The following is a 113,898-nucleotide window of genomic DNA, read 5'->3' as shown; positions in this document are numbered from 1 at the left end:
AAAACTAAAGAGATGCGATCAAGAGTCTTGTGACAATGTGCACAATGAGTTTGGCTGTGTTTAAAATCTTTGATGTAACGACTCAGAGGCCGTTTCTTTACAATAGAAGCAGACATAATGGTAAAGCCCTGTGTGTAAGTCTAAATATAAAATTGTAACCAGATAAATCAGGCTACATACATTGTATGCCCATAGCATTAATATAATATCTGCTATGTTGCATGGCGATATGGTGAACCCATATCATATATTCTTACTTTACCTTTAGTGAATTGATCACACTAAAAATGTACAGTAAGAAAAGTTATTACCCTTTGTTAAACACATTCTAACCCGTCTCTCGCTCTTTGGCGAATTTCTACGGTGAGTCAATTTTGGTATGAATTTGAGTTAGCGTCAACAAAATTAACTTAGTTGTCGTTAACTCTGTACACCTATCATTAACCATTAGTTAAGCGATACTGACATATTAGTTCGCTTAAAAACAAAGACTCTACCTGATAATTTCATCTGCGTACAAAGAAAATTTAATTTAAAAATCAAACTTATACTGATACAAAGGTTTTATTCTTAAATTTGTGAAGTAGCTCACTTTTCACATCTATAATTGCATCTTAAATGAACAGCCATTAATTCTGTAAATATTTCATAGTGAAAACGTATCATTCGACCGTAAATATTTTGTTACAAATAAACGATTTTTTAATACATTTAATTTCATATAAAAAATGTTATTTCGATATTAAAACGCTGATACGGGCACTCAATATAGGTAAATCCACGTATTAAACATAATTCTATGGTGATGGCTGAAGCATAATTATTGCCAAAAAATATGTTTATTAAATTAAGAGACCGTAACGCCACCTATCCTTCTTTTGCAAACTCGCCTTTAACTTTTTTCTCTCTAACTTCAATTACGTTATCCACCAATCACTCTAAATATACGTAGAGCAGTCAAAGAGATACCATAACCGCATGATAAAAAAAGATTTACCTAAACCCATGAAGTTATATAGTGAGAATGCCTACAAATAAAATACGATAGCCTAATCAAATTAAAATTTAATTAGCTAGCTAAAATATTATTTTAGGATTTGTCACGTTTGATATTAAAAACATCTCTTATATACTCAATTCGCTATATAAATAAATAATTTTAATAAGGTTGATTATGAAAAAGTTAATTTTAGCTTGTGGTATGGGGTTATTGGCACTGACAATCACTGCTTGTTCGGAAGAAGAGAAAAAAGGCGAAGTTGCTGGTGCAACTGAAACTTGTAATGCTTACTTCGCTGAAGTTGATAGCTTAATTGCTAAAGCTTCAGAAAACCCGCAAGCAAAAGCTCAGCTAGATGCAATGAAAGGTCAGCTGGAAGAAGGTAAAAAACAAGTTGCTGCACTACCTAAAGATCAACAAGATAAAGCTTGCCAACAAGGTATTGATGCAATGAAACAGATGAAAACTGCTTTAGGTCTGTAATAAGCCCTATTCTTTTTATTCTGTAAGATCAAAAAGAGCCATTGTCATTATGGCTCTTTTTATTTTTTGAATATTAATGAGTTACAGTAAATATTAAATAACCCACACTAGATACCTAACAAAACAGATAAGAGGTTATTGGACCTCCCCCCTTTTAACGCTATTTTATAACCAAGTTCCAAAACGTTTGATATAAAATTGCTTCATCAGCTGAGCGACAACACAATAGCTCACTAATGTAAGTGCTAGCCATGGGAAATATTCTATTGGTAACGGTTGTAATCCTATCATTTCACCAAATGAAGAAAATGGAATATATAACCCAAGAGCCATAATTAACCCCGTTGTTAGCATAACAGGTAGTGCCGCAGTACTTTGTATAAACGGTATTTTTTGTGTTCTTAACATATGAACAACTAGCGTCTGTGAAAGTAACCCTTCAACAAACCAACCCGATTGGAACAACGCTTCATGAGCAACACTATTCGCTTGGAACACGTACCACATTAGTGCGAAAGTCGTAATATCAAAGATAGATGATGTTGGCCCAATCCAAATCATAAAGCGGCCGATATTTTTTGCATCCCATTTGCGGGGGCGCTTTAAAAACTCTTTATCCATTTTATCCCATGGCAATGCAAGCTGGGAAATATCATACAGCAAGTTTTGAACGAGCAAATGAATGGCTAGCATCGGTAGGAAGGGAATAAATGCGCTCGCAATTAATACAGAAAATACGTTACCAAAGTTAGAGCTCGCGGTCATGTTTAAGTATTTAATAATATTACCAAAAGTCTCTCGTCCTTTAATCACCCCTTGCTCTAATACCATCAAATCTTTTTCAAGTAGGATAATATCCGCAGACTCCTTAGCAATATCCGTCCCTGTATCAACTGAAATTCCCACATCAGCATCACGTAACGCAGGCGCATCATTGATCCCATCACCAAGAAAACCAACCGTATGTCCATTAGCTTGTAACCGTTTTAAAATACGGGATTTTTGCAGCGGTGTTAATTTACAGAAAACTGAAACCTGTTCAACTTTTTGGCTCAACCCTTCGTCTGTCAGCTCTTCAACCTCTAAGCCGGTCATGATTTCACTGATATTTAAACCAACATCATGACAAATTTTTTCAGTAATAATCGCATTATCACCCGTCAACACCTTAACCGTCACACCATTTTCACGTAGTGCAGCAATAGCTGAAATTGCACTTTCTTTTGCAGGGTCAAGAAAAGTTAAAATGCCTTGTAATTCTAACTGATACTCAGCTTGAGCCGAAAGCGGTAAGCTGGCTTCCGCTTTATTCAAATGACGAGTAGCGAGTAACAATACACGAAATCCCTGTCTGTTATAGTCACTCACTAGCTCAGTAATTCTTGTTCTTGCTTGGTCATCCAGTAAATGAAGCTCACCATCTTGTTGGTAACTTTGGCAAACAGCTAACATTTCCTCAGCCGCTCCCTTACAAATAAGTAGGGCTTCACCTTCCGGTGTTCTCACAGTTACTGACAATTTGCGTCGAATAAAATCAAAGGGCAATTCATCAATTTTCTGGAATGCTTTTAGCTGCTCAACTTCGCTGTTACCTCTACCTCGACGGATAATAGCCTGATCCATCATGTTCTTAGCACCACTTTGGTGAAAGCTGTTTAGCCAGGCTAATTGCAAAATTTTACTATTTTTCTGCCCATTACTATCTAAATAATGTTCTAAAATAATACGATCTTGCGTTAATGTTCCCGTTTTGTCCGTACACAGCACATCCATCGCACCAAAGTTTTGTATCGCATTTAACCTTTTGACAATCACCTTGTGTTTCGACATGGCGATTGCCCCTTTGGCTAAGTTTGAGCTTACAATCATCGGTAACATTTCGGGCGTTAGCCCCACGGCAACAGCCAGTGAGAATAATGTCGCTTCGAACCAATCTCCTTTTGTAAACCCATTGATAAGCAATACAATTGGTACCATGACTAACATAAAACGGATCAATAACCAACTGACACTATTCACACCACGATCAAACGATGTTTGCGCACGGCTTCCCACAATCGATTTGGCCAGTGAGCCTAAATAGGTTTTTCCGCCCGTTGCTACTACAATTCCACGCGCTGTACCACTGGTAACATTGGTTCCCATTAAGCAGATATTTGAAATTTCTAACAATTCATTTTCTGTTGGCGATACAGGTTCTAAACTTTTAGCTGAAACATCACCCAATGTGTCATATTTTTCTACAGGTATTGATTCCCCTGTTAGAATGGCTTGGCTGATAAACAAGTCTCTTGATTCAACAAGTTTTAGATCAGCAGGAACCATATCTCCTGCGGATAACAACACAATATCCCCAGGGACTAGGCATTTAATTGGTACCTCTTTTCGAACAGAACGCCCCGTTTTATTATCACGCCGAAATACAGTCGCTGTCGTACGAACTAAGGATTTCAAGGCTTCTGCGGCTTTATTGGTTCGATACTCTTGCCAAAAACGTAAAAATCCACTCAATAAAACCATCGTGACGATAATAATCACCCCGGTTAAATCTGTTTCTTCGCCTTGACGTTTGGGAATAACATAATCCGTAAAAAAGCTCACAATGGCTAATATAATCAGTACGAATATGAATGGATTTTTAAAAGAAGAGATCAATTGTTTCCATGCTGGAGGGGCTTTTTCATGAGCAACTTCATTTTCGCCTTCAGTAACAAGGCGATCCATTGCCTCATTCTCTGGTAAGCCTAATAAATTTGTTTGATATTCATTGAGCACTTGCTCAATGTTTTTACTCGCTTGTTCGCCAACAATAAATTTTTGGCGTGCAGCCGCTTTGACGCTTTTGCGCGGTTCTCTTATTTCAGTCATAACGTTGTCTCGAATACAACACTCGTGATTTTTACGCTATCCAACTGAAATAAAATTAAATTATTATCAGTAGGATAGCTCCAATTTATATCTCCATGACGGAGGGTGGTCGTCCATTTCAGCTCCTATAGTGAGTTAATTTAAAGTCATCAGGCAGGTAGCTCTGATGCCACTTTCCAATTGATAGCACTAACACTTTGCTCAAGACTTATTCTGCATACCAATGCTTCAATTTCTTTTTGCTCGGCAGGTGTCGCGAGAAATTCAGCACATACTTCCAGCTGTTCAGGTTTCAATGTGTCTGCACTGCTTAACGATCGCAACCGAATATGTAATCCGTTAATTGCTTGTAAAATAAGTGTTCTTACTAAGATTTCATCTGTTTGATGGCACATGACACGAATTTTATAACGTTGTTCTACATCGAGTGCTTGCGGTTGTGGTTGCTTATTAATTCGTGAAGCGGCTTCTCTTAACAAAATATTGGCGCATAAAATTAATAACGTCGCCATCAATGCCAGAGAGTATTGCCCTAATCCACATAAAACACCGATCCCCGCAGAACACCAAAGTGTTGCCGCAGTGTTTAGCCCTCGGATATTCATGCCTTCACGCATGATTACTCCCGCCCCAAGGAAACCAATTCCAGACACCACTTGAGCGGCAATACGCCCGGGACTATCTGGTGATGTCGTTACAGAACTTAAAATAAACACGGCTGCGCCAGTTGCAACCAGTGCATTCGTTCTCAAACCCGCCATTCGTTGACGCCATTGGCGCTCAGCACCAATTAATGCACCAAAACACATAGCAGACAGTAAATTTAAAATATCAGGGGAAAAAAGCATGATAATCCCTCCAAAAATAACTTGGATAATGATTTATATGCTTAATAAAAAGCATATAGCTATATTTTGAGTAAAATAAATTACTCAAAAACCATTAGCTATTGCCTGGAGGAAATAGAGAATAAATATATACCAACATGATACACACTCAATACAGCTATAATACGCTATTTAATTAAATACAATTATAAGGGAGTAGTGTGATGAGGAAACATCAGATACCGCCCGCCGTCGTGGCAAGCAGCAAAAAGAAAAGAAGATTACTGGCTTGCCATTAAATTAAGTTTTTATTCCAACTCTGACTGTCCAAGTAATAATCTCCTAAGTAAAAGATGGGAGGAGTATAAGTGGGGAAAATTATTAAGTAAAGAACAAAGTGTCCATTAAATTGAAACTTATCTTTCAACTGGCGTAACAAAAATCCCTTCATCACCTTCTTTTTCATTAAAGAACCAAATACCTTCAGGGTAATCAGGTAATGCAATTAAATACATTATCCCTTCATTAAAAGGTTCTATAAGTAAAATAGTACCTTCTCGGCGCTCTTCTCCGTCTGTTTTTACATAAACACGGTCATTAATATTCATAACACTCTTTTCCCAACAAAATAAGTTAACCATAAATGTAGCGCATACGAAAAAGCCCGTCATTAAAAATGACGGGCTTTAGAAAATCAGTTAAGCAATTAGCTTAGATAGCAGTTACGTTAGCAGCTGCTGGGCCTTTTGCACCGTTTTCAATGGTGAATTCAACTTGCTGACCTTCAGCCAGAGTTTTGAAACCATTGCCCTGAATGGCAGAGAAGTGGACGAAAACGTCTTTGCTACCATCAGCTGGAGTGATGAAACCGAAGCCTTTAGACTCGTTGAACCACTTAACTTGACCTTTCATTTTGTCGGACATTTGACTTTTCCTATATAACATCAAAAAAACTTGCCTTTTGGCATATACGGGCCAGAGTCAACTATTTAATCAGGGAAACACCAAGATGAAGCGTCACGGTCAAAGGCTATCTGTGATAACTTTTTTCTTTAGAACACACTAACTCAGTAATCATACATCAAATAGGACTGCTAAACAGGCCGATACTCATTAACTCATGACTTAAAGATAATAGCAACTATTTTATACGAGCAAACCTGAAAAATATGCCGTTTTTTCGATTACATCACTTTTATCGACTATAACGTTAACAAAATCGTTGCATTTAGTTGATAATTTAAAGAAAACTTTAATTTAAAAAGCCAGCAACTCACTCTATGTCAGTAAGAATTATCTGATACGATGACAATCTGTGTAAATATTTTTTTTAACTGATATATAACAATCTCAATTGCTCGTGATACCCTCCTAGTATAGATATCTGACAGAGAGTTATACACATGGATATTATCAAACAAATACTCGTCGAAGATTTGGATACCATCAATAAACGTGAAAACCGTGATGGGAAACCTTATTTTAATAGCCAATTTCTTGCCAATCACCCTTATTTATGTGTCGGCATGGTTGCAGCTTATGTCCCTCTTGCCATTATTCTTTGGTATGCCCCTTATTTTGGCCCTTATTGGGCTCTGGGTATCACCATCCTCTTTATTGTGTTAGCCAGTGTGCTACTTTTTGACATTAAGCCTGTTTATCATTTTGAAGATATTGGTGTGCTAGATTTACGTGTTTGTTATAACGGGGAATGGTTTGTCACTGAACCAGTTTCTGATAATGCAATAAGCAAAATTATTGATTCACAAGATGTTAGCCCTGCTATCAAACAAGAAATATCACGTTTAATTGCTTTAAAGGGAATGATTTCATTTTATGATATCTATCACGTCGCTTACCCTGAAGTTTCTCCGCAATTACCTGGCACGCTTGCGGCTCAAAATTAATTCAATATCAATTAACTAGAGTAAAACTTCATCATAATGTGCAGTGAATGAACAGTTAGATATTTTTTCTGTTTTTATGATTGACAGCCTGAGATGATATCGTTAATATTCGCCTCGTTCTCAGGAACAAGCAATTCCTCCATAGTTCAGTCGGTAGAACGGCGGACTGTTAATCCGTATGTCGCTGGTTCAAGTCCAGCTGGAGGAGCCAAATTTAAAAAGCCCGCTTAGTGCGGGCTTTTTGCTATCTGTCTTTACTTTCTGTTTTTGCTCTCTGTTTGATATATCCCTTACTACTGCACTGCATTGAAGCATTCACCTCTTTTATCAATTACCCTCTAGCATCTTTTATAAGCCGCATAATATGGGCAAAACTATCACTTATTGGGATAGATAATCACCAAATCGATTACTTAACACTCACTTGGCTGTTTTTTTCGTTTTTGTGCTTTACAACAGTGAACAGGATGGGTAATATGCGCCTCGTTCTCAGGAACAAAGCAATTCCTCCATAGTTCAGTCGGTAGAACGGCGGACTGTTAATCCGTATGTCGCTGGTTCAAGTCCAGCTGGAGGAGCCAAATTTAAAAAGCCCGCTTAATGCGGGCTTTTTGCTATCTGTATCTATCTGAAAATTTTACTTATTAATATTGCTCTGCTTACTACTCTTATTGTGTTTCCAAAGCAGATACTAAGCACCTACCATAAAAATAAAACGTTATTCTTTCTCTAGAAAAAATTGTTTAATCGTCTGGCGCAGCCATTGATGTGCAGGGTCTCTGTCCAACCTTGGATGCCATGCTTGCACGATGAATATCGATTCTAACTCCAAGGGAAGTTCAATCTCAACCAACGGCAAATTAACACTCTTTACCCCTTGCAGCACATGACGAGGGAGCGGCAAAATATAATCAGAGTTCATTGTTAGCATCATGGCTGAATGAAAGCTAGGTAAGGTCAACACAACATTGCGTTGTAATTGAAGGTCGCGTAATGCGTCATCAATTGGCCCAAGCGTACGCCCTCTGCGTGATACGCTGATATGCGGGAAATGTGTTAAACTTTCAGGCGTCACCTGCCCGATAATCGGGTGCCCTGGGCGAACTAGTGCCTGAAAAGTGCTGGTGAATAAGCTCTGAGCCTTAATTTCAGGGTGCCAATCTCGAGAAGAACCGATAACCAAATCTACCTTACCACTACGCAAAGAATCATCTTCTGTATCGCTTTCTGCGATAAAAACTAAACGGCTTTGTGGAGCGAGTTCCCTCAGCTTTTCTAATAACCCGCCTCCTAAAGCACCAATAAAAATATCATTCGCACGAATAACAAATGTTCTTTCTAATGTTTTTGGATTGAATAATTCGTCAGGATCAATTAGCGCTTCTGCTTGAGCAATAATATGGCTAAGTTGTTCTTTTAGTTCTAACGCTCTCGGTGTTGGTACTAATTTACGCCCCGCCCTGACGAGGATCGGGTCATTAAATTGCTCACGAATTCGCCCTAAAATTCGGCTCATAGCGGGAGCACTTAAATTCATTTTTTCGGCTGCCCCTCCTACACTCCCCTCTTCCAATAATAAATTCAACGCATAAATCAAATTGAAATCAATTTTTTGTGGCATTTATCCTCCTCGCCCCTTTGCAGCCCTCCTTATTAGTGGATTGCGTTTTATGCAATAATTTAATTACATCATTTCATTTTAAACAATTTAATAAAGTTTAGATACTACTGCTGAAAAATGACAGAACAAATTTTTAAATAGCAGGAGTTTGAAATGGTTGATGCGTCTATCACGCAGCCCAAAAAAAACAAATGGATAGCCAGCGCGAGTGAGATCAGTGGTCGCACATGGATGGGGCTATTTGGTGTTTTTTTAGCGGTAATGGCGAGTGGCGTGGGAGAAAACGCCAGTAAATTCGCTCTAGGCGATATTCAGGGCGCAATGGCATTAAATATCGATACTGGCAGTTGGTTAATCACTTGTTATGTAACCGGTTTTGTAATTGGTTCAGGATTTACGCCTTGCTTTTGGCCGACATTCTCACTACGTCGTGTGGCTCTTGTTATGTGCTCTATTTATCTGATTGGCGGGTTAATTACACCATGGCTTGGAGACCATTATGCCCTTCTATTGACAATACGTAGTTTACAAGGCTTTGCTGGCGGCGCTCTCCCACCGATGTTAATGACGGTAGTGCTGCGTTTTATGCCTCCGCTTATTAAAGTTTTAGGTTTAGGGGCTTATGGCTGGGTTTCTGCCTGGAGTGCTACTTTTGGTGCCACTGCAGCCGCTTTTGCCTTCCACTGGGGATGGAGTGGATATTTTTATTGGAATTTGCCTCTTATGGCGATAGCCACCATCTGCATTGGCTTTGGTTTGCCGCAAGACCCTTTACGCTTAGAACGACTCAAACAGTTTAACTGGCGAGGTTTACTTCTGGGTGGAAGTGCTCTTGCCATGCTCACTGTGGGGATTTCTCAAGGGGAACGCCTTGATTGGCTAAATTCATCATTAATTTATGTTTTATTAATTGGTGGCCTTGGCCTATTAGCCCTGTTTTTGATAAACGAGTGGTATCACCCATTACCCTTTTTCAATTTACAGTTACTTGGCAAACGAAACCTGTCGTTCTCATTAATCACCCTGGGTGGTGTGTTGTTGATTATGGTTTCTTTGGTGAATATTACCTCTGGCTATTTATCGGCTATTCAAGGGTATCGCCTAGAACAAACCTCAGACATGATGCTATGGGTATCGCTTCCACAACTCATTACGCTCCCTATCATTGCCATTATTTGTAATACCCCAAAAGTTGATTGCCGTTGGGTACTCGCCATGAGTTTACTTTTGATGGCAGCCGCTTGTGTTCTCGCATCGCAGCTGACTCCTGATTGGAATGGCGACAACTTTAGAATGATTTCCCTCTTGCAAGCCGTAGCACAACCCATGGCCGTCATTCCGCTGTTGATGATGGCAACAGGTGGGTTATTGCCCACTGATGGCCCCTTTGCTGCGGCTTGGTTTAATGCCGTTAAAGGTTTTGCGGCAACGGCTGCTGGGGGAGCAATCGCCCTGTTAAGCCGCCAGCGAGGCGATTTCCATTCGGGCGTGATTGCTGACAGCTACGGCAGTACTTATCGCGATACTGCCACAAACTCTATCGGTGAACTCACTAAACTCGCCTCAAACCAAGGGCATGTTTTAGCTAGCTCAGACCTATATTTGCTAGTTTCTGGTTTGGCACTGTTATTAACCGGGCTAATTTTAGTGATGCCGACTCGTATTTACCCACCGCGGTCTGTTGCCGCTGCTTAGTTATTGATTATCAGGAAATTAGAATGAGTAAGATCAAATTAAAAATTAATAAAAATGTCGCTCTGGCTATCACCGCTATTGCTGTTTTGATGGGAGGGTTATTAATTAATAAGTTCGCGATTAAAAAAACCGCCCAAAATACCAATGATGCCTATATCCGTGCAGATATCTCGCGTATTTCACCACAAATTTCAGGCGTAGTGACCGAAGTTCTCGTACAAGATAACCAATGGGTTAAAGAAGGTGAATTATTAGCCGTCATTGACCCTAGAGAATTCACGGTTGCACTTTCTCAAGCGGCTGCACAAGAGCAATCCGCTCGCGCACGTCAAGATGATGCAAAAGCCAATTTAACACGTCAGCAAGCCTTGATCGCTGCAGCAGAAGCCCAACTACAATCGGCAAAAGCTGAACTGCAATTTGCGCACCAAGAAAAAATTCGCTACCACAAAATGGCAAATACCGGTGCTGGCTCACAACAAGCTGCACAACAAGCAACCACACGTGTACAAACAATGACAGCAAGTGTTGCACAAGCCGAAGCATCATTAAAAGCAGCCAAAAATATGTTGCAAGTATTAGAAGCAAAACAGGCCGATAGCAATGCTGAATTGACATTAGCACAAGCTAAAAAAGAGATGGCCGAGCTTAACCTCTCCTACACCCGTATTACTGCGCCCATTGGAGGCATAATTGGTAAAAAAAGTTTGCGTGTCGGTGAGTTTGTCAAGCCAGGTGATGCCTTAATGGCCATAGTTCCCCAAAACAAGCTCTACATCATCGCGAATTATCAAGAAACTCAATTGGAAAATATTACTCACGGCCAAGTTGTTGATATCAGTATAGACACCTTCCCAGGGAAAATATTGAAAGGCTATGTCGACAGTATTGCGCCAGCGTCTGGTGTGAGTTTCTCCCCCGTTGCCCCAGAAAATGCGACAGGTAATTTTACTAAAATTGTACAGCGTATACCTGTAAAAATTATTTTTGATAGCAACGCCGACCACGCTGCGATGATGGATGCATTACGTGTGGGCATGTCCGCAGATGTCACCATTAATACACTGGATGGGAGCCGCTGATGAACAAAACTGGGCTACCACACAGAACTCAGCAACTTTGCCCACCGAATGGTGGGTTGTTTTAAATTTATCAATGAACGGATGGCCCCAAAACCTCGCTGCTTGCCAAAGGGGATTGGAAGAAAGGGGAATCTAACTTTAAGAGCGCTATTTAGGTCGCTTATTAGGAAATAATCATGATTAATAATGTATTGTTAGCGGTCGACAGCTTTGAAAATAGCAGTAATGCCCTTAGCTTTATGCAACGCATGGCTGGCTGCGTCAGCAATGTCATTGTATTAACTGTTGTTGATAATACCTTTGCACTAAGCCGTACTGGATTAACTAAAGAGAGTGATGAGTGGGATGAATACCCTGCCGCGCAAAAAGAAGAAGCTTTGGCACAAAAACAGTTAAAAGAAGTCACAACCGCCTTAAACAACATGGGGTTTAAAGCCGAAGGGCTACTCGCGGCGGGTACACCTATCAATACCATCCCCAAGAAAATGGAAAAGTATAATTGTGAGTTATTAATCATTTCTCATCGTCATCTTTCTTCACTTGGGCGCTGGCTTAATACCTCGGTGACTCGTAGTTTACTCGACGATATCACCCGACCCGTTCTCGTCATTCCACTGTAGATATTTCTGGTAAATAATATCCAGCTATTACCCAGTGGTTAACCGCAGTTAGCCACTAAAATCAAAATAATATACAGCCCATCAACACAGATTTGTGACACGCCTTTCGTTAGTGTATCGCTTTGATTTATCACCTCTAGCCTATTTTCGATCAAACTTCCGACAGTTCGCACAGATAACAGGCAAACAAACATTTTTTTCGCTATTCTCCTTTGACAATACAGTAAGAGAAAGCTAATATCCTCTGCGTACCAAGGAGTTCCTCCATAGTTCAGTCGGTAGAACGGCGGACTGTTAATCCGTATGTCGCTGGTTCGAGTCCAGCTGGAGGAGCCAAAATTTAGAGAAACCTGCTTAAGGAAACTTAAGCAGGTTTTTTGCTATTAAACGATTTGAATAATTAACCTATTTACGTCTTTTGCACGATCTGCCTCTGAAATACGCTATAATCGCGATTTCTCATAGCTATTTTTTTACTTTACCTTTATCATTCTATTCCGGCTTGAGCACTCGCTCATCATTCACTCTTCCCTTATGGAGCCGGTTTAATGACAACTGTAACTACCCTAACGATCCGCCGCCCTGATGATTGGCATGTTCATTTTCGCGATGATGATATGTTAAAAACGGTCGTTCCCTATACCAGTGAATTTTTTGGCCGTGCAATTGTCATGCCGAATTTAGTTCCGCCAATCACAACGATTGAAGCCGCAAAGGCTTACCGTGAGCGCATTCTAAACGCAGTTCCCGAAGGGCATCAATTTACCCCTTTAATGACTTGCTACCTTACTGATAGCACAGATCCTACTGAAGTCATTCGTGGCTTTAACGAAGGGGTATTTACGGCCTGTAAACTCTACCCGGCTAATGCAACAACTAACTCTAGCCATGGCGTATCTGATATTAAAAAGATTTACCCCGTATTAGCAGCAATGGAAGAAGCAGGAATGCCACTGCTTATCCATGGTGAAGTCACTGCAAGCCATATCGATATTTTTGACCGAGAAGCACTGTTTATTGAACAAGTTATGTTGCCACTACGGGCACAGTTTCCAAAACTGAAAATTGTTTTTGAGCACATAACCACCAAAGAAGCGGCTCAGTATGTCCAAGAAGCAAATGAATTTACAGCTGCAACTTTGACACCTCAACATTTAATGTTTAATCGTAACCACATGTTAGTTGGTGGTGTAAGACCGCATTTATTTTGCTTGCCTATTTTGAAACGAAATGTGCACCAAGAAGCACTACGTGCAGCCGTTGCTTCAGGGTGTGAGCGTTTCTTCCTTGGTACCGATACCGCACCACACATACAGTCACGTAAAGAGTCTTCCTGCGGTTGCGCTGGGGTATTTAATGCTCCTACTGCATTAGCGGCTTACGCAAGTGTTTTTGAAGAACTCGGGGCTTTAGCACATTTCGAAGCTTTTTGTTCATTAAATGGCCCTAAATTCTATAACTTACCCGTGAATGAAGGAACCATCACGCTAACTAAAGAGCAAAATATCATTTGTGAATCGATTGACTGCTGCAATGATAAATTAGTTCCTTTCTTAGCAGGAGAAGACGCTCGCTGGACAATTTCTCTGGGCCAGTAGTGAACACGTCAATGGGAAGTTAAAATGACTTCCCATATCATTATTAGCTAAGTAGGATAAAAACATAATTTACCGACTTAGCATGGCCAATTAAAGATCAATAAATTGATTTTCCTTGTGTATTTTCACAATTGATGACACTTGCCGACGAACATAATGATTCACTTTATGCATTTTCTGTCATATAAACAAAAAAAATGTTTTATTTGCTTTATTATTGGTGAAATCTCCTTATACTAAAAGTGGACTCATCACGAGATCATTGCTCTTAGTCAGTTATAGATATTTATTATTTATCACGATGTTTGATTAGGAGGTTTATATGAATAAAAAAAATGATGTCATTCAAACCCACCCAGTAGTTGGCTGGGACATCAGCACAGTCGATGATTACGACGCTATGATGTTGCGTTTGCACTACCTCCCTGAACAAGATAAACACACAGGTGACGCTATTGTGGATAAAACCATGTGGCTAACGACTGATGTGGCTAAACAACTCATTCATATTCTCCAAGCTGGCGTAGACAAGATAGAGTCAGGTGAATATGTCGAGCTTGGTTTTAAAACACACTAGGGAAATAAATGGATATTAGTGTCACTAATATCCATTTATTTATATATTCATCCATATGGGTAATTATATATCCTTATATAATTACCTTATCAATTAATTAATAATTTGCAATTGTAAATAAGAACACTATTTATTGTTTTTATTAATCCTTGGTTGACTTCTCTATCAATTCCAATTTATTGTAAGATATCTTCTTGAACAAGGATGTTCCAATGCGAATATTAGTTATTGATGAATGTTATTATACACGTCTTGGCATTACAGAATATTTATCCAAAAATAAAAAACTCGAATTTATTAGTACAGGATGTATAAAAGAAGCCATTGGTTTTATAAACAAAGAACTACCAAGTATTATATTAGTGAATCTTACATACTATTGTAATTACTCTAATTACTGCCCTATCCTACAGCAGTTATTAAACAATGCTAATAATACACGTTTTTATATTTATATAAATGCCCCTTACCCACAAACAAACAACCCATTACTATTAAAAGATAATTATTTCATCCTATCAAAAAGCATTATTATTCAAACGCTTGATAGAGTTATTCAAGACCATGAGCAAATCGAAAAAATTACCAAACTTGCTAATAATATAGATTCATCCATTTTTACAATTAAAGAACAAAACATTATTAATAATTGGATGAATGAGACGCCTAATCATATTATTTCTCGAAAGTTAGGGATCAGTAACAGTACTGTTTATTCACAAAAAAGGCATATAGCCTCGAAAGTTTTCGTCAAAAATAGAATTGAGTTATTTTTTATATATAATGTATTTAAATATTTATATTAAAAATGTTTTAATTTAAATTGACTGAAACAAAACTAAAAGGCCTGACTCCGTTTAAATAGCGAAATCAGGCCTTGCAAACCGGTCAACAAAAGTGTCCATCGTTATAAAGTCACTCTAACTGCTGACGGGCCATAAATTTTAGTTCTATGATTTTATATCTTTATTTTCAATAGCGATAACTCGAGGTTTTTCTTCATCCGGGATTTCATATTCAATATCCAGAGTTAGTAAACCACTAGATAACTCAGCACTTTCTATCTTCACATTTTTACCGAGGTTAAACTCAAGGGAAAACTTACTTTGCGTTATTCCTTGATGGATCCATTTCTCAGAATCATTAACTAATTCTGCTGATTGCTCACCTTGAATATACAATTTCCCACCTTTTAGGGATACGCTTAAGTCCTCTTCCTTATAACCTGGAACACTAACCGTTAATTGATAGCTTGTTTCATTTACTTGTTTTAAATTATACGGATGCTCTGAAGTTAAAGGCCTATTACCTGTTAGCTGGCTAAACAAACGATCCATTTGGTCAAATCTGTTAGAAAGTAGGCTATCAGATAATGTTGGGAATAATGAAAAAGATCTAATGTTAGACATAATTTCTCCTTCAATATTTTTATATCAATCTAAACACGTACGACTATGCACCATTACCTGTGTACCTAGTATGGGATAATGCTCTTTCTTGGTGCAATTCTTATATAGTGCCAGTTACGCGTATTTCAAGCCTTAAATTACACTTCTTTACAAAATGGCGTTACCAGCTGCAAACCATTAACAAAAACCCCATGAATTTCATACAAAATGCATGGGGTATAAGCAACGTGATGACATCGAATGAAATAAATTTTTTATTTCAATTAATTTTATCTTGCTCTAATCAGCCCTAATTATAGGGCTATCTTATTATCGAGAATATCAATAACTAGTTATCTTTATTTAATAACCCATCGGATAAACGGTGACGTGACTTATTAAAGATTTTATTACTGACTTCACGACCTGCACGGCGTGCCCGCTGTTCTTGCTCTGGAAGTTTCATTTCTTCTGTGCAAGATGAACTGCAACAACCTTCATACTTTTCTGCGCAGCTAGGGCATTGAATGAACAACAAATGGCAACCATCGTTACGGCAATTGGTATGCGCATCACAAGGAGCCCCACATTGGTGGCATTGTGCTAATGTGTCCTCTGTAATACGCTCACCCATACGGTTGTCAAAAACAAAGTTTTTCCCTTTGAACCGTAGAGGTAGGCCTTGTTCTTTCGCCTTACGTGCATATTCAATAATCCCACCTTCAACATGGTAGACATTTTTGAAGCCGTTATGCAGCATATAGGCACTGGCTTTTTCACAACGGATCCCACCAGTACAATACATTACAACGTTTTTGTCTTTTTGCTCTTGCAGCATTTCAACCGCCATTGGCAGTTGCTCCCTAAACGTATCTGACGGTATTTCAATTGCATTATCAAAACGCCCTACTTCATACTCATAATGATTTCGCATATCGACGAAAACAGTATTTGGGTCATCAATCATCTCATTCACTTCATGAGCTTTTAGATATTGCCCCGTATTTGCTGGGTTAAATGTTTCGTCATCAATACCGTCAGCTACCACACGCTCACGGACCTTCATGCGCAGCACCCAGAACGATTTACCGTCATCATCAATCGCAATATTTAAACGTAGGTTTTCTAATGCAGGGTCTGTTGTATAGATAAGTTCGCGTAATGCGTTCACATTGGATTCAGGCACACTAATTTGGGCGTTAATACCTTCTTTGGCAATATAAACACGCCCAAAAACGCTTAATGATTTAAATTGTTGATACCATTGATTGCGAAATTCGTTTGGGTCTTGAATAGTGAAATACTTATAAAAAGAGATTGTGGTACGAGGCTCAGTTTCAGCCAACATACGCTCTTTTAAAATTTTATTTGAAACTTGATTATGTAACACTGGCATGGTGTTCTCTTTTCCTTTGTAACGAGTTAATTTCTAAAGCAAAAATCGGATGGTGTCCACGAAGTGTCCACACTTGACCATTATTAAATATTATCGCTGTTATTTTGTTAATAAAAAACCCTTTATTTGCAGGGTTATTGTGATGAAAGTATTAACTAATCGTTTAGATACTATTTTCAATCATCAGCGGATATTTTTCTTTTTAGTTTGCGCTTCGTTATGTTATAACATTTTTTTGATAAAACAATTTAGCTGACTGAATGATGCGATTTTTTCCTTTCTATTTTTTATTTCTGTTTATGGTTGCTCCACACGCAGCGGCACACCCTCATAGTTTTATTGAGATGCAAATTTCCCTTGAAAGTAAACAAGATAAATATTCAGGGATTAGCTATGTTTGGAAAATGGACCCAATGACATCAGCGGATATCGCATATGAATTAAAAGGTATCAAACCGGATGACCCGCGTTGGAAACAGCAAGAAGCTATTATTATGGCGAATGTGTTGATGCAGGATTATTTCACTGACTTTTATTATCAAGGAAAGAAAGTCAGCTTTAAACGTATTCCTGATAGCTATCATTTAGAAAAAGATGGCTTTTCTTTAGTTTTTTTCTTTACCGCTTCCTTTATGCAGCCCTTGCCTATTACTGGTTCCCACATAGAAATTCAAACTTACGACCCAACTTTCTACGTCAGCATGACTTACCCAAATAAACAGCAAATTCACCTGCCTTTGGATATTGCCGCAAATTGCCAGATGGAACTACAAGAAGCAAATGTCACCGACTCAATGCGCGCCTACGCTTTTTCCTTAGATAAAAGTGATAACCCAGAAGAAGATTTGGCACTTGGCAAACAGTTTGCACAACGGGTTGATATTCAATGTCCATAATGCCTTTACGCACACCAAAATTAATAATCACTGCGCTGTTTATGGGGCTTATTACCTATGCCGCTTGGCAGCTATTTACCCACTGGGGATCATGGCTACAACTTAGCTTTGCTTGGCAAAAACAGTTAAACCAAGGGCTATCTTACCTATTACAAGAAACCACTTCTCGCCCATGGTATGCAGGCGGGTTACTGGTGGTTGCTAGTTTTGCTTATGGCTTTTTGCATGCCCTTGGGCCGGGACATGGAAAATTAATTATCACCACTTATATTGCAACTCAAGCGACTCATTTAAAGCAGAGTGTTATCATTAGTTTACTAGCCTCACTCTTACAAGGGCTTGTTGCGATCACTTTAGTTTCCTTAGTCTTGATCCTATTCCAACTCTCTACTAAACATCTCAACCAAGCCAGTTTATATGCCGAGCAAACCAGTTATCTATTTGTCATTTTGCTAGGTGGTTATTTATGCATCAGCGCACTGCGTCGTAGCTGGTCAATCCGCAAATCAAAACACTTGGCGCCACTCACGATAAAAAGCATTCAACCATTGAATTCTTCAACGAAAGCAATAAGTAAAACAAAAGTCCATAGCCACTCAGACAACTGTGGCTGTGGACACCAACACGTTATCCAATCCCATCAATTGCAATCCAGTTTTAAAAGTAAGCTATTGATTATCTTATCGATGGGTATTCGCCCTTGTTCCGGGGCAATTCTTGTATTGCTGTTTTCTTATGTCATTGAGGTATATGCGTGGGGGGTTATCGCAGCCTTAGCAATGGCTATGGGGACTACATTAACTATTTGTTTAATCGCTATTTTTGTTCATTTAATGCGTGATAATGCCGTTCGGGTATCAAGCTTAAAAGGAAAGTCACTTTCCCCATATTGGGCAATCACACTGAAAATTTTGGCAGGTCTTTTATTTATTTTGATGGGCGTTTTGATGTTACAGAGTATTGGCTTAGAACAATCGGTTTCCCCGCTGTTGCGATAAACCATTAAAAAAGGGAGGGCTCCCCCTCCCAGGCATTTGCCGAAGTCACGGTGCAGTAACACCGTTTTATGCGCAATGTCAACTGCTTACTACTTATTACAACTTCCAACTATTACAACTTCCAATTTTATTGCCAACTACCAGATGGCTAATGATAAAGCTATGCAGGTCCTCATCACTAACCATCCTTACTACTTCATTTAACCAATTAACTCAATGCGAGCAGGTAAGCCTTGGCGAACCGATGCCCCCGAGACCCAATCTAACCACGTGTTGGCGACTTCACGCGTTGGGTCAGCGAACCCAAGGTCATTTAAGTTAATTCCTGAGCCATTTGCCGCATTCATTGGCATTGGTTGGCCATCAAGATAATGCTGCTTCGCCCCCATTTCTGTGTGTCCATAGCCATGTTCAATTGCAAGCACACCAGGCATTACGCCATCAAGAACACTCACTTGGGCTTCAGCATGGCCACCCGGAGTGGTGATGCGGATCCAATCTCCATGTGTTACCCCCATTCTCGCAGCGTCATCCGGGTGGATAGCGACAAGGTTCGTCGGTTTCACATGGCGTAAACGTTCAATAACAGTCGTTGAACTGCTCATGACATGGGATTTAAATGACATCAGTTTCAACGGCCACTCTTTTTCTGGGAATACCGTATTCACATCATCGCCATTTGCCATACGTGGTGGATAATAGGTCGGGCAACCACTATAGCGCTCACCGGTTATAGCATGGCGGTTAATTGCCACCGTTGGGTTCCAAATTTGTAGGCCTTTTTTCCACTGAGGGCCTGTTGCATCGCCATCCCATGCTTTTTCATAAGGTGCAAAACGACCACCGCGTGTGAAAATATAGGCAACACGACGCACTTCTTCCGGTTTTAAAGTCCGCGTAATAGCCGGTAAAATGCGCTCCACGCCACTGATTTGGATATCTTCTGTTGCGGCTTCAGGGACTGGTTTTTCCCCTAACCATGCCATATTGGCAGCCACTCTTAAGTAATAGTCTTCCGCTGTATTGAGTGAATGCATGTTGCCATCCATGTCCTCAATCACGTTATCGCCAAAGCCTGGTAAATTAAGTTCTTTCGCTACAGCGATACAGAAACTTTCCATCGAAACCGGCTGGCCATCCGCGGTTTTAGCTGTACGTGACTCAACAATTGGCCAACGTGCCGTACTGGCTTTGACCTGCACACCAGACCAGGGTGCGCTGAACCCCCAACTTTCGAAATTATGGGTATCCGGCACAATATAATCTGCTAATGCCGTGGTTTCATTCATAAAGGCATCAATACCAATAATCAGCGGTAAATGTTTTGGGTCTTTCAGTTTTTCTTCCATCACCTGACGAATACCTGCGATACCGTATACAGGGTTAGTCATATTGGTGATCCACGCTTTCAGTGCGTAGGGGTACCCCATCAAGGCAGATGCTAGTTGCTCGGTCAGTTGGCCTTTCGCAAACGGGTACCAAGGCGCTTTTGCAGGATATGGGCTTTCGCCTGCCGCTTGGCGCGCTTTGAATTCATCTGACTTTTCATACACTTCATTACTGCGCGATAACACCACACCCTTAGGTTTCACTTTACCTTTATAGCTGGCAATTTTATAACGTGGTCCATCGTTTTCCCCGTTGAATTTACCGCCACCAACAGAGACACCGCCTTTTAAGTTTAAGTTACCAATCAATGCGTTAAGCATGATAACTGACCATGCAGTGTAGAAACCATTACCACCCATCATACCGCCATGGGAGATAACCGCGGCTTTTCTATCGTAAGAAGTTAATGCTTTACCGAGTGATTCAATGGTTTTTACTGGAACATGGCAACGCTGGCTGTACTCTTCCAACGTCATACGGTTTGCCGCTTCTTTTAAACACTGGAAGCTGGATTTAACGGTCACTTCACTGCCATCGTGCAAGGTCACTTGGCGTGTCACAAACAGCTCAGCCGTAGGGGCTTCATCCGCCAGTTTTAACTCACCCGCAGCATCTTGCACTAAATAGGCTTTCTCATTGTCACCTTCTCCTGTGATATAAGAAGAAATTAACAATTTGCCTGCTAATGGGTGGTTATCATCCGTAATCACTAAATGGGTTGAGTTAGTCCAGCTTTTCTCCCCCGCTGCTTCCATGGATTTTTCACTTGGCACGCTGAGGTATTTTGCATTATAACGCTCATTTTCGATGATCCAACGGATCATCCCCATCACTAACGCGGCATCAGTGCCCGGTTGCACCGGCACCCAGTGACCGTGGTCATTCGCTAAAGTCGTCGTTAATGGTAATGCAGGTGAAACCACCACATAGTTAAATGAATCGCGCAAACGCGCTGTCGCTAACTGGCGGCCTTGGCGCTTAAATGGGTTACCTGATTGCGCAGGCGATGTGCCGAGGAACAGAGCGAAGCGGACATTATCCCAATCAGGTTTAACGTGGGCATTTTTGTCCAAATCATCCATCAGTGCACCGGAGCCTGCACGGTAAGCCAGTCCACAATAAGAACCGTGAGCACCGAAGTTTTTACTACCAAAGGCATTTTGAGCAAAGCGGCGGATAAAGCCATCACGGCCATCATCACCTGCGTTGGTCACTAATAATTGGTTAGCTTTTGGGCCTAATTTAGGTTGAGATGGGTCTAAAGGCGTTTCTAAATCACGAATTGCCCGTAAGCCATCCACGTGCCCCTCACCAAATAGATCGCCCCCTTCAACCACTTCTTTAATTAATTGTTCAAAGCTGATGCGCTCCCATTTGCCTTCTCCACGTTTACCAACACGTTTCATCGGCTCTAGAATACGCAATGGGCTTGTTAAGCCTTCCATTAACGTCGCACCGCGAGCACAGGCAGTAGAACGGTGCTCGAGGCCTGACTCACCGCTCATTTTGTTAAATGCAGTTTTCAGCGGCATACCATAAGGAAAGTGCTCTTCATGGGAAAGTGGGTGATAAGGGTTCCCCGCGATACGCAATACTTCATTTTTTGCTGTATCGACGCGAGCACGAATACCACACTGAGTCCAACAACCAAAACACTGTGTCATCGCAACCACTTGTTCTGGATTTTCTTGCCAGCCTTTCAGCGCCTGTCCTTCAGGGCGTAAAGAGTTACCATTGATGCGATCAAGAGTGACTTTACCTGACGTACCATTAACCAGACCATCGACTGCACGTTTGGCAACATCACGGTAGCTTGCACCGAATAATGCGATACCACCGACAACCAAACCACCTTTAAGCCATTGACGTCTTGAGAATTTAGCCATGTTGCACTCTCCTCGCAAACCAGCGAACACCTTCACGAACAATAATTGTTAACGCAATCCATAAACCGAATGTACCGACGATAGCCAGTAATCCATCTGTTCCCAATGGGAAATGGTATGGATTGGCGATAATGTTATATTTTGGAACCGCTTGAACTTCCATCAGGAAAATCCAACGTAACGTCCAAGCAAAAGCCATTGAAACTAAGGCTAAAATAGTGATATATGGGATGGAGCGAGTCGCTTTTAAATTACTGACGGACATCGCAAAAGTGATTACCCACAATGCACAAACTCCCATCAACATCCACCACCCAGGGCTTGCTGTATCTAACTGTTGGCGCACGGCAATACCTGAAGTCGTATCACCTGAGAGCCATAGCGCAAAACACACGGCGAACAGCAATAATGTCACCACTTGGAAGCGGGCTAAGCGATTTTGATATTGAGGTTCACGGCGTGCCCCTAAACCAATCAAAGCAGGTAAGACTTGTAGAGCACTCAGGAACATCAATACGGGTATCCACCAGCTATACCAAATTGGACGTGCATTTAACACTGAGGCTTCACGGCCGGTATATAACAATAAGCCGATCGCTGAAAGCGCAGCCAGCAAGGCTACCCAACGCGTTGCTTTAAACTCTTTTTTCCAAATCAGTTTCACCACTAACGCGACAAAATATAAACCAATAAATGTGGTGAATAATGGTAGTAACACAGAGCCCCACCACATCCAAGACCACATTGTTGGATGTGCGTAGAAATGCCATACCCTTGCGGTTTGGTGTAAATCTGCGGTTAATGCTAACGGGGCAGTGATCCCCATCGTGATAGCAATAAATACAGAGATCATCTCTAAGCGGCTGTTTTCAGGTTTGTTTCTCCAATGAAGGTAACAAGCGTACAGTACCGCACAAGACGCAATTCCAATGAAGAAGAAATATTGTACCGCCCAAGGAAGCCAGAAGAACTCTTGTGGCTGAGCCATAATTTCTGAAATATAAGTCACTTGGCCATTCATCAGAACACCTCCTGCCATAATGCGGGCTGCCCTTTGCCTTGCAGCGGCTGTACGAATGCATCATCTAAACCAATATAGAAAACTTGTGGTAAGGTGCCACTTTCCGGTTTGAGTACTTTAATTTCAGCCTCGTGCTCCGTCAGCATTTTACGAATTGTACTGTTAGGGTCTTTTAAATCCCCAATAATACGTGCGCCACCCACACAGGATTCAACACAAGCTGGCAATAAGCCCACTTCTAAGCGATGAGCGCAGAATGTGCATTTATCCGCAGTTTGGGTAGAGTGGTTGATAAAACGCGCATCGTATGGACAGGCTTGTACACAGTAAGCACAGCCAACACAGCGTTCGTTATCAACGACAACAATGCCGTCTTCCCGTTGGAAAGTCGCTTGAACCGGACACACAGGAACACAAGGAGGGTTATCACAGTGGTTACATAAACGAGGTAACAGCACATTAGTGAACCCTTCTTCGCCTTTCACTGCGACTTGATATTGATTCACTGTCGTTCTAAATTGGCCTTGTGGCGTTTGGTTTTCAACCGAGCAGCTTACTGTGCAGGATTGGCAGCCAATACAGCGGCGCAAATCAATCAACATTCCATAACGTTTTTCTGGGTTGCCTTCTCGGCGTGTTGGGGAAAAATTGAGCCCTGCTTCTGCGATGGGAATTAATGATGCCCCCGCAGTTACGGCTCCAATTTGTTGTAGAAATTTTCGTTTACTCAGATCCATAATTGGCTCCAGTATTGACATTGCTAATGCGAAAATAAAAGTTATTAATCAATATGTTATTTGTATTACATGCGTTATTGACAATGGGTACAGTCTCGTTAAGATAACCATTGAAATTGTTATTTCTCTTTAAACCAGTTGGGTTACCTTGATAGAACTTGTAGTGCCATTGTAAGAAGAGTGGAGCCACTGCCCTATTGTGGTTTACCACATACCCGTAGCTAAATTGATCTAACGCAACGAATAACTCAAATATGTTAAAAAAATCGTCTAGGCCGTTGTATCACATACTGTTAATCATGCTACTGACGTGGTCTTTGCCGGCAATTTCGGCCCAGTGGACTATTGGGGTATTAGCCTTACGCGGCCCAAGCTCTACCCAATCTCATTGGCAGCCTTTGATTGATACGCTCAATGAATCAATTCCTGGGGAGCGTTTTACATTACAACCTCTCAATTTAGATGAGATGAAAGAGGCGATTTCCAATCGTAAGATTGATTTTTTGCTGACGAACCCTGCCCAATTTATTCAGTTAGATAACCGCTATCATTTACGTTGGTTGCTCTCCCTTCGCTCAGACGTGGAGCCCAACAGCACAACGCGTAATGTTATTGGCAGCTTAATATTAGTTCGTAAAGAGAGTGATATTTCAGACGTTAAAAACCTAATAGGCAAGAAAGTCGGAGCAATTTCACCTGATGCTTTTGGTGGCTATTTGTTAGGTTACAAAGTGTTAAGGGATATGGGATACGACGCTGCCAAAGACTTTAAAATGCAATTTTTAGGCTTCCCTGCAGATGCATTATTATACGCACTGCGTGATGATTCATTATCCGCAGCTATAGTTCCTGTCTGTTTATTAGAAAACATGCATAGCGAAGGGTTGATTGATAAAACACAATTTCGCCCATTAATTCAACACCCAAGCTCTCTCTCTTGTTTAACTAGCACAGAACTGTATCCAAATTGGTCTTTTGCCGCCTTAAGTGAAGTTCCAGACAATTTGGTCGACAAAGTGACCAAAACATTATTATCAACAGATAAAGCTGCTATGCGTTGGGGAGCTCCAGCGTCGGTGACTCAAGTCGAAACCTTGCTCAGAGACGTTAACCAACACCCGCAACAGCGCCAGATCTGGCAGGATATCGTCAGTTGGACGATTCAAAACCAAATCACTATCAGCCTTGTCGCATTATTTTTCGTTTTACTGGGTATTAACCATGTTTGGATTGCCTTTTTGGTCAGGCGCCGCAGCCGCCAATTAGAAGAAGCACATGACCGCTTACGAGAGCAAGAAGCTAATTTACAAAAGGCGCAGCGGTTAAATATTTTGGGGGAAATGGCTTCTGGATTTGCCCATGAATTAAACCAACCGCTGTCTGCAATCCGCCATTATGCCCAAGGGTGCATTCTACGCCTGACTAAAGAGTCTGAAAGCCATCCATTAATTAGCGCATTAACTAAAATCGACGACCAAGCTCAACGTGGAGCCGACATCATTCGTAATTTACGTCTCTGGGCGGGTAAACCGGGCCATGACCCCGCAGTCGCATTAAACCCACAATCAGTTAAACAGGCTATTAACCATATTTGGCAATTATTGCGCGCGGACCAACACTACCCCAATTCGAGGTTAATCTTACCTGAAACCCCTGACATCTCCCTGATGTTGCCAGACACATTACTTGAGCAATTGCTCTCCAATTTAATCAGTAACAGTTTACAAGCAGGCGCAACGCTACTGCGTTTTGAGTTTCATTTTTCACAGCAGCATTTTTTACTTGTTCTGCAGGATAATGCGGGGGGAATGCCTTCCGAGCAACTAGAGCAAGGTATCACGCCATTTGCCACGACTAAAAAAGAAGGCTTAGGGTTAGGTTTGGTGATCTGCCAGCGTTTGATCCAAAGCCAAGGTGGGGATATTCGTATCGAAAATAACCTGAGTGATGATGGGTTGCATGGCTTAATGGTTACACTTATTTTCAATTATCACAGTAAAATCGTGGATTAAGCATATTTTGCCACGTAATTGATAACATTCGCATTAACTATATGTGACAATGGCTTCATTACGATAATCAATGCTCGTCATATAAAGCACCTTATTTTGTCACCCTCTACACGACGAGGTATATGTATGCCAGTGATCCATCTCGTGGATGATGACCCCGATGTAACGGATGCCTGCCAATTCTTACTCGAAACATTGGGCTATAGCGTTACTGTTTGGAATGACAGTGAAAAATTTATCCAAAATGCAGCACTACACCAAGAGGGTGTGGTGTTATTGGATATGCGCATGCCAAAGCTAGATGGCCGGCAAGTTCACCAACACCTTAGAGAGCAGCAAAGCACATTGGCCGTGATATTTTTGTCTGGCCATGGCGATATCCCGATGGCTGTGGAACAAGTGAAACTCGGTGCTGTCGATTTTCTACAAAAACCCATTGATAGCCAGCTGCTTGCCAAAACATTAAAACAAGCTCAATCACAAACCACCAAAGCCACTGAAGGGTATTTAATTCAGCAGCGCTACGACACACTCACTCCTCGCGAAAAAGATATCTGTGGTTATGTGTTGCAAGGCTTAATTAACCGTGAAATTGCTGAGGCAGCCTGTGTTTCTGTACGTACCGTTGAGGTTCATCGGTCCCGAGTCATGGAAAAAATGGCGGTTCGTAACTTAGCTGAGTTAATAAGCACCATGCAGGCAATTAACGCTTTAAACGAATAATTTGATATAGTTTAATCATACCTTTTTATTAATTTATGACTAATATATTCGGATAACAATGATACTAGCTCCAAAATTTCAAAAACGGTTCCTCCACCCTCGTTACTGGCTAACTTGGCTAGGCATTGGCGTATTATATCTTCTTGTATTGTTGCCTTATCCTCTCATTTATTGGATGGGAACGCGTTTAGGGTTATTTTCTAAACGCTTTTTGAAAAAGCGGGTGAAAGTCGCAGAGCGCAATTTGCAATTATGTTTTCCAGACATGAGCGAGCAAGAGCGGCAACGCTGTGTCGACAAAAACTTTGAATCTGTCGGCATGGGCTTATTTGAAACGGGCATGGCTTGGTTTTGGCCTGATTGGCGAGTTCGTCGCTGGGTCAACGTCATTGGGGAAGAAAATGCGGTTGCTGCTCGCCAAACAGGTAGAGGCATTATCGCCCTCGGCGTTCACTTTTTGACCTTGGAAATTGGAGCGCGTGCCTTTGGCATGTTAAATCCGGGGATCGGTGTATATCGCGCCAATGATAATGACCTGCTTGATTGGCTACAAACCCGTGGGCGGTTACGTTCCAACAAATATATGTTAGATCGCAAAGATATGAAAGGCATGGTGCGCGACTTAAAAAATGGGGAAATTTTGTGGTATGCCCCAGATCATGACTACGGCCCTCGCAATAGTACATTTGCACCGTTATTTGCTGTAGAAAATGCGGCCACGACCAATGGTTCACAAATTATTTTGCGTCTTGCCTCTCCTTTAGTGGTGCCCTTTACCCCAAGGCGCTTACCTGCAGGTAAAGGCTATGAGCTCATCATTCAACCTGCCATTGATGATTTCCCAATTGAAGATAATCTGGCTACCGCAACCATGATGAACCAAATTATCGAAAAAGAGATCCTCAGAGCGCCAGAACAATATATGTGGCTACATCGCCGTTTTAAAACACGCCCTGAAGGGGAGCCTTCGTTATATGGGGATTTAGATAAAATACATCATTAATCATTAGCGTAATCAGATAAATTATGGCGTGGTTTTTCAACTGTTTTTTTATGATGATTTTCTTGCTGTTTTTCATGCTGTTTTCTCTAAATATGGCGTGATTTTTCAACTGCTTTTTATGATGTTTTTCTTGCTGTTTTTTATACTGTTTTCTCTAAATATGGCGTGATTTTTCAACTGTTTTTTATGATGCTTTTCTTGCTGTTTTTTATACTGTTCTCTCTATATGGCGTGATTTTTCAACTGTTTTTTATGATGCTTTTCTTGCTGTTTTTCATACTGTTTTCCCTAAATAGTCGGGTCTACAGCTAGGCGGCAAAATGAAGATATCCCGAGGAGCATACATAAGTATGTGACTCGGGTAGCTGAGTGAAGCCAACAACGCTGTAGAACTGAATATGACGGGAAAAGTGACTCGGGGAGCTGAATGAAGCCAACAACGCTGTAGGGCTGAATATGACGGGAAAATAAATATGACGGGAAAAACAGAGTATTGGAAACGTAACCTATACGTCGTGTGGTTTGGCTGTTTTTTAACAGGCGCCGCCTTTAGCCTGATCATGCCTTTTCTCCCGTTATATATTGAAGAACTTGGCGTCAAAGACCATGCTTCACTGAATTTATGGACTGGCGCTGTTTTTAGTATCACTTTCTTATTTTCTGCTATTGCCGCCCCTTTTTGGGGTCGGTTATCCGATCGCAAGGGACGAAAGTTAATGCTATTGCGATCTGCGCTGGGCATGGCGATTGTTATGGTGTTAATTGGCTTTGCGCAGAATATTTGGCAATTATTAGCCTTAAGAGCCATATTAGGTTTATTGGGTGGCTTTGTCCCTAATGCTAACGCGCTGATTGCAACTCAAATTCCCGTGAAAAAAAGTGGTTGGGCTATGGGCGTCCTCGCTACGGGTGCCGTAAGTGGCGCACTTATTGGCCCACTCATTGGCGGTTTTCTTGCTGACCAGTATGGCTTACGCCCCGTCTTTTTCATTACCGCAACGGTGCTGTTTATCTGCTTTTTTGTCACGCTTTTTTATGTCAGAGAACGCTTTACACCGATTTCGCGCAAAGATGCATTAACGAGCAAACAAGTTTTTGCCTCTTTACGTAATAAAAATTTAGTAATCAGCCTCTTTTTTACCACCATGATTATTCAAGCTGCAATGGGCTCAATCAACCCTGTCATCACGCTTTATGTACGTGATTTATCTGATTCCCTTGAAAACTTGGCCTTTGTCAGTGGTGTGATAGCTTCCATTCCTGGAGTTGCGGCTTTAATCAGTGCGCCCATGTTAGGTAAACTCAGTGACCGAATAGGCCCTGAAAAAGTTTTACTCGCCGTGCTGGGCGCATCTATTTTTGTCTTATTCCCAATGGGGCTAGTGAGTAGTTATTGGGAGTTAGGTTTTCTCCGATTTATGCTTGGGGCTCTGAATGCGGCACTACTACCTGCGGTACAAACGTTAATTATCTATAATATTTCCCACCAAGTAACCGGACGTATTTTCAGCTATAACCAAGCATTGCGTGATGTTGGCAACGTGACAGGGCCATTAATGGGGTCCTTTGTCGCAGCAACTTATGGTTTCAGAGCCGTATTCTTTTTCACCGCGGCATTGGTTCTCTTCAACCTAATTTATTCGTGGTTAGTCATCCGACGACAATCTGATGGCCTACGAGCCTCCCCTACTGACCAATAAACGTCTTGCTATTTTTTGTACAGAAACCAGATGATTTATAGGCTTTATTGTCTTACTTTCCTTAAAATTAAATTTTAATGAACATAACCAATTGATTTTAAATAACTTAATCGATTCAAAATTCTTTCTTTTATTGTCAACTAAAATCCTGTATCTTCCCCTAGCTTATCGTGAGAAATGAGAGTTATATCGACTTTTCACCTTAAAAGCACACCTTTTACAATAAATTCATTCTGTATATAGGTGATTCTATAATAATGTATGTTAAAAATATGTTTCACATATTCATGTTAACATATCAATAACAATTGACACTCGAGCGCACGGCTTGGTGTTTTATATCATGCACAACCTCTCAAGAGAGTATTTATGGGAGTTCACAGATGAACAATTCTGCGACTAAAACAAAAACTTTTTTTGGGCATCCATACCCATTGAGTTCGCTTTTCCTCACAGAAATGTGGGAACGCTTCTCTTTTTACGGAGTTAGACCGTTACTTATCTTATTTATGAGTGCGGCATTATTGCAAGGCGGGATGGAATTACCCATTGAACAAGCCTCCGCTATCGTTGGTATTTTTGCAGGTGGGGTTTATATCACCTCATTACCCGGCGGTTGGTTAGCCGATAACTGGTTAGGCCAACGTCGTGCTGTTTGGTATGGCTCATTAATCATTGCGTTTGGGCATTTGTCTATCGCAATGTCTGCATTTTTATCAAATACCTTCTTTTTCGTTGGGTTATTACTCATCGTTTTGGGTACAGGGCTATTTAAAACCTGTATTACAGTAATGGTAGGAACCCTGTATAAAAAAGAAGATACACGTCGTGATGGTGGTTTCTCCCTGTTTTATATGGGAATTAACATGGGTTCATTTATTGCCCCGTTGATTATTGGCCCGCTTCATGAAAAATATGGTTGGCATTTAGGTTTTGGCCTTGGTGGCTTAGGCATGTTAATTGCGCTGCTAATCTTCCGTTTTTACGCCATTCCTCAAATGCGCCGTTATGATAAAGAAGTTGGCCTTGATTCCACATGGAACCGTCCAACGGTTGAGCGCAAAAATGTGGGGAAATGGGTGACCTTTGCCATGGTGTTATTAGCCATACTGGTTGTCTTGATTGATAATGGTACTATCCCATTTAATGCCTCAATAATCGCGAAAAGCTCTGCTTATGTTATCTCGACCTGTGTGGGCATCTATTTCTTATTTATGTTCTTCCTTGGCGGCTTAACCAGCAGTGAACGTTCTCGCTTACTAGCTTGCTTAATTTTACTAGTTGCAGCCGCATTTTTCTGGTCAGCCTTTGAGCAAAAACCGACTTCATTTAATATCTTTGCTCGTGACTATACTGACCGTCAAATGGGCAGTTTTGAAATCCCAACCATTTGGTTCCAATCAATCAATGCGCTGTTCATTATATTGTTAGCGCCAGTATTTAGCTGGTTCTGGCCTTCGCTGGCTAAACGTAATATGAACCCAAGCAGTATGACCAAGTTCGTGATTGGTATCTTATTTGCTGCTGGCGGCTTTGCTATCATGATGGTAGCGGCAAACCAAGTGCTTGCAACACAAAGTGGCGTTTCACCTTTCTGGTTAGTTGGCAGTATCTTATTACTAACATTAGGGGAACTGTGCTTAAGCCCTATCGGGTTAGCAACAATGACCTTACTTGCGCCACAAAAAATGCGCGGCCAAGTGATGGGGTTATGGTTCTGTGCGAGTGCATTGGGTAACCTTGCTGCGGGCATCATGGGCGGTAACATCCGTAAAGACCAATTAGATTCCATGCCTGAGCTCTTCTCTCACGTCTCTATTGCGCTGGTTATCTGTGCCATTGTATTGGCAGCGTTGATTATCCCTGTTAGAAAAATGCTTAAAAATGCAGACAAAAATGAAGCAAATGCTTAATAACGCTCATTAATTGTCCTCTATCCGGTAGCAGCTCACTCGCTACCGGACCTCCTCTGCGTCATTAACTCCCTAATAATTTGCTTATTATATTTCATAGAATAGGCGCTATACTGCTCTCTCACCGTCCCATAATGACTTTAGGAAATCATTCAATGAGCCTATCCGCCCCTATTTACTATGTTGATGCCTTCACTGATACCCTTTTTCACGGTAATCCTGCTGCGGTTGTGTTACTCGATAACTGGCTACCAGATGAACAGCTCATTGCTATTGCCGCAGAAGTGAACTTATCAGAAACCGCATTTTTAGTCGGTCGTCATATCCGATGGTTCACCCCTAAAGTTGAAGTAAAACTGTGTGGTCATGCAACACTTGCCGCTGCCTTTGTGTTAAATCATGTGCTCCAACAAGATATTCATCCTTTAATATTTAATTCTCTATCCGGTGAGCTAGTTGTGACGCAAAATGGCCCAGGATTTACTCTGGATTTCCCAATACTAGGATCCGTACAAAACGACCCAAACCAGTACCCACACCTCGCCGACATCCTTGGAGTTAAAATCAAAGAGCTTTGGATAGCGAAAGACCGTTACCTGTGTTTTCTTGAAAGTGCACAGCACGTTCAAGACTGTCAGCCGGATATGTTAAAACTTTCGCAGCTTTCTCTTCCTGGATTAGCAATTACAGCAGAAAGTGCTAATGGCGACTGTGACTTTGTTTCTCGCTATTTTGCCCCAGCAAAAGGGGTAGATGAAGACCCTGTAACCGGTACCTCACATTGTGCTATCGCGCCAATATGGGCAGACCGGCTGAATAAATTGCAGTTAGTTGGCCAACAAATTTCATCACGCGGAGGAGTAGTTCAATGTGAGCTGACCTCTGAACGAGTAAAATTAACAGGTAAAGCCGTCTTATTCCTAACAGGTGAAATCCACATTTAAGATTAAAAATCAAACAAGTAGAAACAGAATCATTTCTATCCTGTCTATTCTTCTATCCAAATAGTGCCAGCGCCAGTATTTTTCTTGAACATTATTACTCTTGAAATAGTGGCGCCCATTTCATATCCGAAAAATATTTTTAACATTTAATTAAAAATTTTAATTTCAACCCAACTTGGTTTACAATTATAATTATTATTAAAGATATAATTACAATTATAAATATTTCTAATTGAAGCTTTGGTCAATTGTGAAAAACTCATTCGATATAAGGAACTTAATAAGATGGCTATTACTAGAAGAAAATTTTTGATTGGTGGTGGCGTTGTTGCCGTTGCTGCAGGAGCCGGAATTTTAACTCCAATGTTAACTCGTGAAGGTCGATTTGTGCCTGGTAAGCCACGACATGGCTTTGTTGCAGGAACTGAAGGCTCTCTACCACAGCAAGCTGACGTCGTTGTTATTGGTGCTGGAATTCTGGGGATCATGACTGCAATTGAGCTGGTCGGGCGTGGTTTAGATGTTGTTATTGTTGAAAAAGGTAACATCGCAGGCGAGCAATCATCCCGCTTCTACGGCCAAGTTATCACGTATAAAATGCCAGATGAAACGTTCTTACTACACCACTTAGGGAAACAGCGTTGGAGAGAGATGAACGCGAAAGTCGGTGCAGATACTAGCTATCGTACTCAAGGTCGCGTTGAAGTACCATTTGATGAAGAAGATCTTGTCAACGTTAGAGAGTGGATTGATACTCGCAGTAAAAACGCCGGTTCAGATATTCCGTTCAAAACACGTATTATCGAAGGTGCTGAGCTCAACCAACGTTTGAATGGTGCACAATCTAAATGGACTATCGCTGGTTTTGAAGAAGACTCTGGTAGCTTAGATGCTGAAATTGCGACCTTCGTCATGGCAGATTACGCCAAAAAATTAGGTATAAAAATTTATACTAACTGTGCAGCTAGAGGCTTAGAAACCCAAGCAGGCGTCATTTCTGATGTCGTCACCGAGAAAGGGGCTATTAAGACTTCGCGTGTTGTTGTCGCAGGTGGCGTATGGTCAAGGCTGTTTATGCAAAACTTAGGTGTTGATGTCCCAACACTGCCCGCTTATCAATCTCAGCAACTGATCACCGGATCACCAACTGCACCGGGGGGTAACGTTGCTTTACCTGGCAATATTTTCTTCCGTGAACAAGCTGACGGCACCTACGCAACATCTCCACGTGTGATTGTTGCCCCTGTTGTTAAAGACTCCTTCGTTTATGGTTATAAATACATTCCATTGCTGTCTATGCCTGATTTCCCTGTGCATATTTCATTAAATGAGCAGTTAATTAATTCATTTACCGAACCAACCAGCTGGAAGTTGGACGAAATTTCACCTTTCGAAAAACACAGAAATATGACGGCATTGCCTGATTTACCTGAGTTGAATGCATCATTTGAGAAATTAAAAACTGAATTCCCTGCATTTAAGGATTCTAAACTTATTGACCAATGGAGTGGTGCTATGGCCATCGCACCTGATGAGCATCCAATTATTTCTCAGGTTAATGAGTATCCGGGCCTTGTCATTAATACTGCTACAGGTTGGGGAATGACAGAAAGCCCTGTTTCTTCTGAGCTCACGGCTGACTTGTTACTGGGTAAAGAGCCATCATTGAATGTTAAACCATTTAGCCTATACAGATTCAGCTAAACTGGCTTGTAAAACTTGCTCACAAAAACCCTTCCATTTGAAGGGTTTTTTTATTGCCTATTGTGTCTTTATTACATAGTATTCGAAACTTAAATCAAATGGAGTGATTATGAATAAATTACTATTAACAATAGCGATTTCACTATTAAGTACCACTGCTTTCGCTGAGAAAAGTTATACCGTAGAGCAATTAGAGGACATGATTGCTAAAAACAATAAACCACAAATTGCAGTGCCTGTTTTAGATGGTTCAATTGCAAAAAACGATTTTCCAACCTGTAAGTCAGGCTTAATCGAGTGGCTTGATGGTGTTGAAAAATACCCTATTACTGTTGAAAAAGATGTTGATGGCGAAGATTTTTCTGCCACGATTTGGGCTGAGTCTAAAGCATTTTTAGTTTCTTGCGTTAAAAGTGGCAACAATGCAAAAGCTGTTCGTATGAGCGCAGAGTATTTAGATAATTAATTTCATGCCTCACTTATAATTTAAAGGCTCATAATTTGAACTCAGAGCCTTTAATATTACCCTTCTGATTTTAGCTACAGCTGATATTCTCAAAAACTTCCCCTGCCGGAACGATTCACTTCACATTTATTGCTGAATTAATTTGAAATGAGTATTACACTTAGCCTTTAACATTATTGCTTTTAACAATTACGAGCATACTAAGTAACAATTGTAAGGTAGACCATGAGTTCCATCGCTGACGATGTTATCGCACAAAAAATAGAACAATCCATTTCTCGCGTCTCTAAAGTCGTATTTCCAACAACAACGAACCACCATAGCACCCTATTTGGCGGTACTGCTCTCGCTTGGATGGATGAAGTTTCTTTTATTACCGCAACGCGTTTTAGCCGTAAGCGCCTCGTTACCGTATCAACTGAGAAAATTAATTTCACCCACCCAATCCCTTCAGGCACTATTGTTGAATTGGTCGGTAAAGTCATTCGAGTCGGAAGAACCAGTTTAACGGTTAATGTATCGATTTTTTTAGAGGATATGTATTCTGATGGTCGTGAAGAAGTGATACATGGCCAATTTAATTTTGTCGCCATTGATGACAATGGTAAACCTACCCCACTATTTGATTAATATAAAGTTTTAATGAGTTAAAATAGCAAGAAACACATTAATGGACACAGCGATGGACACATTATTTTCTTGTATCGTTGTATAATTAGAATGGCAATCTTATGACATTGGGTGTAATGAGAAGCCGCTTTTTACAGCGGCTTTATTTTTGGTGGGAGTTAAGGTTTTTCAGGCCAATCAATATCTGGTGCGAGTGAAGTATCAACACGGTTTAACAAAACACGGTATGTTTTCCACTTCTGTAGCGCTGCCATTTCTTCCTCTGTTGCCATATCCAAATCTACAGCATCCTGAAGTGGTGCTATCGCGTTATTAGCTTCTGCTAACAATGATTGCTTTTGCTGCTCAGCCTCTGCAATTAGTTGCTCCTTTGAAACGGGCGGATTTAAATGTAACTCAATATCCTTCGGTGTCATTTTCTTTAACGTTTTTAGGTGCTCACGAATCTCAAAGAAAACAGGCAAAATAGCGTCATATTCATCTTTCAATGGCTGATATGCGTGCTCAGATTGATTGAAAGCAATAAGAGCTTCGTTATGCACTTCTAGTTTTATATTGATAGATAATTCAATTTGCAAAAGGCGCTCATCGCGCGCCTTTTGCCATGCTTCACTATCTTCAATATCCACGGGAACTTGTTTCGATTTTTCTTGCTCAAGCAACGCTTGGGTTTGAGTTAACTCAACCTCTGCTTGATGAAGACTGTTTTTTGCGTCAATAAAGACCGTTTCTAATGGAGGGATTAAATTTTCAAGTTCGCTTAATCGAGAGATTTGCGCCAACTGTCTATCGTCATAAGCAAAAACATTGCTTGTCTTATCTTTATAATAGTTCATTAACGTAACTCCACCCATGATTCTATGGTGCCTAAAGCACTTGTTAACATATAAGAAGAGCCTTCTGGAATAATCGCCGTAATAGATAACCCCTTGTAAGAATTATCAGCACCAGTCCCGCCACTTCTAAAATTAAAATCTACACCATCGACTTGGAGTACGGCAGTGATACCTGATCCAGAACCAAGGTAAAACGCAGAAATTAATACGGTGATTGGCTTTCCTGTCGTGTTGACATACTTCGTTGATTTACTTCTTGACTGCGTCACATTGCTATATTTCTGGCCAAATCCTATCAACCGGTTGCTAATGGTATTTAGCCAAATAGAAGCGGCATTTTGGCTTAGAACATCAGAGGTGGAATCACCTAAACTTTGTTTAACATTCCCTGAATGTAAGATGGTTTCGATTGCGTTAAGAGGAAGCCTCGGTATTTGCACTCGCCCACCCCAATTAGAACCCTCATTGTATTGAAAGTACCCCATGAGTGCCGCGGAATTGGGCGCATAAAAATTAACGGTATCTGCGAGCGTCTTAACGGATAATGATGTTGCGTTCAACGAACCATTTAACACTCCGCCTGTTTTCGGGAAATAGCGCGCATCAGATGCCGCCTTAGAATATCTATCCTCCATCCAAATGGTAACAGCGTTCACGCTTGGAACTTGTGTAGTCGATGTCCCTGATGTTTGAGTTACGCTATTTTTATCAAACTTTAAGTTAAGTCCGTTCGCAAGTGCTGTATTTGTTGCATAGTCACCCGCAGGGGCATAACTGCCTTTGGGTTGATACTTGCCATCTGATTCAGTTTTTGAATAGCTGTACCCAAGTGCGGCAAGTTTACCAACCTCAGTCGTAAACAAATTGAGGCTAGGGACTTTGTCGTTATCGTTGCCTTTCTGGCCTGAAATGCTCGCTTTGTCGATTTTTTTGTTAAGCTCTAAATTCATTGCAGCGCTAGTAACATACCCTACCCCTGAAATGGTTTGCTTAATCGCCGTAACTAAGCGGGTTTTAATACTGGCAACATCACCGTTATCAAGCAAATCTTTATTGTCCGAATCAACAATAAATTGAGCTAATGCGCTAGACATAACAGACGACTGTCGCCAGACTGTATTAAGCTCTTTTGATTTTGCCACGCCGCTAATAAAGCCATTAAAACGAGCCGCGAGCCGTTCGTACTCCTGATTTGAAAGCACGTTTGCCCCTTCGGCTATACCGAAAGGCAGAAATTCATTCTTAGCCATAAGACCTCTTAAAGTGGAACCGCAAAGCCGCCTATATCGAAGCCGGCTATGTAGTTATTGGATATGTCGAATCCAAACATGGGGGATTTAGGAACAGAATTGATGTAATAATGATTAACTTGAACACCTTCGGGCTTAACGCCGAGATAGCCTTGCTTAACAATCGCCTTAGTGACGTTATCAACATAAGAGCCTGTAATAAATACATCCATGCTCATATCTAAGTTATCAATAAAAAATAATTTGGTATCTTTATCAGGAAGAAGTGAATCATAAATATCCATCAATGATTCAGTTGTGCCATCCCAATGATTAGCCTTAATTTTAACTCTAATTATGGTTCGGTACGTTTCATCATCTAATTCAGTAAACCCACTATCAGAGTCGAAAGCACGTTGCCAAAAGCCCTCATCAAGACCGACTCCGTCACTATCTAATGCAAAATACACCCCCGCAATTGGCGTCTGTATATATCGGGATATACCAACCCACTCACCAATGGTATCTAGCTGAATGCCGACAGCATCATCCAACGAAAAATAATTATTTAATTGGCGAGCAAAACTGGCTGTTTCAGCTAGGGATTTAGTAATTAAATTGATGTGATTGCAAAATTTATTGGCGGTTCGGTGTTGAGAGGTGATCAGCTTGAGATAATCTCTCATGTTGTCACTATCTCCACATATTCAATGTTGCTAGTCGCGAACTGGTGATATTTCAGGGTAATGTTATCTTCAGCGACACCACCAGCTGACAACCCTATTTCGAGTTTTGAAATATAGAAGGTGCCACCTTCTGGATCTGACTGCAGGTTAGCGGGTGAAAATAGCTTAGTACGATAAATATCAGTGCCAATCTCAAGGTTATTTAAGTATTCAGCCACTGCCTTTTTAATTTTATCGCCAACTAATGTTGTGTATCCCTCAAAAGCCTCAAGTGTTATTTTAACAAATATAGGCACACTTTCAGGTCGACTAAAGCGAATGGGTAACGTCACGCCATAGTGATTTGTCACAATAGTTTCTATATTTCCAAACGTACCTGTTCCGGGCGTTTTCTTTAGTGCAATAACCTCAGCGATTGTTTTTGCATCGCCGCCATCCACAATCAATGCAATAGAGTGAGGGGAAATACCTCTACTATCTGTCAAACTTGTATCATTCTCAAATGCCGCTAATCTAGCAACTCCGACTATTTGGCTCACTGAACCAATCACACCATCGAGTACAGTTCGCGAAGGCAAGGCAACAGACTTACTACGACGAATACGCAAGTTGCCATCGGTTTCCACTTTTCGACCAGGAGTTGCTGTTGCGATATTAGTGACTGATTGCCAGCCCCGGGTTGGCGTACCAATTTGATTAACCTCCCCCGGTAACGCAATAATAGCCCCTGCCTTTTGACTAATCGCTGTCACGGTAACATCACCATGTGTACCTATCACGACTGATTCGGGAAGTGACCAAATATTGCCTGATACGTCTTTTACTGTCCCATTACTAATCACTGTACCAACCTGACCTGTAATTAACACATCAACCGTTGAATTTGATTGAGGGTTACGTGATAACCCATTAATGGCCACATTATTTGATAGCGCTTGTCCTGTAGACGTTGACGGGCTAAATGAGTTATAGGCCGTTACCGCTGCATTATTCGCATCCTGAATTGCCAGCGCATAGATTGCTAACATCTGGCCATCTTTACTATCAGGCTCGAGATAAACATCATTACCGTATATTTGCCGAAACAACTCTTGAAGCCGTTGAAGTATGGTTGGGTAATCGGGTGAGGTGATCCCTTTTTCCGTTATCACAGGCGCAAGCCCAACCGTTTCGATATTTAACATTAGCCCTCGCTTTTAATACTCATTGTGCCGTACAAAGTTTCTATCATTGCTGTGATGGTTACCTTTCGTGTTGATGTATTAAGATCAACACCAAAATCGAGAATTTTCACCACTCCCTGCGTACCTTGAATGATTTCTTTTATCGAGAGCGCATAACCTTGAGCAACGTGCATCCCTAAACCCTTTTGAGCATGGGGTGTACCAATGCGATCATCAAGAAACCATTCCTCTAACCATAGTTTCAGGCGGCTTTTTACCGCTTGAGCAACCGTTTCTGGGGTGTTAATAAGGAATTGGTTTGAACCGAAGGTATAGTCTCCATCATCTTCTTTGCGATATTGCATTACTTAGGCTCTCCTGTATTGCCACCACCAGTTTGAACACCGCCATGCTTGTGTTTAGTTAAGCTTATGCCGCCAGCCGTAACATCATTTTTCACAGTAACAGGACCATTTATTTTGGCTTCACCGCCACCCTCACCCATACCTTGTGCTAAGTTTCCGTTAATTGTGACATTGCCGTTTAACACGATTTCTGGTGAATTGATTTCGGTACCACCTTTTGCAGTTGCTGTTAGTTTTGCGGGGGTAATAACGGTCACGTCTTTACTTCCCGTATTAATAGCAACATACGCACTACCGTCATCACTTCGTAGCTGAACTTCAGAGGTACTAATTCCGCTAATTTTTTGCGCTTGTGATTGAGGGCCGACTAATGCAAACCCATCCGATAAATTATGTTTCCGAGGATCTACCGCTTCCTGCACCCCACCACTTTGCCACCAATAATCAATGCAACGGTCAGCAAAAATAACTAAGCACTCATCACCGGCTTTAATTGGAAAGGTTAATGTCGCGCCCCCTCCTCGAGGGAAAATAACCGGCACATCCACCAGCAAAGGAAGCGGGACTGTTTTATCAATGCCATCTTCATTAATTCGCCACTTAATGGCCGGTTGCGCTTCAATCGTCACCGCATCAGCGTTAAATGACTGCACAATGCAAGGTAATGCAACAAATAACCCTGACATCACGCTTTCTTTCATCAATAAAAAAGGCGCTTCTGGGCGCCCTATTCGTTCATCATTGGTGATCATTCTTCTACCGCCATTGCTTGTATTGCTGATGGGCTTAGCTTGGTTTCAACAGAGCGAGCTATACAAATTAGCTCTTGGTACCACGTATTACCTCGCGTATCCCCGTAATAGCTCACATTGATAACTTTATATTCACCATCAATATCAAGTGGTGACGGTTGTTCTGTTGTGCCGTCGTGACTACCATATAACCCGATTTCTTTATTCGATAATCCGGCTAAATTAATGCCTGAATTATCCAATTGAATTAATGTTCCGGGCTTAATGTTAGGGTTTATCATGCAGGTCACGTTGATACCACCACCAATAGTTTGCTCCGGCGTTCCGATAAGGCCAGTGTCATAATTCAAGATGATTTCATTGATGTAATTATCCTTTGGTACAACTTCAAGGCTATTGCTGGAATAACGCCAGTCAGCGCCATTCTGCACCGCAAAGCAAGTCATTTCATCACGGTGCATGCCAAATAGAACTTTACCCCGTGGCGCCACGGTATCAGTGAACTCCCCTCGCATACCCGCCAGCACACCGTATTTTTCAACACTCTTCATCAGTGCCTTATCAATCGTGTCCTGTGTGTATCCGCTAGCAATTGTGGTAGACACTATCGCGTTATTATATGCCTGATCGCTTTCCGCTGACTGAATGACTACATAGGTATCTGTCACATTGTCACGACCAGAATAGGTATATTGGATCTGGCCAGAAAATATTTGGCTACTGTTATCTTTATAACCTGCCACTATCACTATTTGCTTAAATTCATACTGGCGTAGTTTGTTTTCAGTTTCTTTATTTAAATTAAAAACTTTAACAATCGCTGTCGTCGGATAAGCAAAGTTAGGTCGAGTGATATTGAATGTAACCCTCAACTCAGATAAATCGATGCCCTTGCCGTCGCTGTCAGCAACGATAATCTGGCACTCACGGATCCAGTTCTTAGACATGTAAACTCCGATTTTAGGCAATAAAAAAGCCGCGCTAGGCGGCTGGCTGACTTATATTACTGTTAGAGCTCATGCTTCTAGTGTCTTGCCTACTGTCTTTATATAACCTTTACCCTAACGATTGACAGGCTTTTAATAGCTGTAACTCATTCATCTCAGCATCGGATACCAAGCCTATTTTTTCCCCTTTTTTGTTATATAGGTAATAATGATCATAAGAGCCTTGGTGAACAAAATAACGGTGCTGCTGTATTAGCAGATAATCTTGGTATTGCCCATTAGAAATAACACAAATCAGTGAACCATCAGTAACAAAAGACTGCTTCTTATTCTCAATATCCAGCGAATGAATAGCTGATGATGTGGCCCATGCTGGAGTTTGGAAATATAGTGTTTTTCCATCGATTGATAATTTTAAGTCGTAGAATCCAAATAAGTTTTCTTCTGGCTTATCCGTTATTCTTTCCTCTAGTAACGTTGTTTTGCTTCCAGTTTTTTGGTTCATTGAAGTAATAGCAACTCCACCGCCCTCGCCTTCTTCAGGGTTTCTATCCCCCATGATGTAATAAACCATATTACCTTTCGGAGCTGTAACGTATTCCAATGGACTTAGCGCAGCGTTTGAACTAATGGAAAAAAATAATAATAGTAATACTATATATTTTTTCATTTCACCCTCAGATTTTGTAATTAGCCATTTACTTAAAAATACCATATTTCGAAAGCTATTAGTATTAATTGGCTATAAGCTTTTTAATCAGCAAAAATAGTCTCGAGCAGCTAATTTTTATTGTCTAATGATTTAAAATACAGCTTCTTTTTTTCTCCTAAATTAACAGGAGATCGCTCATCATCCATGTTTTCACATACAAAGACTAAAGAGCCATCAAAACCCAAATACCTATATTGTGCGAAAATATCTACTCCATGAACTAGGGGAATGCCCAAAAGAATTCCCTCTTTAGATTGAGTCATAACATCTAGTACCCATCCGCAATATTCTCTAAATGTTACTCTCAGGTGGTATGTTTTGTTGCCAAGTTGAATATCAAATTCTTGGTTTTTATTTGATAGTGGTATCTCTAAAATATCCATCATATTTACCTAACGAATAATATTTAATATTGTTTCTAATGCGCTCTGATTTACTGGCTTAGGTGTTACCGTACCTCTGTCAACAGTCCCGCCAGTCACTTCTGGCATTTTCTGGTTTTTCAGAGGGGCTACATTTTTACTTTTAGTCTCAACAATGGTCACCTGCCTTAATGTCAAAGTGACCATTAGGACGTTTTCACTGGTTTTTTCCGTAGTAACTTCAATCGCTCGGATAAGCATATTTTTGTAATCACGTTTACCAGTGATAACATCAAAAGGCTGCTTAGTTGCCCGAAGGTCTAATAATTGCTGATAGATTTCGCGGGGGCTGCTACCCAGCTTTAGCCCCGTTGAAACGTCAAGCATGGTGGAGGTATCGAAGCCATCGATTAACGAACCGCCACCAGCAAAGCCAATTTCCATCACAACTTCTGAGGGTCTATCGAAAGTGTGATCACTAACTGTAAACCCTTCGCCTCCCGGAACTTGAACAGGATGTTCGGTAATTTCAGAGCTGTCAGAGTGCTTTTCTGATATCACCACGCTGGGGACTATCATGCCAATTTTTCGAGTGCCTTGAGAAAACAGCGTACCTAAAATATCCATTAACCCACCTTGTTTTCTAAGTTGCGAACCAATATCTGATTTTGTCGCCCAACACTCTCGCCCGTTAATGTGGCTGTCTCATACGGTGACTGCCCTCCAGTCACATTGATATTATATATAGGACTAATTGATACCTGCTTAGATGAATTAGAGTCATTGCGAATGAGATACTCAGGCACAAACTGCCCTGATTGCCCCATACTACCAAGGTTTGATGCCGCGCGACTCATGCTTTCCGTGTTGATATTTATCGGCGCGGATGGTTTTATTGTTGGGTCAGGAGTACCCGTAATAGCTGCTGTGACCAGTTCTTTTGGGTACGGGAACTGATTTTTATTCTCAACCAATGACATAGCTCGTACTAATGCATACATCGTGTCAGCATCATTTAGGTCAAGCTTTTGGTTTCGTTTCACACCGAGTTCCTTGCTTACCCGCTGAATATATCCTTCTGTATCATTACCTTCATGTTCAGGTGGTGCCCATTTCGTAATAATATCCTCAATGGTTTGTAACTTTTTAAAACCTGCAGCACGTGACGTACCATTGTAATACATCATAAGTTGTTTAACATTCGCACGAATACCATCGTATGCGCTATCAAACACAGCAAAAGCACTTTTGCTATCTTTTTGAGCCCCCTTTTGTCTATCATAATTCAAGTTCAGCGGATTATTATTTCGAATGCCCTTTGGTGCTTTTGTTCCAGAAAAGGATAAACCGCCAGAGCCAGAAATTCTCTTTCCTAATTCACTATTTTTGACAGCATCCCAAGTATTGCTTAAGCCACCATCCTTGAATTCCAACATATCACCAATGAAACCCATGCTGGGTATAATCCCGTCACCAGCTTTCATCACAACTTTTAATTTATCCTCAGTGGTGGCATTTGGATCATTCAGAATGATAACTGCTTTAGCTACTTTCCCTAATTTATTACCCGCGGTATCAATGAGCTCATCAAGTTTTTTAAATCCCTCATCAATCTTATCTGTCAGTTTATCAAAAGCCAATAAAGCACCGAAAAGAAGCGCTCCGGGCAAACCAAACATCCTAATGAAGCCGGCACCAACCTTAGTTAACGTGGCCAGAATGCTAAGCATCCATTTACCACCAAGGAATAAAGCAAATCCCTTAAGTACAGTTTCCCAGCCGCCAATCGTATCTACAAACCCCGAAGCCCCTTCCCACATTTTTTGTAGTGATTCGGTCACAGAGTCGATAGTGCCTTCCCACTCCGACCAATCAATGGCTGATTTACCGCCTTCCTTCCATGTTTGGTAGTCATCCCACAATAAGAACAAGGCAGTTAATGCGGCAATCATTAATCCGATTGGGGAGGTGAGAAAACCTTTATTCAATGCCCACCAAGCTGCCAGCACGAGACCAAACGTTTTAATCAGTCCTTTACTGGAATCATCAAGCGCATGCCACCAACCAATTAAATCACGTATTCCCTTTGCAGCTCGATACACAAGGTGATTGAGTATTTCCGTTAACGTCAAAATAGCGTTAACAATTTTTAGGATGATTTTTTCAATTGTTGGGAAATTTTTAACCAGTAATTCAGTGAATCGCGCAATACTTGGCGTCAATACCCTTGCCAGTTCACCACCGATTTTATCCTTACCGATCCCCACCGCTGCAGTCAGTTTTGAGAATTGCGTCATAAACGCATTCCCTTGCTTCGCAGCAAGATCAGGGTTATAACCGATGGCTTTCATCATCATGGTGTATTCAGAGGAATACCCATGTAAACCACGGCGCATGGCCAGTAAGGTGTTTTCGTCAATACCCAACGCTTGCCCGAACGCGGTCGCGCGATACATCGGCATTTTTGATAACCGGTCACCCACTAAAGCAACCAGTGAAGCGGTATCTCGGAGGTTTCCATTCGCATCACGAGTTTGCACCCCGATATTTTTCAGGAAACCCTCGCCTCCTGGTGTATTACGTAAAAATGCCCCCAAACGCTCAACAGATTGATTAAACCCATTGATATCGCCACCAGCCTGTTTAACCGCATAACCCAATGATTTAATACTATTGGCTGTCGCACCGGTTCGCTGTGCTTGCCAATATAAATCATCTAACCCTTTCGATATCTGCGCAGTAAAACCAAGAATAACAGCGGCGGCACCTTCAACAGCTGCGCCAGCTTTGAATGCTGTCGAGGTGATTTCACCCAACACTGAGGAAAATTTCTTAGCTCCGGATTCATCAACATCAAAGCCGAGTGAGACCAAAAAATCACGCATTGTTTCAACGTTATTGCTCATTACGGTACCTTTCGATTAACGCCTCGTTTTCGGCTTCGACATCCAGAAAATCATTCATTCGAGCGATATCCCCAAGGGATATAGTGCCATCCAATAATGATTCATACTTACACATCCCCTTACCGACTGGTCGCATCAGAAAGTAACGACCATCCGGTAAGGTTTCGAGTTGAAGAGAGTTTGTTAGATTGACTCTTCGATCACGGCTGGGGTAGGAAAAAAACTACTCAATGACTCCTGAATAACATGACCAACAATTTTAAACAGGTCAATGCCGTTGATATCGTCATACATCAACTGCTCGTTAGTATAAATTGCGGACCATGTATTCCCTGATTTACGGCTAACAACGGAGAGACAAATATCATTAATTTCAGCGCGTTCTTTTTTACCCAGCGCACGAACCGCCTCGGAAATAGCCGGCAACACATCCGTTAAATTATCTTGGCTGAAGCTTTTCCCTTTATCCTTTAGCAGTGGCGCCAATGCACCAAATGCAGGAACCAGCGCAAAGGCTAAGTCTTGTTGTTGAAATGCATTTAACTTACCTGAGCGGTATGTGTTGCCGTTAATTGTAAATTCCATTAAAAGACTCCTAGCTGTGTATCAATTTTACCGCAGTCAAATACCCAAGAAACGGTATTACCTACTTTTGCATTCTGCCAATCGGGAATACGCTTGAACGCAACCGAACGGCAAACTGTGGTGTCATTGCTCACTTTATTACGAATAGTGATCACGTTATTCCCCCATGTTGCTGAGGAAAATTGCTGCAGGTTATACATCATGTTTAACTTAGCATTTGTCGGGCTGGTTTTTAGTAACACAACCGTCACCGTACCGCCTTTTCCTGCGTGCAATGAATGCATAACTTCACCGTCTGCGCCAATGGTCATGGTGTTTTTATCTTCTGCCATTGAAACGGTGATCCCTTCTTCGGAAACCGCTGCGCCGTAGCCGAGTTCAAATAAACCACCCACCCCCGCAATGGAGGCAGATACATCCATAAAAGAATATGTATTAGACATGAGTCACCTATCGATTCACGTTGATAATAATGTCACTGTAATGAATAGCACCGGCAAGCTTGATAGCACATTGCAATACAGGCGCTTTACGTGCTTCTCGGTCAGACTGGGCTTGCGTTGCAACTGGTGGTGCATAGATATAGCTTCCTTTGGTTAGCATCGCACCTGTCGTTAATGCACCAAATTCATCACCATTCCATACACCAGGAGCAACTAACCCATTTGTTGCCGCTTGGTCGAGTGATTGCTCAACATTAGTGATCAGTGACGTCACACCTTCATCCGTTTGCGGGATTTTGGTTGTGCGTGTGTAGAGCAAGTTAAACAAGTTGGTTTGCACATAGTTTTGCAACCAATCAAGCCCGTGGCGCTCATCAATGAAATCACCGTTGGCCATAACCCCTTCTTGGATAATGGCGGTGTCATTGTTGTAATTTACAAACACATTACCGCTTTTGGCGTTAATGGCTTTTGCTTGTGAAACCGTTAATGTTTCAGCTGTTACAGTCGGCTCTTGTTTGAATTTTAAGGTGATCGTGGTGTTGTTACCGTTGAAATTAACCGTAAACATGCGACCAAATAAGGAGGCAGCGGCATAAGGCTTGCTAGATGTATATTGCCAGAACGTGCGCGCATACTTACCCGCTTTGAGTTTTGAGCCAATATCTGTATCAACATCTGCATCAAGAACTGTCGTTTTCATGACCGTATGGCCATAAACACGCGAAAGTGATTCCGCCTCAATATAATCAGCCACCGCCAGCACATCATCATCCGTCAGGGTTTCGTCAGCAATCACTAGGCCATACCACGCACCGGAGATATCTGCCATTTTTGCCACAGCGTCTAACGCTGTCTCAGGCTTTTGAGGTGAGACAATCAACGCACCTGCGCTTTCATCACACTTTATCAAGCCGCCGAGGTAAGTTCCCGCTGAACCTGTTGTGAAATAACCAAGCTCCCCCGTTTTGGTGAGCGTGATAGTGAAGCGATCACCTGTCCAGACAACCTCTGCATCAGTCAGTTTTTCAGAGACTCGCGCAGCAACCCCGTTAAGGTTGGTTTCCTTGGTTAAGTCTACGCCAATAACGGTCGTTGCTTTGCCGGCTATTGTGATATTAAACGAGCCATCCGCAATGGTGTTAAAGTTGGCCATCGCTTGTTCTGTTTTCGTCAGTATTGCACCCCGTAATACCGCCAGCGTGGCTGTTTTGTTCCATTTCCCGATAAACAGGTCAACAGGACGAGGTGACTGTGAATAATACAGTTGAGCCGCTTTATACTCAGGTGAATCTACACCAAAATCTGCCACAACTGCATCGAGTGTACTGTATTGACGGATGCGTTCATGCGCATCAATGACGTTACTGGCCCCGAGAATAAGCAGGGAGCCAAAATTACGAGACTGTGCAGCACGCGCAGCCATATTCACCGTCACATTGACGATGTTAGAAACAGGTAATCCCTGCATAGATTATTCTCCAAAGAATTTAACGGGGGCGTCTACGATTGTTTTAATGCCGTACTCACGAACGACTTTGCGGCGTAATGTCACGGTAATGTCGTAACGCCTTACCCATTGATTGTTGATAAGCTCAGGGGCGGGTCGGATCCGACCGCAGTCGATATAAGAAAGGTTAACCCGAGATAGTTCCGCGTTATTCTGACTAACAAACAAACCATCACGAAACTGAGTGGCTATGCGTTGCCCTTGTGGGCCATAAAAGCAGCATAAGATTTGCATGCTTTCATGTGACCATTGTTCATGATGGTGTTCGGAAAGCTGGACAGCAGCAGGACTATGTTCATTATCAAAATCCATAATCCCAAATGCACACCAGTTTGTACCTGCAGCAGGTATTTTGGGTTGCGTTTCTGTCCATCGTGGCAGTACCATTTTTGCCGGAAGCCCTGATACCGCTCTTATCCATCGACTGATTTGACGTTCCAGTTCTTCATCGTAATCGGGCATTGCCACTACCGGTGTTAGATACCCAGATGAAGTGCTGTCGTTACTCAATAGGCCGCCCTCCGTCAAACTCCATCAATTCGCAATGGGCCTGAACAAATCCAGCCCCGTAAGCTGTATAGGGATCAACAAACGTTACACGATACTTTCGCCCCTGATACGTGACGATATCGGCGTCAACACCTTGGTAGCCTTGAGTTAGACGAAACTGAGTGACAATCAATATCGCACCGCCAATAGCCTGCCCTGCTTCCATCCGTTTTGCTTCGAGAGAACGGTCAACGGTCACAACACCAGCAAAGGGTAGGTTTTGCGTGCTATTTTTGGTAAATCCATCATCATCAGTTACCTGAGTGCTTCGATGGCAAACCAGCGACATATCGACAAAATCAGGATCTAACAAAATTTCGCTAACATCGAGTAAAGGCATTATTCCCCCTTATTTCTGACAAGGTAGGTGATGGATTTAAGTAAGCTACTGGTGTCATAGAGTGGCTTTTCACCGTCCATCCCTTTAGCTCTACGTTTCTGTAGCGTTGCTTCTGAAAGTGGCTCAAGGCGCTCACCATCACTGATAACTTTTTTAGCTGCATTCGAGGCAACCATACCGGCTCGTTCTAATTCCCGTTGGGCTGCTTCAAATTTGCCTGTTATGGCATAATCCGCAGCGGCAACTAAATGGCTGGAAGTGATATCTCGTGTATCTTCGATCCCCATATCGAGAAAGGGGCGTGGCGGCAATGTCACCGTTTCACCACCGATACTGATTGTTGCCCCCGTTGACTGTAGATAGCCCAGCTCAGCATTATTGAGGTATTCACCATCGTCACGCTGTGCTTTGCTAGCGGGAATACCCACCAACACATCCATGTTTGATAGCTTTTTAATTGCCGTCAAAATGGCATCAGCATTATCCCGAGTTATCTTTACGCCACTCATAGCAATTGCCTTCCACCAGCGCCAAACATCGACCACCACCAATAAAATTCACGACCGTAACCCGTGTTATTCCAAAACCCCGCATCAGGATTAACCGTGCCGGACGTGTCATAGCCCACGGAAACTTTATCAATCGACTTGGACGACACGACACCGCCCCCCGAGCTGTTCACCCCGCCACCCATAGCAGAGACTGCCAGTGAGCGTCCTTTTAGCTCCATATAGTGAGCCGTGAACAGTTCGGATAGATAAACAAACTGGTCACCGTGCTTATCTTGGTCAAGCAAGGTATCAGCAAGCCCTAAGTAAAAACTGATTGAGGTATCGGGATATTTGACGGTATCGGTGAATTCAGGGAAGTCAACGCGGAACTTATCAACTGTCGGCAGAAGACTGTTTTTTGCCATCCGCAGCCCCCTGTTTTTTATCTGTTTTGGCTTCCACTTCAGGCGCCGCTTTCAGGGCGGTGATTTCATCCGACTGACTCGCGATGAGATCGTCTTTTTCTTTCAGTGTGGCTTTCAGGGCTATGATTTCATCTTCAAGCGATTTAATCTTTACACCCATGTTTTTGCTTTCTTCTTCTTTTTGTAGCTCAGACTCATCAAGAGGTTTCGCATACGCTGAAAACGCCCAATGTTCTGTCACTTGCTTAGAAAATTCAGCGCTATCATGAATGCCTTCAAGCAAATCAAAATGAGTGCCGTCAGGAAAGCTTAATTTAGCACCTTTGGCAACGATATATTTCATCGTGTAACTCCAATAAAAGGGCGGGTTTCCCCGCCAGCATTAAGCAGCAGGAATATCCAAATAAGAGATGGTATTTGAATAAGGCGTTTCCACTTGACCTAATTTACCGTAGTAAACAGTCAACTGTTGCATACCTCGATACTCAAGCGGAGTATTCAGCAATGGAACCATCGGGAAGCGAACATACTTCTCATCTTGGGTATACGCGACGATACGGTGAGCGCCACCAGCACCACGCTTAGAAGCAAATTTCATCGAAACGATTTCTAATGGTTCACCGTTTTCTTGGAATGCAATAGTGTTAATTTTCACGTATTCCAAGACAGAGATATTCCCTGCTGAAGAGACTTTCTTACTGGCCAGTAAACCGAAAAGCTCAGGCGCTAAACCAATTTTACCCGGACAGACAGCATAACCAGAACGCACCCACGCATCAGTCAGAACTAAGTTAATGTCCTGCACAATCACATCAGGGTCGGTAGTCGCTGTCCACGGCGCAGCAGCGGCAACAGGTGACACGCTTGGCAAATTGAGCAAGCCTGGTACTCCCAGCTCAGAATCACCGATATACACTTGCTCATCAGTGTCCATTTGCCATTTCAGCTTCATACCTTCATATTTCTGGGTATCGATAGGACGCCCTAATTTCTGAGCAGAAGTCAACTCTAAAACTGTCCAGCCCACTTCCTGCACCCACGGCGTCAAGTTGTTACGGGTTGGGTCAATGCTTAGCTCAATACCAGCAATTGCGGTACCTTTTTTACCCATCCAGTTTTTACCGTTAGGATTTGGACCACCGACACTAGCAAAATCGGTATTCGTAAATGAAGACACTTCATCTGCAATCGAGATATCGCTGCGCAATGGCATATCTCGCGTCCATTTTACTGACGTTAATGGTAAGTTTAACGTCTGATCCATCCGCTCTAATTCGCCAACTAAAAATACACCGGCTGAGTCGATGGTTGCTCTATCAACTGTAAACATTCAATACCCCTTAGATGTTGTAAGCAATTTCAATGCGGCCATCAGCTTCACCCGGCCCCATAATTTCAGCATTAGGTAGCTGAGGTGTGTTTTCTGCTGTTGCATCAGCTTTTAAAACAAACGAACCAATCGGACTTGCTTCAGTGCCACCAGCAACACGAACAAACACCGGATCACCTTTTTTAGCATTCAGCGCATTTCCGCCTGTCGCTTTAACGCAGATATAACCTCGCTTGAGATTATCTGCCACTTGGTTAGCTGTAATGCCTAAATGGGCTAAGTCCGTTAATGACGTGATTGGGTAAGGGCGAACTAAAATACCTTTCACCTTATCTGCCGTGTCGCCTTCTTGAAGTGGCACAAACTTGTCTGAATCATATTTGCCCACCAGCCCATAACTTAAGAATGGCTTTTTATTGTCCAGTGTAACGGCTTCTACCGTCGATTCACGAGGACGAGTAATACCCCCGACAATGCCGATTGGCATACGAGTTAAATATGCATTTCCTGCCATGTGATTACCTTTACTTGTTTTTCTTCCAGAAATCAGCGTTAAGTTTGTTAATTTCCGCTGGGGTCATGTGTTTAGTGCGGGTTGCGCCGTCAGTAGTAGAAATACCCTGATTGATAGGCGCAATATGATTTTTGGCTTTATTCAGCTCGACTGCACCTTTAAAGACCGCATCAACCGTGGCTTTTGGTGCTTTACTGTAGTCTTGAATACCAAATGATTTAAGGTAAGCGCTATCACCTGTGCGGAAAGCATGATCAAGAACTTGGCGCTTGATCCCTTTATCACCTGTAGGCTTAAAGCCCGGACAAATGATTTCAGCATCAGCAATCAAGCTTCGACGGTAAGCCGCATCACCCGTTACCTTTTTGTCCTCTTCTTCGTCGTCATCCCCTGTTTTGGTATCATCGTCAGGATCCGTATCAGCCGTTTTGCCTTCTAGCTTCTCTAAACGCGATAAGATAGCCTTTGCCCATTCGGGGATTTCATTATCACCGGTCTGATTTTCAGGCTTATCTTTATCCTCATCGGTTGTGGTGCGCTCACTGACAGGTAATGCGGTTGATTGTGAAGGCGTATTCATATTGATAGTGACACCAGGAATAGAATTCATGCCCTCAGATGGCATATCCGGCGCTTCGTCGATAAGTTGCTGTAATGCAGCCTCATCTTTCGTTTTGATTGCGATACCCAATTTTTTAAGCCATGACATTACAGGCCTCTCCTTCTTTTTGATTGGGGCTGAATCCCCGATAGAACAACGAGCACCCGCCCGGCCTTTTTCAAGTCCAACAGCCAAGTGATTGCCCGTGATTTGATATTGTTTCCCTTTGCCCGGTGATAGCTGCTTGTATTGCGCATCATAGCCACAACTGACCTCAATCAGCCCCGCATTGATAGCGTCAATCGCTTCTTGCCGTTTAACCAACACATCCGCAATAAGTAGGTCTGATTTATCACCTTCCCCTCTGCGAACATTTTGAATGTGGCCTTGCGCTAATTCGGCAAAATTAGAGGGGTTAACAAAAACGATATTGCCGTCTTTATCTTCTGGATGCCTTAATGTGACTGCGACACCTTCAAATGAAGCCATTGTTTCTTCTGAAAACACTTCGTCTTCAGTTCGGTACACCGTCACCATTCCACTAGCATCAGGCTCTAATCCAACTTCTTCAGGTAAGTAAACCTGTGAGCCAGTACGCGCGATGGGGACGTTCTTACACAGCAATGAGCCATCAGGCTGGAGATATCGCGTTTCCCCCAGCTTAGTGACAAAAAAATATTTCATGCTTTACCTGCCAAATTGCAGACATTAAAAAAGCCGCACTAGGCGACTTGTTAGAATCTGGCTTTCGGTACATGTACCTCTGACCAGCATTTACAGTTAGGTAGGCATCCCGCATGCCCAGTCATACCATCTAGCGTAGGTGGGTTATGCCAATAAACGAATTTATCACGCATTTTCTTATGTGACGGTCTAGTACCTGCGCCCTCGATACGCCACCAATACCCCTCCGAGCCAATTGATAATGCCCTCGCCTGAGTTAGAGCGCCTGTTGCTCGCCCTACCTCCGTTCTGGCGATAAGTTTCGCTCTGCTGGACGCTACGTTGCCCGTTTCCATTATCATTTGATACAGCGCATCAGGCCGCTCACCATTGATAACAGCTTCAATTGCTCGGGATTGAATATCTTGAACACGCTCAGCAGCTTCAATCGGGATTGATTTCATTAGCTGAATCTGGCGATAGACAATATCTTGAGCCACCTGACCGACTGGTGTATTACCAACCACATCACGCAACCCCTCAGATATTTGCTCTGATACAGATCGCCACTGCCCCCACTCTTCGCGCTCAACTTGTGAGAACATTTTATGGGCCACCAGCGTAGACCATTCATCCAACATGTGAGAATAATCAATTAGGTTGCTGGTGATGATCCCCGCGCTATGCTCAGAACCATCGTAAGAGCCAGTGACGATTTGGTTTATCTGGCTCACTATCGCCTGTAGGCTTTGTTGATATTGGATCTCCGAACGACGGCGCAGTGCCGGTTTCAAATTCATCCGCCTCCCACTGGGCTTTCGCATCTTCAATATCCTTGTCTGTGATTGAACCACCAATACCTATCACATCAGAAATGTTCCGCAGGTCATTCATGGCGACATGAATAGGGATAATCTGTCGGTCTACCAATGAACCCAATGCCGTAGCGATATTGTTTGCCATTGTCGCTCGGTCTGCATCTGACATATCCCAAAGCTTATTAAACTCAAAGGTCAGGTCTTCCGGTAATTCTTCGCCAAATAATGAACGCCAAGAAATATCCATCAACCAACGAATATGCCGCCTTAAGTGTCGCTCTTGTAGTGAGTTAATACGGCTGTAATAGTTTTCTAAGTCACCGTCACCCGTACTGAACCCCGAGGGAGATTGACCAAACAAACGTACAAGTGGAATGCCAGTAGCACCTGATACCTGTTCAGCGAAGCGCAATATGACATCGGCAATGCCTGAAAAAGAATAACTATGAGTGGCGAATTCATCGTCTGAATCCATCAGCGTCATACCCTCAATAGTTTGAAATTCGCGGATCATATCTAAATGCCGCATTAATCCTTTTTCTAAATCACCACCGGTTGCCAGTATCTGCCTTAAACCTTTGATGCTGTAGGTTCTAAGGTGTGCTTTATGAATAAGCTGAGTTGTTCCTGCACTAGCGGTATCAAAACCTTGTATTCGCTCAAAAATACGCTCTACAACCGACATTCCCCAACCATTCTCAGTCAGTGCTTGCTGATAGGGTAACTTGTCACCTTCCATTCGTATTACGCGGGAATAATGTATTTCCCAACCTTGCGCCTTATTATTTCCAGCTATTACTCTGTAAAACTTCGGCTTTCCAAAATGCGGACCATACTCTGTCACTAAATCATCATAGGTTGGGTCTAACTGCCAGCGATCAAGGCACATTACGCCCTTAAACTGTCCCTTATCCACTGTTTCTAGGTTTAGCTCTGTTGAAATATCTTGTCCATCGATAAGGACAACAAGAATTGCGCCACCATAAAGACGAGACCATTTTAACGTATCGTTTAATCCATCCCAGATAGCTGCGTTATCCCAGAAATTCTCAATCTTACCCTTTTGCGTTGGCTTGAGCCTTGAGCTAATACTGACGCCTTTTCGGGTCATATCATCTGCAATAGCGTCAACACCCGCGCCAACTAAGAACGATGAACGATAAGCGAATTCAAGCATGGTTCGGTTACGGGTAATGTAACCGGGTACGTAAGTACCGCCCGTTTGAATGTTCTGTGTTTCTGGGCCAATTTTAGCTTGGAAGTTATTGTACCCGTCAGCTGTTTTAACGGGCTTTTTTGCGCCGTTTCGGCGTTGCTTACGAGACATTTAAACCTCATGATAATTTATTAAAAAGGAGGGCTATTTAACATAATGGTGCTTATGTGTATCGCGACTTTTCCACTCAATTAAAATGTCACCTATAACGGGCAAAAGTAGATGTTTTCTCACTCTAAATCGCCCGTTATATTGTTATTGATTTGTTAACAGAAAACAGAAATCAATTTCGACGCCATTTCAATTTGAAAGCGCTATTTTTAGCAATTAAGTCTGCTTACCCAACGATGCCCAAACACCCAGATCACCTTCACTTGTAATGTAACCATCAAGAGAATAACGAACCGCATCCCAGCAGTGGTTATGCTTATCTTGCACTACAGGTAAAATCTCACCCGTCATTCTGTCTACTTTATAAGAATACAGCCGGGCTTCTTCTAACATGTGCTTGCATCGAGGATGAATAATGATTTCCTCAAAGCCTTTAAGATATGCGATACCATCTTCAACACTACCGGGCCATTTAGTTGCGCCATCAATAACAAAGCCTTGGCGAGATAAATAACTTATTGTCTCTGGTCGGCTGTTGTCTGCATGAATAGGCCACTTCCTTGACTGAGGTATACCAGGATATTTCTTTTCGTCGCTCTCTTTCCACTGCGTAAGCTGTTCCGCAGTTGCCCCATCTTTACCAGCATAGAACTTCCATAATTCATCAATCTCAACACCTACCCCGTATGCCTCATATTCGATATAAAGCTTGCGCCCTATAATGAAGCAACGAATTAATGTGCTCGGGTCATTGGCAAAGCCGAAGTCACCACCGAAAAATAGCCTATCGGCTTGTTGCCACAAATCATCAGGGAACATTTCTTCTCGATACTTACCAGAGAAGATAACGGCCTCACTGATTGCCCGAGGCAACCCTAACCAAATGTGCTCATAAGCTTCATAATCAACGCGCTTGCAATACTCCATTTCATGACGAAGTACATCAGGAAAAAAAGCGTTATCGCTGTAATTAACACGAAAAATGATAACCCCACCGTCAGGCGGGTCAGCTTCGTGTCGCTTCATTAACTGGTAGGTTGGATCCGTTTCTTCACGCGGGTTAAACGATACCCAGACTTCGGATTTATTCGCTCGAACGGTAGGGCCTAAAATATCCCAACTATCTTGTGATACTGTTTGCGCTTCTTCTACCCAACAAACACGAATGCCATGCATCGATTTAATGCTGTTGATATTGTTGCGTAGCCCTTTAAATGTAAACCGAGTTCCGTTAAGCCCTTCTATTTCATTATTCTTTACTTTGTAGAAGTAAGATAAACCAAGGCTGTAGATTTCAGACTCTAACAATGCCAATACAGAATCATTAATAGAGTTTTGGAACTCACGAGCGCAAAGTATCGTCATTGACTCATTAGCACCCAACAATACAAGCGCTCGGGCAATCTCTACGGATTTACCACCACCGCGCCCGCCATAAGTCCAGCGCCAACGAACTGAACCTACCGGCTTATCGTATAGAACCGAGGGAACCCAATCGCTACTAAACGAATAAAGAACGCCATCAATTATTGTTGGGTGCTCTGCTTTCCCTCTTGTAGTTTCTCCATATGCGCATCCCAAACTTCAGGAGGGCATGTCGCTGGAGTAACGATACAAACCTTTCCATAGCTTAACCCAGCTAAATCAACGTTCACCTCTGTTTTATTGGTGTTCATTTCAATACCGGTTAGCTGTGCGGCGTTTTTTATGTTTGGCGCTACTTGACCAAACTTTTTATCTTGTAGGGCGTCTTTGGCTGCTTTGTATGAGAGGTCGGCCAAGTCTTTAGCATTGAATGTGACAAGTAATGCGGCTTCTTGGCGTAACTCTCTAATGCGTCTGCGAACATCAGGACGCCTAATTAATACTGCGGCTTGGGATTCCGAATTACTCGGAGAGTAGCCGGCACAAATTGCAGCATCCTTTTGAGTCATGCCTTGCGCAATATTCTGTGCGAATGATTCGTGCTGAGGCTTAATTAACCCCTGCTTTTCTTGGGTATCATTCTGCGAATTATCTAGTTGTTCATTTTGCGTAACATTAGTGCTAGGTGTTCTTTGCTCAGTTTTGCGAATTCTTTTATTCGCAGTTTCATTCGCACTTTTTTTTTGCGAATTCGCACTACCGTTCGCAATCTTAATGTAGCGCTTAGCAGTTGAGTATTTTAACCCTTGTTCTTCGCACCACTCTTTCGGGGATATTCCTGATTCGGCATGAGCGGCGAGGAACTGTTGTTGTAGCGTCCCCCAATCCGGTTTAGCCATCGTGTTTATCTCCTGTATAAATCTCTATCAACGCCACTCTATGAATGACGTTTGTAGAAAGCTATTCAATGAATACTAATACGTTAGTTCAGACTCAACTGAAATCATGTCTGCTGCATACTTTAGTGCTAATTCACGAGCTTCTCTTGCTGTCTTATCATTTAATGGCTTACCCAGCATCTCGCTATTCACTCTTTCAATAATAGACTCAATGTCCTTATCGCTAGGTGTGCGGAAAAGCAATCTAATGTGCCGCAGATTTTCTTTTCTTTCGTCCACTACGGCTATCCCTTTAATGGCAATATCCGCTCCAAACTCACACTTCAAGGCAAAGGAAAGATTGTGCTTAAACTCTGTTGAATCAACTTGCTTCTTAGTAAAACCAAATTCTTTACCATATGTACGACGTTCAAGGCGGGTTTCGCCATCGCCTATTGGTTTATAAAAAACCACCATGACATCAACTGGGTTATCCATACTCACATCCTCATAGTTAATAAGAAAGCTCACTCATAAAAATAAGCTTTTTGATTGACTACCATAAAGTAAAGCGGTCTCTCCCGCAGTCACGTCATTTCTTCTACCCACAGCAAACGTTACTGTGATATGCCCGACAAATAACCAAAACGGTGGTATTCATTGTTTTTGATTCTCGGTATGCGCTCACTACATAAGGAAGATAGGTCATAGCTAACATATGAGACAGCGACAATGCGGCGCGTTCCTCATCATGGGAATTAGGTTAATTAGCCTGTGGTTTTTTCTTTGCTTGTTCTATGGCTTCAAGTTTCGTATTCGCTTTATCGATGGTTTTCAATAAAGGATCTATCCACTCGATAGCCTGACAATATGTTAATTTTCTGGCGGTAATGGCACCAACACCTGCTGCGTCAATACGCTCGGGATTTCCATACAAGGTGCTGGCTCGTAAACGGTATGTGTAGTTGAGCAGCCCATCAGTAACAAACTGAGGCACAACAAGATCACAAGTAGGCTCTTTCTTGAGAATGGTTCGGTATTCAATGACTTTCTCCTGCGATTTCGCTTCAGATAGAAGCCCATTGCGGTATGCTGTACTGGTTAGCTGATTGATGTGGTTGAACTCAAATGATTGACTGGCAATTATCTTGCTTTTATTCGTATTGTCCTTTTGTAGTCTCTCATTCTCTTTTTCAAGTAGTTTGTTGTTATCGTGAACAGTAACAACCCACCAGCCCATTCCTACAACCATAATGAATAACCAGAATGATTTATCGAATTTCATAATTCACCTGCTTACCCTTGTAGTGTTCGATGGCTTTTTGACAACGCTTTTCTAAACTGGCTTTATCAATACCGCATGTGTTGTCAGTGAGTCTGTAGGCACCAGATACAATCATTGATATCGCAAGCAGCATAAAGAAAATTACAGCCACTATAGGTTTCCATGACATATAGCCGCCTCCGCCTCTCTTCGATTAACGAGTCCACGCCATACCTTACCGCCAGCATAAACCCACTTTTTCAGCTCTTCACAAGCACCATATTGATCACCTGCATTTAGCTTTTTAAGCATTGTCGACTTAGCAAATGCGCCGGTACCAACATTGAATGCAAATGAATACAGAGCAGCTTTGGTGTAATCGTCAGTTGGCACCTTAACCAACTTATCTACCTGCTGTTTTGTGCGCTGAAAGTCTGATTCAAGCAACTCATTACATTCATCTTTGGAGTAAATTTTATTAGGGATGATGTCCTTTCCTGTGTGGCCATAACAAACCGTCAATACACCGCCCACGTCTTCATAAGGCTCATATCTAACACCTTCAAAATGAGCAATCACTGTTAAAGCGATAGCCGTAGCCCCTGCGCTGACAAGCGCAGTTAGTTTTTGTTTGAGTGACATTAGATATCCTTTGGTGCTTTCGCCATAAGTTCAGCGGCTTTTCGTGCAGTTGCTGAGGGGTTTTGCGGGTCAGTCTTATTGACCAGATCTTCAAATAAACGAGTTCGCTTTCGTTGTTCCCGTCTATTCATGAAGAAAGTCGCCAAGCCTAGGATGATGCTGAATGCCATCCCAATAATAAAACCCCATTCATAAAGCGATAAGCTTGCAAAGAATGCTGTAAGCCCAGCACTACCGTAGGCTGCGTTGCTATATTTATCCATACGCATGATTTCACCCCCTACGGAGTGCCCGAGTTAATTAAAAATTAGAAACTGGAGGTTTTATTTATCTCCATTTTGGTCTGCTCAAATCTGTCGGTTTCTAGTTCAACTCCTATAACTCGACGATTGAGTTTTAATGCTGCTTTTATTGTTGCGCCAGAACCCATGAAGAAATCAGCCACCACATCACCCTCGCGGCTACTGCTATTGATAATATGTTCCATCATCACAGCAGGCTTTTCACATGGATGTTTACCGGGGTAATACTGTACTGGTGGATATGTCCATACATCAGTGTAAGGAACATCAACAGTCACAATAAATGGGCGCCTTAGTAGCTGGTATTGCTGGGATAACTCATGATATTCACGATTTAGTAGCTTTTGTTCACTGACTAAATCAGCGTGCTGGCGGCTTAGTGGACTGTCGCTGAACTTTTTTACCGCCACTTGGTTAAATAGCTCTTGTAGCTTCAAGTAGTCTGATTCGTTCGGTAATTGCCATTGACTATAGCCAAACCAATGAGAAGCCATTTGCTTTCCAGTGGCCTGATGTATTTCCTTTGCCGTTATGCCTAATGAATCTCTTGCTTGCTTAAAATATTCAATCAATGGCCTCAGCGTGCTTTCTTTCAACTCTCTACGTCGCTGAAGATAACCACTGCTTTTTCCCTTGTAAGGGCTTTGATAGTGTTCAGCAAACAAGATACGCTCAGTTGCAGGGAAATAACTTCTCAGGCTTTCTTTATTTTGTCGTCGCCATGGTCCCGATGGTTTAGCCCAAATAATGTGGTTAAGCACATCGAACCGCTCACGCACTAATAATTCCGTATCAGCCGCCAGCTTTGAACCACAAAACATATATAAGCTGCCGCTTGGCTTCAGAACACGCCAAAATTCCGCAAGCATTTCATCAAGCCACGATAAATATGCAGTGACGTTTTCCCACTGATTATCCCAACTACAGCTTTTAACTTGAAAATAAGGTGGGTCAGTTGCAATTAGGTCAATACAATTATCTGGAAGTGTCTTTATGTAGCTGAGTGAGTCGTCATTGACTAAATTAATACTGTTTAAATTCACAGTGTTTTTCATAGATCATGGAAACCTTTTTTGATAAGCTTCACTTGCTTTGTGCACATAAGCAGTGGGCTTTAGTTTGTCCGTGATCCGTATCCAACGGGCGAATGGCTGGTAAGGTGCTACCAACACCCACCAGCCGCCCATTTTCACAGTGCTAGATATTTTGATATGTACTTTCTTTGATGTTTTCTTTGATTAAACCCGCCATCGCTAACTGGGTCAGTATTAATCGGCAGCATGAATCGGTTAGATTACTAAGCCATGCGATTTCACCTACTGTGGCTGGTTCCTCTGTAACCGCATTAAATACAAGCCTTGCCCTTTCTGTCATATCACACTGTTTTAACATGATATTTTTAAACCTCTGGTCAGTTATTGTGCATAACTACACATGTAACTCTGACCAAACGTAACAGCAAGTCTTATGTTTGTTTTAGGCACAAAAAAGCCCCGCTGATTTAGCGAGGCCTTGAATTGGTTTAATGCGACTAGGTATAGAATGTCCATTATTAGAAGATAATAAGCCAATTCTATGCAAAAATCAAATAAAACACATTATTTTATTACCCTGCTAAATGCCAGTTCTGCCGCACTTTCTTCAATAAAACATTTACTAGCTAACTTTTCATAAAATGGCTTCCAATTTCGTGACCATGACGATTGAGTTAAATCAGGCACTAAGTGTTTTATCGCATTATATGCCACAGACGACGGCACCCGGTTGAACCCCTTACCCGCACAACGAGGACAATCTTTAAATACAGGCGCGCCCTGCAGCTTAGTTTGAATGTCATCTAATACCTTACCCCGTCCTTTACAGCGGCAACGGTGTGCTAGTCGCCCCTTACCATTACACTCTTGGCACAATTCACCCACTTCTTCATTTTTCGTCCACGGCTCAATAATTACAGTTCCGTCTAGTCTAGTTATACCAGGATGTTTGACTACGTCCTTGCGCTTATAAATAAGACCTTTACCGCTACATGCTGAACATGGAAAAACTGAACCAGCTGAACGGGCATAATCTTCAAATGCCATCTTGGCCAGAATAATTAGGCAATAACCCAACTTTTTACCTGCAGCTTTAGCCACCAGCTTAGGTGTGATTTTTTTAGCGTATTGGGTTAAGGCTTCTACCGTAGAAAACTTATCCTCTTCGCTGATATCATTTTTCGCCAAAAAAGCCGTCATACCAAACTTAGTTTGTGATTCAGTCATCCCCATAGCTGCCATGATATCCGTTCCCGTTATTCGGTCAGGGGAAGTACAACCTGCTACATTGCCGAATGTAGGTGACTTAGGGTGAAAGTTTTTCAGTGCATTTTCGAGTTTCATTAAGCCGCCTCTCTTTGTTTCCGAATAAAAACACGTTCCCTTGCTTCACAACCTTGAGTGAGCAAATCATTAAAATCGTTTAGGTCAGGCCATCTCACGCTTACTTTTTCTATATCATTGTTGGCTACTAGGTTTTTTCTGGCGCATTCATAAGCTGCCGCCTCACCCGTTGCGCTCCAATCGTTATCAGCGAAAACAATCAGGTGCTTAACACCTTTTGGAGCGACAAACTTCGCCATATGTCCAGCATTCATTGTCGACCAAGTATTAACACCATAGATTTGCTTACAGGAAAGTGCGGTTTCGATTCCTTCAGCGATCCCCAACGTTGAAGCTACGGGGAACATACGGATAGCGACTGAGTTTGCATACTCTAAGTAATTATCCTCCTGCAACGAGTCCATTCGTTTGACCAGAGATAGCCGCGCTTTTTTATCGCCTTCTAAATACGTCCTATGCAGGTAACAAAGCTGCCCTTTTGAGTCTGTTGCAAGCGACCAGATAGCTTGAAAGCTGTTAGGGTTATGTTTTACGGGTTGCTTATCACAAAATTTAACCTGTTCACTCGGCAGCTCATAGATACCTCGATTGTGTAGATATTTCGCTGCTGAGGTATCTTTCAGTGATTTTAGGTTTGAATAGCACTTAATGACCCGATCCCTAAATCCTGCAATTGAGGTATCTTTAGTTTGTGGCTTAGGGGTTATATTTTCTCGGTGATTGCCAAGAAGCATATCCACTTCATCAGCCAGAACTTTAAAACTCTTACCTTGTGTTTTTTCCAGTAACTGAAAGCCTGTACCCGAATCACAGGTGCAAATCCATGTGCCTAGCCCATTTTTATCATCAATACGAAACTTGCCCTTTCTCTCACATAATGGACATTTGCCTTTAAAGTGTTTACGCCCAGTTATAGGGGGTAGCCCATAGTGCGCAAATATTTTTGCCCATTGTCCTTTTGCGGCATTAATTGTATTCAAAGTAATGCTCCTTGCTGTGGTGTGCCATTTTTTAACTGACCTTTAATACGTGCGAACTGCTCTTTTGCTTTTTGCTGACCCTTTACGAAACGGATCCGCTTATGTTTAATAAAATTGCTAACCTCTGGTGTAATCTCTTGAGGGGTGCTGTGTAGCCCATAGGGGAATACACCGAATTTTTCTTTAAATGTGTGACCTACCCACCCGTCACTAATCGGCTTGCCTTCAACCGCTCTAACGTTTTGGTAATATTTAAGTTGGGAATAGAAACTTTGCTTTTCCTGATGGGTATAAACTTTTTCAGTCTTACCTAATTTTTTGATATTGCGTGTTGTATCGACTTCGACGTCTTCCCCGGCGAGTGGCTTAAATCCACATTTAGGACAAGCATAAACACCTGCAGGCTTCATGTAGTGGCATGAGGTACATTCTTTCGGTTTCTTCTCGCGTTTTTCCTGCTCACGAACACTGTTAACCTCTTTCATGCCGTCATTTTTGCTTGGCAATTCGTCATATTCGATATCATCAGGAAAGCCTAAGCGATGGACAGAACCGGAATGATCAAAGATGAGACATTTATCTTTGCCCGGCGCTTTACGTAATCCGCGACCAAGACACTGCACCCAGCGGATTTCTGATTTAGTAGGTCGGGCGTAAATGATGCAACGAACATCACTATCAAAACCTGCGACAAGCGTTCCGACATTAACAATGATCTTGGTTGCACCCTGTTCGAAACGGTGAATGATGACTCGACGTTCATCATGTGGCGTATCAGCTGTAATGACTTCCGCATTTACCCCTGATCGGTTAAAAGCAACGGTGACATAATTTGCATGGCTGACAGTGACGCAAAAACAGATCGTTGGTAGGTTTTCACCATTAGCCAGCCAGTTATCAACCACGTCGCCAACCAAATCCGCACCTGACATAATTTCAGCAATTTCAGCCTCTTTATAATCACTACCGAATTCCTCACTACGAATTGATTTCACTTTTGATAAATCTGGCTTTGTCGGAGCGTAAAATTCGTATTTACTTAGATCCCCACGCTGAATAAGTTCCTTCATCGTAGTAGGTTTAATCAGCCTTTCGTAATATTCACCAAGAAATGGGGAAAAAGGTGTTCCAGAAAGCCCGATTACTTTGAGGTCAGTATCACGAATGACTTCGAGTATTTTCTTACGGCGTAAATGGGCCTCGTCGATGATGAGTAAATCAATGTTGTCAGGAAACTCACGACGAATAACCGTATCTGCTGAGGCAATTTGGATTAATTTTGTTGGGTCATAATTGGGATGATTGGCCCAAACAAATCCGATTTCTTCCATTGGTATGCCATATTCTTGAAAACGCTCAGATGTTTGGGCGATCAGGTTTGTATATGGCGCACAGAACATAACTCGCATATTGCGATTGATATAACCGTTTGTGATAAATGCGGCTAACCCTGTTTTACCACTCCCTGTTGGACTATAAATCATAAACGTGCGGTTTTGCTTCCAGTGTTCACGCAACATAGCTAAACCGCGTTCCTGTGCAAAATTTGGTGTAATGTTTAACATCCGTTCCTCACTTGAATAATCTACCCTGCCAAGGACGAAGCCTTTGGAATATTTATCATTTAGCCATCTAAACGGCTGGTGGTATTTATAACCCCTATAGAGATCTATATTTAAGATCTAACTCCTTCCTTGGCAGTGCCTTCCCTAACACCCCTTTCAAAGATCAACCCCCTTACCCCCTTAGAAAGTTTTCCCCTCTTCCCCAGAAAACAATCTAGACGGCTAAACGTCTTAACTTCTAAATCCTCCTTAATGAATTACTGACCAACCAACAACGGCGCTGAGGTATAACCTTGCATTGCCTTCGAATAACGTCTCACGTACTGCCTTAGCCTTGAGTTCGCTTCATGTCTCGCTTTGTTGTCTTTGCGATATGAAACTGGCTCTAATTCCCAATGCTCCTGATACACTTCTGAATAAGCCACCAGCGCCCTGTTTCTCGCACTAGGTGACAGCTGCAATAACATTTCCTGAATCCACTTAGCGTCATCAGGAAAGTAATGCTTAGGCATCGGTATGTTGTGTATCTGGTGCATAAAAATCACTGTTAGGCTTGTTAGGGAAAGGCTTAACCTCTTCTGCGCCGACAACTTCGCCATCAACTTTAATGACGAAAATTTTTCGATTAGTTTTTATGGCCTTATTAATCGCGCTTTGCTGAATACCAAACAGATCAGCAACTTTTTTTTGCCCCAGCGTTGAAACTAATACTGACAATTCAATTTTTTCCATGAATGTCCCTCCTTAGAGGATTATCACCGCTAATAATAAAATAATCAACACCTGCGGTGATTGTTTTTATTCCCAGAGGTGATATTATTGTCACATGAAAAAGAAACCGTTGACTGATGAACAGAAAGCAGATGCCATTCGCCTAAAATCTATTTTTGAATCTAAGAAAAAAGATCTAGGGCTTTCGCAAGAAATTCTTGGTGAAATGCTTGGAATGGGACAAAGCGGAGTAGCTCAATTGTTAAATGGTGTAAATGCCATCAATCATGAGCATGCAGCTAAATTTGCTAAAATATTGGATGTCCCCGTTGAGGACATAAGCCCATTTCTAGCTAAAGAAATTCGGGAGGTTTATCAATCCGTCTTATCAAACTCAGAACAGATTATTAATACATACGAATACCCTTTGCTTTCAAAGGTACAAGCAGGTTCATTCACTGAAAATGAACATTCCTACACCAAAAAAGATGCTGTTGCATGGATCCCTACAGCTAGAAAAGCAAGCGACAGCGCATTCTGGTTAGAGGTTGAAGGCCACTCAATGACAGCCCCTCAAGGCGGTCGCCCTAGCTTCCCTGAAGGGATGCTGATACTTGTTGATCCTGAAGAGCCTGTTGATGCGGGGGACTTCTGTATCGCTAGAATGAATGGTGATGAGTTCACATTTAAACGATTAATTCGAGATGCAGGCCGACCATATCTTGAACCATTGAACCCTAGATATGAACTAATACCTTGTGGAGTTGACTGTCATATTATTGGCAAAGTAGTTAAGTCCCAGTGGCCTGACGACACGTTTTAACTCCCAAACACATCAAATCCCCAAGCCCGAGCGATAAATACGCCGGGCTTTTTTATTTTTTATCCCTTTCAAAATCAAATATATAACCTTTGGTGATAAAATAATATCACTTGCGGTGTTGACTTATTTATCACTAGTGGTAATACTAAAAGCACATCATAATTTTAAGGTTTAAAAAATGCCGACTATACATTATGCGTCAAATACCAATACACTTAAACCTGATATCCGTACAGGTCTGTTTAAGTTCTGTTTCTTTGCTGTAAAGCGCAGTGATCCACTAGCCAAAGCCGAACGCAAAGAGGTTTATGCAGCTGATTTGAAATCAGCAAAATTACAACTTGTTCGTGATTATGTTTTATCACTAGCATCACAAACACCTGTAGGAGCGTGACATGTCACACGAAATTAAATTAAGTGTCGCCGCAAAAAAAAGCGCCCAACTGAATGCAGTACTATTCCAGTTAAATAGCCAATTTGCAGGCGATCCAGTTATCGATAGTTTAATTGAATTGGCTTACGAACTATCAAACCCTGTAGCAGGTTGGTTAATTGAAGAAAATGCACAACGGGATAATGGACATGGCTAAATTAATAACGGCTGATGCTAGCCAGCTTATAGACACAATGCATCGTGTTAAAGCTTTTCTGGTTGCAGCACAATTTCTAAATAGGGATTCAAGCGAACGTCACATTGCCAATGAATTAATCTGTCAAGCTGAGGATGAAATAGAAAGGTGTTTAGGGGGGGGGAGCGATGCTTAATATTGATAAGTTTAACGCTGTCCAAGATGAAATTAATTTGCTTATTGAAGATGTACGGAAAGCAAAATTTCAAACTAGGCGAGAGCGACGATTAACTGAAATAAGCACCTTACTTAATCACATTAAACTAAATGTTTTATCCAACAATAAAACTATTGATGTGGAAAACTTACATTATTGGATTCACAGTGTTCAAGTTATTGTATCTCTCGAAGTCTGTGATATTGAAACAGGTAAATCACAATGAATGACAATATTGAATTAAGAAACTCGGCAAATACAGAGTTAACTTATGCTAGAGCAATTATAAATACCGTTTTAAATTCAGCAATCTTAGACAATGAAGATATTGAAAACACTTTAGAAGCTGCATTGAAATTAATAGAAAAAGCAAATGACAATATAGTTAAATTAAAAATTGAGGTTTCCAATGCATAGTTTAATGTTACTTCCTATCGAGAAAAAGCATTCTAATTTACATAAAACTGCATCTTGTGCTCAAAGGTATACCAGAGAATTAAAATTAGAAATGCAGCCATTATTAAATAAGCTATTCACCACTTACCCTAAAGAAGCGGGTAGATTTATTGGGCTGCTTAATGAAATTGATTTAATGACCAGTGCTACATTGGCAGGAATAGAGCACGCAATGAATACGGATTAGTTATGAATAATACAACTTATAATATTATTGCTTTGTGCAAGATTCAAAACAAGCCACTACCAAAATATATTAATATCCCAGAAGATTACGCTGGTGATTTAAATTGGAAATGTAATATTTATAAACTAGTCGGTGAAAATTATAATTTAGTGGATTCATTTTTTAAATATGAAAAAGCTTCACGCGAAGCAAAAAAAATCATGGGAATATCCCCAGCAATTAAACATAGCGTCTTGTCACTTTTAAGGAAATAAAGTCATGGTTAAAGCAATTGAATTAGCAACGGGATTTGAGATTCAGGTTGTCGAGCGTCCCGTATACATCATCAATGGCGCCAAGCGTGCATATCTCAGCGAGCGTGCGGCTCTCAATAAACTATCTAGCATCCTAACAGAACGCGAGTTCCGTGAAAAAGGTATTGAAACAAACTATGAAGATGAACATGTTACCCTTGAAAACGGTACTATTGCACACAAACGAGGTGAGCCAACTGAACATTTCATGGAGCGTAAAGAAGCTAAATATGCTGTGCTAAGTGAAAAGCTGAAAAAAGAACGTGAAATTAAACGCCTTGAAATGGAATACGAAAAAGCAAAAGATAAATGCAAAGATGCAGATATCGTAGCTAATGAAGTATATAAAAAGTTAATAGCCGCTCAAAACTTATAATTAAAAAATAAAATTAAATTTAAATCAGCGCCAATGCTGATGGAATCCCCTTATCTAAATTCAGGAATAATTAAATGGAAAAATCAACTTTATTAGATAAAAGAAGAAAACATTTTATTGATGCAATCTTTGATTATCTAAAAAGAAAAAAGAAAGCATCAACATTCGAGCGAACTGTCGATGGTATTAAATACCGAGTTGATTTAGATACTGAGGTATTAAAACAATCATTAATCAACTTATACGAAAATAACATTTGCCGTAAAGAAGCAGGAGCAACCGACCAGCAAATAATTGAAGTCTACGATAGTTTTTACAATAAACACGGAAAGCTAACCGACGAAGGCAAAGAGTTCATTAGTGATATTACTTTGCTCATTGCTGAACATTTACATCAAAAGGAAATGAATAAATGAAGCCAAGTTATTTAAGTATTGCACAACAGGCAGCAAAAGCAGAACAAGCCGGTGATTATTTAGAAGCATCCATATTGTGGGGTCAGGCTAAATATTTAGCCAGAACAGAAAAAGACTTGCGGTGGGCTGAATATCGAATAGAGCACAACTCACTGCGTAATTCTTTATTAACTCGCGCAATTGAATATGAAGAAAAACAAAAAGAACGTAATAAAAAAGCAAGGGAAAAAATCAAAAGTAAAAAAGAAGCCGAATTACTGGAAGCCAATATTAATAAAACTTCGGAGATGAGCTGTGAGTAACTTTGAACATTATATGAATACTGGCAAGTCACTTGAAGATAGAAAGTTATATCGACGTGCCGCTGAGCAATATAACAAAGCTTTTTACATTGCCAAACCGCCAGTAAATGGCGCGTTAAGTGATCAGCAGAAAATAAGCAGCCAAGCAACTGACCGTTGTTTATCTAAAGCAAAAATTAAAGTGACGGAGAGTTATTTATGAGCAAAAGAAAACGCAGCAGAACTCAGCAAGGTATTGCAGGCATGACAATTGCCCAAGGGCTTAGTTTAGAAAGAAATGAAGTTAAAGATTATGCCAATGTTTGCAAACACCTATCCCAATTTGAAAGAAACGGCGATGACATTCGAATGCCATTAAATAGACAGCAACGCCGATTAGCCAAAAAGTTAAACATTGATATTAAGAAGGTTTAATTATGAGCGAATTAATCACAATTAATGCCAACTCATTACCCGTTATTGAATGGAAAGGTGTCCGAGTTGTCACCACGGAAACATTAGCGGCTGGTTATGGCGTTGATGAAGCCAATATCCGCAACAATTTATCTCGCAATAAAGAACGATTTATTGAAGGGGTTCACTGCCACACCGTTTCAGGTGATGAACTAAAAGATTTGCGAGTAACTAATAGTTACGCACAAATTTCAAACAAAGCTAGAAGCGTTACCCTATGGACCGAAAAAGGTGCTGCCCGCATGTCGAAAATTGTCGATAGTGACGAGGCCTGGTCTTTCTTTGAAAAAATGGAAGATGCTTACTTTCGCCCTGCACCGACTGAGGTGAGTCGAAAACAGCTTGCACTGATGGTAATTGAAGCTGAAGACCGCGCAGAAGCTTTCCAGCTTGAAAATAAACATCTCAACGCGACAGTAGAAAGCCTAGGTAAACATTTCAGCAAAGGCATAACGATCACCTCATTTTGCAAGGCGCTTAATGGTGTAAATGTTAACAAAATGATGTGGTGGGCTTCAAAGCGAAACTGGGTTTATAACTCACGCCGTGATCTTGAGAAGTCTCCTAAGTGGCGAGTTGCTTCATACGCTCGGGATAAATATCTCACAGAGGAAGAAACCAAAGTCACTCCTCATGGCATGGAAGAATTTATAAAAGTGACACCTGTCTTATTGGAAAAAGGTTGCCACCGTTTATACCAACTTTATATGAAAGGTGAGCTTCCAATGAAAAAGACATGGAACGGTGAGTTTTCACACGACAAAGCTATCTACACACCGGAGGCTAAATAATGGCTTATTTTACTGATGCAGGTAATGGCGTTATTGCCGACGATGGCACTTTGATTTCTTATTCTGAAGCGGTTAATGCGCTTGAAAGTGGTCACTACGATAAGGAGTTACTAAAAGGCTTGTATTTAGCCGCTGCCGTGATGGGTAAGTTAGCTGATGAACCAGACACGCTAACACCAGAACAACGTGTTTCAGTTTGGCGCTGGGTGGTAGTGGCTTGCTTTATCCAAGAACAACAAGAGAAAAATGGCACTATTGAGGTGCCAAATGGTAACGGCGGCATTGATTTAGCAACCATCTACAGCAATGGCAAATCGTCACTGAGTATTTACCCTGCTCCTCTGCGCCTTGCACTAAGTGAAAACTTAGAACGGATCATGGTTGAAACAGTCGGGAAAGCATTATGGGCTGACTTTACTGTCCGAGTGTATATCGATTTTCTTGATATCTCACTAGAACACGGCCCTCGTCTATCAGCCAAAGGACGCGAAGGTCTTTGCATTCTTCACGATGATTATATCCGTGCACTGGAAGCTGATGGTGGCTTCCCTGCAATGCCAACTATGCACTAAGGACGGTGGAACAATGAAAATTGAATATATCGCCAGCGAAACAGGCAACACAGCCAAAGTAGTGATCTTATCTTTCATTACCGAACGTAGAAAGCTAAATCGCCTAATTGATATGGCCCTACTTCGTGCGCCGGTTCATGAATCATCAATAGGTTTCTTTTTTCGAGTAACAACGATTTACGGTAAGGCTAACCATGTATTACATGCCTACAAAGTTATTAGCAAGGAGGCTAGCAAGTGATTGAACAAGATAATACTGAACACGAAATGGTTGATTACGATGATGTGATAGTTCGGGTTACTCACTATGTGGATGACGGTTGCGATTGGACGGCTCGAATTATTCACGGGATCAGGCAACGCTGTTATATCAGGATGGGCGCATGCCCTCCTCTACCACCAGCACCACAAATCGTTGCACCAAAATTAATCCCGATCACCAAAAAGAAAAAAACGCGCAAGGAAGGTGAATGATGAGCAATAACCCTTTAATTATCGATGCGCTTGAAGAAGTGGGTCCATGTGATATCGATACGCTTGCTTTGCATATGGATCAAAGCGCCCAAGTTGTTAATGCAATGATTACCAATCAAATGCGAAAAGGTGCGGTAAAGCTGGTTAATGGTGTGTATCAACTTACTAACCAGCCAGAGCCAAAAATAAACAAGAGCCCTATTGCTTCAAAATTTTCATGTCAGGCTAGCGATGAGCGTCCTAAGATTGAAATCTTAAGAGAGGCTTTACAGCAAAGCACGCAGGCTATGACGGCTGCAGAGCTAGCTAAAGCAACTGGAGATTCGGCAAATAACATTGGTGGGCGTTTAAAAACTGATATCAAAAATGGAAATGTGGTTAGTCAGGTAAAAAACGGCTCAAGAGTTTACCAGTGGGTTGAAGCTAAAGAGGAGAAATCGCCCCTTTTAGAAGATACCTCCGACAAACAATTGATATCACTTAATTCTGTCACAAAGCCAGAATTTAAAGGTGAGAAAAATCACCTTACACCAGAACAGCACACCTCCGTTTCAAACGGAACCCTGAACGTATCGAACAGTAAACAACTACGTGCTGAACTGGTAAAAATTGATGATGAGTTGATTCAGATAAACAACCGCATGGGCGAACTAACAAAGACCCGCCAATGTAAAAGTGAAATGTATGAGTTAGTTGTGAAGCTTGAAGGGCTAATGGAGGTAGGCAATGGCAACGCTTGATTTTAACCTCGTCAGTATCATTAAAAATGCAGGTGGGGATCCGGGTGATGTAACTGAGGCTGTTTGGGATGCTGGTTATCAGAGAATGGATTTTACCACTGAGGAAATCATTCAAATGACCACCAGCCAGATAGCCGATTGTGTTTATTATGGCGTCCCGCAAAATGTATGGCCAAAAACAGTTGAAGACCTCAGCTATGGAAACCTAAACGCCATTATCGATGATGCTATGTGGCTAGGAACTCCAGCTGAAGTTGCAGCGGCAATACTGAAGAATGGATATGTGAAGGGAGGTGATAAGTGACCCTTGATAATGCATATATGACCACTAAAGATGTATGTGAACATCTACGAATTTCGTCAAGAACGCTAGACAGAAGAAGAAAGCGTGCAGTATTACCATTTCCCGAACCTGACTGTAGCTATCAAGGATCTGAAAATAGATGGTTTAAATATAAAGTTTTAGAATGGCAAACGAAAGATTCGGAACTAAGTAAAGCGAGCCGCAAATGAAAATAACGCCCCTAACTTGGGGCGAATTTCGTTATTAACTCCAATTTATCCCACCACTTTTTATAAGCCTCTCTCATCTCATTCATATAGCTGTATTTATCATAAACACCCCATACCCCGGGTAATTTATGACCTAACATTGTTTCTGCGACATGGGGCGCGGTTAATTCTGAGAAATTCGTTCTAGCGGTACGTCTTAGGTCATGCATAGAAAAATGAGGGATGATTACATCATAACTTCTTTTGCAGTATCGAATAAGATTTTTAGGAAATGATAGGTGAAAATTAAAAGATATAACATCCGTTCCTGAGTTAAAAATTACTTCACTATCAGCTAACTCGATAAGCCTTTGTATAGCAGGAACAGAGTTTTCTATTATTGGTCTTATTAATGGCATTCCTGTTGAGCCTCCTGTCTTGTGGTTCTCTGCAGGAACTACCCATATCATTTTATTGAAGTCAAAATCGCTTTTTTTGGCTAATCGAAGCTCACCAACACGACAGCCATAGTAAAGGCATAAAAACACAAACAAAGCGTTTTTCTCTTCCATTCTTGATTCTTTGCTAGCTTTTAAAATGTAGTAAATTTCTGAGTCGCCTAACGTGCGTGAACCTTGCCCCTTTTTAACACCGAAATCTTTAGGACTAAGATTTAATAGCGGGTTTAGAGCTATTATATTCCGCTTTCTAGCCCACTCATAACATTCAGCTGAGTTATTTAAAATGCGCTTCGTGATTTCTGAGTACTTTTTAGACATTCCATCTAAATAAGAAACCCATATTTTTGTAGTTAACTGCTCTGGTGAATACTTACCTAACTTAGGGAATACGTGTATTTCAAAAGTTCTCAATACGTTCACTGAACTTACCTTCCCTTCAAAATGCATCTCATGCCACTGTCGATATAAGTCTTCAAATGAGCTATTCTGATTGATAGTTTCAATTTCCAAGGACTGAACCAGTTTTGGGTTTTGCCCCTCACTTAGAACCTTTGACCAGTGCAAAACTTTAGATCTGGCTTCTTTGAGTGACATTACAGGGTATTTCCCAATAGTCATCTTATCCTGCTTACCTAGAAATCGGTATCGATAGAAAAAAGACACCACGCCATTTTTAGAAATGCGCACCCACAAACCGTCACGATCTGATTTTTCGATAACCGATGATTGTTTTTTGCCCTGATTTATTCGCAAAAATGTATCTGTTATTGCCATTGTTGCCCCATTTTTACAATTGTCATCCAGTTTTGATGGACACACTGGTGGACACATTAAGTATGTCTTATGGTGGCTTAACCTGTCTTAACTTGTCAATGGGGATTTTATTAAATCATTAAATAACAACCACTTGTATAAATAAAATGACTAAGGTTGTCTTTTGCTGTCATAGGTGTAAATGTCGCCATTGATGACAACGGTAAACCTACTCCATTATTTGAGTTATAAGCTTTTTTAAGCCATCAACGGGCAGGTTCTTATCATATTGTTAAGGTGTGGACTCTGTAAATTTCAATTCACACCTTTCTAATACATATGCACTACTCCTTATTTTATTTACTTTCCTCACCTTTAATGTGTTTTATATCGATAATTTATTCGTATTAAATGTCTTTTAAAAATAATCTTCTAAAATAAAACTTATCAATTAATATTTTATTCTCTTATCTTTAACCTCCGCATATGATTTCAAATCATTTTTTTATTAATATCTTGTAACAACAGATACATAAAATTACTAAAAGACATTAAACTTCATACTCAAATATATTGTCTTTTTTATTATATATTGATATTTTTCAATTAAAATCGTAGAGTATGGGAAGTTACTAATTACCCTAAAAATGCGTAAAAACACACAACGTATCGCTTGTTTTATATTACGTATTTTGATGTAGTTTTTTTTATATAATATGCTTTACTTTGTTGACAATAAATCTCATTGAGACATTGTATTAAAAACAGAAAAAAACAACGCTAATATAAGATATCAAATCATGCTTAGAATTCTCTCATTTATTATTTTATGTGCCTTTTCAATTAACCTGAGTGTCGCCGCAGTTCCCAAAGAAGCCATTAAACGCATCGAGCAAGAGGCACAAAAAGGGGATATAAAAGCACAAGTCATGTTAGGAATTGGCTATTACCTTGGGAATGAGCTTAAACAGGACTATGGTAAAGCAAAGAAATGGCTAACAATGGCGTCGAATAAAGGCAACTCTGATGCTCAGTTGTTTTTAGGTGATATGTATTTAAATGGTAATGGTGTTGAAGCCAACCTTGAAACGGCTATGGATCTATTCGAAAAGTCAGCGAATAAAGGCAACGTTGAAGCCCAAAACTACATGGGGCAGTTTTACTATCAAGGTATTGGTGTAAAACAAAATTATATTATTGCTTTTGAATGGTTCAAAAAATCTGCCGATAAAAAGTTCCCACCAGCACAATACCAAGTCGGTAAGATGCTAGAAAGTGGTGAAGGCGTTGAAATAAATGAAAAATCCGCGGCCGAATATTTAGCTCAAGCCTGCAAAGCTGGCTTAAAAGAAGCTTGCGTAAAAAAATAAACCTATCCTAATATTCCCTGCATTTTGCCTGATATCATTCATTGTAATGACATCAGGCTTCTCTCTTTTTTTGATGAAAAATCTTATTACCGCTACTTGCTCACACCCTTTACCCAATAAATCCATTACTATTAATAATCGAATTCACAATGTATGATATTGTTCTAAACTTATAATATAAAAGAAAAAGGGAGATATTATGTACAAGACAATTTTAGTTCCTATCGATGTAACCGAAGATGCCCTCACTAATTTATTAGTGCCTCATGTTAATTCGCTACAAAAATTGAACGATGCAACAGTACACTTTCTTGCCGTAGCCGCACCAATTTCAAATTATTTACGCTACGGTGGCACAATCTTGCCAGGAGACTTTCCTGATGACGAAAAGCAAGCTGAAATTATTCTGACCGAGCTAAAAGAAAAAATTAAATTATTTGATATCCCTGCAGATAAGATACAGGCAAAAGCAACCGTCGGTTCTGTTAAAGACGAAATTCTCGCAACAGCAGAAGATATTAACGCTGATATTATTTTACTCGGTTCACGCCGCCCAAGCATGTCAACCTATTTGCTCGGTTCGAATGCAGCCTCAGTAGTTCGCTATGCGAAAACTAGCGTATTAGTTGTTAGATAATAAGGGCTAAAGTTACATTTACAGCTAAACCAACGCATTTTACAAATAAAAGGCTTAGTCTTAATGATTGTTACAAAAAACAGCAAAGACATACACTTTATAAGGCTATTTTCTCGCTAATTTAGAGTAAATTAAAGGCTCATAAACATTTTCGTGATTTTCACGCCCTGCTTTTTAGCAGGGTTTTTTTATGCGATAAAACTGTTCAGTGGCTTAATCTAAAACGCTTAAAAGGAATACCGTCAAAATCAACAATAGCCTCTTCAGTAAAACCATAACGCAAAATCGCTGATATTTTCTTACGCGTTAGCGGTAAGTGAATTGTAACGGACTCAACCTTCAGTGATGTAAAAGCTTTATGAATTATATTATTAACAATGTATTTTCCCTTTCCCCAAAACTTGGGATGCAAAACTAAAGCTAAATCCGCGTCACCCGCTTCATTTTGTAACCCTCCCCAGCCTGCAAACTGACCATCAATCATAATGGCCCATACGCCATAGCCATGTTGATCCCAATGCTGCTCTTTTCCTGCAACCCACTCACAGCAGGCTTGCTCATCAAAAAGATGACTGCCTAACGGCATATGTTCAAGCACAGCAGGGTGAGTATTTAATGCGATAAGATCTGCAGTACCAATTTGGTTTAGTTGAAAAAACTGAATAGACATAGTGAGCGTTTTATCCACATAACATATTAATAAACCGAATATATAATTTAACTATCTTCCCAAAAAATGATGCCCCACTCAAGTTAGTCGGGCATCAACACCCCGTTATTACTGTTCTAAGGCTGTCGCCATGACTTTTTGGAAATCTTCCCAAGAACAATAACCGCTTTTATCTATTGGGCACCCTTTTAACTCTAATGTGACATGCTTAGGAGGTGTTTGTAATGACAAATATGTATTATCCCTAAGCTGATCTGAGGTTTGATAAACATATTCTACTTTCATAAAATCTTTATTAGCTTGTTTGTCCGTCCAACGTTGAAACACTAATTTCCCTCCAATTGGGGTGTGCTCATACTGCTCTGGTAATTGATATGGTTTAAAATCCATAGCTGACATCAACGAAGCAATATTTGAATCATGACCGACTAAGAATATAAATTTTGCAGTTTCTCCTTTATCGACAGAAACAAAGCCTTTATCAATATAATTCAGTATTGGATGAGCCACATTCTTAGCAATAATTTTTGGCGTAAACAACGTTTCTTGGTAAGCATTTTTTAACGTATTCAGTTTTTTCCATTTTTCAGGGGTATCCACAAGCCCCCAAGCCACATCATTAGCCGGAAAACCTTCATAATATTGCAGATCAATAGCGTCTACAGCTGAATTCGCAATTTTTAATGGGCCACTGACGCCCGGTTCTTTTTCTGCTTCAATAATAAAATTATTTTTTTGGCTGTTTAAATTACACAGTTTATCTGTTTTACATTTTTGGGAGTCTTTAATATTCAGAACTGTATCCAATTCTTCATAACCCGCTGTAAGCGATAACCCGTTAAAATATTGCTCCATCTCCGCAAGTGCCTTTTGCTTAAATTCAGGGGAGCCATTCGTAATAATGGGGTTAAAAACAGGATCCATTTTGCCAATTTCAGGCTGATGATGAATACTCACCTTGCATCCAGGAAATGCACCTGCCGCAAAAAATTGGGCGGTTGCTATCGTTCTTTGTAGACTATTCGTATAAAGGTACACATCCTCATTGCTCGTTGGGCACAGTTCATCTGCAAGTAATTTATTTTGATCGATCCATTCCCTAAAATAATGCCCCATATAGACTTCAAGTGCGCCTCCTTTCGTTGTGAGATAACCACTTTGCGCATCCCAAGCAGGCCATTTTTTATCAGTCACTTCAGTAAGAATACCGGTATTTACGATAGGTGTACGTAAATTATGGCGGCTAAGGACTAAAACTTGGTCCAAAATCATATCTGATTCGGTGCCTGTATTGGCTAATACAGGTGCAATTGGTGTTAATAGTGCCGTAGATAAACAGAGAGTTAATAATTTATATTTCATTAAGATACCCCTACGATTAAATTAACAAAGAAAAGTACTTTATCGCTATATTAAATAATTGGCGAAAAAATTACGCCGTAGCTAGTCTAATAATGAAGTAGTTAGCTTTTTTTTCTGCGATAAATATCTCAAAAACAACCTTAACGTAAATTTAAAATAAGCGATTGACATAAAAAAAACAAAAGCTAAGATTTCCAGTTAATACATGGAGATAATATAATGATAGTCCAAAGTGCCACACGTGCACACGATGATGATATTATTCGTGTTTGGGAGTCTTCAGTTAGAGCTACCCACCATTTTTTAACTGAAGAAAAAATTGCGGAGCTAAAAGTTGCTATCAAACAGCTTTACTTACCGCATTTAGCTGTTTTTGTGGCATTTGATGACACAGGCAATATGACCGGTTTTCTAGGCTGCGATAAACACCGCCTTGAAATGTTGTTTATTTCTCAAGAAAGTAGAGGCCAAGGTACTGGGAAAAAACTCCTTCAATATGCCATTGACACGTTAGGCATTACTGAACTGGACGTTAATGAGCAAAATCCTCAAGCCATCGGCTTCTATCAGCACATGGGTTTTACACAATATGCACGTTCTGAACTAGATGGCGAAGGTAATCCGTTCCCTATTCTCCATATGCACCTTAATAAAGAATAATCGTGAAAATCATTGAATTAGAAACTGAACGTTTACGGCTACGTGGGTGGCAAGAAGAAGATAAGCACCCACTTTACCAAATGAATAGCCATCCCGATGTCATGCACTACTTTCCTTCTGTGCTAAATGAACAGCAAAATGCACAATTTATGGAAACCATCATAGATAAATTCGCTCAACAAGGGGGGTGGGGATTATGGGCTGTAGAATTAAAATCCAATAAACAATTCATTGGGTTTATCGGTTTAAATATTCCCGCCGCTAATTTACCTTTTTCCCCTTGTGTTGAATTAAGTTGGCGCTTGCATCCCAACTATTGGCACCAAGGCTATGCGACTGAAGGGGCTCACGCAGCGATCAAATTTGCATTTGAACAACTAAAACTAGAAGAGCTTGTTGCGTTCACCGCGGTGGTCAATTCTCCATCAGAATCTGTTATGAAAAGACTTGGAATGATAAAACATCCAAATAACTTTTATCACCCTGCACTCCCTGATGGCCATTGGTTGCAAGAACATGTGCTATATCGATTAGCGACTGACAACCGTTAGTTTGCCACAATGAAATTGCTCACAATTCATGCTTATTTACACCCAATAAAAAACCGCTGCCATGCTTAGTCACACAACAGCGGTTTCGCTAACCTAAAAATAAATTATTTTTTACTTTCAGCTTCGGCTTTGGCTTCTTTCGCTTCAACATCGCGGTACCAACGAGGGTGATGTTTTCTCGCCCAACGGCGGCTAACTTTCCCTTCGATCATTCCGTTGATTGAACCTTTAACCCAAAATGCCATGTACATATGAATTAAAATGGCATGGATCAAGACAATCGCAGCAACAGCGTGGATCAACAGCCCCCAACGCACCATCCACATTGGGAATAAATGTGCGAAATAAGGGCGCCAAATAATAATACCGGTGACCAAGAGCACAAAAATCAGGCTCATGATACTCCAGAACATCATTTTTTGACCGGCGTTATATTTACCGACATCAGCCACTTCATGTTCGTTACCTTTGAGTACTTCAACAATATTTTTAATCCAAGGTAAGTCTTTCTTATCTGGAATATTGTGTTTTACAAAGCGAACAAACATAAACATCAGCACGACGAAAATGAGTACACCGAAGAATGGGTGTAAAATCCGTCCCATTTGTGGTGTACCAAAGGTTTCCGTCAACCATTTCAGTGTTGGGAAAAATAACGCGATCCCCGACAAAGCAACCAAGAAGAAACTGATGACAACCGTCCAGTGACACGCGCGGTCAATAAACTTAGTCCGCACAATCATTTTGCTTTTCTTACTCATGGTCATCTTTCTCCTCTTCATCACTCACTTCTTTGTTCGGACCAATTCCCACATAGTGGAAAATCAACCCTGCAAAGGTCGCGATAAATCCAACGACAGAAAGTGGTTTCAAGATGCCCTGCCACAGATTGATTGGCGTATCAATTTGTGGGTCTTTAGGCAGGCCATGATACAGTTCAGGTTTGTCAGCATGGTGAAGTACATAAACAACATGTGTACCACCAACGCCTTCAGGATCATAAATTCCCGCTTGCGCATAACCCCGATTTTGCAATTTCGTTACGCGCTCTGCACCGTATTCCAACATCTCTTTTTTCGTACCGAAACGAATAGCGCCTGTTGGACAAGTTTTCACACATGCTGGTTCTTGGCCAACACTCACCCTATCAACACACAAGGTACACTTGTACACTCGATTATCTTTCGGGTTTAATCGAGGAATGTTGAATGGGCAACCTGCGATACAATAGCCACAACCAATACAGTGCTCTGATTGGAAATCCACAATACCATTTGCGTACTGAATGATTGCTCCTGCTGATGGGCAAGACTTCAAACATCCAGGATCGGTACAGTGCATACAGCCATCTTTACGGATCAGCCATTCTAGCTTGCCCATTTCAGTGGTTTCGCTAAAACGCATCACCGTCCACGATTTTGCACTTAAATCCGTAGGGTTATCATAAACCCCAACGCAGTGGCCAACTTCGTCACGGATATCATTCCACTCAGAACATGCCACCTGACAAGCTTTACAGCCGATACAGGATGACACATCGATGAGCTTACAGACTTCAAGCTTATCATCACGCGCTTGTGGCGGAGGCGTAATGCTATTGGTCGCGGAACGTTTAATAATGTCTTGAGATTGCATGGACATGTTCCCTCCCTTACGCCTTCTCAATGTTAACTAAGAATGCCTTATACTCAGGTGTCTGAGAGTTAGCATCGCCGACAGACGGCGTTAACGTATTGGTGATAAACCCTTTTTGAGTCGCGCCTTCAAAGCCCCAGTGAATCGGTAATCCAACAGTTTCAATTGGTTTCCCATCCACCATCAGCGTTTGTAATCGAGGAGTGACAACCGCAACTGCTTTGATAAACCCACGCTTACTACTGACTTTGACCTTATCACCTAACGCAATTCCTTTGGCTTTCGCTAGTGTTTCGCTGATTTCAACAAATTGCTCTGGCTGAGCAATCGCGTTCAAGCGAGCATGCTTGGTCCATGTGTGGAAATGCTCTGTTAAGCGGTATGTGGTTCCTACATAAGGGAAATCTTTGTGGTCGCCAAGACGTTTCTTGTCTTCATCAAAAATTCGCGCCGCTGGGTTAGAAACCACATTCGGGTGCAACGGGTTAGTGCCAAGTGGTGTTTCAAATGGCTCATAATGCTCAGGGAATGGCCCTTCTGCCATCTTATCGATAGCAAATAAACGACCTAAACCTTCTGGTTGCATGATGAATGGCCCTGTTCCTACTTCAGGTGCAGAAGCATTAAAGTCAGGAATATCATTACCGACCCATTTTTTACCATTCCACTCGATAAGCACGCGGTCTTTATTCCACGGTTTACCTTGGGTATCACAAGACGCACGGTTATAAATCACACGGCGGTTCAGAGGCCATGCCCATGCCCAGCCCAATGTGTTACCGATACCGGATGGGTCGCTGTTATCACGATTTGCCATCTGGTTGCCTTTCTCAGTCCAGCTACCGGTGTAAATCCAGCAAGAAGAGGCTGTTGAACCATCGGCTCGCAATAAAGCAAATGAGCTGAGTAATTCACCTTTTTTCGCTTGTAAATTGCCGTCAGCATCATAAAGATCAACCAGTGCAACACCGTTGTTTTCTTTTGCCACTTCTTCTGATTCAGGATGGAATTGTTGTTTATAATTCCATTTCATTTGCATCAGAGGATCTTGGCCTTGGCCACCTTCTTTCTCATACAATTCACGGATCTTATACAGAATTCCGGTCAAGATTTGGCCATCATTACGCGCTTCGCCTGGGGCATCTGCGGCTTGCCAGTGCCATTGTAACCAACGGCCTGAGTTTGCTATCGAGCCATCTTCTTCCGCAAAACAGGTCGATGGTAAACGGAACACTTCGGTTTGAATCGAAGCCGTATCAACGTCATTCATCTCACCGTGATTTTGCCAGAAATTAGCCGTTTCAGTGACTAATGGGTCTACAACAATCAGGTATTTCAATTTACTGAGGCAACTAACCACTTTGTTCTTATCAGGGAATGAAGCCACTGGGTTAAACCCTTGACAGATATAGCCAGTCACTTGGTTTTTGCTCATCATGTCAAAATACTTCATGACATCATAAGCTTGGTCCCATTTAGGTAACCAGTCATAACCCCATTGGTTTTCTGCTTGAGCTGAATCACCATAGAAAGACTTCATCAAACTCACGAAGAATTTAGGATAGTTACTCCAGAAATTCACCTGATTTGGTAATGTCGCTTTTGGTGTATTCGCAGTCAGGTAGCTATCAATGTCTTGATGCTTTTCAGAAGGCAGCGTCAAGTAACCCGGTAAACTGGTTGATAGTAACCCTAAATCTGTCAAGCCTTGAATGTTCGAGTGCCCGCGCAATGCGTTCACACCGCCACCCGCAACCCCCATGTTACCTAGCAGTAACTGGATCATCGCCATGGTGCGAATGTTTTGTGCGCCAACAGTATGTTGTGTCCAGCCTAATGCATACAGAAAAGTCCCAGCTTTATCTGCCGCACTTGTTGTGGCTAAAATTTCACAGACTTTCAAGAAATCGGCTTTTGGCGTTCCACAAATTTGCTCAACGATATCAGGCGTATAGCGTGATACGTGTTTGTGAAGTAAATTCCACACGCAACGTGGATCTTGTAATGTGTCATCGCGCAATGCGTGACCATTTTCATCAAACTTATAGTTCCAGCTGGTTTTATCGTAACTACGCTTATCAGCGTCATAACCACTAAATAAACCATCGTTAAAGTCAAAATCGTCTCTAACAATCAACGATGCATTGGTATAGTTCTGAACATACTCAGCATTGATTTTTTGGTTTTCAATCAGGTACAGCAAAACGCCCGATAAAAAGGTAATATCGGTTCCTGAACGGATAGGGACATAATGGTCAGCAACTGATGCAGTACGCGTAAAACGCGGGTCTATGACAATCAGTGTGGCATCATTGTTATTTTTCGCTTCAATTGCCCAGCGGAACCCAACAGGGTGTGCTTCCGCAGCATTACCGCCCATAACGACGACAACATCGGCATTTTTGATATCAACCCAGTGGTTGGTCATCGCACCGCGACCAAATGTTGGAGCAAGACTTGCTACCGTTGGTCCGTGTCAGACACGCGCTTGGTTATCAACCGCTAGCATTCCTAGCGATCTGGCGAATTTTTGCGTCAACATTCCCGTTTCATTACTAGCAGCTGATGCACAAAGCATCCCTGTTGATAACCAACGGTTTACAGTTGTTCCTTCCGCATTTTTTTCAATGAAATTCGCATCGCGATCATCTTTCATTAAGCGTGCAATGCGTGTGAAGGCATCATTCCAACTAATGCGTTCCCATTTATCAGAGCCTGGCGCTCTATATTCTGGATAACGTAAACGATTTTCGCTTTGGATATAGTCGAGTAGGCCAGCCCCTTTAGGACATAAAGCACCACGGTTTACCGGGTGGTCTGAATCACCCTCGACATGGAATATCGCGGATTTAGCATTCATGGCGCCATCGCCCATGCTATATATTAGTAATCCACAACCGACAGAACAGTAAGTACAAGTATTACGCGTCTCTTTAGAGCGAAGTAATTTATATTCACGTACATTAGCTATTGCCATTCCAGGCATAAAACCTAACGCAGCTACAGTTGTACCTGCCATCCCGCCAGCGCAGATTTTAAAAAACTTTCTGCGACTAACGTTCATTGCTACCTCTTTATATTTTTTGTATAAATCGATGAGAGAATAGCAGCCTAATATGATTAGATATTGCCTAAAATCAATGAAAGTGAAAATAAAAGTTTAATTAATATTAACTGAGTAGTTAAACATCAATTAAAATTACTACCAATAGAGTATTTATTGTTAAATTGATTTAGATCAAATGTTACATTTTAAAATATTTTAGTTAAATGCAGTTTTAATTAACATTTCATAAAAGAAAATAGTTTAATTTCGTAAAACAATAACCCTTACATTTAATTTAAAATTCAAATGTGGATCTAGCATTTATTTGATGAAATAAACATAAAGAGATAATGCTGTAGCCATCTTAGTCCCCTCATTATCTTAAAATAAATAATTAAATTTTTAAGATAATGAGATAACATTATCATCTATTTCCAACCACTAATAATGATCCCAGCCCCTACAAGTACAACCAGAGCACCCACCCAATCAGTCACAGTAAGAGAGACACCATCAACCACTTTCAGCCAGACTAATGCTGTGACAATATATATCCCACCATAAGTTGCATAAATTCGTCCGCTCGCTTCTGGGTGTAATGTCAGCAACCAAACAAACAGCATTAAACTTAAGGCTGCAGGAATTAATAACCAAGCCCCACCTTGTTTTTTCATCCAAAGATAAGGAAAGTAACAACCTGCAATTTCAGCTAATGCTGTAATAAAGAACAAACCAATAATTTTTATCGACATAAAATCCCATTCAAAATAGTGCCCATAAATTTCACCTTTATATTAGCAATTTTAACACTCACTGTTATGCATTTTTAACTAACATCAGTGAAATTCGCCTTGCAATCGGTAAGACAAAAAATACGGTCGGGAAAGCAATCATCCAAGAGAGCATCCACGAACTCAGCCAAGGAAAAAACACTTCGCTGGTGAAGCCCAAAGCTCTTATCGTACTAATCAGCGAAACAATTCCACTCATGACAAGGGATAAAAAGAAAGGAACAAGAAAAATCATTGCACGAGCGGGTAACTTGGGAATACCTAAAACATAATTACGGTCTTGATATGACATAAAAAATCCAAGGTTGGCGGGCACATAAAGCACTATATCACCTGTATTATTACACTTTCATTCATTATTATAAGCTGTAAAACAATTCGAATAGGTACCATATTATGATTTCAGGACATGTATTTATAGCAACCAGCTTAGACGGTTATATCGCCCGAAAAAATGGTGATATTGATTGGCTACAATCCTTCGACTCAACAAATGAAGATCACGGATATCATGATTTTATGAGTCATATTGATGCTATCGTTATGGGACGTGGTACTTATGAAACACTCTCTCATATGACCCCTTGGCCATATGAGTTGCCAGTTATAGTGCTTTCTTCATCATTAGCCAGTCTGCCAATCCCTGAACATTTAATTGGCAAAGTTCGCTTCCTCAATCACCTCCCCGAAGAAGCCATGGCCCTATTAGAAAAAGAAGGACATCAACATATTTATATTGATGGCGGGCAAATAGTTCAATCATTTATAAACAGCGGGTTAATCAATAAACTGATTATTACACGATTACCTATATTACTTGGCAACGGGCGCTCACTATTTGGCCCAATACAGCAAGATATTCGCCTAAAACATATCCAAACCATTACCTTCCCATCCGGCTTTGTACAATCACACTATGAGATTTAATGAGTTAAAAGGGAAAAGTGGTATTCCACCGCTCCCCTCAATGATGCTTAAAGCCAATTTTTGATTTTATTAGTTAATTGTTCTCGCACAATATCATTAAGAAAACTTGCCTCTAACGCGTGCACATTACACTGAATAAAATCGTCAATAGTCCAGTTAAAAACCTTGTGTAATAACTGGTATTCTTGATTTAATGTCGTATTCGCAACTGTTCGCGCATCAGTGTTAATATTCAGCCTTACACCACGTTTCTTTAATTCGTTAACTGGGTGTACTTGAATACTGTCAAAAACATTACAGGTAATATTACAGCTAGGACAAACTTCAAGTAATATCTTATTAAGCTTTAACCGTTCAATTATTTCGTCACTTTCAATACTTCTTACGCCGTGTCCAATACGGGATACTTTCAATTTATCGAGTGTTTCAAGCACACTTTCATACCCTAAAGCTTCCCCTGCATGAGCAATCACATGGCCACCATATGAGCGAACATAATCAAACGCAGCTTGATGGTTACTCAGTGTAAACCTAGCTTCATCTGCAGCTAAATCTAATGCAACAACATTACGGCCTTGATAATCAATAACTAATTGGGCCGTCTCCAAGCTTTGTTGCTCCGTAAAATGGCGTAAGGTACATAGTATTAGCCTAGCTTCGATAGCGTACTTTTCTTTGGCTTGTTCCATGGCGTCCAAAACAACTTCGACTACCTCTGCACTTTTCAGTCCTTTTCTAAGATGTAACAACGGAGCAAAACGTAGCTCAACATAAATAACATTATCGTTTTGTAGTTGTTCAAATAAATCATTTACTGCAAGAGAAATTGCCATTTTAGTTTGTAAAATATCAAGTTGTGGCTCTATACACTTTAAAAAGTCACCTAGATCTTCACATTTTTCAGGCGCAATAAATGCGCTAGCAAATTCGTTAAATGAAATGGATGGGTTAGCTTGCTTTACATAGTGAAAACTTAAGCAAGTGTCTAAATGCACATGTAATTCGACTTTAGGCATTAAATTTATCTTTTCATGCATATCATCAGTACAGCCAACTCTATTCGATAATTGTTCTTTCATGTATATCTCCTTCTATTGAATATCACCTAAACTAACAGTTCATCAATAGATAAAAAAAGGACATACGTCCTTTTTTACACTTGCGAATCTATGCCATACTGCTCACTGTAAATACGCACATTGATAGAATAAATAATGAAAAAAATTATCTCTTCTGAAAAAATCAAAGAATATTTTACTCTCTATCAGCTTGATAAAATTCTGACTGAAGAAACAATAAAGTCAGCAAAATTTATTAAAATCAGCTCATCTGAATACTTAATGTCGCAAAATGACACAATTAAATTTATCTACTTTCTTTTAGAGGGAAAACTACAAGTTGAACGCTATGAAATAAATGGCGAGCATGTTGTTTTTTCATTTGAAAATGCGTTTTCAGTTATTGGTGACTTAGAATTATTTCAGAGCAATGAGGCCAAAAATACCCGTATTTACAGTACGATACAGGCAGTCACTGATTGTAAGTTACTCGCATTTCCACTACAAATTATTCAAAAGAAAGAACTTAACTCCCCTATTTTTTTACAATTTATATGTCAACATCTTAGCAAAAAGCTTTTTAACGCATCGCAGCTACACTCTTCTTCTGCATTTTCTGTTGAATATAAATTAAGACGTTATTTAGTTTTTGCCGAAAACCAGTATGGATCTGAATTTAAATTGGAAAATCGCGATTCAATAGCCGCCATGCTTGGTGTGTCTGTCAGGCAACTAAACCGCACATTAATAAAACTAGTTGAAGGTAAGCTTATTGAGCTTAAAGGTAAAAAAATTAAAATCATTAACCTAGAAAAGGTTAACTGACTGAAAGTGAATTACAAAAGGCTGCCATAACAGCCTTTCAACAATTTTTACTATTTCTTAGTTGCCAAAATAACACTGGAAGCTTTGATAATGGCAGTTACTTTACTTTTAACATTTAATCCCAACTCTACGGTACTATTATTTGTTACCACTGCAGATAATAAAGTTCCCGCACTGGTTTTTAAATTTACCACAGAATTAACGCTCCCTTTTTCAATGGATTCAATCACGCCATTAAATTGATTACGAGCAGAGAAATTATATTCTTCAGCGTTGGACACAAGCACAACCCAAGGTGCTTTTATTACTGCCGTTGCCACTTTACCTTTTTCTAAACCAAGTTGTTTGGTACTATTTTTAGTAATCACTGCCGCAATACTTTCACCATTGCCTAAATCGAGTATAATTTCATCATTTACCGCTCCCATAACAATGGACTCAACAACACCTGAAAGTTGGTTTCTTGCAGAAATAGCCATTAAACATCTCCTATACTTTAATAAAATACGACTTCAGTAAGATTATTTTTTAATAATTTAATACTATTGCCATTTGAATTAAGATTCAAAACAAAATCGCATTTATAGGCAATATGCTTAGCGTTATAGTCGTATTTAAAATTACTTACTCCTTCATTTCATATAATAAACAAAGGAGTAACTTAAACTGATTACGGCATAACTGGAGCCAGTGTTGGCTCGCGCCTATCATTAAAAACGTTCCCAAAACGAGAACTTCCTTGGTTCCATTCCTCAACTGCGTTATGAATATCAGCTTTAGTTCGGCCAATAAAATTCCACCACATCAACACAGGTTCATTTAAAGGCTCACCACCCAGCAATAAAATATGGCTATCTGTGGCGAGTTCTACAGAAACTTCAGTTATATTTTTGCCTAAATAAACTAATTCATTACTATTAACATGCTGCCCTTCAATAACAGCACTGCCACTTACCACAAAAATACCGTATTCAAATTCAGAGCGTAACGTTAAAATTTGTCGAGCGGATTTCTTCGCAACAATATCGAGCCCGATCAACGAAGAAAATGTTAATGTTGGTGCTTTATAAGTTCCATATTCCCCAACGAGTAAATTGAAGTATGTTTCACCTTCAGACCAACGTGGCAATATAGGATAATGGTCAAAACGAGGGGCAATATCTTTAACTGCTTCAGGTAAAGCAATCCACAATTGCACTGCATGTAACTGGCGACTCTCTCCATGGGTATCTTCAGAATGGCTGATCCCATGACCCGCTGTCATTAAATTGACCTGCCCTGGCCGAATAACCTGTTCATAGCCAAGACTGTCTCGGTGTAATACCTCACCTTCAATCATCCAAGTGAATGTTTGTAAAGCTGTATGAGGGTGAGGTGATACCTTCATCCCCTCTGAATCGCCTTTAAAAACCGTAGGCCCTGCATGGTCAAGAAAACACCAAGCACCTATTAGTCTCCGCTCTCTTGTCGGTAAAACTCGTGCAACAGGAAGCCCACCAACATCTTTCGAACGTGCTGTAATCAACTGTAAATCAGGTATTTTATCATTATGTTGAATACTCATGCTTACCTCATCAGTAATTAACAGATATTATTGGCGGATATCACTGTATTCAGGTGTTCTATCGAATATTGCTTTTGCAAAAGGGCATAATGGAATAATTTTTCGCCCTTCTTCTCTCATTCGCTCAACAACCTTAGCAACTAATCGCTTTGCAATGCCCTGTCCTTTTAAGCTTTCATCAACCACTGTATGGTCAATAATCACTAAGTCGTCACCAGTATAAACAAAAGTTATTTCGGCAAGGCGCGTTTGCTTGTCATCAGATAAAATAAAAAAGCTATTGTGATTGGATTGGATATTCATCATAAATAACGCCTCTACGTTAAATCAATTTAACTTAGAGTATGTGAGGTATGCTGAAAAGACAATATTCTTCAATTGTCGATGTGATCCAAATATTTTGAAGTTAAAATAAGAATAAAGTGAGAAAAGATGCTGCGACAGCGCTTAACTAGAGACTAAATTTAGTTTAACGCTGTTTTCAACTAGTTCATTAATGTGATGCACATTAATTGTCAGAAAAATTACTTATCACCGTATAGGTTAATGAATTTTCTGAACTATCGATAATTTTTAATTTTACATTTCGATAAGAAATAATATCGCTATTCTTAAGATTATACTGAATATTATCTCCAAATCCTTGATTTTCAATATTTGAACCTATTTTCTGATAACTAACATCGACAACCTTGTCATTTATCCCATTGAAAATTAAGGCTTGTTCAAATGAATTACCATCAGAATTATTTAGTTTTACCTGTTCGATTTGTGCTTTATCACTACAAACAGCGACATTAACATCTGTCACGATACAGATCTCATTAGGACCAGACCCTTTTTTAATTAAAAGTGAATTCCACGGTTGCCCTAAAACCTCAACAGTGACCGAGCCAGAATCAACGATTTGGTCTGGCATATAAAAATCGCCTTTATCACTTGAACCCACTTTCTTGAATACACCGGGGATAATTTTGTAAGCCAAATCTATCTGTACTGGGTTTAATACTTTAATTCCGTCTATTTCACTAATATTGCCTTCTCTTACTAAGGGTTGCCCTACTGTAATATGGTTGACCTGGCCTATTTTAGGTTCACTGATTTTTTGTGAGTCAGGGACATAGTTATACTCAGTTACCGCACACCCAGATAAAGACGCAATACAAAAAGCAGGAATTAATAATTTATTCATCTTGATAAATCCATGGAGTTAAGATACTAAATAATATATTTATAAAACAGTTACAACAAGTTACTATTTGTATCCTCTGATACACATCAAACCTTTGGTTTATCATTCCGTTTGAATTTTTCTCTACTTATATTGAATACTAAAAAATACTGTAACTATTCCGTCTTATTCATATTTAAATTAATAAAATGTTATAAACGAAGCATTAATAGTTATAAATGTACAAAATAACCATTTTACAGATGGATAATCCACCTTATGAGATATTAATAACACAAGCAATTGCTTTTAATGCACATCAACATTTTAATCAAAGAAAGCCACTCAAAAAAGAACTACGCGAATTAGAACAATTACCCATGAAGCCACCGTAGATGGATAAGTAATAATTAGCCTTAAAACAATCAAAATATATTCATGGCTTATTAAAATAACAGTTCGGTAATAATTTTAAAAAATCCGCCGAAGTGGATATTACCATTTTAATTATTAGACATATGAGAATCATCCGATATTTAAGTAAAAGTAACCTAATACCCCAGTATTGCACCAATCAAAACGATATAAAAGATGATAGCAGCGATAATGCCAGCGTGTAGGATTTATCTACAGGAAAATTGTAGAGGGAATTTCTATACAAAAAACTATACAACAAATTGTAGAGGATTTAGAAAGACGTTAGTAGGTTCGGTAGTGTGTAATTTCGCTAGAATGCTTGATTTACTTGGGATTGGAAGACTTTGTAAGACGTTACTAGAAGTGAAGATGGCGGAGGAGGAGAGATTCGAACTCTCGGATGGTTTCCCATCGGCGGTTTTCAAGACCGCTGCCTTCAGCCGCTCGGCCACCCCTCCGCAATGACGTGCACTATAAACATCCTCTCATTGGATGTAAACCCCTAATGTGATCATTCGCTTTAAAAATATACGTCTTTCATACTGTTAGGCGAAAATATCAACATTCTAACGACTTTACTTGGGTTACATCTCTATTTTTGCTAAATTTACGTTCTAATTTTATTTGAGTTGAAAAAGAGTATGTTGGTTTTTAATAATCAAGAAATAGAAACAGATGCGCAAGGTTACCTGCTTGACAGCCAACAATGGAGTGAAGAATTAATTCCTTTACTCGCACAGCAAGAAGATATTGAAATTACCAATGAACACCTCGAAATTATCCGTTTCGTCAGGAATTTCTATTTGGAATTTAATACCTCTCCTGCTATTCGTATGTTAGTTAAAGCAGTTTCCCAGCAGTTTGGGGAAGAAAAAGGCAATAGCCGTTATTTATACCGGTTATTTCCTAAAGGTCCTGCTAAACAAGCGACTAAACTTGCAGGCCTGCCAAAACCGGTGAAATGCATTTAATTTCCGCTAATAGCGGACACTAAAGTCCGCTATTGGCTCGGTTTTCCAGTTTTCGGTAAAAAAATGGTCTACCTTTGCCCCTGGAGGCCCCCCAGCTTTCAGCCACTCATCAACAAACTCAATATCTTGCTCTGAGCCATAAATAGCTAGCTTAACACTACCGTCATCCCGGTTACACACAAAGCCTTTTATGCCATTCTGATTAGCCCAATGATAGGTCTGGTAACGAAACCCAACCCCTTGAACACGACCATAAATATAAAAATATCGACCTGATGTAATCATGTGAGCCTCCATTGTCAGAGCATAATGTATTGATACCTTCTTTTAACAGTTGTTTTTTATTCATTGAACAGATAATCTGCTAAATGAGGCACTGCTTTTGATCGTTACGTATAAAGACAGTGTATTGCGTTATTGATAATTGTCTATATCTTAGCTTGAAAACGCGTAGCACTGCCCACATATAGTTTGAAGTATAAGCAAGGCTTTTAGGAGGTCGCTATGATGATCACCAGTAAATATGGAATCGGGCAACAAGTTAGACACAAACTTCTCGGCTACTTAGGCGTTGTTGTCGATGTAGACGCTGAGTATTCGCTCGAACAACCACATGATGATGATATTGCCGCTAACAGCACACTACGCGATCTACCTTGGTATCATGTTGTTATGGAAGATGACAATGGGGATGCTGTTCATACTTATTTGGCTGAAGCTCAAATTACTTATGAAACCGTAGAAGACCATCCAGAGCAACCATCAATGGATGAACTAGCGGAATCAATAAGGTCTCAGTTGCAAGCACCTCGCCTTCGCAACTAACCTTCAAATATTTATATTGTTATTTATGAACGCAACCGTAAAGCAGCTCACTAGCTGCTTTACTTTTTTAACGCTAGAAATACTTTATTTTTCAAGACCTAAAGCAGGTATTTCTTGTTTTGGGCATTTATCCATAACAAACTGCAAACCAGCCTGCAAAGCGATTTGCTGTGCTTCTTCACTAATCACCCCTTTTTGTAACCACAAAACTTTAGCTTTAATTTCCACTGCTTCTCTGGCCACTCCTACTGCAGCTTCTGCATTACGAAACACATCGACCATGTCAATAGGCTCTGGTATATCACTAAGTTTTTCGTATACAAGCTGCCCTAATAAAGTTTGCCCTGCCAATTTGGGGCTCACTGGAATAACGGTATAGCCTTGATGCAAAAGATATTCCATAACTTCATAACTCGGCCTATTTGCCTTATCACTCGCTCCCACTAAAGCAATAGTTCGAACACACTTTAAAATTTCAGCAATTTCTTGATCTCTCATCAAAATATCTCCCAAAACCTATAAACTATTCACTAGCATTATGATATATGTTGTATATCTTTGCTCATTCAATTTTTAAAGATGTTTATCTCGCATCTTACTTAAGGGAATATCATGGAATCAACAACCCGTAAAATTACAGCCTCAAAAAATATTGCTTTGGTTGCCCATGACCACTGTAAACCTTCATTATTATCTTGGACTAAGAAAAACAATGAACGGCTCCAAACTCACAAATTATACGCAACCGGCACAACAGGTAATTTAATCCACCAGCACACTGGGTTGCCGGTCACCAGTATGCTAAGTGGCCCTATGGGGGGAGACCAGCAAATAGGCTCAATGATCGCAGAACAAAAAATCGACCTCTTGATTTTCTTCTGGGACCCTCTTAACGCTGTACCTCATGACCCTGATGTTAAAGCATTGCTACGTTTGGCTACAGTTTGGAATATTCCTGTCGCGACCAACCCTGCAACTGCTGATTTTTTAATCACATCACCCTATTTTGATAATGTAATAGACGTCGTTATTCCTGATTACGAAAGCTATTTAAATAAACGAACTAACTAATCTACCAATATTAAGCGCCACAGCATTCTGGCGCTTAATACAAAATAAGATTACCTTAAGGTTTCTTTTGCTTTGGAACGCCCAATTGCTTGAGTTCATCAACAAATTCTGACGGTTTTTCTGGGTCATAGAGTAACCAAACTTGCTGCTTAGCCCGTGTTAATGCGACATACAGCAAACGTCTTTCTTCTGCGTGATCAAAATCTTCTGGTTTAGGCAATAAAGCTCGCTCAATGATTGATTCGCGCGCAGGAGCAGGGAAACCATCCTTTCCGCTATTCAGACCACAAATGATGACATGGTCTGCTTGCTGCCCTTTTGAGGCATGAATCGTCATAAACTGAATATTTAATTTTGGCCAACGAGTTTTGGCTTTATCTAAAATAGTAGGTTTTAAATAATGGTAGCGGGCTAGCACTAATACCGTTTCATCATCAAGCACATAGCCACTCATTTTGTCCAACAAACGTTCAAAGGCATCCTCACAAAGAAGAACAACCGATTTTTTATTCCCTTTCGTTAAGCTATTCAATGGTTTATCTAGCTGCATTGGGTTTTGTAAAATAAACTGGTTAGCCACTTCACCAATACGCTCATTAAAACGATAAGTGGTGTCTAAAGCGCAAAGTTCTCCAATGCCAAAGTTATGCTCAAACGATGTTGTTAAGTCTAATTCTGCACCACTAAACCGATAGATAGCCTGCCAATCGTCTCCAACAGCAAATAACGTCGTTTGCTTATTCTGCTGTCGTAGTACCTGCAATAATTTAGCTCTAAGAGGCGAAATATCTTGGAACTCATCGACTAAAATATGTTTCCATGGGCTAATAAAACGCCCTTTCTCTAAAATATTAATGGCCTGATGAATTAATCCAGAAAAATCAATTGCACCTTCATCTTTCAAAGCGCTTTTCCACACTTTCAATAACGGCGCCATTAAACGAATGCGCTTTTGGAAAAGGTCCCTTATTTCTTCTTCCGTATTATCAATCATGTCCTTCTGGCTACCGCCATGCATACGCATTAAGCTTAGCCAACGGTCTAACCTAGCAGCCACTTTATTGCTTAATTTTTCGTCTTTCCAAAACTCACCGTCTGGAATTTCCCACTGCAATTCTTCAGAAAGCCATTCTCGCCAGCCTTTTGCTTGTGCTTTCTTTGCTGAACATTGTTCTCGCCATTCATTTAATAATAGTGTTTGCCGTTTTTGAGTGTCAGTTTCTAACTCACTAATTACTGGCGATTTTTTGCTACCTTCACGAATAATGTGTAAAGCAAGAGCATGGAAAGTTTTTGCTTCAATATCTTGTTGTAGTCGTGAATGAATACGTTCATTCATTTCATCTGCCGCTTTGCGACCAAAAGCTAACAATAGGATTTGTTCTGGTTTTGCCAAACCTCGCAAGATCAACCAGCCAGCCCTAGCCACGAGGACTGATGTTTTACCACTCCCAGCCCCCGCCAGTACTAATACGTTATCCTCACCATTAATTACAGATAAAGACTGTGAATAATTGAGTGGTGATGTTTCTACTTGCTGGAAAAAATCGTGATAGTGAACTAAGACAGACTCACACCAGTGATCGTTAATTTGCCGTCGACAGTTTTGGCCATTATTTAGCCAATTTAAGCATTCGTGATATTGTGGTGCACAATTTTCAAATAATAAAAGGCGCGCCAAAGGCATAGGTAGCGATGAGAATTTCTGTGATATTTTATCTTTTATCTCGGCTAAGTGGCGCAACGTCAACCAATGATCTTGTTGCGTCAATTGTTCAATCGAATTAACTAATTCACTCAATACACTAGCACTGACGTGGCTCATTTCAGTGCTCCATTGTTGCCATTTTTCATTTAAGTAATGATAAAAGCGCTGAGTTTGCTTCCATTCCGTACCATGTAAACGAACAACCTGCTCATTCACAATTTCAAATTCTAACTCCCCCCAAACAATCCCTCTCTTACAACGAATATCAATGAGTTCATTAAATGGGATAAGATATTGGTGGTTTTCACCACTCACTTCAATACCTGCGTTGAGCAAGCGAACCCGATTGTAGGGATGCTGAGCCAGACGCTGTCCAATCTGTGTTGATTTCAGTTCCATACGTCCTGCACCTGAGAAAATCAATGACAAAAATACGGTTGGCTTGATTCCAAACGGTTTTTTATTCCTTGCAAACAAGCTATCCTATATAGATTAGGGCTTGTCTTACCTTTGAGGTACTTTGTGCTAACACTGCTTACCAGTTATCGTCGTGTGCTATATAACAGCCATATTTTATATTATATCCGAATCTTTATAGCCCTGACAGGCGCAACCTTGGTGCCGTGGTTATTAAACCAAGAGCCTAAAATCACTATCCCACTTACCTTGGGCGTGGTTGCTGCAGCACTGACTGACTTAGATGATAGGCTAACTGGCAGAATAAAAAATTTAATTATTACACTTTTTTGTTTTTTTATTGCATCCGTTTCAATTGAACTGCTGTTTCCATACCCTTTGTTTTTCTTTTTTGGCCTCGCCTTTTCCACGTGTGGTTTTATTCTTCTTGGTGCTTTAGGGCAGCGATACGCAACCATCGCATTTGGTGCACTGTTAATTGCCATTTATACCATGCTCGGTGTACCTATTTTTGATACTTGGTACCAACAACCTGCATTATTACTCACAGGGGCAATTTGGTATAATATCTTAACTTTGATTGGCCATATTTTATTTCCTGTTAGGCCACTACAAGATGCAATAACCCAATGCTACCAGCAACTTTCAGCTTATCTAGATGCAAAAGCCAACTTATTTGACCCAGACTTAGAAGATGACTACCAACGTTCAGTTTATGATTTAGCTTTAGTAAACAGTCATTTAGTTAGCACCATGAACCAAGCTAAAATTGCATTACTGAGCCGATTAAAAGGAGATCGGGGACAAAAAGGCACGCGAAATTCACTGCATTATTATTTTGTTGCCCAAGATATTCACGAACGAGCAAGTTCATCTCACATACAATACCAACAACTTAGCCGTACTTTACGTCATTGTGATATTTTATTTCGTTTCCAACGCCTACTAACCATGCAAGCAAGAGCCTGCCAGCAAGTTGCTCAATCGGTTTTATGGCGTAAACAATACCAACATAACCCTCGTTTTGAACGTACCTTCACTTACATTGAAAAATCGCTACAGCTACTAAAACAGCAATCACCTGAGCTTCATGAAATTAAAGCTCTGTATAACTTGCTTAAAAACTTAAAAGGCATTGACGTTCAACTTAAAGGCCTAAGCCTTGAGCAAAGTACATGGCAGCAAAATAATAAACAAATAGAGCAATTATCTGACGAATCGTTATCAGGTATTAGTGATATTATTTCGCGAGTTAAACACCATTTAACCCCGAAATCCTCTTTATTTCGCCATGCGGTCAGAATGTCAATTCTCCTTTGTACTGGCTATATCATCATCCAACTATTTGATATGGAAAGAGGATATTGGATATTACTCACTAGCTTATTTGTATGCCAACCTAACTACAGCGCCACTAAACGCCGTTTAGCTCTACGTATAATAGGCACGATTGTTGGTATTCTCATTGGCTTACCCTTGCTGAATTTAATCCCTTCAATGGAAGGCCAACTCACGCTAATCGTTATTTCTGGTTTACTGTTCTTTATGTTTCGCAGTAGCCAATACGCCCAAGCAACCTTATTTATCACGCTACTCGTCTTGTTTTGTTTTAACCTACTTGGCGAAGGGTTTGACGTTGCACTTCCACGGATCATTGACACATTAATTGGTTGCTTTATTGCATTACTTGCCGTCAGCTTCATTTGGCCTGACTGGAAATTCCGTCAACTTCCCCAGGTCATACAAAAAACCATGGATAGCAACTGCCGTTATTTAGATGCTATTTTACAACAGTACTACCAAGGTAAAGACAACCGCCTTGAATATCGAATCGCACGAAGAGACGCACATAATAATGATGCAGAATTCGCTTCTATTGTCTCCAATATGGCTTCTGACCCTAAGTCTTATCGAATCACTCAAGAACAAGCTTTTCGCCTTCTCTGCTTAAACCACACTTTACTCAGCTATATCTCTGCATTAGGTGCGCATCGTGAAAAAATGCAAAATGAAGGTAATCTTTCATTACTCAACGACGCTATTTGTTATGTTGAATCATCGCTACAAATCACAACCATTGACCCACTCGTTATTGATGAAAAATCAGATAAACTTCGCCACAGTTTATTGCAGCGCATAGATAACATTTCAACCAGTGATGACGAAAAAACGTTACTTATCATGGAACAAACTAAGTTATTGCTCGAACTAATTCCTGAGATAAAACAAATAATTCGAACCATTAGTGCGTCATAAATATACCGATGAGCGGGTATTGAAATTCTAAATACCCGCCCATCTTCATATGGCGTAATGTAATATTAACTACAAAAATACCAGTCCACTTTCGCAGGTTTAGGCTGACGTCAACTCAAAACTATTATACCAAGCGATTAACTCTTGTTTGATATCCTTGGGTAAAACAGCACTATGGCACCCCTCTATTGCAGCGGCTAAGCCAATGAGTAACTTAATACTGGGGTTATTCCTACCATGTTTTTTTAACTTCATAAAACAAGCCTTTGCGCCCATCAAACGCAAATCATCAACATGAGATACACCGATTTTCCCTAGTGCGCGCTCAACCGACATATTCATATTAGGCAAATCTTTTATACGCATAGTCATTGATTGCTTTTGTTTTAATTCCTCGATAGCTGAACGGTATGCCAGCTCAATATATTGAAGAAACAAGGACTCGTCATGCCAAACTTGTTCCGAAAGTTGGTAGTAACGCATTTCCAATGGAATGCCTTTTTTAGTATAAACTAATCGATTAAACCCTGACGCTTCAAAGTGACTTCTTGCCACTAAGCAGCCACGCAAATAAAAACAACCGTCGAGTACCAACCCTACAATTGCATCATCGACTAATAGACAAAACCCACCGAAATGATTTTTACGTTTTAACTCGCCAAACTGACTTAACAAACGGGATAAATAAAAATTTTTTTCTTCTTCTAACAACATTACCAAACTCCTTTTTGGGTATGCTCAATTTTCATCCTTGAGAAAATTAATTTTATAATTTCTTTTTTTACAGATAATTACGCATAACCAATTTTGAGAGCATCCATAAAAAATGCCAAGAAGAATGCAGAAAAAAACAACAAAGTTGCGAAGCGCTTTGAAAAAATAGTCTTGATATTGGATGGATATACAGTTACTGTATGTTCATACAGCATTGTAACGAGGTAAATTATGAGCATCTATTCTTGGAACAACTCAACAGAACATTCTCTTAATAATTACGCACAATCAATCCCTGCGACAGGGCTTACTAACAGCTCTATGCAACAAGGTATGGTGAGCGAACTTGTTTACGATGAAAAACACCCTATTATGGATTACATTTTATTACCCATGCTTCGCCAGTTTGGGGTTCAATCACGCTGGTTACTCTGGCTAAGTCCTAATAAAAAACTCAGTAAACACTGGTTAGAACAATCAGGTATACCCACCAATAAAGTTATGCAATTAAATCATATGGAAGATATCACTACGATTGATGCCATGGAAAAAGCATTAAGAAGTGGTAATTATAGTGTGGTTTTGGGGTGGCTGCCGGAAATAAGCGAGCAAGATTTTATTCGTTTGCAATATGCTGCTCAAGAAGGCCGTTCTATCGGTTTAATTATGCGCCCACAGAAAACATATGATATGGTTAGTACACAAGCAAGACAGTCAAACCACTTAAAAATTCATTCAAATCATTACCACTAGGCAAGATTAAGAATTTTCTTACTAAATTTAACCTTTAGACATATTTGTCTCTAAAGTTAAATTAAAAGTATTGTAGATCAATCAGATAGATTAAAAATAATCATTGCTAAAAATATACATATCTCTCTGATTTATACACTAAAAAAACACTTTTTTTAACGATTATTGCTCACTCTACTTGTATCTTTTTAAGTTCGTTGTAGACTTTAGCTTGTTCGGCTTATGGCATTATTTTTTTACTTTTCTTATTTTTTTGTAGATAATGTCTGCGAAACCTAGCAAGTAAATTAAACCAATGGCATATAATAAGGCTCAGCGAAGCCAAGCCAATATTGGATGATAACGAGGCGTAAAAATGAAAAAAACAGCTATCGCAGTAGCAGTGGCAGTAGCAGCTTTTGCAACCGTTGCACAAGCAGCTCCAAAAGATAACACTTGGTATACCGGTGCTAAATTAGGTTGGTCTCACTATGAAGACACTAAATTCACTCCTAACGATGGCCCTTCAGTAGGTAGTTCTACCGAACGTGATACTTTAGGTGCGGGTGCATTTGCTGGTTACCAATACAACCAGTACATGGGCTTCGAATTAGGTTATGACTGGTTTGGTAAAATGAAATACAAAGGCGCTGACAAAGGCGACTTAACATCTATGGGTGTTTCATTAACTACTAAATTAAGCTATCCAATCATGGATGACTTAGACGTTTACACTCGTTTAGGTGGTATGGTTTACCGTACAGAAGCTAAAGCTAACCAACGTAACTACAAAGAAACTGACACTGGCGTTGCACCTGTATACGCACTGGGTCTTGAGTACGCAATCACTCCTGAGTGGGCTACTCGTTTAGACTACCAATGGGTTAGCAACTTAGGTGACAAAGACAACATCGGTACTCGTCCAGACAACGGCATGCTGAGCGTTGGTGTTGCTTACCGTTTCGGTCAAGCTGATGCTCCAGTTGTTGCTCCAGCTCCGGTTGTTGCTCCAGCTCCAGTTGTTGAAAACAAACGCTTTACTCTGCGTTCAGACGTTCTGTTTAACTTCAACAAAGCAAGCCTGAAACCAGAAGGTCAAGAAGCTCTGAATGAGCTGTACAACGAACTGAGCAGCATCGACCCAACTCAAGGTCGCGTACTGGTAGTTGGTTTCACTGACCGTATCGGTTCACAAAACTACAACCTGCCACTGTCACAAAAACGTGCTCAGTCTGTAGTTGACTACTTAGTTGCTAAAGGCGTTCCAGCTAGCGCAATCGCTGCAGAAGGCCGTGGTAAAGAAGATCCAGTAACTGGTAACAAATGTGACGATGTTAAAGGCCGTGCTGCTCTGATCGAGTGTTTAGCGCCAGACCGTCGCGTTGAAATCGAAATCCAAGGTACAACTGAAGTTGTAACTCAACCAGGTGCTTAATTCTTAGCCCTAGTTTGAATTTCGAACTGAAAAACAAAAACCCCAATGAATATTGGGGTTTTTTATCATCAGAAATAACAAAATAAGTACAACCCAAAAATTTACTTTTAAAAAATCTAATTCTGTAATAAGGGTATCTTGCTTGGACACACACGATGCAATGACGCTCATCACTGATTTTTTTAATTATCCGTTCCCTTTGGTGTCCCAAGGATAGCTTGTAAATCTTGTTTCAATGAGCTCATCTGGCTTTCATATTTATCTTTATGTTCCGCGTCCTCAATCAACTGAATAATAGTTTCAGACAACGTCTTATTACGCTTCACAGCAAGATTAGACAAACGCTGCCACACCGAAAAGTTTAAATCTATTGATTTCTTACGTGTATGTGGGTGTTCTGCATTAAAATGACGCTTGCGCCTCGCTCGAATACTCTGTTTCATTCGATTATCAAGCTCTGGATTCATATGCAGAGTGATCCACTTTAGTACATCAATCGGTCTATTTTCCATTTTTAGCAGCAAGTCTATCGCTTCTTTTTCTGCGCTTCTTTCTATATAGCGGGTAATTGCTTCGCCACCCCTTGCCTTATTGACGAGGTATTCCCATTTCCAGCCACATTCAAGATTTTCAAGCTGCTGATATTTCATAATTTTTCCTGAAGAAAATTGAACCTATCTTTATATTAGCAAGATTATATACAAAATACTCAAGCAGATATTCGATTTAGTGGAATATTCACTCTTTCAATAAAGAAGATAACCTACCCTTGTAAAAATAGTGTACAATCTGCCCCTATCTGTTAACAAATTAATAAAACTGCATGTCCACATTTGAATACATACTCGTCATCTATGGGATTGGCGGTGTATGCGCAATGCTATTTACCCTACTCGTAACAAAAGACCCTAACTGTTTTATGCGCTTACTGAGCGCCATACTTATTGGCTTAACTTGGCCAATGACACTACCAATTGTATTTATGTTTTCGTTATTCTAGTCGATAATTCAACAATTATTGCTGCAAGATTGCCTATCAAAGGCTAATATAGCAAGCTTGCCCATTGGGTAATGAATGAGCCTGAAATTTGTTTATAAAACAAACAATGTTATTTAGCAAATTTATTAAATAAACCTTATTCAGGCATATACGCCCAGCTTATTGGCAGGCATTTTATTTATAACCCTATTAATAGCAGATAATTATAGTGATCAGTCAAGAACTAACATGGCAAGGCCTAATTCCTAACTTATCGTCATTTCAGACGAAATTTGTATCTTCAGAAACGTTGACCCCTACAGTTTTATCAGATATTCAGCCTAGGCTATCTGATGGCTTACAACATTTCGTTGATGAATTTGCCCAAACACGCTTTATGTTTATCAAGTCTGATGAAAGTGAGGCGTATCTTAGCCTTTATGCTAATGCAATTACCCCCTTACTGGCAGAGATAAATACCATTGATGGTGATTATCAATTATCTGAAGATAGCCGTCTTTTTCAGTGGAAAAGTGGTGTTAAAAGCCGTTTCTCTTCTCATGAAAAAATCGCTTACCGTAGTTGGATAGAACCCGAACAATTATTTGGCTATGTCACCCCTTCATTGAATTTAGTGCCAGGATTACTTCACCAAATTAATGGCGGGATCTTAGTTATCGCAGCTAGCGCATTAATCAACCAACCTTTAATGTGGGCTCGCCTAAAAAATATGGTTAACCGTCAACAACTTGAATGGTTGCCTTATTCTGAAAATCAGCCTTTACCGATTGAAATTGAGCCACAACCTTTAGAGCTTAAAGTTATTATTGTTGGTGATAGATTAGCTTTAGAAGAATTTGAATTTACATCACCGGAGCTATTTAGCTGCGCTATTTATGGCGAATATGAGCCTGTTATGTTCTTCGAAGATGAGGAACAATTGAGCTTATGGATGCGTTATATAAAATCCATTATTGACTCCAATAAATTACCACATATTTCGCCTGATGGATGGGTCCCTTTTATCCAACAAGCTGTACGTTACTGTGAGGATAAATTTAATCTTCCTCTTGATATTCTTTGGTTAGTTCGCTCTCTTGTTGATGCCAGCCATTACCATGTTAACCATTTGTTGACTCAAGAGTCATTTAAGCAAGCAAATGAAAACCGCCAATGGCGCCACAGTTTTCTTGCTGAACGTACTCAGGACGATATTCTGCAAGAACAAATCTTCGTTAAAACTGAGGGCGAAGTTATCGGCCAAGTTAATGGCTTGTCTGTCTTGCAATATCCAGGGCACCCTGACGCCATTGGTGAGCCATCCCGTATTACCTGTGTCGCACATTTAGGTGACGGTGAATTCACAGATGTAGAACGTAAAGCAGAGCTGGGTGGGAATATCCATGCCAAAGGCATGATGATCATGCAAGCCTATTTAAATTACGAGCTTAAATTAGAGCAACCTCAGCCTTTCTCCGCCTCTATCGTCTTTGAGCAATCTTATGGTGAAGTTGATGGTGATAGCGCATCACTCGCAGAACTGTGCGCTTTAATTAGCGCATTATCACTACAGCCTATTGATCAACAAGTTGCTATCACAGGTGCGGTTGACCAATTTGGCTATGTTCAACCTATTGGCGGGGTGAATGAAAAAATTGAAGGTTTCTTTGATGTCTGTGAAAAGCGTGGGTTAACAGGCAACCAAGGTGTCATTATCCCAATGGCAAATGTTCGCCACTTATGTACTAAATCAGCTGTCGTTGAAGCCGTACAAGAAGGCCAATTCCATATTTGGCCTGTTGAACATGTCGCCCAAGCCATTACTTTACTGACTAAGCAACCTTACTTTGAACAACAAGCTGAAGAAGAAAATGTACACCTGTTAGCTTTAATTCAAGAACGAATCAATCAAGCAAACTCACCTGATAAAGCCAGACTTCCTTGGTTCTTAAAATGGATTAGTTAAGTAAAGATTGCGTAAAAAATAGCAGATCGGAGTTGTTCAGCGTACAAGTGTAAGCTATCCTGTAGCCCTACACATAATAAAGGCTATCTTAAGAACATGGTTGAGAAACGCGGATCCTACACAAAAGATGATTTAATTGCTTCTGGTAAAGGCGAGTTATTTGGAGAAAATGGTCCTCCACTCCCATCAGGAAACATGTTGATGATGGATCGTATCGTCAGTATGACTGAAGATGGCGGTACATTTAACAAAGGTTATGTGGAAGCTGAACTGGATATTAATCCAGACCTTTGGTTTTTTGGCTGCCACTTTACAAACGACCCTGTCATGCCAGGCTGTTTGGGCCTCGATGCAATGTGGCAGCTAGTTGGCTTCTACCTTGGCTGGCTCGGTGGTGAAGGTAAAGGACGTGCTTTAGGTGTTGGCGAAGTTAAATTTACTGGCCAAGTTCTGCCTACTGCGAAAAAAGTCACTTACCGCATCAGCTTTAAGCGCGTGATCAACCGTAAGCTGATCATGGGGTTAGCTGACGGTGAAGTATTAGTTGACGGTAAATTAATTTATACTGCAACGGACTTAAAAGTGGGTCTTTTTAAAGATACGAGCGCATTCTAAACATTTGAAATGCAAACCTCCGCAATCGCGGAGGTTCTTAAATGAATTGATATCTTAAACTTAAAAACCCGAAAAATACTCAAGAAAACGAGTACAGGTTATTTAAGCTAAACGATCAAAGAATGTGGGGGGTTACACCACCGCTATGGTTCGATCCTCCATCGCCTTTCGCCAACCACCTAGCCAATGCGACCGAGCATCTACTGCTTGATACGGGCACAACTCTTTAGAGCGCCCTGCTAAACCTGCTTGATAACCTCTTGATAAAGCTCTTTCTAAACGGTCTCGCTTCTGTCTTTTCATGCCTTACTTCCCTCATCATTTAAATGGAAAAGAAAACAGCACCTACTATTTTTAATAGGTACCCTATAGAAATAGCGCCCGTTGATAAAAAAATCAAGTAAAGATTTTCATATATTTGTCATAAATGGCATAAATGTGACTTGTATATGACAATTAACATAACCTATTGATTTTAATTTAAAATAAAAACATTCTTTTATTTATCATAATATTAGAGAACAAAAGCAATTATTATTCACTAATATATAAATTAAAAGAATATCTATATTTAATTAAATTAAAAATGCACCTTGAATATATAAACCACATATATTCAAGGTGCATTTAATATAAATTACTTAAGTAATAACCAAAGATTAGTATTTATCTATCTCTTTCGCAATACTCTCAGCCACTTGTTGCCAACCCATCGATAACGTACGAACCAGCTCAGGGTAGCCATCTTCATTTTGGTCTAGCTGCACATCAAAATTACGGCGGATCACATTTTTATCATGAGAGTAAGTCCAAAAACCTTGGATTAATACTTTGCCGTCATATCGCCCATTAAAGGCTGTTAAAGTAATATCAAGTGTATCCGGTGAGTTCTGTAATGGCTGCAAAGACACCAGTTTTTCAGGTAACGCTGCAGATAATTCACTCACCATCGACTGACCAAGCTGTTGCTCTAATGGGCTAGCCCATAGATGTGTACTTGCATTGGTATAACTGACATCTGTCGTCTGGTAGGTAATCCCATTTGATGTCAGCACATCTGATAACATAATGCGTTGCAACCATACTTGGCCTTTATTCATCACCTCTGCAGATTGTGTCTGAGGAGTTTTCATTGGCAATTGGTAGTACTTTTTCTCTGGAGTACTACTACAAGCTGCCAATAATAAAACAAATATCGATAGTAAATATCTCATTATTTTTTCACTCCTTTAGGCTCAACATCCTTCGTTGGTTCAGCTTCGAAAACTAACGCATTACTCTTATTATTCAAAGTACGTAAAAGTGGCTGAACTTCTCTCAATACTTGGTCTAAACGCTGCATGTTATCCACCATTTTATTATAGGCTGGTGAACCAGGTTGGAAACCTTGCATTGCACGGTTCATTTCTTGCAGTGTTTTTTGCAAGTCATGAGGTAAATTTTGGAACTCTTTACTCGCCATAACTTTGTTGAGTTGTGCCAACATCGCATTAGCTTCTTTAACAACTTTCTGCCCTTCTGCCAATGTTTGTGTTGTTTGGTTAAGCATCGGTTCAATTGGCATATTGTTGATTTTATCCAACACCGCAATGACTTTTTGTTGAATTTGCGCTAAGCCTGCACTGGTTGTTGGGATGATTTTATAGCCAGCAACCACAGTTGGGCCTTTATAAGGCTCTGCATTTTGCACAAAATCTAGATCAACAAATAATGCGCCAGTGAGTAAATTCCCTGACTTTAATGATGCCCTCAAGCCATCTTTCAAGGCTAAATTTAATTCATTTTTCAAATTAAAGTTCTTACCGACATCCTTAGAGAAACGTTCCGGCTCAATGTGGATCAAAACAGGAATTCTAAAGTCATTATCCAGAGATTGGTCTAAACCTTCCGTATAAAAAGGCACTTGTGCAACGGTACCTAAACGAATACCACGGAACTCTACCGGTGCACCTGGTTGCAAGCCTCGCACTGAGTCTGAGAAAAATAAGACAAAGTCTTGATACTGTGTATACAAGGAATTTTGAATACTGCTTTGGTTGTCAAACAGTTGGAATTCAGTATTTTCCTTCACATTTGCACCAGGAACCCACCCCGTTGGAACATCAAAACTTACACCACCGGTAAGCAGTGTAGCAATTGAGCCCATTTCAACATGAACACCTTGGGATGACATATCAAAAGCAATACCGCTGTCTTTCCAAAAACGTACATTTGAACTAATCAATTTGTCATAAGGTGCATTGATAAATAATTGATAGCGCATATCGCGTTTATCCATATCAAAGTCGCTGGTTTCAACAGAACCGACTCGATAACCACGGAATAACACTGGGTCACCCGGGTTTAGCTGCCCTGCCTTATCGCTCACCAATACAACACGAATTCCCTTGGCATCTGGTGATGCAAGAGGCGGAGTATCCAATAGAGTGAACTCGAAATGCTCTTTTGCCGCTAACCCCGGCTGAAGCTCAATATAAGCACCTGAAAGTAATGTGCCCAGCCCGGTGACGCCATCACGCCCGATTGTCGGTTTTACAATCCAAAACGCGGAATCGGTACGCAACAACTCTTTCATTTCGTTATTCAAGCGCGCTTTAATGATCACTCGACTAAAGTTATCATCAAGTGTCACACTTTCGACAACGCCAATATCAACGCTGCGGCTTTTAATTTTGGTTTTACCCGCTTCTATTCCTTCGGCATTGTAAGTGATTAATGTCACTTCAGGGCCTTGGTTGCTAAAGTGGTAAAATAAGACCCAAGCACCAAGCAAGACTGTCACTATTGGGATCACCCATACAGGCGACCAACTTTTTAGCTTGCTAATTTTGGCATTGGCCTGTGGTGTTTCTTTATCAGTCACCCGATGACTCCTTCTTGTTCAACAGTATTTACTGCATTTTTTCTTTCACAGCGATCCCAAGTTAATCTAGGGTCAAAAGTCATCGCTGCAAACATTGTGAGAATAACAACCACACCAAAGAAAATAATCCCCATCGCAGGGACAATATTCATCAACTGCCCCATTTGAACCAAAGAGGCTAAAATAGTGATAACAAACACATCTATCATTGACCAACGGCCAACATATTCCACTAACTCATAAATAAAATGCATACGATGTGGGTCGCGATTACCGTACCCTTTGGAATCTAGGCAAAGCCATGCAATTCCAATCATTTTCAATGTAGGCACCATGATACTGGCAATAAAAATCACCATGGCAACAGGATATGATCCGTCTTCCCACAGCAAGATGACGCCATCAATAATGGTCGAATTTAATGCTGTTCCCAACGTATTTGTGGTCATCATTGGCAACACATTTGCAGGGATATACAACATAATTGATGTCACTAAAAGTGCCAAAGTCCATTGTAAACTTTGATTTTTCCGTACACTACCATGAGAGTGGCAGCGTGGGCATTTTGATTGTTCAGCAGGTAAAATTGCCGTACACACAAGACATAAACGTACATCTTGCTTAATACCCGTCTGGCCGACGATTAACGGCCTATCTAATTTCGGTGCTGCTTCAATTCGGTTCCATAGCCAATGGCGGTCTAAGCATTGAAAAGCTCTCACTTGCAGCATACAAAATACACAATAAGGTAAAAAGCTTAACCCAATGCCAATATCGCCATAAGCGATTAATTTAACAAAACTGACTAAGACCCCCGCTAGAAAAATCTCAGCCATACACCACGCTTTCATTTGGAACAAAATACGGGTGATCACCACTTTAATGCCTTTAGGAATATGAACTTGCAACCCTAAAAGGATAATTGTGACCATGCAAAATGCAGGGATAATCAATGAAAAGAATAGAAAAAAGAGTGCCAAACCGCTATAGCGCGTGGCGGCTATAATTTCAATAATTTGGAATAGCGAGATTTCATTTTCAATCCCTGCGGCGCCCATCTTAACAAAGGGGAATAAGCAGGCAACAAATAGCATAATTAATGCGCTGAATGCATATGCTGCTGGCTGCTTATACGGATATCGCCACTTTGAGACCAATGTGGTTTCGCAGCGTGGACATGTTGCCTTGCTTCCTTGCTCCAATTCAGGAACCGCAACCAACATGTCACACTGAGGACAAAGCACATGTTCATGAGACTCATGGTTGCACAAAGTGTATTTGCTCCTTTAATTAAAGCGTTATTAGCCGTTTTTCAGCAATTCAAGCTCTTGCCAACGATCAAACGCTTGCTCCAATTCAGCTTCTTTTGAAGATAGCTGACTCAGCGTTTTTTCTGTCACATCATGTGGTTGGTTGAAAAAATCAGCATCACCAACTTGAGCTTGCAGTGTTTCAATATCACGTTCAAGTTGCTCCAATTTTGCTGGCAATTGTTCCAATTCACGTAATAAATTATAACTGAGCTTATTTGACCGTTTTACCGCTTCTTTCGGTTTCGTCGGTTTATCTTGGCCAGCTACTTTACCTGTTTGTTCTGCTTTCAAACTCACGGTTTGTGCTCTTTGCTGTTGAGCATCGTAATACCCGCCAGCAAAACGGTTAATGACCCCATTACCTTCGAAGATCCAGCACTCTGTCACGCTGTTATCGACAAACTCTCGGTCATGGCTAACCAATAAAACCGTTCCTTGGTAACCATCAACTAACTCTTCGAGTAACTCTAAAGTTTCGACATCAAGGTCGTTAGTCGGTTCATCGAGGATCAATAAGTTACTTGGTTTTAGGAATAAACGTGCAAGTAACAAGCGGTTACGTTCACCACCAGAAAGCGCCCTAACAGGGGTCATCGCACGTTTTGGTGGAAACATAAAATCTTGCAAATAACCAAGAACATGACGTGGCTTACCATTCACCATGACTTCTTGTTTGCCTTCCGCTAAGTTATCCATCACGGTTTTATCTGGGTCCAATGCCGCACGGTGCTGGTCGAAATAAGCGACTTCCAACTTAGTACCACAATGCACTCGTCCGCTATCTGCTTGTAAATCCCCCAGCATTAAACGCAACAATGTTGTTTTACCACAACCGTTTGGCCCAACTAAAGCGATTTTATCACCACGTAATACTTGAGCTGAAAAATCTTTTACCAGTACTTTATTATCAACCTGGTAATTCACATTTTCCATTTCAAACACAATTTTTCCAGAACGGGCAGCTTCACCCACTTGCATTTTCGCTGTGCCCATCACTTCACGACGCTCTGAACGCTCTACGCGTAGCGCTTTCAACGCACGAACACGCCCTTCGTTACGAGTCCGTCGCGCTTTAATACCTTGGCGGATCCACGTCTCTTCTTGGGCTAATTTACGGTCGAATTCTGCATTTTGCATCTCTTCAACACGCAAAGCTTCTTCTTTATTCACCAAGTAGTCATCATAATTACCCGGCCAAGACGCTAATTGCCCACGGTCTAAATCAATAATACGCGTTGCCATATTGCGGATAAATGAACGGTCATGGGAAATAAATACGATGCTACCTTGGAAGTCTTTTAGGAAATTTTCCAGCCAAAGGATCGTTTCAATATCTAAGTGGTTGGTTGGCTCATCTAAAAAGAGTACTCGCGGGTTACTCACTAACGCACGACCTAAAGCCGCTTTACGTAGCCAACCACCTGATAATGAAGATAGTTCTGCATCCGCAGGTAAACCAAGTTTTTTCAGTACATCACTGATACGAGAGTCCAATAACCATAAATTACGGTTATCCAACACCTCTTGTAATTCAGCTAATTTATTGAGATTTTTTTCGCTCGGGTCGGTTTCGACCTCTTTCGCAACATGGTGATAATCTTTAAGGTACTGAGCTTGTTCTGCAACGCCTTCAGCCACAAAATCAAAAATAGTACCTTCAATATTACGCGGTGGATCTTGCTGTAAGCGAGCAACAATCAAGTCTTGTTCGTAAATTAATTGACCGTCATCCAGCGGCTGCTCTTTCGTTAACACACGCATTAACGTTGATTTACCCGCACCATTGCGGCCAACCAAACATACACGTTCGTTATCTTCGATATGAATTTCAGTATTATCGAGTAAAGGTGCATCACTAAACGAAAGGTATGCACCCGACAAATTAATTAAAGCCATTGATTCTATCCTTACTCTGCGTGGCTAATTAGCCAGCAGTTATGTATTTGACGGTTACGAGCAAAATCTTCTGACAGTGTTTTCGCTGTGATTTCTTGTGCTTGTAATCCTAATTCTTTAATTGCTTCAAGATCCATTTTGAAACCACGTTTGTTATTAGAGAACATCACGGTTCCACCACGGCGTAATAACCGTTTTAGATGGGTAATCAACTGGATATGATCCCGTTGTACATCAAATGTACCATCCATACGTTTTGAATTTGAAAATGTTGGGGGATCAATAAAGATCAAATCAAATTGTTCCTGGCTATTCGCCAGCCAACTCAAGCAATCCGCTTGAATTAAACGGTGTTGACGACCTGTTAGCCCGTTCGCTTGTAGGTTTTTTTCAGCCCACTCAAGATATGTACGCGACATATCAACGGAAGTGGTGCTTTTCGCGCCACCAAGCCCTGCATGCACAGTAGCAGTACCGGTGTAACAGAACAAATTTAAAAAGTCCGCATCTTTACTCATCTGGCCTAACATTTTACGGGCAATACGGTGGTCAAGAAATAACCCCGTATCCAGATAGTCCGTCAAATTCACCAACATTTTCGCATTGTATTCTTGTACTAAAAAGAAATCGTCTTTTTGTGCTAATTTCTCATACTGCTGCTTGCCCTTTTGGCGCTGGCGCGTTTTTAACACTAGCTGATTCGATGTCAGTTCTAACACATTCATTGTTGCAGTGATCACATCAAATAGGCGTTGACGAGCTTTGCGTTCATCAACGGTTTTCGGTGGCGCGTATTCTTGGATCACGACTTTATCGCCATAAATATCAACCGCAACATTGTATTCAGGTAGGTCGGCATCATAAACACGGTAGCAATCGATCCCTTGCTGCTTCGCCCATTTACTTAATTTCTTGATATTTTTACGTAAACGATTTGCAAAATCAGGTGAAATTTCCGCAATGGTTTCTGACGGTGTAGCCGCTAATTGATAATTCTTTTGAACGCAATCTAAAGGGCCGTTTTTGGCTTTAAACTCACGCTCTGAACGCAGTTGCAAGCAGCTGAGTAGCTCAGGAGAAGCACTAAAAATTGATAAACGCCACCCGGGGAATCGGGCCTTCACGATACGCCCTAACTGGCTATGTAGCGCAATTAAAGCAGGCTCACTTTCTAAACGCTCACCATAAGGTGGGTTACTGATAATGGTGCCTAGCGTATCAGTATTAACTGGGTTTTCTAATGCTGCTGCATCACCTTGCTTAAAGGTAATTAAATCTTGTAACCCTGCGCGACGCGCGTTAGCACGAGCCATTTCAAGTACACGCTTGTCGATATCAAAACCATAAAAGCGGGATGTCGTCTCTTTCAAACCTTGGCGAAAACGCACTTGTGCTTCCGTAGTTAATTCACGCCAAAGTTCCGCGTTAAATTTAGACCACGCATAGAAACCCCAATGCGTACGGTGTAAGCCGGGGGCTTTATCCGTTGCCATCATTGCAGCTTCAATTAATAATGTTCCTGAACCGCACATCGGGTCGACCAATGGGGTTCCTTGCTGCCAACCTGAGCGGTTAATAATTGCCGCCGCCAGTGTCTCTTTTAAGGGCGCTTGGCCTGCCAAATCACGGTAGCCACGAATATGTAATGAATCACCACTTAAATCGAGTGCCACACTGGCTCTTTCTTTATTCAGGTAGACGTTGATACGAATATCTGCTTGTTGACGAGCCACATCAGGGCGCTGGTCAAGCTTGCGTACGAAGCTGTCAACGATAGCATCTTTCACTTTCAATGCACCGTATTGGCTATTGCGAATTTCTTCGTTAGTCCCAGTAAAATGAACAACAAAAGTATCATTGACTGAAAAAATTTCACTCCAGTCGATAGCTTGTACACCGAGGTACAAATCTAAGTCACTGTAGACATCAAAATCATTCAGTGGCAATAAAATACGCGATGCCAGCCGACTCCACAGTAGGCTTTGGTACATGACACGTTCGTCGGCTTGAAAATAGACACCCCCTTGGGCCACTTTGCATTGGCTAGCGCCAAGCGATTCTAATTCCGTTTTCAGTAGTTCTTCAAGGCCGCGAGCTGTGCTGGCAAACAGAGAATTCATAGTATTTATTACCAATTTGGATGAAAAATTGTTGCGCATTATAGCTAATCTTATGCAGTTGTCATAAAGTTGCTACGCACAATTATAAGGATTAAAAAATGATAACGCTTTCGCGCCTTTACACACACCCAGTTAAATCTATGCGAGGAGTTCGTTTATCCCACGCCTTCGCTGATATTAGCGGTTTGACTTTTGATCGTAATTTTATGGTAACCACGCTGGAAGGTAAATTTATTACGGCGAGAAAATATCCACAAATGTTACTTTTTACACCGGTAATGCTCAATAATGGTCTTCACTTGCGAGCACCAAATGGCGAAAGTGCAACGGTATTGTATCAGGACTTTAACGATAAGCAGAGCCCTACTGAAGTTTGGGGCAATCATTTTCATGCACTTATTGCGCCTGAAGCGATAAATAGTTGGTTAAGTACCTTTTTTGATGAGCCCGTACAACTACGCTGGCTGAGCCCACAGCTTTCTCGCCGTGTCAAAGAACACCAAGATGTGCCGATGTCTTTTGCTGATGGCTACCCTTTCTTACTGATCAACGAAGCTTCAGTCCAAGAACTACAGCGCCGTTGCCCTGCTAGCATTAAATTAGAACAGTTTCGTGGCAATTTAATCATTACAGGTGCCAAGCCTTTTGAAGAAGATACATGGAAAACCATTCAAATTGGTGATGTCGTCTTTACATTAGATAGGCCATGTAGCCGGTGCATTTTAACGACCGTTAGCCCAGAAAAAGGAATTAAACATCCTCACAGTGAACCACTTGCAACACTGCAAACCTTCCGTTCAGATGAAACTGGTGATGTCGATTTCGGACAAAATGTGATTATTAAAAATACGGGGGTTATTCGTGTTGGTGATACCCTGACGGTATTAGAAACTAAACCAGCAAAACAATATTTAGTTCAAGAACGGGAAAGTGATCTAGCTGCTAATAGTTTAAAAGCTCAAGCCAATAATGTCAGTTTAATTTTTGAAGAAACAGAATATGAAGGTGATAACCAAAATGTGATCCTTGAGCAATTAGAATCCAATGGTCTAACGATCCCTTATTCATGTCGTGCTGGTATCTGTGGCCGCTGTAAAATTAAGCTGATTTCGGGGGAAGTCACCCCGTTAAAACAAAGCGCCATTAAAGAAAATGGTTATATACTCGCTTGTAGCTGTATCCCGAAAACATCCGTTAAATTAGCATTTAATTAAGCGTTGGTTTTGCTTTTTAACACCATCAAGGGTTCAATTCTATGATGGTGTTAAACACTCAAAACGAGATTAATTAAATTAACAAAAGCCTATTTATTTAGTTATTCTTTTTTCCACGATCTTTGGCGATCACCTAAATAGCATTACCGTATAGTTGACGTTTCACTTTAGATGAATATTCAAGCATGCGATCGTTCATGATCTTAATTGGATCGCAAAACCGTAAAGTTCGATCGGGTAATTCTAATATTGGTTCAGCTAATAAACATAAACTCGCAGATGGACCAGCTTCCGCAATAATAAATGTGAAGTAACGGTTCGTATTTTCTAAACACACTTGAATTATTTGCCCTTGCTTAGGCTCACGAATATAGTGAAATGAAGAAAAATACCAACTCTTTGGCATCTGTGGTTTTAAAAAACGAAAAGCAACTAAGCTATTTAAGACTAATTCAGCTCTTTCTTCATGAGTAATATTTAATCTTTTAGCCTGCTCATCGAATAAATAATATTCACCTGCATCTTCGATACTAAATGGCATCTCATTACGAGCAAAAACCGTTAGCATCTTAGCAGGAAAACATGAACGAAATATCATGCCGTTGGCGAGATCTAACATCACCCTATTATGGTCATGATCAAAATACCAACGCCAATGATCATCAGGTTTAATATTCATAAACGATCCTTTAGCGATTTACCGGTAAATATAATAGAAAGGATCGATATCATGATCTTCTCTAAATTTACTCTAAAGCGTATTTTTATGCGCTAAATTACCTGCTAAATAAATTACTTTATAAATAATCGGATAATGTCGTTATCTAAATAGCAAACTAGCTGCAAATTGGTATCAATTTGATATAAAAATAGCCACTATTAGCAATATAGTTTAAAAGGGGGAATAAATAAACCCCCTTGATACGTAAATTTACAATTTATTACTAGATATGATTAACAATATCTTTAATTAATTTTGGCCCATGGTAAATAAAACCAGAATAAATTTGAATTAAAGAGG

Annotated in this window: 131 protein-coding genes and 4 tRNA genes (2 of these 135 cut by a window edge); 58 read left to right on the top strand and 77 right to left on the bottom strand. The window is 40.7% G+C overall.

The window, feature by feature from the left end:
- Positions 1-116, bottom strand: the start of a protein-coding gene (gene fliZ, locus PR800_RS01615) for a flagella biosynthesis regulatory protein FliZ (RefSeq protein WP_102139567.1). 403 nt of this gene lie to the left of the window's left edge; 116 of the gene's 519 nt are visible here — the first part of the coding sequence; it begins with the start codon at positions 114-116; the stop codon falls past the left edge of the window.
- A 1,058-nt stretch (positions 117-1,174) separates the two neighbouring features.
- Here fliZ and PR800_RS01610 point away from each other — a divergent pair.
- Entirely contained in the window at positions 1,175-1,483 is a 309-nt protein-coding gene (locus tag PR800_RS01610) for a DUF5339 domain-containing protein (RefSeq protein WP_102139566.1), read from the top strand.
- Positions 1,484-1,648: 165 nt separating this feature from the next.
- On the opposite strand, the gene mgtA is transcribed toward PR800_RS01610, so the two are convergent.
- The 4 genes from mgtA to cspE all read right to left on the bottom strand — a co-directional run bounded on the left by mgtA (position 1,649) and on the right by cspE (position 6,102).
- Positions 1,649-4,351 carry a magnesium-translocating P-type ATPase gene (gene mgtA / locus PR800_RS01605; protein WP_272530067.1) on the bottom strand — a complete coding sequence of 901 codons (2,703 nt, stop codon included), beginning with the start codon at positions 4,349-4,351 and terminating at the stop codon, positions 1,649-1,651.
- 149 nt (positions 4,352-4,500) lie between these two features.
- Positions 4,501-5,199 (bottom strand): MgtC family protein, encoded by a 699-nt coding sequence (locus tag PR800_RS01600; protein ID WP_272530065.1) that lies wholly within the window; start codon positions 5,197-5,199, stop codon positions 4,501-4,503.
- A gap of 395 nt (positions 5,200-5,594) precedes the next feature.
- Positions 5,595-5,786, bottom strand: coding sequence for a protein DsrB (gene dsrB, locus PR800_RS01595; RefSeq protein ID WP_181489861.1), 192 nt, complete (start codon positions 5,784-5,786; stop codon positions 5,595-5,597).
- A gap of 103 nt (positions 5,787-5,889) precedes the next feature.
- On the bottom strand, positions 5,890-6,102 hold the full coding sequence (gene cspE / locus PR800_RS01590; RefSeq protein ID WP_004909801.1) for a transcription antiterminator/RNA stability regulator CspE: 213 nt from the start codon (positions 6,100-6,102) through the stop codon (positions 5,890-5,892).
- A gap of 479 nt (positions 6,103-6,581) precedes the next feature.
- On the opposite strand from cspE, the gene PR800_RS01585 reads away from it, so the two are divergent.
- The 3 genes from PR800_RS01585 (at position 6,582) to PR800_RS01575 (ending at position 7,666) form a co-directional block, all read left to right on the top strand.
- A complete protein-coding gene (locus tag PR800_RS01585) occupies positions 6,582-7,085 on the top strand; it encodes a YlaC family protein (protein ID WP_166266855.1) in 504 nt (167 codons plus the stop codon).
- 135 nt (positions 7,086-7,220) lie between these two features.
- Positions 7,221-7,296 (top strand) — tRNA-Asn (locus PR800_RS01580).
- Positions 7,297-7,590: 294 nt separating this feature from the next.
- Positions 7,591-7,666, top strand: a tRNA-Asn gene (locus PR800_RS01575).
- A 137-nt stretch (positions 7,667-7,803) separates the two neighbouring features.
- On the opposite strand, the gene PR800_RS01570 is transcribed toward PR800_RS01575, so the two are convergent.
- Complete coding sequence (locus tag PR800_RS01570) at positions 7,804-8,706, bottom strand: LysR family transcriptional regulator (RefSeq protein WP_102139562.1); 903 nt, start codon at positions 8,704-8,706, stop codon at positions 7,804-7,806.
- Positions 8,707-8,859: 153 nt separating this feature from the next.
- Between PR800_RS01570 and PR800_RS01565 the strand changes: the two genes are divergently transcribed.
- From PR800_RS01565 to PR800_RS01535, 7 genes are all read left to right on the top strand, one after another.
- Positions 8,860-10,401, top strand: coding sequence for an MFS transporter (locus tag PR800_RS01565; protein WP_102139561.1), 1,542 nt, complete (start codon positions 8,860-8,862; stop codon positions 10,399-10,401).
- A 23-nt stretch (positions 10,402-10,424) separates the two neighbouring features.
- Positions 10,425-11,483 carry an HlyD family secretion protein gene (locus PR800_RS01560; protein WP_102139560.1) on the top strand — a complete coding sequence of 353 codons (1,059 nt, stop codon included), beginning with the start codon at positions 10,425-10,427 and terminating at the stop codon, positions 11,481-11,483.
- A gap of 176 nt (positions 11,484-11,659) precedes the next feature.
- On the top strand, positions 11,660-12,103 hold the full coding sequence (locus PR800_RS01555) for a universal stress protein (RefSeq protein ID WP_102139559.1): 444 nt from the start codon (positions 11,660-11,662) through the stop codon (positions 12,101-12,103).
- A 260-nt stretch (positions 12,104-12,363) separates the two neighbouring features.
- Positions 12,364-12,439 (top strand) — tRNA-Asn (locus tag PR800_RS01550).
- A 212-nt stretch (positions 12,440-12,651) separates the two neighbouring features.
- Entirely contained in the window at positions 12,652-13,701 is a 1,050-nt protein-coding gene (gene pyrC / locus PR800_RS01545; protein WP_102139558.1) for a dihydroorotase, read from the top strand.
- 322 nt (positions 13,702-14,023) lie between these two features.
- Positions 14,024-14,278, top strand: coding sequence for a biofilm formation regulator BssS (gene bssS, locus PR800_RS01540; RefSeq protein WP_004909784.1), 255 nt, complete (start codon positions 14,024-14,026; stop codon positions 14,276-14,278).
- Between the two features lie 212 nt (positions 14,279-14,490).
- On the top strand, positions 14,491-15,084 hold the full coding sequence (locus tag PR800_RS01535; protein WP_210844611.1) for a LuxR C-terminal-related transcriptional regulator: 594 nt from the start codon (positions 14,491-14,493) through the stop codon (positions 15,082-15,084).
- Positions 15,085-15,228: 144 nt separating this feature from the next.
- Here PR800_RS01535 and PR800_RS01530 read toward each other — a convergent pair whose 3' ends face one another.
- Together PR800_RS01530 and trhO are read right to left on the bottom strand one after the other, a co-directional pair.
- Positions 15,229-15,687: an Hsp20 family protein gene (locus PR800_RS01530; RefSeq protein ID WP_166266847.1), complete on the bottom strand. Its 459-nt coding sequence runs from the start codon at positions 15,685-15,687 to the stop codon at positions 15,229-15,231.
- 328 nt (positions 15,688-16,015) lie between these two features.
- The gene (gene trhO, locus PR800_RS01525; protein WP_272530061.1) at positions 16,016-17,062 is read right to left on the bottom strand and encodes an oxygen-dependent tRNA uridine(34) hydroxylase TrhO; all 1,047 of its coding nucleotides are present in this window, start codon (positions 17,060-17,062) and stop codon (positions 16,016-16,018) included.
- 260 nt (positions 17,063-17,322) lie between these two features.
- Between trhO and PR800_RS01520 the strand changes: the two genes are divergently transcribed.
- The gene (locus PR800_RS01520) at positions 17,323-17,958 is read left to right on the top strand and encodes a DUF1007 family protein (protein WP_166266845.1); all 636 of its coding nucleotides are present in this window, start codon (positions 17,323-17,325) and stop codon (positions 17,956-17,958) included.
- Positions 17,949-18,956, top strand: a complete 1,008-nt coding sequence (locus PR800_RS01515) for a nickel/cobalt transporter (RefSeq protein WP_272530060.1) — start codon at positions 17,949-17,951, stop codon at positions 18,954-18,956. The genes PR800_RS01520 and PR800_RS01515 overlap by 10 nt, the downstream gene beginning before the upstream one ends.
- A gap of 200 nt (positions 18,957-19,156) precedes the next feature.
- On the opposite strand, the gene ttrA is transcribed toward PR800_RS01515, so the two are convergent.
- Genes ttrA through ttrB form a run of 3 tightly spaced genes read right to left on the bottom strand, consistent with a single transcriptional unit; the run spans position 19,157 to position 23,989 of the window.
- A complete protein-coding gene (ttrA, locus tag PR800_RS01510; protein ID WP_102139554.1) occupies positions 19,157-22,231 on the bottom strand; it encodes a tetrathionate reductase subunit TtrA in 3,075 nt (1,024 codons plus the stop codon).
- Positions 22,224-23,270: a tetrathionate reductase subunit TtrC gene (ttrC, locus tag PR800_RS01505; RefSeq protein WP_102139553.1), complete on the bottom strand. Its 1,047-nt coding sequence runs from the start codon at positions 23,268-23,270 to the stop codon at positions 22,224-22,226. Before ttrC ends, ttrA begins: the two co-directional genes overlap by 8 nt.
- Positions 23,252-23,989, bottom strand: a complete 738-nt coding sequence (gene ttrB, locus PR800_RS01500) for a tetrathionate reductase subunit TtrB (protein ID WP_036957869.1) — start codon at positions 23,987-23,989, stop codon at positions 23,252-23,254. The genes ttrC and ttrB overlap by 19 nt, the downstream gene beginning before the upstream one ends.
- Before the next feature lie 254 nt (positions 23,990-24,243).
- On the opposite strand from ttrB, the gene ttrS reads away from it, so the two are divergent.
- From ttrS to PR800_RS01455, 9 genes are all read left to right on the top strand, one after another.
- Entirely contained in the window at positions 24,244-26,001 is a 1,758-nt protein-coding gene (gene ttrS / locus PR800_RS01495; protein ID WP_102139551.1) for a tetrathionate respiration histidine kinase TtrS, read from the top strand.
- A 126-nt stretch (positions 26,002-26,127) separates the two neighbouring features.
- The gene (gene ttrR / locus PR800_RS01490; protein ID WP_272530059.1) at positions 26,128-26,724 is read left to right on the top strand and encodes a tetrathionate respiration response regulator TtrR; all 597 of its coding nucleotides are present in this window, start codon (positions 26,128-26,130) and stop codon (positions 26,722-26,724) included.
- Positions 26,725-26,782: 58 nt separating this feature from the next.
- Positions 26,783-27,727, top strand: a complete 945-nt coding sequence (locus tag PR800_RS01485) for a Kdo(2)-lipid IV(A) acyltransferase (protein ID WP_102139549.1) — start codon at positions 26,783-26,785, stop codon at positions 27,725-27,727.
- 473 nt (positions 27,728-28,200) lie between these two features.
- Positions 28,201-29,427: a multidrug efflux MFS transporter MdtG gene (gene mdtG / locus PR800_RS01480; RefSeq protein WP_210844614.1), complete on the top strand. Its 1,227-nt coding sequence runs from the start codon at positions 28,201-28,203 to the stop codon at positions 29,425-29,427.
- Between the two features lie 383 nt (positions 29,428-29,810).
- Positions 29,811-31,340, top strand: coding sequence for a peptide MFS transporter (locus tag PR800_RS01475; protein WP_102139547.1), 1,530 nt, complete (start codon positions 29,811-29,813; stop codon positions 31,338-31,340).
- Between the two features lie 155 nt (positions 31,341-31,495).
- Positions 31,496-32,284, top strand: coding sequence for a PhzF family phenazine biosynthesis protein (locus tag PR800_RS01470; RefSeq protein ID WP_166266841.1), 789 nt, complete (start codon positions 31,496-31,498; stop codon positions 32,282-32,284).
- A gap of 285 nt (positions 32,285-32,569) precedes the next feature.
- A complete protein-coding gene (locus PR800_RS01465) occupies positions 32,570-33,988 on the top strand; it encodes an NAD(P)/FAD-dependent oxidoreductase (protein WP_272530058.1) in 1,419 nt (472 codons plus the stop codon).
- A gap of 109 nt (positions 33,989-34,097) precedes the next feature.
- Positions 34,098-34,454 carry a hypothetical protein gene (locus PR800_RS01460; protein ID WP_206276191.1) on the top strand — a complete coding sequence of 119 codons (357 nt, stop codon included), beginning with the start codon at positions 34,098-34,100 and terminating at the stop codon, positions 34,452-34,454.
- Between the two features lie 225 nt (positions 34,455-34,679).
- Positions 34,680-35,084: an acyl-CoA thioesterase gene (locus PR800_RS01455; protein WP_248468127.1), complete on the top strand. Its 405-nt coding sequence runs from the start codon at positions 34,680-34,682 to the stop codon at positions 35,082-35,084.
- A 158-nt stretch (positions 35,085-35,242) separates the two neighbouring features.
- On the opposite strand, the gene PR800_RS01450 is transcribed toward PR800_RS01455, so the two are convergent.
- The 39 genes from PR800_RS01450 to PR800_RS01260 all read right to left on the bottom strand — a co-directional run bounded on the left by PR800_RS01450 (position 35,243) and on the right by PR800_RS01260 (position 64,744).
- Positions 35,243-35,920, bottom strand: coding sequence for a tail fiber assembly protein (locus PR800_RS01450; RefSeq protein ID WP_272530057.1), 678 nt, complete (start codon positions 35,918-35,920; stop codon positions 35,243-35,245).
- Positions 35,920-37,170: a hypothetical protein gene (locus PR800_RS01445; protein WP_272530056.1), complete on the bottom strand. Its 1,251-nt coding sequence runs from the start codon at positions 37,168-37,170 to the stop codon at positions 35,920-35,922. Before PR800_RS01445 ends, PR800_RS01450 begins: the two co-directional genes overlap by 1 nt.
- 8 nt (positions 37,171-37,178) lie before the next feature.
- Positions 37,179-37,835: a DUF2612 domain-containing protein gene (locus PR800_RS01440; RefSeq protein ID WP_272530055.1), complete on the bottom strand. Its 657-nt coding sequence runs from the start codon at positions 37,833-37,835 to the stop codon at positions 37,179-37,181.
- Positions 37,832-39,019, bottom strand: a complete 1,188-nt coding sequence (locus PR800_RS01435) for a baseplate J/gp47 family protein (RefSeq protein ID WP_272530054.1) — start codon at positions 39,017-39,019, stop codon at positions 37,832-37,834. Before PR800_RS01435 ends, PR800_RS01440 begins: the two co-directional genes overlap by 4 nt.
- Entirely contained in the window at positions 39,019-39,363 is a 345-nt protein-coding gene (locus PR800_RS01430) for a hypothetical protein (RefSeq protein WP_272530053.1), read from the bottom strand. The genes PR800_RS01435 and PR800_RS01430 overlap by 1 nt, the downstream gene beginning before the upstream one ends.
- On the bottom strand, positions 39,363-40,115 hold the full coding sequence (locus tag PR800_RS01425; protein ID WP_272530052.1) for a Gp138 family membrane-puncturing spike protein: 753 nt from the start codon (positions 40,113-40,115) through the stop codon (positions 39,363-39,365). The genes PR800_RS01430 and PR800_RS01425 overlap by 1 nt, the downstream gene beginning before the upstream one ends.
- Positions 40,112-41,062, bottom strand: coding sequence for a phage protein (locus tag PR800_RS01420; RefSeq protein WP_272530050.1), 951 nt, complete (start codon positions 41,060-41,062; stop codon positions 40,112-40,114). The genes PR800_RS01425 and PR800_RS01420 overlap by 4 nt, the downstream gene beginning before the upstream one ends.
- A 109-nt stretch (positions 41,063-41,171) precedes the next feature.
- A complete protein-coding gene (locus PR800_RS01415; protein WP_272530048.1) occupies positions 41,172-41,732 on the bottom strand; it encodes a hypothetical protein in 561 nt (186 codons plus the stop codon).
- A gap of 110 nt (positions 41,733-41,842) precedes the next feature.
- Positions 41,843-42,157: a phage baseplate plug family protein gene (locus PR800_RS01410; protein ID WP_105881008.1), complete on the bottom strand. Its 315-nt coding sequence runs from the start codon at positions 42,155-42,157 to the stop codon at positions 41,843-41,845.
- A gap of 9 nt (positions 42,158-42,166) precedes the next feature.
- Positions 42,167-42,763 (bottom strand): phage baseplate protein, encoded by a 597-nt coding sequence (locus PR800_RS01405; protein WP_272530046.1) that lies wholly within the window; start codon positions 42,761-42,763, stop codon positions 42,167-42,169.
- Positions 42,763-45,042, bottom strand: a complete 2,280-nt coding sequence (locus tag PR800_RS01400) for a hypothetical protein (RefSeq protein ID WP_272530045.1) — start codon at positions 45,040-45,042, stop codon at positions 42,763-42,765. The genes PR800_RS01405 and PR800_RS01400 overlap by 1 nt, the downstream gene beginning before the upstream one ends.
- The gene (locus tag PR800_RS01395; RefSeq protein ID WP_264188032.1) at positions 45,032-45,157 is read right to left on the bottom strand and encodes a DUF6889 family protein; all 126 of its coding nucleotides are present in this window, start codon (positions 45,155-45,157) and stop codon (positions 45,032-45,034) included. The genes PR800_RS01400 and PR800_RS01395 overlap by 11 nt, the downstream gene beginning before the upstream one ends.
- A 68-nt stretch (positions 45,158-45,225) precedes the next feature.
- Positions 45,226-45,627 (bottom strand): phage tail assembly chaperone, encoded by a 402-nt coding sequence (locus PR800_RS01390; RefSeq protein ID WP_272530044.1) that lies wholly within the window; start codon positions 45,625-45,627, stop codon positions 45,226-45,228.
- Positions 45,627-46,070, bottom strand: coding sequence for a DUF3277 family protein (locus tag PR800_RS01385; RefSeq protein ID WP_226693594.1), 444 nt, complete (start codon positions 46,068-46,070; stop codon positions 45,627-45,629). Before PR800_RS01385 ends, PR800_RS01390 begins: the two co-directional genes overlap by 1 nt.
- Positions 46,071-46,077: 7 nt before the next feature.
- Positions 46,078-47,541, bottom strand: coding sequence for a DUF3383 domain-containing protein (locus PR800_RS01380; protein WP_272530041.1), 1,464 nt, complete (start codon positions 47,539-47,541; stop codon positions 46,078-46,080).
- Between the two features lie 3 nt (positions 47,542-47,544).
- Positions 47,545-48,090: a phage neck terminator protein gene (locus PR800_RS01375; RefSeq protein WP_272530039.1), complete on the bottom strand. Its 546-nt coding sequence runs from the start codon at positions 48,088-48,090 to the stop codon at positions 47,545-47,547.
- On the bottom strand, positions 48,083-48,469 hold the full coding sequence (locus PR800_RS01370) for a head-tail adaptor (protein WP_272530038.1): 387 nt from the start codon (positions 48,467-48,469) through the stop codon (positions 48,083-48,085). Before PR800_RS01370 ends, PR800_RS01375 begins: the two co-directional genes overlap by 8 nt.
- A complete protein-coding gene (locus tag PR800_RS01365; protein WP_272530036.1) occupies positions 48,469-48,978 on the bottom strand; it encodes a hypothetical protein in 510 nt (169 codons plus the stop codon). Before PR800_RS01365 ends, PR800_RS01370 begins: the two co-directional genes overlap by 1 nt.
- Positions 48,975-49,385: a DUF4054 domain-containing protein gene (locus PR800_RS01360; protein ID WP_272530034.1), complete on the bottom strand. Its 411-nt coding sequence runs from the start codon at positions 49,383-49,385 to the stop codon at positions 48,975-48,977. The genes PR800_RS01365 and PR800_RS01360 overlap by 4 nt, the downstream gene beginning before the upstream one ends.
- Positions 49,354-49,728, bottom strand: a complete 375-nt coding sequence (locus tag PR800_RS01355; protein ID WP_272530033.1) for an STY1053 family phage-associated protein — start codon at positions 49,726-49,728, stop codon at positions 49,354-49,356. The genes PR800_RS01360 and PR800_RS01355 overlap by 32 nt, the downstream gene beginning before the upstream one ends.
- 39 nt (positions 49,729-49,767) lie before the next feature.
- Complete coding sequence (locus PR800_RS01350; RefSeq protein WP_272530031.1) at positions 49,768-50,715, bottom strand: DUF2184 domain-containing protein; 948 nt, start codon at positions 50,713-50,715, stop codon at positions 49,768-49,770.
- Positions 50,716-50,725: 10 nt separating this feature from the next.
- On the bottom strand, positions 50,726-51,229 hold the full coding sequence (locus tag PR800_RS01345) for a structural cement protein Gp24 (RefSeq protein WP_272530029.1): 504 nt from the start codon (positions 51,227-51,229) through the stop codon (positions 50,726-50,728).
- A gap of 10 nt (positions 51,230-51,239) precedes the next feature.
- Positions 51,240-52,514: a DUF2213 domain-containing protein gene (locus PR800_RS01340; protein WP_272530027.1), complete on the bottom strand. Its 1,275-nt coding sequence runs from the start codon at positions 52,512-52,514 to the stop codon at positions 51,240-51,242.
- A 50-nt stretch (positions 52,515-52,564) separates the two neighbouring features.
- Positions 52,565-53,113, bottom strand: a complete 549-nt coding sequence (locus PR800_RS01335) for a phage head morphogenesis protein (RefSeq protein WP_336298212.1) — start codon at positions 53,111-53,113, stop codon at positions 52,565-52,567.
- A 67-nt stretch (positions 53,114-53,180) separates the two neighbouring features.
- Complete coding sequence (locus tag PR800_RS01330) at positions 53,181-54,638, bottom strand: DUF1073 domain-containing protein (protein WP_272530025.1); 1,458 nt, start codon at positions 54,636-54,638, stop codon at positions 53,181-53,183.
- 216 nt (positions 54,639-54,854) lie between these two features.
- A complete protein-coding gene (locus PR800_RS01325) occupies positions 54,855-56,165 on the bottom strand; it encodes a PBSX family phage terminase large subunit (protein WP_272530131.1) in 1,311 nt (436 codons plus the stop codon).
- Positions 56,165-56,902, bottom strand: a complete 738-nt coding sequence (locus PR800_RS01320; RefSeq protein ID WP_272530023.1) for a terminase small subunit — start codon at positions 56,900-56,902, stop codon at positions 56,165-56,167. Before PR800_RS01320 ends, PR800_RS01325 begins: the two co-directional genes overlap by 1 nt.
- 75 nt (positions 56,903-56,977) lie before the next feature.
- Positions 56,978-57,379, bottom strand: coding sequence for a hypothetical protein (locus PR800_RS01315; protein WP_272530021.1), 402 nt, complete (start codon positions 57,377-57,379; stop codon positions 56,978-56,980).
- A gap of 265 nt (positions 57,380-57,644) precedes the next feature.
- Positions 57,645-58,166: a hypothetical protein gene (locus tag PR800_RS01310; protein ID WP_272530019.1), complete on the bottom strand. Its 522-nt coding sequence runs from the start codon at positions 58,164-58,166 to the stop codon at positions 57,645-57,647.
- Positions 58,153-58,335: a hypothetical protein gene (locus PR800_RS01305; RefSeq protein ID WP_272530017.1), complete on the bottom strand. Its 183-nt coding sequence runs from the start codon at positions 58,333-58,335 to the stop codon at positions 58,153-58,155. The genes PR800_RS01310 and PR800_RS01305 overlap by 14 nt, the downstream gene beginning before the upstream one ends.
- A complete protein-coding gene (locus PR800_RS01300; RefSeq protein ID WP_272530015.1) occupies positions 58,317-58,787 on the bottom strand; it encodes a lysozyme in 471 nt (156 codons plus the stop codon). The genes PR800_RS01305 and PR800_RS01300 overlap by 19 nt, the downstream gene beginning before the upstream one ends.
- Positions 58,787-59,056 (bottom strand): HP1 family phage holin, encoded by a 270-nt coding sequence (locus PR800_RS01295; RefSeq protein WP_004912034.1) that lies wholly within the window; start codon positions 59,054-59,056, stop codon positions 58,787-58,789. Before PR800_RS01295 ends, PR800_RS01300 begins: the two co-directional genes overlap by 1 nt.
- Before the next feature lie 38 nt (positions 59,057-59,094).
- Entirely contained in the window at positions 59,095-60,144 is a 1,050-nt protein-coding gene (locus PR800_RS01290) for a DNA-methyltransferase (RefSeq protein ID WP_272530013.1), read from the bottom strand.
- 142 nt (positions 60,145-60,286) lie between these two features.
- On the bottom strand, positions 60,287-60,481 hold the full coding sequence (locus PR800_RS01285) for a TrmB family transcriptional regulator (protein WP_226693608.1): 195 nt from the start codon (positions 60,479-60,481) through the stop codon (positions 60,287-60,289).
- Positions 60,482-60,687: 206 nt separating this feature from the next.
- The gene (locus tag PR800_RS01280; RefSeq protein ID WP_272530010.1) at positions 60,688-61,467 is read right to left on the bottom strand and encodes an antitermination protein; all 780 of its coding nucleotides are present in this window, start codon (positions 61,465-61,467) and stop codon (positions 60,688-60,690) included.
- Positions 61,467-62,447, bottom strand: a complete 981-nt coding sequence (locus tag PR800_RS01275) for a DUF7146 domain-containing protein (RefSeq protein ID WP_272530008.1) — start codon at positions 62,445-62,447, stop codon at positions 61,467-61,469. The genes PR800_RS01280 and PR800_RS01275 overlap by 1 nt, the downstream gene beginning before the upstream one ends.
- Entirely contained in the window at positions 62,444-64,012 is a 1,569-nt protein-coding gene (locus PR800_RS01270) for a DEAD/DEAH box helicase (protein ID WP_272530007.1), read from the bottom strand. The genes PR800_RS01275 and PR800_RS01270 overlap by 4 nt, the downstream gene beginning before the upstream one ends.
- Positions 64,013-64,269: 257 nt before the next feature.
- The gene (locus PR800_RS01265) at positions 64,270-64,473 is read right to left on the bottom strand and encodes a hypothetical protein (RefSeq protein ID WP_442959871.1); all 204 of its coding nucleotides are present in this window, start codon (positions 64,471-64,473) and stop codon (positions 64,270-64,272) included.
- Positions 64,474-64,516: 43 nt separating this feature from the next.
- The gene (locus PR800_RS01260) at positions 64,517-64,744 is read right to left on the bottom strand and encodes a Cro/CI family transcriptional regulator (protein ID WP_272530005.1); all 228 of its coding nucleotides are present in this window, start codon (positions 64,742-64,744) and stop codon (positions 64,517-64,519) included.
- A 94-nt stretch (positions 64,745-64,838) separates the two neighbouring features.
- Between PR800_RS01260 and PR800_RS01255 the strand changes: the two genes are divergently transcribed.
- The 20 genes from PR800_RS01255 (at position 64,839) to xis (ending at position 71,905) form a co-directional block, all read left to right on the top strand.
- A complete protein-coding gene (locus PR800_RS01255; protein WP_132495058.1) occupies positions 64,839-65,546 on the top strand; it encodes a LexA family protein in 708 nt (235 codons plus the stop codon).
- Positions 65,547-65,724: 178 nt separating this feature from the next.
- Complete coding sequence (locus PR800_RS01250) at positions 65,725-65,940, top strand: host cell division inhibitor Icd-like protein (RefSeq protein ID WP_129466296.1); 216 nt, start codon at positions 65,725-65,727, stop codon at positions 65,938-65,940.
- A gap of 1 nt (position 65,941) precedes the next feature.
- The gene (locus PR800_RS01245; RefSeq protein ID WP_129466297.1) at positions 65,942-66,136 is read left to right on the top strand and encodes a hypothetical protein; all 195 of its coding nucleotides are present in this window, start codon (positions 65,942-65,944) and stop codon (positions 66,134-66,136) included.
- Entirely contained in the window at positions 66,129-66,311 is a 183-nt protein-coding gene (locus tag PR800_RS01240) for a hypothetical protein (RefSeq protein ID WP_272530004.1), read from the top strand. Before PR800_RS01245 ends, PR800_RS01240 begins: the two co-directional genes overlap by 8 nt.
- Entirely contained in the window at positions 66,304-66,558 is a 255-nt protein-coding gene (locus PR800_RS01235; protein WP_272530003.1) for a hypothetical protein, read from the top strand. Before PR800_RS01240 ends, PR800_RS01235 begins: the two co-directional genes overlap by 8 nt.
- On the top strand, positions 66,555-66,749 hold the full coding sequence (locus PR800_RS01230) for a hypothetical protein (protein WP_272530002.1): 195 nt from the start codon (positions 66,555-66,557) through the stop codon (positions 66,747-66,749). The genes PR800_RS01235 and PR800_RS01230 overlap by 4 nt, the downstream gene beginning before the upstream one ends.
- The gene (locus PR800_RS01225) at positions 66,742-66,975 is read left to right on the top strand and encodes a hypothetical protein (protein ID WP_272530001.1); all 234 of its coding nucleotides are present in this window, start codon (positions 66,742-66,744) and stop codon (positions 66,973-66,975) included. The genes PR800_RS01230 and PR800_RS01225 overlap by 8 nt, the downstream gene beginning before the upstream one ends.
- Before the next feature lie 2 nt (positions 66,976-66,977).
- The gene (locus PR800_RS01220; protein ID WP_272530000.1) at positions 66,978-67,229 is read left to right on the top strand and encodes a hypothetical protein; all 252 of its coding nucleotides are present in this window, start codon (positions 66,978-66,980) and stop codon (positions 67,227-67,229) included.
- A 4-nt stretch (positions 67,230-67,233) separates the two neighbouring features.
- The gene (locus tag PR800_RS01215; protein ID WP_272529999.1) at positions 67,234-67,644 is read left to right on the top strand and encodes a hypothetical protein; all 411 of its coding nucleotides are present in this window, start codon (positions 67,234-67,236) and stop codon (positions 67,642-67,644) included.
- A 74-nt stretch (positions 67,645-67,718) separates the two neighbouring features.
- A complete protein-coding gene (locus PR800_RS01210) occupies positions 67,719-68,060 on the top strand; it encodes a hypothetical protein (protein ID WP_105880981.1) in 342 nt (113 codons plus the stop codon).
- Positions 68,057-68,362, top strand: coding sequence for an ANR family transcriptional regulator (locus PR800_RS01205; protein WP_105880980.1), 306 nt, complete (start codon positions 68,057-68,059; stop codon positions 68,360-68,362). The genes PR800_RS01210 and PR800_RS01205 overlap by 4 nt, the downstream gene beginning before the upstream one ends.
- The gene (locus tag PR800_RS01200) at positions 68,355-68,564 is read left to right on the top strand and encodes a hypothetical protein (RefSeq protein WP_225832880.1); all 210 of its coding nucleotides are present in this window, start codon (positions 68,355-68,357) and stop codon (positions 68,562-68,564) included. Before PR800_RS01205 ends, PR800_RS01200 begins: the two co-directional genes overlap by 8 nt.
- Positions 68,561-68,776 carry a hypothetical protein gene (locus PR800_RS01195; protein WP_226693625.1) on the top strand — a complete coding sequence of 72 codons (216 nt, stop codon included), beginning with the start codon at positions 68,561-68,563 and terminating at the stop codon, positions 68,774-68,776. The genes PR800_RS01200 and PR800_RS01195 overlap by 4 nt, the downstream gene beginning before the upstream one ends.
- Before the next feature lie 2 nt (positions 68,777-68,778).
- Complete coding sequence (locus tag PR800_RS01190) at positions 68,779-69,606, top strand: ORF6N domain-containing protein (RefSeq protein ID WP_272529997.1); 828 nt, start codon at positions 68,779-68,781, stop codon at positions 69,604-69,606.
- The gene (locus PR800_RS01185) at positions 69,606-70,178 is read left to right on the top strand and encodes a hypothetical protein (RefSeq protein WP_272529996.1); all 573 of its coding nucleotides are present in this window, start codon (positions 69,606-69,608) and stop codon (positions 70,176-70,178) included. Before PR800_RS01190 ends, PR800_RS01185 begins: the two co-directional genes overlap by 1 nt.
- A gap of 13 nt (positions 70,179-70,191) precedes the next feature.
- Complete coding sequence (locus PR800_RS01180) at positions 70,192-70,419, top strand: hypothetical protein (protein ID WP_272529994.1); 228 nt, start codon at positions 70,192-70,194, stop codon at positions 70,417-70,419.
- Positions 70,416-70,652, top strand: coding sequence for a hypothetical protein (locus PR800_RS01175; protein WP_272529993.1), 237 nt, complete (start codon positions 70,416-70,418; stop codon positions 70,650-70,652). The genes PR800_RS01180 and PR800_RS01175 overlap by 4 nt, the downstream gene beginning before the upstream one ends.
- The gene (locus tag PR800_RS01170; RefSeq protein WP_272529991.1) at positions 70,649-71,392 is read left to right on the top strand and encodes a hypothetical protein; all 744 of its coding nucleotides are present in this window, start codon (positions 70,649-70,651) and stop codon (positions 71,390-71,392) included. The genes PR800_RS01175 and PR800_RS01170 overlap by 4 nt, the downstream gene beginning before the upstream one ends.
- Entirely contained in the window at positions 71,379-71,696 is a 318-nt protein-coding gene (locus PR800_RS01165) for a hypothetical protein (RefSeq protein ID WP_272529989.1), read from the top strand. Before PR800_RS01170 ends, PR800_RS01165 begins: the two co-directional genes overlap by 14 nt.
- A gap of 17 nt (positions 71,697-71,713) precedes the next feature.
- Positions 71,714-71,905, top strand: a complete 192-nt coding sequence (xis, locus tag PR800_RS01160; RefSeq protein WP_105881218.1) for an excisionase Xis — start codon at positions 71,714-71,716, stop codon at positions 71,903-71,905.
- Positions 71,906-71,916: 11 nt separating this feature from the next.
- Here xis and PR800_RS01155 read toward each other — a convergent pair whose 3' ends face one another.
- Positions 71,917-73,119 carry a tyrosine-type recombinase/integrase gene (locus PR800_RS01155; RefSeq protein WP_272529987.1) on the bottom strand — a complete coding sequence of 401 codons (1,203 nt, stop codon included), beginning with the start codon at positions 73,117-73,119 and terminating at the stop codon, positions 71,917-71,919.
- Positions 73,120-73,898: 779 nt separating this feature from the next.
- Here PR800_RS01155 and PR800_RS01150 point away from each other — a divergent pair.
- Positions 73,899-74,468: a tetratricopeptide repeat protein gene (locus tag PR800_RS01150; RefSeq protein WP_125890762.1), complete on the top strand. Its 570-nt coding sequence runs from the start codon at positions 73,899-73,901 to the stop codon at positions 74,466-74,468.
- Positions 74,469-74,667: 199 nt separating this feature from the next.
- On the top strand, positions 74,668-75,105 hold the full coding sequence (locus tag PR800_RS01145; protein ID WP_195698480.1) for a universal stress protein: 438 nt from the start codon (positions 74,668-74,670) through the stop codon (positions 75,103-75,105).
- A 205-nt stretch (positions 75,106-75,310) separates the two neighbouring features.
- Here PR800_RS01145 and PR800_RS01140 read toward each other — a convergent pair whose 3' ends face one another.
- Together PR800_RS01140 and agp are read right to left on the bottom strand one after the other, a co-directional pair.
- The gene (locus PR800_RS01140) at positions 75,311-75,775 is read right to left on the bottom strand and encodes a GNAT family N-acetyltransferase (RefSeq protein ID WP_166266839.1); all 465 of its coding nucleotides are present in this window, start codon (positions 75,773-75,775) and stop codon (positions 75,311-75,313) included.
- Positions 75,776-75,883: 108 nt separating this feature from the next.
- Positions 75,884-77,137, bottom strand: a complete 1,254-nt coding sequence (agp, locus tag PR800_RS01135; protein ID WP_166266837.1) for a bifunctional glucose-1-phosphatase/inositol phosphatase — start codon at positions 77,135-77,137, stop codon at positions 75,884-75,886.
- A 219-nt stretch (positions 77,138-77,356) separates the two neighbouring features.
- Here agp and PR800_RS01130 point away from each other — a divergent pair, with 219 nt between their 5' ends.
- Both PR800_RS01130 and PR800_RS01125 read left to right on the top strand, forming a co-directional pair.
- Positions 77,357-77,797 (top strand): GNAT family N-acetyltransferase, encoded by a 441-nt coding sequence (locus tag PR800_RS01130; protein WP_166266835.1) that lies wholly within the window; start codon positions 77,357-77,359, stop codon positions 77,795-77,797.
- A gap of 2 nt (positions 77,798-77,799) precedes the next feature.
- Positions 77,800-78,348 carry a GNAT family N-acetyltransferase gene (locus PR800_RS01125; protein WP_207393036.1) on the top strand — a complete coding sequence of 183 codons (549 nt, stop codon included), beginning with the start codon at positions 77,800-77,802 and terminating at the stop codon, positions 78,346-78,348.
- Positions 78,349-78,452: 104 nt separating this feature from the next.
- Here the strand turns inward: PR800_RS01125 and fdnI are convergent, their stop codons facing one another.
- From fdnI to PR800_RS01100, 5 genes are all read right to left on the bottom strand, one after another.
- Entirely contained in the window at positions 78,453-79,109 is a 657-nt protein-coding gene (fdnI, locus tag PR800_RS01120; protein WP_125890756.1) for a formate dehydrogenase-N subunit gamma, read from the bottom strand.
- Positions 79,102-79,989, bottom strand: a complete 888-nt coding sequence (gene fdxH / locus PR800_RS01115) for a formate dehydrogenase subunit beta (protein ID WP_004909723.1) — start codon at positions 79,987-79,989, stop codon at positions 79,102-79,104. The genes fdnI and fdxH overlap by 8 nt, the downstream gene beginning before the upstream one ends.
- Positions 79,990-79,999: 10 nt before the next feature.
- Positions 80,000-83,047 carry a formate dehydrogenase-N subunit alpha gene (gene fdnG / locus PR800_RS01110; protein WP_210848445.1) on the bottom strand — a complete coding sequence of 1,016 codons (3,048 nt, stop codon included), beginning with the start codon at positions 83,045-83,047 and terminating at the stop codon, positions 80,000-80,002.
- A gap of 410 nt (positions 83,048-83,457) precedes the next feature.
- Positions 83,458-83,781, bottom strand: coding sequence for a YnfA family protein (locus PR800_RS01105; RefSeq protein WP_195698478.1), 324 nt, complete (start codon positions 83,779-83,781; stop codon positions 83,458-83,460).
- 64 nt (positions 83,782-83,845) lie between these two features.
- Positions 83,846-84,112 (bottom strand): DUF2798 domain-containing protein, encoded by a 267-nt coding sequence (locus tag PR800_RS01100; RefSeq protein WP_102138524.1) that lies wholly within the window; start codon positions 84,110-84,112, stop codon positions 83,846-83,848.
- A 104-nt stretch (positions 84,113-84,216) separates the two neighbouring features.
- Between PR800_RS01100 and PR800_RS01095 the strand changes: the two genes are divergently transcribed.
- Positions 84,217-84,747 carry a dihydrofolate reductase family protein gene (locus tag PR800_RS01095; protein ID WP_210844425.1) on the top strand — a complete coding sequence of 177 codons (531 nt, stop codon included), beginning with the start codon at positions 84,217-84,219 and terminating at the stop codon, positions 84,745-84,747.
- Positions 84,748-84,794: 47 nt separating this feature from the next.
- Here PR800_RS01095 and add read toward each other — a convergent pair whose 3' ends face one another.
- On the bottom strand, positions 84,795-85,826 hold the full coding sequence (gene add / locus PR800_RS01090; RefSeq protein WP_239979452.1) for an adenosine deaminase: 1,032 nt from the start codon (positions 85,824-85,826) through the stop codon (positions 84,795-84,797).
- A 135-nt stretch (positions 85,827-85,961) separates the two neighbouring features.
- Here add and PR800_RS01085 point away from each other — a divergent pair, with 135 nt between their 5' ends.
- On the top strand, positions 85,962-86,630 hold the full coding sequence (locus PR800_RS01085; protein ID WP_272529980.1) for a Crp/Fnr family transcriptional regulator: 669 nt from the start codon (positions 85,962-85,964) through the stop codon (positions 86,628-86,630).
- Between the two features lie 50 nt (positions 86,631-86,680).
- Here the strand turns inward: PR800_RS01085 and PR800_RS01080 are convergent, their stop codons facing one another.
- The 5 genes from PR800_RS01080 to PR800_RS01060 all read right to left on the bottom strand — a co-directional run bounded on the left by PR800_RS01080 (position 86,681) and on the right by PR800_RS01060 (position 90,240).
- Positions 86,681-87,109 (bottom strand): TOBE domain-containing protein, encoded by a 429-nt coding sequence (locus PR800_RS01080; RefSeq protein WP_181489864.1) that lies wholly within the window; start codon positions 87,107-87,109, stop codon positions 86,681-86,683.
- Positions 87,110-87,300: 191 nt separating this feature from the next.
- The gene (locus tag PR800_RS01075; RefSeq protein WP_166185296.1) at positions 87,301-88,194 is read right to left on the bottom strand and encodes a pirin family protein; all 894 of its coding nucleotides are present in this window, start codon (positions 88,192-88,194) and stop codon (positions 87,301-87,303) included.
- A gap of 27 nt (positions 88,195-88,221) precedes the next feature.
- Positions 88,222-88,497 carry a GNAT family N-acetyltransferase gene (locus PR800_RS01070; RefSeq protein ID WP_166185345.1) on the bottom strand — a complete coding sequence of 92 codons (276 nt, stop codon included), beginning with the start codon at positions 88,495-88,497 and terminating at the stop codon, positions 88,222-88,224.
- 205 nt (positions 88,498-88,702) lie between these two features.
- Positions 88,703-89,386: a hypothetical protein gene (locus PR800_RS01065; RefSeq protein WP_272529978.1), complete on the bottom strand. Its 684-nt coding sequence runs from the start codon at positions 89,384-89,386 to the stop codon at positions 88,703-88,705.
- Between the two features lie 766 nt (positions 89,387-90,152).
- Positions 90,153-90,240: transfer RNA gene (locus tag PR800_RS01060), tRNA-Ser, on the bottom strand.
- Positions 90,241-90,423: 183 nt separating this feature from the next.
- Here PR800_RS01060 and PR800_RS01055 point away from each other — a divergent pair.
- Complete coding sequence (locus PR800_RS01055) at positions 90,424-90,753, top strand: TusE/DsrC/DsvC family sulfur relay protein (protein ID WP_004256090.1); 330 nt, start codon at positions 90,424-90,426, stop codon at positions 90,751-90,753.
- A 6-nt stretch (positions 90,754-90,759) separates the two neighbouring features.
- On the opposite strand, the gene PR800_RS01050 is transcribed toward PR800_RS01055, so the two are convergent.
- Entirely contained in the window at positions 90,760-91,038 is a 279-nt protein-coding gene (locus PR800_RS01050; protein ID WP_195698474.1) for an acylphosphatase, read from the bottom strand.
- A 219-nt stretch (positions 91,039-91,257) separates the two neighbouring features.
- Between PR800_RS01050 and hspQ the strand changes: the two genes are divergently transcribed.
- Positions 91,258-91,578, top strand: coding sequence for a heat shock protein HspQ (gene hspQ / locus PR800_RS01045; RefSeq protein WP_004256095.1), 321 nt, complete (start codon positions 91,258-91,260; stop codon positions 91,576-91,578).
- A gap of 84 nt (positions 91,579-91,662) precedes the next feature.
- Here hspQ and PR800_RS01040 read toward each other — a convergent pair whose 3' ends face one another.
- A complete protein-coding gene (locus tag PR800_RS01040) occupies positions 91,663-92,076 on the bottom strand; it encodes a CoA-binding protein (protein WP_102138516.1) in 414 nt (137 codons plus the stop codon).
- A 114-nt stretch (positions 92,077-92,190) separates the two neighbouring features.
- Here PR800_RS01040 and PR800_RS01035 point away from each other — a divergent pair, with 114 nt between their 5' ends.
- Complete coding sequence (locus PR800_RS01035; protein ID WP_102138515.1) at positions 92,191-92,649, top strand: methylglyoxal synthase; 459 nt, start codon at positions 92,191-92,193, stop codon at positions 92,647-92,649.
- 55 nt (positions 92,650-92,704) lie between these two features.
- On the opposite strand, the gene helD is transcribed toward PR800_RS01035, so the two are convergent.
- Entirely contained in the window at positions 92,705-94,756 is a 2,052-nt protein-coding gene (helD, locus tag PR800_RS01030; RefSeq protein ID WP_231068986.1) for a DNA helicase IV, read from the bottom strand.
- A 123-nt stretch (positions 94,757-94,879) separates the two neighbouring features.
- On the opposite strand from helD, the gene yccS reads away from it, so the two are divergent.
- Positions 94,880-97,030 (top strand): YccS family putative transporter, encoded by a 2,151-nt coding sequence (yccS, locus tag PR800_RS01025; RefSeq protein WP_148241594.1) that lies wholly within the window; start codon positions 94,880-94,882, stop codon positions 97,028-97,030.
- Between the two features lie 99 nt (positions 97,031-97,129).
- Here yccS and PR800_RS01020 read toward each other — a convergent pair whose 3' ends face one another.
- Positions 97,130-97,744, bottom strand: coding sequence for a TfoX/Sxy family DNA transformation protein (locus tag PR800_RS01020; RefSeq protein ID WP_102138513.1), 615 nt, complete (start codon positions 97,742-97,744; stop codon positions 97,130-97,132).
- Between the two features lie 231 nt (positions 97,745-97,975).
- On the opposite strand from PR800_RS01020, the gene sulA reads away from it, so the two are divergent.
- A complete protein-coding gene (gene sulA / locus PR800_RS01015) occupies positions 97,976-98,497 on the top strand; it encodes an SOS-induced cell division inhibitor SulA (RefSeq protein WP_166268055.1) in 522 nt (173 codons plus the stop codon).
- 355 nt (positions 98,498-98,852) lie between these two features.
- Positions 98,853-99,911 carry a porin OmpA gene (gene ompA, locus PR800_RS01010; protein WP_210850282.1) on the top strand — a complete coding sequence of 353 codons (1,059 nt, stop codon included), beginning with the start codon at positions 98,853-98,855 and terminating at the stop codon, positions 99,909-99,911.
- Positions 99,912-100,093: 182 nt separating this feature from the next.
- Here the strand turns inward: ompA and matP are convergent, their stop codons facing one another.
- Entirely contained in the window at positions 100,094-100,561 is a 468-nt protein-coding gene (gene matP / locus PR800_RS01005) for a macrodomain Ter protein MatP (RefSeq protein WP_166185307.1), read from the bottom strand.
- 173 nt (positions 100,562-100,734) lie between these two features.
- Between matP and PR800_RS01000 the strand changes: the two genes are divergently transcribed.
- The 3 genes from PR800_RS01000 to fabA all read left to right on the top strand — a co-directional run bounded on the left by PR800_RS01000 (position 100,735) and on the right by fabA (position 103,471).
- Positions 100,735-100,911: a GhoT/OrtT family toxin gene (locus PR800_RS01000; protein ID WP_004909646.1), complete on the top strand. Its 177-nt coding sequence runs from the start codon at positions 100,735-100,737 to the stop codon at positions 100,909-100,911.
- 208 nt (positions 100,912-101,119) lie between these two features.
- Positions 101,120-102,856: a Lon protease family protein gene (locus PR800_RS00995; RefSeq protein WP_272529974.1), complete on the top strand. Its 1,737-nt coding sequence runs from the start codon at positions 101,120-101,122 to the stop codon at positions 102,854-102,856.
- Between the two features lie 96 nt (positions 102,857-102,952).
- Positions 102,953-103,471 (top strand): bifunctional 3-hydroxydecanoyl-ACP dehydratase/trans-2-decenoyl-ACP isomerase, encoded by a 519-nt coding sequence (gene fabA / locus PR800_RS00990; RefSeq protein ID WP_004909641.1) that lies wholly within the window; start codon positions 102,953-102,955, stop codon positions 103,469-103,471.
- Between the two features lie 132 nt (positions 103,472-103,603).
- Here fabA and rmf read toward each other — a convergent pair whose 3' ends face one another.
- From rmf to rlmKL, 6 genes are all read right to left on the bottom strand, one after another.
- A complete protein-coding gene (gene rmf / locus PR800_RS00985) occupies positions 103,604-103,774 on the bottom strand; it encodes a ribosome modulation factor (protein WP_004256131.1) in 171 nt (56 codons plus the stop codon).
- 356 nt (positions 103,775-104,130) lie between these two features.
- Positions 104,131-104,685: a membrane integrity-associated transporter subunit PqiC gene (gene pqiC / locus PR800_RS00980; RefSeq protein WP_166185312.1), complete on the bottom strand. Its 555-nt coding sequence runs from the start codon at positions 104,683-104,685 to the stop codon at positions 104,131-104,133.
- Entirely contained in the window at positions 104,685-106,334 is a 1,650-nt protein-coding gene (pqiB, locus tag PR800_RS00975; protein ID WP_102138507.1) for an intermembrane transport protein PqiB, read from the bottom strand. The genes pqiC and pqiB overlap by 1 nt, the downstream gene beginning before the upstream one ends.
- Entirely contained in the window at positions 106,331-107,605 is a 1,275-nt protein-coding gene (gene pqiA, locus PR800_RS00970; protein WP_102138506.1) for a membrane integrity-associated transporter subunit PqiA, read from the bottom strand. The genes pqiB and pqiA overlap by 4 nt, the downstream gene beginning before the upstream one ends.
- Before the next feature lie 30 nt (positions 107,606-107,635).
- A complete protein-coding gene (locus tag PR800_RS00965; protein ID WP_102138505.1) occupies positions 107,636-109,543 on the bottom strand; it encodes an ABC transporter ATP-binding protein in 1,908 nt (635 codons plus the stop codon).
- Positions 109,544-109,554: 11 nt separating this feature from the next.
- Positions 109,555-111,663, bottom strand: coding sequence for a bifunctional 23S rRNA (guanine(2069)-N(7))-methyltransferase RlmK/23S rRNA (guanine(2445)-N(2))-methyltransferase RlmL (gene rlmKL / locus PR800_RS00960; RefSeq protein ID WP_166185314.1), 2,109 nt, complete (start codon positions 111,661-111,663; stop codon positions 109,555-109,557).
- Between the two features lie 98 nt (positions 111,664-111,761).
- Between rlmKL and PR800_RS00955 the strand changes: the two genes are divergently transcribed.
- Complete coding sequence (locus tag PR800_RS00955; protein WP_272529973.1) at positions 111,762-112,877, top strand: YcbX family protein; 1,116 nt, start codon at positions 111,762-111,764, stop codon at positions 112,875-112,877.
- Between the two features lie 133 nt (positions 112,878-113,010).
- Here the strand turns inward: PR800_RS00955 and PR800_RS00950 are convergent, their stop codons facing one another.
- Positions 113,011-113,556, bottom strand: a complete 546-nt coding sequence (locus PR800_RS00950) for a cell division protein ZapC (RefSeq protein WP_102138502.1) — start codon at positions 113,554-113,556, stop codon at positions 113,011-113,013.
- Between the two features lie 265 nt (positions 113,557-113,821).
- Positions 113,822-113,898, bottom strand: the 3' end of a protein-coding gene (gene pyrD / locus PR800_RS00945; protein ID WP_102138501.1) for a quinone-dependent dihydroorotate dehydrogenase. Its footprint extends 934 nt past the window's final position; the window shows 77 of its 1,011 coding nt (coding positions 935-1,011); its start codon lies beyond the right edge, outside the window; the stop codon is at positions 113,822-113,824.

Origin of the sequence: Providencia sp. PROV205, assembly GCF_028479505.1 — a bacterium.
Lineage (GTDB): Bacteria > Pseudomonadota > Gammaproteobacteria > Enterobacterales > Enterobacteriaceae > Providencia > Providencia huaxiensis.
The sequence above is the reverse complement of the archived record's forward strand: the minus strand, read 5'-3'. Positions and strand labels throughout refer to the sequence as shown.

Excerpts from the sequence above, each read along its gene's own strand:
- PR800_RS01610 (WP_102139566.1), top strand. The coding sequence starts at position 1,175 with ATGAAAAAGTTAATTTTAGCTTGTGGTATGGGGTTATTGGCACTGACA.
- mgtA (WP_272530067.1), bottom strand. The coding sequence starts at position 4,351 with ATGACTGAAATAAGAGAACCGCGCAAAAGCGTCAAAGCGGCTGCACGC.
- PR800_RS01600 (WP_272530065.1), bottom strand. The coding sequence starts at position 5,199 with ATGCTTTTTTCCCCTGATATTTTAAATTTACTGTCTGCTATGTGTTTT.
- dsrB (WP_181489861.1), bottom strand. The coding sequence starts at position 5,786 with ATGAATATTAATGACCGTGTTTATGTAAAAACAGACGGAGAAGAGCGC.
- cspE (WP_004909801.1), bottom strand. The coding sequence starts at position 6,102 with ATGTCCGACAAAATGAAAGGTCAAGTTAAGTGGTTCAACGAGTCTAAA.
- PR800_RS01585 (WP_166266855.1), top strand. The coding sequence starts at position 6,582 with ATGGATATTATCAAACAAATACTCGTCGAAGATTTGGATACCATCAAT.
- PR800_RS01570 (WP_102139562.1), bottom strand. The coding sequence starts at position 8,706 with ATGCCACAAAAAATTGATTTCAATTTGATTTATGCGTTGAATTTATTA.
- PR800_RS01565 (WP_102139561.1), top strand. The coding sequence starts at position 8,860 with ATGGTTGATGCGTCTATCACGCAGCCCAAAAAAAACAAATGGATAGCC.
- PR800_RS01560 (WP_102139560.1), top strand. The coding sequence starts at position 10,425 with ATGAGTAAGATCAAATTAAAAATTAATAAAAATGTCGCTCTGGCTATC.
- PR800_RS01555 (WP_102139559.1), top strand. The coding sequence starts at position 11,660 with ATGATTAATAATGTATTGTTAGCGGTCGACAGCTTTGAAAATAGCAGT.
- pyrC (WP_102139558.1), top strand. The coding sequence starts at position 12,652 with ATGACAACTGTAACTACCCTAACGATCCGCCGCCCTGATGATTGGCAT.
- bssS (WP_004909784.1), top strand. The coding sequence starts at position 14,024 with ATGAATAAAAAAAATGATGTCATTCAAACCCACCCAGTAGTTGGCTGG.
- PR800_RS01535 (WP_210844611.1), top strand. The coding sequence starts at position 14,491 with ATGCGAATATTAGTTATTGATGAATGTTATTATACACGTCTTGGCATT.
- PR800_RS01530 (WP_166266847.1), bottom strand. The coding sequence starts at position 15,687 with ATGTCTAACATTAGATCTTTTTCATTATTCCCAACATTATCTGATAGC.
- trhO (WP_272530061.1), bottom strand. The coding sequence starts at position 17,062 with ATGCCAGTGTTACATAATCAAGTTTCAAATAAAATTTTAAAAGAGCGT.
- PR800_RS01520 (WP_166266845.1), top strand. The coding sequence starts at position 17,323 with ATGATGCGATTTTTTCCTTTCTATTTTTTATTTCTGTTTATGGTTGCT.
- PR800_RS01515 (WP_272530060.1), top strand. The coding sequence starts at position 17,949 with ATGTCCATAATGCCTTTACGCACACCAAAATTAATAATCACTGCGCTG.
- ttrA (WP_102139554.1), bottom strand. The coding sequence starts at position 22,231 with ATGGCTAAATTCTCAAGACGTCAATGGCTTAAAGGTGGTTTGGTTGTC.
- ttrC (WP_102139553.1), bottom strand. The coding sequence starts at position 23,270 with ATGGCAGGAGGTGTTCTGATGAATGGCCAAGTGACTTATATTTCAGAA.
- ttrB (WP_036957869.1), bottom strand. The coding sequence starts at position 23,989 with ATGGATCTGAGTAAACGAAAATTTCTACAACAAATTGGAGCCGTAACT.
- ttrS (WP_102139551.1), top strand. The coding sequence starts at position 24,244 with ATGTTAAAAAAATCGTCTAGGCCGTTGTATCACATACTGTTAATCATG.
- ttrR (WP_272530059.1), top strand. The coding sequence starts at position 26,128 with ATGCCAGTGATCCATCTCGTGGATGATGACCCCGATGTAACGGATGCC.
- PR800_RS01485 (WP_102139549.1), top strand. The coding sequence starts at position 26,783 with ATGATACTAGCTCCAAAATTTCAAAAACGGTTCCTCCACCCTCGTTAC.
- mdtG (WP_210844614.1), top strand. The coding sequence starts at position 28,201 with ATGACGGGAAAAACAGAGTATTGGAAACGTAACCTATACGTCGTGTGG.
- PR800_RS01475 (WP_102139547.1), top strand. The coding sequence starts at position 29,811 with ATGAACAATTCTGCGACTAAAACAAAAACTTTTTTTGGGCATCCATAC.
- PR800_RS01470 (WP_166266841.1), top strand. The coding sequence starts at position 31,496 with ATGAGCCTATCCGCCCCTATTTACTATGTTGATGCCTTCACTGATACC.
- PR800_RS01465 (WP_272530058.1), top strand. The coding sequence starts at position 32,570 with ATGGCTATTACTAGAAGAAAATTTTTGATTGGTGGTGGCGTTGTTGCC.
- PR800_RS01460 (WP_206276191.1), top strand. The coding sequence starts at position 34,098 with ATGAATAAATTACTATTAACAATAGCGATTTCACTATTAAGTACCACT.
- PR800_RS01455 (WP_248468127.1), top strand. The coding sequence starts at position 34,680 with ATGAGTTCCATCGCTGACGATGTTATCGCACAAAAAATAGAACAATCC.
- PR800_RS01450 (WP_272530057.1), bottom strand. The coding sequence starts at position 35,920 with ATGAACTATTATAAAGATAAGACAAGCAATGTTTTTGCTTATGACGAT.
- PR800_RS01445 (WP_272530056.1), bottom strand. The coding sequence starts at position 37,170 with ATGGCTAAGAATGAATTTCTGCCTTTCGGTATAGCCGAAGGGGCAAAC.
- PR800_RS01440 (WP_272530055.1), bottom strand. The coding sequence starts at position 37,835 with ATGAGAGATTATCTCAAGCTGATCACCTCTCAACACCGAACCGCCAAT.
- PR800_RS01435 (WP_272530054.1), bottom strand. The coding sequence starts at position 39,019 with ATGTTAAATATCGAAACGGTTGGGCTTGCGCCTGTGATAACGGAAAAA.
- PR800_RS01430 (WP_272530053.1), bottom strand. The coding sequence starts at position 39,363 with ATGCAATATCGCAAAGAAGATGATGGAGACTATACCTTCGGTTCAAAC.
- PR800_RS01425 (WP_272530052.1), bottom strand. The coding sequence starts at position 40,115 with ATGATCACCAATGATGAACGAATAGGGCGCCCAGAAGCGCCTTTTTTA.
- PR800_RS01420 (WP_272530050.1), bottom strand. The coding sequence starts at position 41,062 with ATGTCTAAGAACTGGATCCGTGAGTGCCAGATTATCGTTGCTGACAGC.
- PR800_RS01415 (WP_272530048.1), bottom strand. The coding sequence starts at position 41,732 with ATGAAAAAATATATAGTATTACTATTATTATTTTTTTCCATTAGTTCA.
- PR800_RS01410 (WP_105881008.1), bottom strand. The coding sequence starts at position 42,157 with ATGGATATTTTAGAGATACCACTATCAAATAAAAACCAAGAATTTGAT.
- PR800_RS01405 (WP_272530046.1), bottom strand. The coding sequence starts at position 42,763 with ATGGATATTTTAGGTACGCTGTTTTCTCAAGGCACTCGAAAAATTGGC.
- PR800_RS01400 (WP_272530045.1), bottom strand. The coding sequence starts at position 45,042 with ATGAGCAATAACGTTGAAACAATGCGTGATTTTTTGGTCTCACTCGGC.
- PR800_RS01395 (WP_264188032.1), bottom strand. The coding sequence starts at position 45,157 with ATGTGTAAGTATGAATCATTATTGGATGGCACTATATCCCTTGGGGAT.
- PR800_RS01390 (WP_272530044.1), bottom strand. The coding sequence starts at position 45,627 with ATGGAATTTACAATTAACGGCAACACATACCGCTCAGGTAAGTTAAAT.
- PR800_RS01385 (WP_226693594.1), bottom strand. The coding sequence starts at position 46,070 with ATGTCTAATACATATTCTTTTATGGATGTATCTGCCTCCATTGCGGGG.
- PR800_RS01380 (WP_272530041.1), bottom strand. The coding sequence starts at position 47,541 with ATGCAGGGATTACCTGTTTCTAACATCGTCAATGTGACGGTGAATATG.
- PR800_RS01370 (WP_272530038.1), bottom strand. The coding sequence starts at position 48,469 with ATGCCTTTACTCGATGTTAGCGAAATTTTGTTAGATCCTGATTTTGTC.
- PR800_RS01365 (WP_272530036.1), bottom strand. The coding sequence starts at position 48,978 with ATGAGTGGCGTAAAGATAACTCGGGATAATGCTGATGCCATTTTGACG.
- PR800_RS01360 (WP_272530034.1), bottom strand. The coding sequence starts at position 49,385 with ATGGCAAAAAACAGTCTTCTGCCGACAGTTGATAAGTTCCGCGTTGAC.
- PR800_RS01355 (WP_272530033.1), bottom strand. The coding sequence starts at position 49,728 with ATGAAATATATCGTTGCCAAAGGTGCTAAATTAAGCTTTCCTGACGGC.
- PR800_RS01350 (WP_272530031.1), bottom strand. The coding sequence starts at position 50,715 with ATGTTTACAGTTGATAGAGCAACCATCGACTCAGCCGGTGTATTTTTA.
- PR800_RS01345 (WP_272530029.1), bottom strand. The coding sequence starts at position 51,229 with ATGGCAGGAAATGCATATTTAACTCGTATGCCAATCGGCATTGTCGGG.
- PR800_RS01340 (WP_272530027.1), bottom strand. The coding sequence starts at position 52,514 with ATGAAATATTTTTTTGTCACTAAGCTGGGGGAAACGCGATATCTCCAG.
- PR800_RS01330 (WP_272530025.1), bottom strand. The coding sequence starts at position 54,638 with ATGTCTCGTAAGCAACGCCGAAACGGCGCAAAAAAGCCCGTTAAAACA.
- PR800_RS01320 (WP_272530023.1), bottom strand. The coding sequence starts at position 56,902 with ATGGCTAAACCGGATTGGGGGACGCTACAACAACAGTTCCTCGCCGCT.
- PR800_RS01315 (WP_272530021.1), bottom strand. The coding sequence starts at position 57,379 with ATGGATAACCCAGTTGATGTCATGGTGGTTTTTTATAAACCAATAGGC.
- PR800_RS01310 (WP_272530019.1), bottom strand. The coding sequence starts at position 58,166 with ATGAAATTCGATAAATCATTCTGGTTATTCATTATGGTTGTAGGAATG.
- PR800_RS01305 (WP_272530017.1), bottom strand. The coding sequence starts at position 58,335 with ATGTCATGGAAACCTATAGTGGCTGTAATTTTCTTTATGCTGCTTGCG.
- PR800_RS01300 (WP_272530015.1), bottom strand. The coding sequence starts at position 58,787 with ATGTCACTCAAACAAAAACTAACTGCGCTTGTCAGCGCAGGGGCTACG.
- PR800_RS01295 (WP_004912034.1), bottom strand. The coding sequence starts at position 59,056 with ATGCGTATGGATAAATATAGCAACGCAGCCTACGGTAGTGCTGGGCTT.
- PR800_RS01290 (WP_272530013.1), bottom strand. The coding sequence starts at position 60,144 with ATGAAAAACACTGTGAATTTAAACAGTATTAATTTAGTCAATGACGAC.
- PR800_RS01285 (WP_226693608.1), bottom strand. The coding sequence starts at position 60,481 with ATGTTAAAACAGTGTGATATGACAGAAAGGGCAAGGCTTGTATTTAAT.
- PR800_RS01280 (WP_272530010.1), bottom strand. The coding sequence starts at position 61,467 with ATGAAACTCGAAAATGCACTGAAAAACTTTCACCCTAAGTCACCTACA.
- PR800_RS01270 (WP_272530007.1), bottom strand. The coding sequence starts at position 64,012 with ATGTTAAACATTACACCAAATTTTGCACAGGAACGCGGTTTAGCTATG.
- PR800_RS01260 (WP_272530005.1), bottom strand. The coding sequence starts at position 64,744 with ATGGAAAAAATTGAATTGTCAGTATTAGTTTCAACGCTGGGGCAAAAA.
- PR800_RS01255 (WP_132495058.1), top strand. The coding sequence starts at position 64,839 with ATGAAAAAGAAACCGTTGACTGATGAACAGAAAGCAGATGCCATTCGC.
- PR800_RS01250 (WP_129466296.1), top strand. The coding sequence starts at position 65,725 with ATGCCGACTATACATTATGCGTCAAATACCAATACACTTAAACCTGAT.
- PR800_RS01245 (WP_129466297.1), top strand. The coding sequence starts at position 65,942 with ATGTCACACGAAATTAAATTAAGTGTCGCCGCAAAAAAAAGCGCCCAA.
- PR800_RS01240 (WP_272530004.1), top strand. The coding sequence starts at position 66,129 with ATGGCTAAATTAATAACGGCTGATGCTAGCCAGCTTATAGACACAATG.
- PR800_RS01235 (WP_272530003.1), top strand. The coding sequence starts at position 66,304 with ATGCTTAATATTGATAAGTTTAACGCTGTCCAAGATGAAATTAATTTG.
- PR800_RS01230 (WP_272530002.1), top strand. The coding sequence starts at position 66,555 with ATGAATGACAATATTGAATTAAGAAACTCGGCAAATACAGAGTTAACT.
- PR800_RS01225 (WP_272530001.1), top strand. The coding sequence starts at position 66,742 with ATGCATAGTTTAATGTTACTTCCTATCGAGAAAAAGCATTCTAATTTA.
- PR800_RS01220 (WP_272530000.1), top strand. The coding sequence starts at position 66,978 with ATGAATAATACAACTTATAATATTATTGCTTTGTGCAAGATTCAAAAC.
- PR800_RS01215 (WP_272529999.1), top strand. The coding sequence starts at position 67,234 with ATGGTTAAAGCAATTGAATTAGCAACGGGATTTGAGATTCAGGTTGTC.
- PR800_RS01210 (WP_105880981.1), top strand. The coding sequence starts at position 67,719 with ATGGAAAAATCAACTTTATTAGATAAAAGAAGAAAACATTTTATTGAT.
- PR800_RS01205 (WP_105880980.1), top strand. The coding sequence starts at position 68,057 with ATGAAGCCAAGTTATTTAAGTATTGCACAACAGGCAGCAAAAGCAGAA.
- PR800_RS01195 (WP_226693625.1), top strand. The coding sequence starts at position 68,561 with ATGAGCAAAAGAAAACGCAGCAGAACTCAGCAAGGTATTGCAGGCATG.
- PR800_RS01190 (WP_272529997.1), top strand. The coding sequence starts at position 68,779 with ATGAGCGAATTAATCACAATTAATGCCAACTCATTACCCGTTATTGAA.
- PR800_RS01185 (WP_272529996.1), top strand. The coding sequence starts at position 69,606 with ATGGCTTATTTTACTGATGCAGGTAATGGCGTTATTGCCGACGATGGC.
- PR800_RS01180 (WP_272529994.1), top strand. The coding sequence starts at position 70,192 with ATGAAAATTGAATATATCGCCAGCGAAACAGGCAACACAGCCAAAGTA.
- PR800_RS01170 (WP_272529991.1), top strand. The coding sequence starts at position 70,649 with ATGATGAGCAATAACCCTTTAATTATCGATGCGCTTGAAGAAGTGGGT.
- PR800_RS01165 (WP_272529989.1), top strand. The coding sequence starts at position 71,379 with ATGGCAACGCTTGATTTTAACCTCGTCAGTATCATTAAAAATGCAGGT.
- xis (WP_105881218.1), top strand. The coding sequence starts at position 71,714 with ATGACCACTAAAGATGTATGTGAACATCTACGAATTTCGTCAAGAACG.
- PR800_RS01155 (WP_272529987.1), bottom strand. The coding sequence starts at position 73,119 with ATGGCAATAACAGATACATTTTTGCGAATAAATCAGGGCAAAAAACAA.
- PR800_RS01150 (WP_125890762.1), top strand. The coding sequence starts at position 73,899 with ATGCTTAGAATTCTCTCATTTATTATTTTATGTGCCTTTTCAATTAAC.
- PR800_RS01145 (WP_195698480.1), top strand. The coding sequence starts at position 74,668 with ATGTACAAGACAATTTTAGTTCCTATCGATGTAACCGAAGATGCCCTC.
- PR800_RS01140 (WP_166266839.1), bottom strand. The coding sequence starts at position 75,775 with ATGTCTATTCAGTTTTTTCAACTAAACCAAATTGGTACTGCAGATCTT.
- agp (WP_166266837.1), bottom strand. The coding sequence starts at position 77,137 with ATGAAATATAAATTATTAACTCTCTGTTTATCTACGGCACTATTAACA.
- PR800_RS01130 (WP_166266835.1), top strand. The coding sequence starts at position 77,357 with ATGATAGTCCAAAGTGCCACACGTGCACACGATGATGATATTATTCGT.
- fdnI (WP_125890756.1), bottom strand. The coding sequence starts at position 79,109 with ATGAGTAAGAAAAGCAAAATGATTGTGCGGACTAAGTTTATTGACCGC.
- fdxH (WP_004909723.1), bottom strand. The coding sequence starts at position 79,989 with ATGTCCATGCAATCTCAAGACATTATTAAACGTTCCGCGACCAATAGC.
- PR800_RS01105 (WP_195698478.1), bottom strand. The coding sequence starts at position 83,781 with ATGTCGATAAAAATTATTGGTTTGTTCTTTATTACAGCATTAGCTGAA.
- PR800_RS01100 (WP_102138524.1), bottom strand. The coding sequence starts at position 84,112 with ATGTCATATCAAGACCGTAATTATGTTTTAGGTATTCCCAAGTTACCC.
- PR800_RS01095 (WP_210844425.1), top strand. The coding sequence starts at position 84,217 with ATGATTTCAGGACATGTATTTATAGCAACCAGCTTAGACGGTTATATC.
- add (WP_239979452.1), bottom strand. The coding sequence starts at position 85,826 with ATGAAAGAACAATTATCGAATAGAGTTGGCTGTACTGATGATATGCAT.
- PR800_RS01085 (WP_272529980.1), top strand. The coding sequence starts at position 85,962 with ATGAAAAAAATTATCTCTTCTGAAAAAATCAAAGAATATTTTACTCTC.
- PR800_RS01080 (WP_181489864.1), bottom strand. The coding sequence starts at position 87,109 with ATGGCTATTTCTGCAAGAAACCAACTTTCAGGTGTTGTTGAGTCCATT.
- PR800_RS01075 (WP_166185296.1), bottom strand. The coding sequence starts at position 88,194 with ATGAGTATTCAACATAATGATAAAATACCTGATTTACAGTTGATTACA.
- PR800_RS01070 (WP_166185345.1), bottom strand. The coding sequence starts at position 88,497 with ATGAATATCCAATCCAATCACAATAGCTTTTTTATTTTATCTGATGAC.
- PR800_RS01065 (WP_272529978.1), bottom strand. The coding sequence starts at position 89,386 with ATGAATAAATTATTAATTCCTGCTTTTTGTATTGCGTCTTTATCTGGG.
- PR800_RS01055 (WP_004256090.1), top strand. The coding sequence starts at position 90,424 with ATGTTGGTTTTTAATAATCAAGAAATAGAAACAGATGCGCAAGGTTAC.
- PR800_RS01050 (WP_195698474.1), bottom strand. The coding sequence starts at position 91,038 with ATGATTACATCAGGTCGATATTTTTATATTTATGGTCGTGTTCAAGGG.
- hspQ (WP_004256095.1), top strand. The coding sequence starts at position 91,258 with ATGATGATCACCAGTAAATATGGAATCGGGCAACAAGTTAGACACAAA.
- PR800_RS01040 (WP_102138516.1), bottom strand. The coding sequence starts at position 92,076 with ATGAGAGATCAAGAAATTGCTGAAATTTTAAAGTGTGTTCGAACTATT.
- PR800_RS01035 (WP_102138515.1), top strand. The coding sequence starts at position 92,191 with ATGGAATCAACAACCCGTAAAATTACAGCCTCAAAAAATATTGCTTTG.
- helD (WP_231068986.1), bottom strand. The coding sequence starts at position 94,756 with ATGGAACTGAAATCAACACAGATTGGACAGCGTCTGGCTCAGCATCCC.
- PR800_RS01020 (WP_102138513.1), bottom strand. The coding sequence starts at position 97,744 with ATGTTGTTAGAAGAAGAAAAAAATTTTTATTTATCCCGTTTGTTAAGT.
- sulA (WP_166268055.1), top strand. The coding sequence starts at position 97,976 with ATGAGCATCTATTCTTGGAACAACTCAACAGAACATTCTCTTAATAAT.
- ompA (WP_210850282.1), top strand. The coding sequence starts at position 98,853 with ATGAAAAAAACAGCTATCGCAGTAGCAGTGGCAGTAGCAGCTTTTGCA.
- matP (WP_166185307.1), bottom strand. The coding sequence starts at position 100,561 with ATGAAATATCAGCAGCTTGAAAATCTTGAATGTGGCTGGAAATGGGAA.
- PR800_RS01000 (WP_004909646.1), top strand. The coding sequence starts at position 100,735 with ATGTCCACATTTGAATACATACTCGTCATCTATGGGATTGGCGGTGTA.
- fabA (WP_004909641.1), top strand. The coding sequence starts at position 102,953 with ATGGTTGAGAAACGCGGATCCTACACAAAAGATGATTTAATTGCTTCT.
- rmf (WP_004256131.1), bottom strand. The coding sequence starts at position 103,774 with ATGAAAAGACAGAAGCGAGACCGTTTAGAAAGAGCTTTATCAAGAGGT.
- pqiC (WP_166185312.1), bottom strand. The coding sequence starts at position 104,685 with ATGAGATATTTACTATCGATATTTGTTTTATTATTGGCAGCTTGTAGT.
- PR800_RS00965 (WP_102138505.1), bottom strand. The coding sequence starts at position 109,543 with ATGGCTTTAATTAATTTGTCGGGTGCATACCTTTCGTTTAGTGATGCA.
- rlmKL (WP_166185314.1), bottom strand. The coding sequence starts at position 111,663 with ATGAATTCTCTGTTTGCCAGCACAGCTCGCGGCCTTGAAGAACTACTG.
- PR800_RS00955 (WP_272529973.1), top strand. The coding sequence starts at position 111,762 with ATGATAACGCTTTCGCGCCTTTACACACACCCAGTTAAATCTATGCGA.
- PR800_RS00950 (WP_102138502.1), bottom strand. The coding sequence starts at position 113,556 with ATGAATATTAAACCTGATGATCATTGGCGTTGGTATTTTGATCATGAC.